This is a genomic window from Streptomyces sp. NPDC046335 (genome assembly GCF_055587985.1).
On the sequence record NZ_JBVJFF010000005.1, the window covers coordinates 33,591 to 145,201 of the forward strand.

Genomic DNA, 111,611 nt, shown 5'->3' on the forward strand with positions numbered 1-111,611 from the left:
AACGTGCACCCCACCCTACCCAGCCCCCTGTGCCACGGCGTCATCGACAAGAGCGGGCTCGTACACCTGTTCGGCTACTACCCCCCCCCCCCCCCCCCCCCCCCCCCCCCCCCCCTACCCCCCCCCCCCCCCCCCCGCGGCCGCGTTCGGTGAGGGCACTCACCACAGGCGCTCAGGCCCCCTGTGTCTCCTGTGTCTCCTGTGTCCCGTGTGTCCCCTGCGTCTCCCCCAGGACCGCGGGGCGGCGCGAGGCGATGACCTTCTTGGCCAGCGCGCGCGGGCTGGTGAGGAAGCCCCAGCCCCACGACATGTGCATCGTCGCGAGCGCCACCGGGATCTGGAGGCGGGCCTTCAGCGGCAGCCCCTTGCCCGCGGGGACGGAGCCCGCCACGATCGCCGCGAGGTAGCCGCCGGGGATCACGAAGCCCCACGGCGTCAGGGCCGCGCCGACCACGATGCCCGCCGCTATCGCGCAGACCGCGGTCGGCGGCGCGAGGTAGCGGAGGTTGATGGAGCCCTCGTGGTAGCGCGCGACGACGTGGCGCCAGCGGCCGTAGTCCTTGTACTGCTTGGCGAGGGCCTTCACGCTCGGCCGCGGGCGGTAGGAGACCTTCAGCTCGGGCGAGAACCAGATGAGGCCGCCGGCCTCGCGGATGCGGAAGTTCAGCTCCCAGTCCTGGGCGCGGATGAACTCCACGTTGTAGCCGCCCTGCCGCTCCAGGGCCTCGCGGCGGAAGACGCCGAGGTAGACCGTGTCGGCCTGCTGGGCCTCGCCGCCGGTGTGGAAGGCGGCGTTGCCCACGCCGATCTTCGACGTCATGGCGGCGGCGACCGCGTGCTCCCAGTCGTTCTGGCCCTCGGCGTGCATGATGCCGCCGACGTTCATCGCGCCGGTCTCCGCCAGGAGGCGGACCGCGGTCGTGATGTACCCCGGCGAGAGCGCGGCGTGGCCGTCCACGCGCACCACCACCGGGTACCGGGACGCCTTGATGGCGGCGTTCAGCGCCGCGGGGGTGCGCCCCGTCGGGTTCGGCACCGTGTGCACCCGGGGGTCTTCGGCGACCAGCTCGGCGGCGATCTCGTCCGTGCGGTCGGTGGAGGGGCCGAGCGCGACGACGACCTCCATCTCACCCGCGTACTCCTGACGCAGGATCGCGTGGACTGCCTCGCGCAGGTGCCGTTCCTCGTTGAGGACGGGCATGATCACGGATACGGCTGGAGGCTGCGCCTCGGACTTCGCGTTCATCACGCGTCACGTTACCGCGAATGGGGGACACGGGCGCGCGCCGTCCGGGTCGCTACCGCGGGCCGCATTTCGTATGGCATTACGTTTCTCGGGTCCCCCGGCCGTCGACCACTCCCGGCCCAGGTCCGTTATCCGCGGAGGTGTCCTTCACGTGCCCGCACCGCCCCGCCGCCCCGCCTTCCCACCGCGCCGCCCCCGGCCGCCGCAGCAGGAGCACGGGCCCGCCCCGCGGAGGCACGTGGGGCGCCGGAAGCGGCCGCGGTGGGGGATGCGGGCGGCGGTCGCGAGTTCCGTACTCGTGCTCGCCGCGGCCGGGATCGGGCACTCCGTGGTCACGACGCTGGACACCGGGATCAAGCGGATCGACGCCTTCAAGGACATGAAGAACCGGCCGCCCGCGGGCAACGGCATGAACGTCCTGCTGGTCGGCACCGACGGCCGCGACAAGATCACGTCCGCGGAGAAGGCGAAGTACCGCCTCGGGGGCGCGCCCTGCCACTGCACGGACACGGTCATGATCGTGCACATCTCGGAGAACAGGGACCGCGCGAGCGTCGTCAGCCTGCCCAGGGACTCGTACGCCGAGCTGCCCGCGCACACCGACCGGAACACCGGCAAGCGGCACGACCCGCACCCCAACAAGCTCAACGCGGCGTTCGCGGAGGGCGGGCCGAATCTGACGGTGCGGACCGTGGAGAGCATGACGAAGGTGAAGATCGACCACTATCTGGAGGTCGACTTCCTCAGCTTCATGAAGACGGTGGACGTGCTCGGCGGGGTGGAGATCTGCACGGCCAAGGCGCTCAACGACTCCCACACCGGCCTCGACCTGCCGGTCGGCACCCACGCGCTGAACGGCGGCCAAGCCCTCCAGTACGTGCGTTCGCGGTACGTGGACGGGGCCTCCGACCTCGGCCGGATGCAGCGCCAGCAGAAGTTCCTCGCGGCGCTCATCGCGAAGGCGACCAGCAGCGGCGTACTGCTGAATCCGGTCAAGTTCCGCGACGTCACCCGGACCCTGCTGGGCTCGGTCCGTGCGGACAAGGGCTTCGGTACGGGCGAGATGCTGGACCTCGGGCGGGCGATGCGGAGCTTCTCGCCGTCGTCGTCGGAGTTCACGACCGTGCCGCTCGCGGCGGACGCGGAGGCGGAGCTGCCGGGCATCGGATCGACCCTGAAGTGGCACCCGTCGAAGGCCGCGAAGCTGTTCGACGCGCTGCGCGAGGACCGGCCGCTCGCCGCGCACAACGGGCCCAAGGCGACGCTGGTCAGCGTCTCGCCGCAGCAGATCCAGGTGCAGGTGGAGAACGGGGCGGCGATGCCCGGGCTCGGCAAGCGCGTCGACTCGGCGCTGCGGTCCTCCGGGTTCCTCACCACGGGGACGCCGACCGACGTGCCGAACGCCGCTGAGGCTCCGGCCCCGCGCACCGTCGTCGCCTTCGACCCCCGCTGGGACCGCTCGGCCAAGACCCTCGCGACGGCCCTGCCGGGGTGCGAGCTGCGGAAGGTCGAGGGCCAGGGCCCGGTCCTGAAGGTGATCGCGGGGCGGGACTACAAGGGGGTGCGACCGGTACGGGCGGAGGACACGCTTCAGGGCGAGTTCGGCGTGGTCACCGGGGACCAGGTCGCCTGCCCCTGATCAGGTCCGCCCTCAGTCGTCTGATCAGCTCCGCCCTCAGTCGTCGAAGCCCTCGGCGGCCCGCGCCTCCCGGAGCTCCTTGATCGCCCGGCGGCGCGCGAGGCGGTGCGTCCGGCGGATCTGGGCCTCCTGGTAGCGGCGGCGGTCGCGGTCGGTCTCCGCGATGACCGGAGGGACCGTACGGGGCTTGCCGTCCGCGTCGACGGCGGCGAAGACGAGGTAGGCGGAGCCGACCTGCTGGGCGGGCGTCGACTCGTTCCAGCGCTCGGCGAGGACCCGGACGCCGACCTCCATGGAGCTGCGTCCGGTCCAGTTGACCTGGGCCTTCACATGCACCAGGTCACCGACGCGGACCGGTTCGAGAAAGGCCATCTCGTCCATGGACGCGGTGACCGCGGGGCCGCCCGAGTGCCGTCCCGCGACGGCTCCTGCCGCGTCGTCCACCAGTTTCATGATCACACCGCCGTGCACCGTCCCGAGGAGGTTGGTGTCGCCGTGGGTCATGATGTGGCTGAGCGTGGTGCGGGACGCCGAGGTCGGCTTGCCGGGGACCGCCCCGGGGTCCTGGGGGTTTTCCCCCGAAATGGACGCTGCCGGACCGGTGGCCTGATCTGTCATGCCCTCCACCCTATGCCGGACCTGTCTCGGCCCATGCCCGGGCCTCTGTGCATCAGCTCTGCAACAGCCCTGGCCCGAAATCCCGACCGCCCTGTAAGTGGCGCGGCCCGGCACTGCACACTGGGCCACATGAGCGATTGGCCAGACGATCAGGCGGGCGGCCGCGGGTACGGCCGCGGCAGCGGCAATCCCCGGCCCGACGGTGCCCGCGTGATGCGGCACGTCCAGCGCGGCCGGCCCTCGCAGCCCGCGGGCCCGCCGCCCGGCGGCGTCCCGCAGCAGTCCGGGTACGGCGACGGCGACGGCGGGTCGTACGGCGACGCCCGCGACGACGTCTTCGAGCCGCGCACCCCGAACCAGCGGGAGCACGCCCAGGGCTACGACAGCGGCTACAACACCGGCCAGGTCTACGGCGGGCAGGGCGGTCAGGGCGGCGGTGACGGCGGTGCGGGACAGCCGCCGCGCGCCCCGCGCCCCGCGCCGAACTGGCGCCGCCGCATCAAGATCGGGTCGATCACGCTGGTCTCGGTGCTCGTCGTGACGACGGTCGCCACGTACTTCTGGGCGGACGGCAAGCTCAAGCGCGAGGTCGACCTCTCCAAGGTCATCGAGCGTCCCGACGGCGGCGCGGGCACGAACTACCTGATCGTGGGCTCCGACAGCCGCGAGGGCATGTCCGACGAGGAGAAGAAGCAGCTCCACACGGGCTCGGCCGACGGCAAGCGCACGGACTCGATGATGATCCTGCACGTCGCGGACGACGGCGGGAACACGATGATCTCGCTGCCCCGCGACTCGAACGTCACGATCCCCTCCTTCAAGGGCGCGGAGTCCGGCAAGCTCTACCCGAACCAGGGCCGCCAGGTGAAGCTCAACGCCGCGTACGCGGAGGACGGTCCCGAGCTCCTCGTAAGGACCGTCGAGTACAACACCGGCCTCAAGATCGACCACTACGCCGAGATCGGCTTCGGCGGCTTCGCGAAGATCGTGGACGCGGTCGGCGGTGTCGAGATGGACATCCCCAAGGGCTTCAAGGACAAGAAGTCGGGCGCCGACTTCGAGGCGGGCAAGCAGACCCTCGACGGCGAGCAGGCGCTCGCCTTCGTCCGTACGCGGTACGCGCTGCCCGGCAGCGACCTGGACCGCACGAAGAACCAGCAGAAGTTCCTCGCGGCCCTCGCCAATCAGGCGGCGACGCCCGGCACGGTCATGAACCCGTTCAAGCTCTACCCGACGATGGGCGCGGGCCTGGACACGCTGATCGTCGACAAGGACATGGGACTCACCGACGTGGCCTCCATGTTCTGGGCGATGAAGGGCGTCACCGGCGGCGACGGCAAGTCCATGAACATGCCGCTCGCGGGCTCGGCCGGCGGCAACCTCCTCTGGGACAAGACGAAGGTCAAGCAGCTCGTCAAGGAGCTCAACAACGACGACAAGGTGACCGTCTCGGGCGACTGAGGCCGCCGCCGGGCGACTGGGCCGCCCCGGGTACAACTGGGGCCCTCCCGGGGGCCGGTGTGCCCGGGGCCGGTGTGCCGGTGTACCCCGAACGCCCCGCCCGCCGCGAACCCCCGGCTCCGGCGTGCCACGGTGGTGCAGACCTGCCACCGCGATCTCCGGAGCCTCTAGTCATGGCGGATCTACAGGACGAACTCAACACCACCGCCGAGGCCGGGGAGCGGGTCCCGCTCCCTGACCCGGCCGAGCTCCTCCCCGAGATTCCCGAGCCGCTCCCCGCACCGGACCTCGATTCCGCACCGGACTGCGACTCCGCGCCGGCCGCCGGGCCCGGAACGGAGGCACGCGCGCGTGCCCTGCTTGACGCGCACCCCGTCGCCGACGGCTACAGCGGTCTGCCGTGGACGCTGCGCGAGCTGCCCTGGCACGACTTCGAGACGGGCGACCAAGGCCTTCAGAGCGACATCCCCCGGCTGCGCGCGGGCGGCGTCGGCGCGCAGCTCTGGTCGGTGCACGTGCCCGCGGGGCTGAGCGGTGACCGGGCCGTCGCGGAGACCCTCGAACAGATCGACTTCGTCCAGCGCGTCGTCCGCGCCCACCCCGAGGCGCTGCGGCTCGCCCGCGACGCCTCGGAGGCCGCCGACGCGCGCAACTGCGGGCGCATCGCGACGCTGATCGGTCCGGCCCGCGGTGCCGCGCTCGGCGGCTCGCTCGGCACGCTGCGCGCGCTGCGCAGCCTCGGAGTGTGCGCGGTCACGCTCTCCGGTACGCCGTGGGCGGGCCCGGGCGGTCTCACCGCCTTCGGCGAGGAGGTCGTACGGGAGATGAACCGGCTCGGGGTGCTCGCGGACCTCTCCGGCGCCTCCGATGCGACGGCGCGGCGGGCCCTCGCGGTCTCCAAGGCTCCGGTGCTCTTCACCCGCTCCGGCGCGCGGGCCGTGCGCGAGCACCCGGCGAACCTCCCGGACGAGCTGCTCGCCGCGGTGGGCGCCGCCAAGGGGCTGTGCCTGGTGCCGCTGGCCGTCGAGCGGACGGGCGGCTCGGTGGGCGACGTCGCGGACCATCTCGACCATGTGCGCCGCCTCGCGGGCGCGGAGTGCGTGGGGCTCTCCGGTACGTACGACACTCCGTACCCGCACCCCGAGGGGCTCGCCGACACCGCCGGGTACCCGCGGCTGATCGCCGAACTCCTTGAACGGGGCTGGCCCGAGGCCGACATCGCGCTGCTGACCTGGGGCAACATGCAACGCGCCCTGCGCGGCGCGGACTTCACGGCGCGTGCCGCGCGGCTGCGCAGGGCGGCGTCCACGGCGCGCATGGAGCACCTGGACGGCTGACCTCCGTCCTCCTCAGCAGGCGCAGAGGCAGAACGGGTGTCCCGCGGGGTCGGCGTAGACCCGCCAGGTGCGGGCGCGGTCGTCGGCTTCGAGGACGGTGGCGCCGAGCTTCAGGACCTCCTTCTCGGCGGCGTCCATGTCCTCCACGGTGAGGTCCAGGTGGAACTGCTGCGAGCCGTCGGGGCGCGGCCACACGGGCGGTACGTGTCCGGGGGCCTCCTGGAAGGCCAGGGCCGTGCCGCCGTGGCCTTCGAGGTCGTACCACCCCTCGTCGCCCTTGCTGGGGGTGCCGCCGATGACGGCGGCGTAGAACTCCGCGAGGGCCAGGGGGTCGGGACAGTCGAGGACGACGGCGCCGAGCTTGGCGAAAGCCATGATTCCTCCAGGGAGAGCATTACCACTTGCCCGGCCTCAGCCGGTAACGGTTACTTGATAGTCCCGCAATGGCGGTAACGTCGCAACCATGAATGCCAGAACGCCCGCTCCGGGAGGGCTCTCGCTGGTCCAGGAGCTGGTCAACACGCTGGACGTGGAGTCGGGCGCGGACTCGCTGGACACGGCGGCGGGGCGGAACGCCTTCGGCCTCGCTCCCGGGGACGTGGCGGCGGCGCGGGAGCTGCGGGAGTCCCTGCGGGCGGCCTGCCTCGCCCACGCCGGGCATCCGCCGCACGGGCCGGTGCGTGACCTGACGGAGCTGCTCGCGGCGGGGCCGCTGGTGGTACGGGTCGACGACGGGACGGGCGCCGCGTCACTCGGCCCCGCCGACGCGTCCACCCTCACGGCACGGGTGGCGTCGGCGATCGCCGAAGGCATCACGGAGGGCACCTGGCAGCGCCTCAAGGCCTGCGAGGCGGCGGACTGCCTCTGGGCCTACTACGACCGCAGCCCGGCGGGCCGCGGCCGCTGGTGCGACATGTCCGTCTGCGGAGCCCGCGCGAAAATGCGGGCATACCGGGCCCGGAAGGGCGCGGGGGCCGCGGCTACGGGGGGCGGCGGCTGACGCCACACCGCTACCCGGCGGAGATACGGGCCCGCGGTCGAAGGCAGGTCCCGCAGCCGTGGCCGGGGCTGGTCAGGCCGTGGGCCTGCCCATCGCTCGGTAGGTCCAGCCTGCGGCGCGCCAGGTCTCGGGGTCGAGGGCGTTGCGGCCGTCGAGGATGACCGGGGTCGTCGCCGCCGAGGCGAGCTCCGCCGGGTCCAGGTCGCGGAACTCGCGCCACTCCGTGAGGTGCAGGACGACGTCCGCGCCGCGTACCGCCTCCATCGCCGTGTCCGCGTAGCCGAGGGTGGGGAAGAGGCGGCGGGCGTTGACCATGCCCTTCGGGTCGTACACCGTGACCTGGCCGCCCTGGAGGTGGATCTGGCCGGCGACGTTGAGGGCGGGCGAGTCGCGGACGTCGTCGGAGTCCGGCTTGAACGTGGCGCCGAGCACCGCGACCCGCTTGCCGAGGAAGGCACCGCCGCCGAGCGCCTCGCGCGCCATCTCGACCATCTGGCCGCGCCGCCGCATGTTGATGGAGTCGATCTCGCGGAGGAAGGTCAGCGCCTGGTCGGCGCCGAGCTCACCGGCGCGCGCCATGAACGCCCGGATGTCCTTCGGCAGGCAGCCGCCGCCGAAGCCGATCCCGGCCCGCAGGAACTTCTTCCCGATCCGGTCGTCGTGCCCCAGCGCCTCGGCCAGCTTCATGACGTCACCGCCCGCGGCCTCGCACACCTCTGCCATGGCGTTGATGAAGGAGATCTTCGTGGCGAGGAAGGAGTTCGCCGAGGTCTTCACCAGCTCGGAGGTCGGGAAGTCCGTGACGACGAAGGGCGAGCCCTCCGCGATCGGCGTCGCGTACACCTCGCGGAGCAGCTTCTCCGCACGCTCACTGCGTACGCCGACCACGATGCGGTCGGGGTGCAGCGTGTCCTTGACGGCGAAGCCCTCCCGCAGGAACTCCGGGTTCCAGGCCAGCTCGACCTGGTCGCCCGCCGGGGCCAGCTCCGTCAGGCGCGCCGCGAGCCGGTCCGCGCTGCCCACCGGCACGGTGGACTTGCCCACGACGAGCGCAGGCTTGGTGAGGTGCTTGGCGAGGGACTCCAGGGCGGTGTCCACGTAGGACATGTCGCAGGCGTACTCACCGTGCTTCTGCGGGGTGTTCACGCAGATGAAGTGGACGTCGCCGAAGTCCGCGGCCTCCGCGGGGTCCATCGTGAAGCGCAGCCGCCCGCTGGCGCCCTCGATCCCGGCGACGTGCTTGCGCAGCAGCTCCTCCAGGCCGGGCTCGTACATCGGGACCTCGCCCCGCTGGAGCATCTCGATCTTGTCGGGTACGACGTCAAGGCCGAGCACCTCGAAGCCCAGTTCGGCCATGGCCGCGGCGTGCGTGGCGCCGAGATAGCCGGTGCCGATCACAGTGATCTTGAGGGCCATGCGGTGCTCCAGAGGTGTGCGGGCTGCGGTGCGCGACCGAGCATAGTCGGGCGTGCGCCGGAGCCTCACGGGGCATGATTCCCGGGGCTTCACCAGGCGGGTGCCCGGCTGTCGCCAAGCTCACGTATCCGTTCGCGCGGGCGCACCACTAAAATTCGGGTTACTTAACGGTAATTAGCATCCTTGGAGCGTGAGAGACCTTGGCCGGATCGGCTGATTTCGACCTGTACCGCCCGTCCGAGGAGCACGACATGCTCCGGGACGCGATCCGCTCGCTGGCCGATGCGAAGATCGCGCCGTTCGCCGCCGCCGTGGACGAGGAGGCCCGCTTCCCGCAGGAGGCCCTCGACGCGCTGGTCGCCAACGACCTGCACGCGGTGCACGTACCGGAGAGCTACGGCGGCGCGGGCGCCGACGCCCTGGCCACCGTCATCGTGATCGAGGAAGTCGCGCGCGCCTGCGCCAGCTCCTCGCTCATCCCCGCCGTGAACAAGCTGGGCTCGCTGCCCGTCATCCTCTCCGGCTCCGAGGAGCTGAAGAAGAAGTACATGACGCCGCTCGCCAAGGGCGAGGGCATGTTCTCGTACTGCCTCTCGGAGCCCGACGCCGGTTCGGACGCCGCCGGCATGAAGACCAAGGCGGTCCGCGACGGCGACTCGTACGTCCTGAACGGCGTGAAGCGCTGGATCACCAACGCGGGCGTCTCCGAGTACTACACGGTCATGGCCGTCACCGACCCGGCCAAGCGCTCGAAGGGCATCTCCGCGTTCGTCGTGGAGAAGGGCGACGAGGGCGTCTCCTTCGGCGCGCCGGAGAGGAAGCTCGGCATCAAGGGCTCCCCCACGCGCGAGGTCTACCTCGACAACGTCCGCATCCCCGCCGACCGCATGATCGGCGACGAGGGCACGGGCTTCGCGACCGCCATGAAGACCCTGGACCACACCCGCATCACCATCGCGGCGCAGGCCCTCGGCATCGCCCAGGGCGCGCTCGACTACGCCAAGGGGTACGTCCAGGAGCGCAAGCAGTTCGGGAAGCCGATCGCGGACTTCCAGGGCATCCAGTTCATGCTGGCCGACATGGCGATGAAGATCGAGGCCGCGCGCCAGCTCACGTACGCCGCCGCGGCCAAGTCCGAGCGCGGCGACAAGGACCTCACCTTCCAGGGCGCGGCCGCCAAGTGCTTCGCCTCCGACGTGGCCATGGAGGTCACGACGGACGCCGTCCAGCTCCTCGGCGGCTACGGCTACACCCGCGACTACCCCGTCGAGCGGATGATGCGCGACGCGAAGATCACCCAGATTTATGAGGGTACGAATCAGGTGCAGCGGATCGTGATGGCCAGGAACCTGCCGTAACTGGGTTTTCGCAGGTCATCGGCCATTTTTGATGGCTCGCGGGCCGTGATCGGCTTCCGGTCCGTTCGAGTCCGTTTCGGGCTGATCATGGGCGTCATGCTGGGGAAATCCTGGGCTGGCACTGGGCCTGGAACGCCCCCTGACCTGCACAAACGAGAAGGCCCCCGGCGTGCTGCCGGGGGCCATTCGTCTGGCTGGGGTCAGGCTACGTCCGACCGCTCTTCGGGCTCGTCCGCCCCAGGGGTGAGCATGGTGGCAATGGCCGCCCGGCCTCGCTGCTCCGCGCCCTCGAAGATGTAGTGGTAGTGCTCGCGCAGTACGTCAGTGCTGCCGTGCCCCATCCAGTCCGCCACGTCGTTCTCGGGCACGCCCGCGTACAGCAGGCGGGACCCGTAGTAGTGCCGGAAGGAATGCGGCTTGCAGTACTCCACCCCGCCCTTCGTCAGGGCTTCCAACCAGATCTGCCGGTAGAAGTACGAGGCGTACAGGTATCCCTTACGGGTGACGTTGGGGAACAGCAGGCGTTCAGGTCCCCAGACGCCATGGTTCTTGATGTGGCGACGCAGCTCGAACGCGACGTTCGGCGGTAGAGGGACGGTGCGGCCCGGCTCCTCTTCCTCACGCGCCTTGATGTGGCGTCGCTGAACGGCACTGTTCTTCCCCGACTCGGACTCGCCGTCCTCCGCGATCTGGAAGTCAACGCGCAGGACCTCGGCCTTGAAGTCGATCTGGTCACGTGAGACGGCCATGGCTTCGCCGATCCGCAACCCACACCCAGCCATGAGCCACAGCATCGCTCTGTACCGGGCCGGAGCGCCGTCGAGCATCGCCAACACTTCTCGCGTCGTGAGCCGACGAGCCTTGCTCTTGTGCTCGCGGATTTCCTTGGCGCGGCTACCCGCGTGTCGGATCTTCTTGCACGGGTTGCGGCCGATGATCTCGTTGATCACGGCCCAGTCCATCATTCCGGAGAAGAACGAGAACCGTTGACGCCGCGTACGGGCTGACAGCTTCCGGTCCTGTTCCATCCACAACAACCACTGCTCAATGTCCGCCACCTTCAGAGAAACGATGGAGCGAGCCTTGAAGAACGGTTCGATGGTCGTGTTGAGAATGGATCGGTACTGCTTCTTGGTGCTGTTAGTCAGCTTCCGTTGATTCGTCCACTGGTCCCAGACTGCGGTTACTGGCTGCTTTCCCAGGCGGTCATCCAGGTACGTTCCCGCGTCTAGTTCTTGTTCCTTCCGCTTCCGGTGGTCATCCGCGCGCTTCTTTGTGTCGAAGCTCTTCTGCCGCTGCTTACCGTCAGGGTCGTACCAAAATGTCGTCCACTTCTTCGGATCGTCCTTCGATTTCGCCACCCAAGCCCTTGCCATTGCTTCCCGCCCCTTCTGACTGGCGAGCCCGTCGTGGGCTCTGAGCGCCAGTCTGAGCATGTACCACCCTGGGTTGTCAACCTAGGGTGGTCCACCCTGGGTGGTGTACAGTGGGAGGCATGGAAGCAGATGAGAGCGGGTTCGAGATCAGCCAGCAGCAAGGAAGCTGGGTGGTCCGGATGTGGTGGCCGGCCGGGCCCGTGACGGGGGGGCCGCAGCGCATGACGGTGGAGCCCGCCGACGATGCGACCCCCCGTGATGTTGTGCGAGGCATCTCCACGACGGTGCTCCGCAGGCTGGACATCGCGGCAGCGATGAACGTGGCCAAGGCGGCCCCAGAGGCTCAGCGCACGTTGGAGGACGTTGCCCGGAAGCTCGATGAGTCAGGGCAGGCAGCCGGGCTGCTCCTCGCCAATGAGGGCGTGTCCGAGCGCTACTTGGCGATGCTGTCCGCCACCTATACCGGCATGGCGGACAGCGGCGCTCCGGCACCTGTCCCGTGGCTGGCCCGATTGACCGGGCGTCGTCCCGAGACCGTCAAGGACCACTTGAAGAAGGCTCGACGGGACGGTTTCCTGAGCACGCTGGCCGGAAAGGCCGGAGGTGAACTGACGGAGAAGTCTCTAGCTGTACTGGATGCCATGGCTGATACGACCAGATAGCCAGTCTCTTCCAACTTCATATCCCACATGCCCCCGAGGCGACTCGGGGGTTTGTTATTTCCGGAGGGCCGATTGACCAAGCTCATGACTGTGGATGACGTGGCCGACTACCTGGCCAAACCTCGTAGTTGGGTTTATTCACCTGCCAAGTCCGAATCAAAGGATTGCTGCGCCATGCGTAAGACCGTTCTCATGCCCGTTGAAAAGGTCCTGTGCGACGCCCACATAGCGCGTGACGGTTCCGAGGTAGAGGCGACGGACACCCTGATGCTGGGGCGACATTCCTGGGACCTGTGCCTGGAACACAACGTCATCTTCGGCCGCTACCTCTGCGATGCCTTGGGGACACCGTCCGAGGGAGCGGCGGTAACGACTGAACCTGAGCCCGTGCCTGTGGACGAGCCGTCGCCTGTGGTGGCGGAGTGCGAGGCAGAGGACGTGAGCGAGGAAGCGAACGAGCCTGAGCATGTGCGATCCGTGGTGATCGCGGGGGAAGTGCCGGGCTACGAGTGGAACGACGCGCGGGAAGCTGTCCGCAACCTGGGCTATGAGGTGGTCGGCCGTGCTGACGACAGCACGACGCTGCTGATCCTGGGGGAGGGTGGCGACCGCAACGGGACGAAGCTGGGGGACGCGTCAGAGCGTGGCATCCCCGTGATGGACGTGCGGGCTCCGGGCCGGTTCCGGGATGCGATCCGGGCCGGTGAGTTGATCGGTGGTGACCCGCTTCCCGAGCCTGCCAAGGTCGGCCCCAAGGCCATGTCCGAGCGGGAGCGCAACCGTGCTGTACGGTCCCATCGGTCGCGCGGTCCGCAGGATCGGCCCGTTCCTGGAGGCGGACCCCTTGGGGGTGTACGTGGCCGCTCTGTCGATGTGGTCGGCCGCGATCGGCGGAACGGTCAAGGTCTCGTCCCGTGGCAGCAACCGGCCGGTGCTGCTGTGGTCAGCCCTGGTGGCCGGGACAGGCAGAGGCAAGGGAACCGCGCTACGGGCCGCCCATCATGTCCTGGACGAGTCCCTGGGACGCTTCCTGGCAACGCACATCACCTCCGGGATCACCTCCGGGGCGAGCATGGTCAATCACCTGTGGGAGCAGCAGGAAGCCACGACTGAGACCGAGCATGGGCGGGACGTGCGGGCTCTGGTGGTGGAGGAAGAGTGGTCGGAAGTTCTCCGCAGGGTCAAGCTGGATGCGTCGTTCACGACCAAGCTCCGAGCCGCGTGGGACGGGGCTACGCTCCGGAACACCACCAAGGAAGAAGCGCAAGAAGTGCGCGACCCTGCGATGGTCCTGCACTGCCACGTGACGCCGTCCGACTGGACCAAGTACGTGGGGGAGTCGGAAGCGGCCGGAGGCTCGTACAACCGCATCCTGCCCTTCCTTCTGGGATCAGTGCCCATGCTGGACGACGACCGCGTGACTCCGCCCGTGGTGGACGGCAGTGACCTGTCCGATGCCTACGGATGGGCTACCGCCCGCCGCCGTGTGATCACGCTTGCCGAGGATGCCCGGCCGCTGTGGCGGATTGCGCGGCGGTACGCGCGCATCCTGGGTGAGACCCTGCCCGAGGGGCAGGCCGTGTTCATCGAACGGACCGCAGAGCAGACGCTCAGGGTCGCGGCCTGTCTGGCCGCCTCTGAGTGCTCCGAGACAATCACCGAAGAGATGTTGTCGGCGGCGTTCTCGCTCGTTCGCCGCTCTGTCCAGGACGCCGTCCGGATCACCAAGGGGGCGACCGCCCACAAGGTGAAGCGGCAGCCGCTCACCCTCGCCGACAAAGTCCGAGCCCGGATCGAGATGCACGGCGGCCGGGCCACCTCCTCTCAGGTGCTCCCGTACGTGGGCGCCACCGCAGCAGAGGTGAAGGCACTGCCCGGAATCGTCGCCACGGTGGAACGGTCGGGCAAGACCGGTCGCCCGGCCACCGTTTTCACACTCCGCGGTGACAGTTCTGGTGACTCTGGGCCGCAGCCGGCCAGCACGGACAGCGACAGGAACCGCGACACTTCCCGTCACGCAAAGGCGCGGCCGGCCAGCGCGGAGCGTGAGGAGAAGCGCGCAACGGTTGTCCGACTCGACGCTTACCGCTCGACCTCGAAGAAGGACCTTGAGTCGATAACGGAGAAGCGCCCGGAGCCGCTCGACACTGCCAACCCCTTCCTGGCTCTACTCTGAACCGCTCGAACGAACCGATGAACGCCCCTGCCGGGGTCGTGCAGGGACGCTACGTCGCGCTAGTAGCGGGAGTGGAGCGACGGAGTACGGGAAGGACTGACAGGTGGGGGAGCAGCGAATACGGTCACGTCACGAGATGTGGACGTGCATGGAAGTCCTGTTCGCTAACGATGGCTGCTGTGTCTATTGCGGTAAGAAGTCGGAGGTGATGGACCACTTCATAGCGTTCGTAGACGGAGGCAGTGACTACACAAGTAACTTGGTGCCAGCCTGCAAAATCTGCAATCAGTCTAAGTGGCGTAAGCCCGCGCCCGCTTGGTACATGGAAAAGATCCTGTCGGAACGTTGGGCGGAGGGTGGTAGCCCACGTGGTCCAGGGGTGACGCTGCGTGAGCATTACCAGTGGGCTCACGAGGAGACGTTGGCGATGCTTAATCGCGTGGACGCCGTAATATCTGAGATCGCCGATAGAGATCGCTCGGAGTGGTTTTTCGAGCGAACGTGGCATACGCGCAGGGGTGGGTTTTTCACTCCAGATCTGATGCGTGCTTGGCTGGAGAGCGCAGTAGCCAAGGGTAAGGCGGGTGGATGGCCGAAGCCGAAACCGAAGAGGTATCGGCTTGTCCGGGACATCCCTGGGAAGTTGTTCGAAGAAATCCCGGAGGAAGGGACGAGTAACTGCGGCCCCTGAAATAAGAAAAGGGCCTTCGGTCTCTCGTGAAGGGAGACCGAAGGCCCTTTATTGGTATGACCACTTGATGTGGACAAACCATCTCTCTCAACCCGAGACGTACCCTCACGCCTCAAATGTCCTGCCACTGCGGTGTGCATGCCTTCAAGGCTGCCTGCACCAGCGCGGCAGTGTTCTTCGCGTCCTCCGTCCGCTGGGCCACCTCGCCTGTACTCAAGGCTCGTCCACCGGAGGCCGTTCTGGCGGGAACGCGGGCACGCCGGAAGCTCTTAGATCAGGCGAACGGTGTCCGGCGGTGCCAGCCACTCGATACCTCCGCCTTCCGGTCGAAGGAAGGCTGTGGGGCCCTCTCGTGGTGCTGTGGGGTCTTCGTAGTCCTGGATCACGTCGCAGAGGATGCCGACCCGTCCGGAAGCATCTTGGACCCGCTTACCGATGTTCTCTGCCGTGACCACTAGTGCCCCTCCGGGTGCCGTCGTAGGAAGGCGTTGCAGTGGGTCACCGTGGTCGTGTCGCCCCCAGCACGCGCACGATCCCGGACGTTGGCCAGTTCCATGCAACCGGCGCAGCCCTGTATCGGTTGCGGTTCCTGGGCCACGTTGAGCGGCAGCTCTACCGGCTCACTCGGGTAGGTCCTCGGCTGGTTCATGCCGACACCCCTTCGCGTCGTCCGTGTGGTGACAACGCTAGAAAGTGGGGTGCCTCAACTCCCAGCAAGTTGCACGCGGTTGCATGGATTCATCCGAGCGATTCGATTGCCCTTGTGATGCAGGCACGAGCCTGGGGGCCACGTACTGCGATCTTCGACAGCTCCCCGAAGGCTCTCAGGTAGGTTCGGATCTCGCCCGGTGCCGTGACGTTGATCTCTGCTGTCAGTGTCTCGACCGCCACTTGGGTGTCATCGAAGGCATAGAACGCTTCGAGGGGCCAGACCGTGCGACGTGCCCCGAACGGGATGATTCCGAGGGACACGTTCGGCTGGGCCATCACGGACAGCAGGTAGCCGAGCTGACCCGCCATCGCCGCATCGTCACTGACCCGGTAATGCAAAACCGCTTCTTCAAGCAGCAGTGCAAAGCGATGGTCTCCCTCCCGGACGACCCGGGAGCGGTCCAAACGGGCTTGTACGGCTTCCGGGACGTCGTCAGGGGTGCCTTGAAAGTCTGTGATGGATCGCAGAAGGCCCGTTGCGTACTCGGCCGTCTGGAGCATTCCGGGAACGAGGTTGGAGGCGTAGACGCGGAAGTGACGGGTTCGTTGGTAGAGCGGCACTGTCTGCTCGTGGACGCGACGCATCCCATCGCGGTGGATCTGCCGCCACTCCACATACATGGACTCAGCGTTGCGCGAGGCCGCTATGAGATCCGGGATTTGGTCGTCAGCGCCGCAAGCCGCACACCAAGCACGGATATCAGCGTCCGAGGGCGGAGTCTTACCTCGGGCGATTCGTGAGGACTTCGACTTGTGCCACCCGCAACGGATGGCCAGCTCGTGCCCGGTGAGCCCGGCATCCTTCATGATGCTCTGCAAGCGTGCTGCCACGGCCGCGCGAGCTGCTTGCGCGCTGGAGAACGGGGATGAGGGCATGAGCTGGCCGGCCTGCGTCAGACGTTGTACTTCTCGTGGGGAATCGCGCGCTCCCAGACTGCATCGAAGGCCGAGGCGCAGAACTGAGCGACCGCAGCATCCTCGGTCTGGTCGGTGTGGACCCACCGGCCTTCCCCATCAAAGATATTGAATTGGACCAACCGGCCATCGAACAGCCAGAAGTCGTTCCCCGGCACAGCGAGGTCAGATGCCTGACGTCGAGGAAGCCACCGGACCTGTTCACCAGCGGCGATGTTGGTGAAGGTGAAGGAGTGCTCGAAGCGGATGTAGTCGCTGACCGGCTCGGAGACGATGCGTGCGCGGCGCACCACGACTCCCTTAGCCGTCACCTCCTGGACGAGGTCCAGCCAAGGCCGCCACCAGGACGCCCGATCTTCCGGATCGAGTCGGTGGCCAGCCTTCCACTCCTGGAACCTCTCGTTCTCGTTCTCCGCCCCGTAGCGATCGCGCAGTTCCAGGTGGACGGCGGAGTGCTGCACGGAGCGGAGCAGGTCAGCAAAGCTAGTCAAGCTCTGCGACATCAAGCGCCTCCCTGAGAAGCGGGATCATCCGCTTCGGTACCCGGATCACTGCTTCGTGCCCGGGGATCGGAACATCCGTCGAGCTTTCGCTCGTCGTCTGCTCGTCCGCCTTCCATCCCTGGAAGAGGAGATCCTTCGTCTCCTCGTCCACCCATACGGCCGGTGAGCCGTGATCTCCGGACTCTGGATCTTTACCGACGAACCGTAGTGCCATGACAACCTCCGCTGTCGAGCGCGTTGCGCCTGGTTGCACGACCCTCACCTTGCGGAACCTGTCTCGTCAAGGGGGTTGGTGAAGGCTCCGAGCCCGGAACCTAGGTCGCGGCAGCCTCGCACGGTGCCGGACCAGGGAACTTGAGTAGTGATCATGGGGAAATGCTGGGGAGCCTTCTTTGCAGAGGCTGTTTACGCAGGTCACAGGCGTGTGTGCCGTAAAGCACCCAGATCTACGAGGGCACGAACCAGGTCCAGCGCATCGTCATGGCGCGGAACCTGCCGTAGCCGGCAGCGGACCACACGCCGATGGGGTGCCGCCCGGCCGGGTGGCACCCCATCGGTGTGAGCGGTGAGCTAGCCGTCCAGCTGCTCCAGCGTGGCCACGGACGGACCCCTGCGGGTCTGCTCCTCGCGGGACACGGCCTCGGCCGCGGCCAGGACGCGGACCGTGTTCTGCCACGTCAGCTTCGCCAGGTCCGGCTTCGACCAGTTGCGGTCCAGGAGTTCCGCGATCAGGTTGGGGTAGCCCGCCACGTCGTCGAGGCCGTCCGGCGTGAAGGCCGTGCCGTCGTAGTCGCCGCCGATGCCTATGTGGTCGATGCCGGCGACCTCGCGCATGTGGTCCAGGTGGTCGGCGACCGTGGCCGCCGTGGCGACCGGGCGCGGGTGCGACTCCTCGAAGGCCGCGTGGACCTTCATGGCCTCGGGGGTGGTGTCGAGGTGGTGGAAGCCGTGGGCGCGCATGTTCTCGTCGGCGGCCAGGGTCCAGTCGACCGCCGCCTGGAGGACGAACTTCGGGACGAAGGTCGCCATCGCGACGCCGCCGTTGGCGGGCAGGCGCTCCAGGACGTCGTCCGGGATGTTGCGCGGGTGGTCGCAGACCGCGCGCGAGGACGAGTGCGAGAAGATCACCGGGGCCACCGACGTGTCCAGGGCCGCCCGCATCGTCGTGGCCGCCACGTGGGAGAGGTCGACCAGCATGCCCGCGCGGTTCATCTCGCGTACGACCTCGTGGCCGAAGGGCGAGAGACCGCCGACGCCCGGCTCGTCCGTCGCCGAGTCCGCCCACGCGATGTTGTCGTTGTGCGTGAGCGTCATGTAGCGCACGCCGAGCGTGTGCAGCGCCCTCAGGGTGGCCAGGGAGTTGTTGATGGAGTGGCCGCCCTCGGCGCCCATGAGGGAGGCGATGCGGCCCTCGGAGCGGGCCTTCTCCATGTCCGCGGCGGTCAGCGCGCGGGCCAGGTCGGCGGGGTAACGGGTGAGGAGCTGTTCGACGCAGTCGATCTGCTCCAGGGTGGCGCTCACCGCCGCGTCGCCGGTGAGGTCGGTGCGCACGTACACCGACCAGAACTGCGCGCCGACGCCGCCCGCGCGCAGCCGTGCGATGTCCGTGTGCAGGGCGCCCGTCTGGTCGGCGGCGATGTCGAGGCGGTCGATGTCGTAGCCCGCCTTCTCGCGCAGGGCCCACGGCAGGTCGTTGTGGCCGTCGACCACGGGGAAGTCGGCGAGGAGTGTCCGGGCTTCGTCGAGGGAAGTCATGCGATCACCTTCCCGAACCGAAGCCGGTTCCGGAACCGGAACCGGAACCGGAACCGGAACCGGAACCAGAACCGGAACCGAAGCCGAATCCGGAACCCGCGCCCTCGACCTTGGTCCGCAGCCGCTTGCCCTTCTCCGTGGCCTGGTCGTTCAGCTCCTGCTGGAACTCCCGCATACGGTCGAGGAGTTCGGCGTCGTGCGCGGCGAGCATGCGGGCCGCGAGCAGGCCCGCGTTGCGCGCGCCGCCGACCGAGACGGTCGCCACCGGGACGCCCGCCGGCATCTGCACGATGGACAGGAGGCTGTCCATGCCGTCGAGGTACTTCAGCGGTACGGGCACGCCGATCACGGGCAGCGGGGTCACCGACGCCAGCATGCCGGGCAGGTGGGCGGCGCCGCCCGCGCCCGCGATGATCGCCTTCAGGCCGCGGTCCGCCGCCTGCTCGCCGTACGCGATCATCTCGCGCGGCATGCGGTGCGCGGAGACGACGTCGACCTCGTAGGGGATCTCGAACTCGTCGAGGGCCTTCGCCGCGTTCTCCATGACGGGCCAGTCCGAGTCGGAGCCCATGACGATGCCAATGACAGGGGAGGTCATTCGGTGATCGTTCCTCTGAGGTAGCCGGCTGCGTGACGGGCGCGGTCGAGGACCTCGTCCAGATCGTCGCCGTAGGTGTTGACGTGTCCGACCTTGCGGCCGGGCTTCACGTCCTTGCCGTACATGTGGATCTTGAGCTGCGGGTCGCGTGCCATGCAGTGCAGGTACGCGGAGTACATGTCGGGGTAGTCACCGCCGAGCACGTTGGCCATCACGGTCCACTTCGCACGCGGGCGCGGGTCGCCGAGCGGCAGGTCGAGCACCGCGCGTACGTGGTTGGCGAACTGCGAGGTGATGGCGCCGTCCTGCGTCCAGTGGCCGGAGTTGTGCGGCCGCATCGCCAGTTCGTTGACGAGGATGCGCCCGTCGGGCGTCTCGAAGAGCTCGACCGCGAGGTGGCCGACCACGCCGAGCTCCTTGGCGATGCGCAGCGCCAACTCCTGGGCCCGGCCCGCGAGGTCCTCGCCGAGGCCGGGCGCCGGGGCGATCACCGTGTCGCACACGCCGTCGACCTGCTGGGACTCGACGACGGGGTAGGCGACGGCCTGGCCGTGCGGGGAACGGACGACGTTCGCCGCCAGTTCGCGCACGAAGTCGACCTTCTCCTCGGCGAGCACCGGGACACCGGCCCGGAAGGGTTCTTCGGCGTCCTCGGCGGAACGGACGAACCACACCCCCTTCCCGTCATATCCGCCACGCACCGTCTTGAGGATCACGGGGAAGCCGTCGCCGCCGTCCGTCGCGCCCTCGGCCGCGAAGGCGGCCACGTCGGCCGGGTCCTCCACGATCCGGTGGCGCGGGCACGGCACGCCGATCGCCGTGAGCCGCTCGCGCATCACGCCCTTGTCCTGGGCGTGCACCAACGCGTCGGGCCCCGGGCGGACGGGGATGCCGTCCGCCTCCAGGGCCCTGAGGTGCTCGGTGGGTACATGTTCGTGATCGAAGGTGATCACGTCGCAGCCCCGCGCGAAGTCACGCAGCGTATCCAGGTCGCGATAGTCGCCGATGACGACTTCACCCACCACCTGGGCCGCGGAATCCTGCGGGGTGTCACTGAGGAGCTTGAATTTCAGGCCGAGGGGGATGCCCGCCTCGTGGGTCATGCGGGCGAGCTGACCGCCGCCGACCATGCCGACTACCGGGAACGTCACACCCCCAGGGTATCGGCCGGTATCGGCCACCTCGCGCGCCGGGATCGGCCGCTGGTTAGCATGGCTTGGTCGACACGACCGAAAACCAATCCGTCGGCGCGTACGAGACCGGCACGAAAACGTGCGGTGCGACCGACGGGGGCTGGGGCGACGACCATGACGGACCGGGGCATACTGCGGGAGCGCGTGGACCGGCTCACGCGCGAGATCGCCAAGTTCGGGGCCGTGGGGGCGGTCGGGACGCTGGTCAATTTCGGCGTCTTCAACCTCGTGCGGCACGTCACCGACCTGCACGTGGTCCGCGCGAGCGTGATCGCCACGCTCGTCGCGATCGTCTTCAACTACGTGGGGTTCCGTTACTTCACGTACAAGGACCGTGACAAGACCGGCCGCACCAAGGAACTCACGCTGTTCCTGCTGTTCAGCGGGGTCGGCCTGGTGATCGAGAACGGCGTGCTCTACGCGGCGACGTACTGGTTCGGCTGGGACGGCAGGCTCCAGGCCAACTTCTTCAAGTTCCTCGGCATGGGCATCGCGACCCTCTTCCGCTTCTGGTCGTACCGCACCTGGGTCTTCAGGACGCTGCCCGCGCGCGAGACGGTCGCGCATGCGGAATCGTTCCTGGAGGAGCGGCAGGACGAGCGGCCCGTGGTGCGCCGCGCGAGCTGAGGCCGTGCCGTCCGTGGCCGCCCTGGCCGCGTGACCGCCGCCGGCCCTCACCTGACGGTGTCGCCCGACGCGTCGTTCTTCGACAGCGGCGTACGCGACAGGAAGAGGCCGAAGACCGGCGGTTTCGTCTGGAGCATCTCCAGGCGGCCGCCGTCCGCCTCGGCCAGGTCCCTGGCCACCGCGAGGCCGATGCCCGTCGAGTTGCGGCCGCTGATGGTCCGCTCGAAGATCCGCGCCCCGAGGTCGTGCGGGACGCCCGGCCCCTCGTCCGTGACCTCGATGACCGCCTGGTTGCCGGTGACGCGGGTGCGCAGGGCGACCGTGCCGCCACCGTGCATCAGGGAGTTCTCGATCAGCGCCGCCAGGACCTGGGCGACCGCGCCCGGCGTGCCCACGGCCTCCAGGTGCCGCTTGCCGGAGCTGACGATGGCGCGGCCCGAGCTGCGGTAGGCGGGCCGCCACTCCTCGAGCTGCTGCTTGATCACCTCGTCCAGGTCGAAGGCGACGGCGGAGCCGGTACGGGGGTCGCGGCTGTTGGTGAGCAGCCGCTCCACGACGTCGGTGAGCCGCTCGACCTGGGCCAGCGCGATCGTGGCCTCCTCCCTGACCGTGTCCAGCTCGTCGGTGACGGTGATCTCCTCCAGGCGCATGGACAGCGCGGTGAGCGGCGTCCGCAGCTGGTGCGAGGCGTCGGCGGCGAGGCGCCGCTCGGCGGTCAGCATCCGGCCGATCCGGTCGGCGGAGGAGTCCAGGACGTCCGCGACGCGGTCCAGCTCCGGCACGCCGTACCGCTTGTGGCGCGGCCGGGAGTCGCCGGAGCCGAGGCGCTCGGCGGTCTCGGCGAGGTCGGTGAGCGGGGAGGCCAGGCGGTTGGCCTGGCGCACGGCGAGCAGGATCGCCGCGACGATGGCGAGCAGCGCCACGGCGGCGATGATCAGCAGCGTGCGGCCGACCTCGCGGGTGATGGCGGCGCGGGGCTCCTGGACGGTGACCTTCTCGCCCTGCTCGCCGGGGGCGCTGGAGCTGATCACGTCGCCCTTGGGGCGGCTGCCGATCTCGATGGGCTCGCGGCCGGGGATGTCGATGCGGGCGTAGCGCTCGGTGGCGATCTGGTCGCGGAGGATCGCGGCGGTGATGCGCTCGTCGCTGATGAGGCGGCTGTCCACGATGCCGGCGAGCCGGAGCGCCTCGGAGTCGACGCGCTCCTGGGCGCTGCTGCTGATCGTGCGGGTCTCCACGATGACCAGGCTTACGCCGAAGACCGCGATGACCACGAGGACTACGGCGAGGGTGCTGTTGATCAGTCGGCGGCGCATGGTCCCAGTGTCGCGGATCGAAGCCGCCGCGGGGGGGGGGCGCGGGGAACCACCTGACGGTGCGGGTCGTCCGTGGTTGCTCGCGCGGTTCCCCGCGCCCCTTACGGGGCCCGGGTCAGCTCTTCTCGAAGCGGAAGCCCACGCCCCGCACCGTGGCGATGTACCGCGGGTTCGCCGCGTCGTCGCCCAGCTTCTTGCGGAGCCAGGAGATGTGCATGTCCAGGGTCTTCGTGGAGGACCACCACGTCGTGTCCCAGACCTCCCGCATCAACTGGTCCCGCGTGACGACGCGTCCCGCGTCCCGTACGAGGACCCGGAGGAGGTCGAACTCCTTGGCCGTGAGCTGGAGTTCGTCGTCGCCCATCCAGGCGCGGTGCGACTCGACGTCGATGCGCACGCCGTGCGTGGCGGGCGCCTCCTTCGGCTCGCTGGAACCGCGCCGAAGGAGCGCCCGGACGCGGGCCAGCAGCTCGGCGAGGCGGAAGGGCTTGGTCACGTAGTCGTCGGCGCCCGCGTCGAGACCGACGACGGTGTCCACCTCGTCGGCGCGCGCGGTCAGGATGAGGACCGGCACCGTGAGCCCGTCGGCGCGCAGGCGGCGGGCGACCTCAAGGCCGTCCATACCGGGCAGCCCCAGGTCGAGTACGACCAGGTCGACGCTCCCCTGGAGCCCGGCGTCGAGGGCGGTCGGGCCGTCCTCGCGCACTTCGACCTCGTAACCCTCCCGGCGCAGGGCACGGGCCAGCGGCTCCGAGATGGACGCGTCGTCCTCGGCGAGCAGTACACGGGTCATGGGGTGATGGTAGTCCGCGGCGGACAACGGTCGTGCGGTGATCGCACAGTGGAGATCGGACCCTGTGGCTATGGGGCGCGATTCCAAGAATTACCTTTGATTGTGCGCCGATGGTTGCGCCAAAACCTGTGATCCATCTCTCAAGTCCTTCCATATGCACCCCTGGCGTGTCGTATGGTGACCCAACGCCTGATGCACTACTCAAGGACCTTTGGCCCACTGTGCGGCCTTGGGTCCTTTTGTGTGCGGGCCGGCTCCGCCGGCCTCGAAAGGAATGACCTGTGGTCGGGCCCTGCGCGTGATGAAGCGCCAGGGTGTGGATCCCGGAGTCTGCCCATCCCCTCCCCCGTCATGCGGGGGTGAACCCTCCCCCGGGCGTGGGGACGGGGTGTGCGGAACCGGTGCCGACCGCCCCCCACCGGGCGCGCTCACGCTCCGTCGCGCGTCCCGAACCCACGAGGATCGACCCATGGCGTCCAGCCTGACGAAGGACTCCGCCAGTACCCCTGGCTCCGAGAAGACCTTCTTCGGCCACCCCCGCGGACTGGCCACACTCTTCATGACCGAGATGTGGGAGCGTTACAGCTTCTACGGCATGAAGGCACTGCTCCCGCTTTACCTGATCGCGCCCGGCGGCATGGACATGAGTGCCACCACCGCGACGGCGATCTACTCCGTCTACATGTCGATGGTCTACCTGCTCGCCATGCCCGGCGGCTGGATGGCGGACCGCTTCTGGGGCCCGCGCAAGACGGTCGTCATCGGTGCCTCCGTCGTCATCCTCGGCCACATCACGCTCGCGCTGCCGAGCTCGGTCTCCTTCTTCGCCGGCCTCGCGCTCGTCGCGCTCGGCTCCGGCCTGCTGAAGGCGAACATCTCCGTGATGGTCGGCCACCTCTACAAGGGCCCGCAGGACCCGCGCCGTGACGGTGGCTTCACGCTCTTCTACATCGGCATCAACCTCGGTGCCTTCCTCGCCCCGCTGACCATCGGCACCGTCGGCGAGAGCGTGAACTGGCACTTCGGCTTCGCGCTCGCCGCGATCGGCATGGCGCTCGGCCTCGCCCAGTTCCTGCTCGGCTCGCGCCACCTCAGCGAGCAGTCCAGCGTGGTCTCCCAGCCCGCCACGGCCGAGCAGCGCCGCTCCGCCCTGCGGACCGGCCTGATCTGGCTGATCGTCGCCGCCGCGCTCTACACGCTGATGGGCGCCACCGGGAACTTCGCCGACTGGGCGCTGATGCCGCTGATCGTCGCCGGTCTGGTCATCCCCGTCGCCGTCCTCGCCCGCATGAAGCGCGACAAGGACCTCTCGACGCTTGAGCAGTCGAAGCTGTCCGGCTACATCTGGTTCTTCGTGGTCGCCGCCGTCTTCTGGATGATCTACGACCAGAACGGCTCCACCCTGTCGATCTTCGGCAAGGGCTCGACGACGAACAACCTGCTCGGGTTCGACTTCCCGACCTCCTGGTACCAGTCGCTGAACCCGATCTTCATCATGGCGCTCGCCCCCGTGGTCGCGTCGGCGTGGCTGTGGCTGAACAAGCGGGGCAAGGAGCCGAGCACGGCCGTCAAGTTCGCCTCCAGCCTGACGCTGATCGGCATCTCCTTCGCCGTCTTCCTCATCCCGCTGATCGACACCGCCAGCAACGGCGGCAGGGTCAGCCCGATGTGGCTGGTCGCGATCTACTTCATCCAGACCGTCGGTGAGCTCTGCCTCTCCCCGGTCGGCCTGTCGCTCACCACGAAGATGGCTCCGGAGAAGTACAGCGCCCAGATGATGGGTGTCTGGTTCCTCGCGGTCACGGCGGGCGACTCGGTGACGGGTCTGCTGACGTCCCCACAGCTCAACGTGGATCTGAACAACAGCGGGGCGGTCGCCGTCGAGGCGATCATCGCGGTCATCGCGGGCTTCGGCATCTGGACGTCCCGCAAGAAGGTCAAGGAACTGATGGGCTCGGTCAACTGACCTAGCCCACCGGGGCCCCCTAGGGGCCCGGACACGACGGAGGGGCCGCCACACCTTGGGGTGCGGCGGCCCCTCCGCCGTTCGTGCGCCACCTGGCCGCCGGGGCATCGGGATGTTCCACGGTGAGTTCTCGGGAGCCGGGGGGCCGGGGGGCCGGTGCCGGAGGCCTGGGGGCCGGGGGCCCGGTGGCCGGGAGCCGGAGGCCGGGGGCCCGGGAGCCGGGGGCCCGGGGGCCGGGAGCCGGAGCCCGGGAGCCGGGGGCCCGGGGGCCGGGAGCCGGAGGCCGGGGGCCCGGGAGACGGGAGCCGGGGGACGGGCGGTTCGGCGGGAGGTCCATTCGTGCGAACGTCAGCCCGGGTGCTCACCCGCGGCGGTGACGCCGGGGCGTTTCCGGGTCGGTCGCCGCCGTCCGCGGTGGAACATCTGGCCCATGCGCCGCACCCTGTACGCCGCCGCCCTCTGCGGGGCCCTGCTGTCCTCCGGCGTCACCGCCGAGGCGGCCTCCGGGCCCGCCCCCGCGCCGCCGTCCGGGCGCGTCTTCTCGTACGGTCAGCACGCCCGCCAGCAGATCACCGTGTACGGCGGCAGGCCGGAGCGGCGGCCCGCCCTGGTGATCCTGCACGGCGGCTCGTGGGCGCGGGACACCGACTGGAGCGGCCGGGCGCGGTGGTTCGCGGCCCGCGGCTTCAACGTCTACGACACCGACTACCGGCTGACCTCCGACGCGGTCTGGCCCGCGCAGCGCCAGGACGTCCTCGCCGCCCTGCGGTGGGTGCGCGGCAGGGAGGGCGGCGAGCGGCCCCTCGTGCTCGGTTCGTCGGCGGGCGGTCACCTGGCCGTGCAGGCGGCCACGTACAAGGCGGGCGCCTCGCGGGTCCGCGCGGTCGCCGCGCTCTCGCCTGTGGCGTCCCCGTACCGCGCGTGGGTGGACGGCGGCGCCTCCGGGGCGCCCGCGGACCGCCGGGCGCTGCGTGGGGCCGCTCAGCGCCTCGCGGGCTGCCGTCCGGACCGCGCGGTTCCGCGCTGCTGGGCCCGCTGGAAGGACCTCACGGCGGCGTCCCATGCCTCGGGGCGCGACGACGCCCCCATGCTGCTGCTCCACTCGGCCCGGGACTTCGTGCCGCGGTCGCACTCCGCGGGCCTGGCGGCGGCCGAGCGGCGGGCGGGCCTGCGGGACGTCCTCACGAAGACGGTCCCGGGCGGGGCCCACGGGGGCTATCTGCTGAAGTCCCCCGGGGTGGCCAAGAACGTCCTCCAGTGGCTACGGGGCCGGGCCTAGCGGCCCGCCTTGCCCAGCCGCTTTGCCTAGCCGCATTGCCTAGCCGCCTGCCGGGTTCGTCGTCTCCTGCGGGTCGTGGGGGCTTGTCGCGCAGTTCCCCGCGCCCCTTGCCGGGGGCTGGGGCTCGGCGTCGGGGGTGAACCAAGGGAGCACTCCCGCTGCCTTTCGGGCACCGGAGCCGCCTCCAACCGTTCCCCCCGGGGTGGGCCTGTGTCGTCCCGTACGGGAAGACCCGCGCCGCTTCGGGCGGAGGCGGTCGACGAGCACCATGCCCAGGCGGAAGACGGCCGTCGGCACGACCACACACAGCAGCAGCCAGAAGACGGCGACGCCCCAGGGCCGCCCCACCCCCCACGGCTGCTCGGCGAGGACCTTCCCGCCGAACCGCAGCGAGACCAGGTAGTCGCCGTGCGCACCCCCCGTGAGCTGCACCGGCAGTTTGATCTGCGCCTTCTTGCCCGGCGCTATGGTGCCGCGCCACTGCTGTTCCTCCCACTGCGGGGCGAACACGCCGTGCGAGGTGCCGATCCGGAAGACGGGGTTCTTGACGGGTGCCGAGCCGACGTTGCCGACCGTGAAGACCAGTTTGCGCTGCGGCGGGGCCCCGAACCAGGTCAGAAGCCCGCTGGAGCCTTCGAGGCGGGTGTCGGCGAGGACCGAGAGCCTGCCGCCGGTGGCCTCCTTCGGCAGCGGCTTCACGGGGTGGCCCGCGACCTTGAACGCGGTGTCGGCCTGCGCCGTCTCGCCCGTCACCGTCGCCACGTGGACCACGCAGGGGCAGGGCTCGGGCGGCTCGGCCACCGGGAGCTTCTTGCTGAACGCCCCGTCCTTGTCGGTGGTGACGGCGAGGCCTTCGGCGTTGGCGCAGGAGTTGGTGCCGCCGACGACGCCCCTGCCGGGCTCCGACTGCCCGCAGACGAGCATCATCAGCAGCGCCTTGGGCCGCCACCCCGTGCCCTTGACGGTGACCGAACCGCCCTTGCCCGCCTCCCGGTCGGAGAGCCGCACGGTGGGCTTCTCCGCCGCCGAGGCATCGGAACCGGACAGCACCACGCAGCCGAGGCCGAGCAGCCCGAGGACGACGAGGACGACGAGAGCCGTCAAGGACCTGCCGGACCAGTCCGACCTGCCACCTGCCCCGTTCCGCTCCCCGGTGCGCTTCCCGGCCCTCTTCCCGTTCACGATCCCTCTCCCCTCCCCGCGCCCGCCAGCTCCCGCCGGCCCTCCGCCTCGGCCTCCGCCACCGGCTCCGGCGCCCCCGTGCCGCGCCTGCGTCCCCGTACGAGATGAACCGTCCCGGCGGCCACGGCGAGCAGCGCGGCGGCCGCGCCCCCGAGCGCGCCCCACGGCACGAAGCGGGCCGACGCCGTGGCGGTGTCGCGGGCGCCGCCCGGAGCCGTGGCCGTCAGCCGTACGTCCGCCGCGTCAAAGGCGGGCGTGTCCGCCCAGGGCTCGGTCAGGGAGACGCGGCGGCCGGGCAGGAGCTCGACCGGCAGCGCGCGGGCGGGGCGGTCGACGAGCGTGCCGAAGACCCCCTCCGCGTGCACGGCGAGCTTCGGGGCGAGGACGGTGTTGCCGCGGTTGACCAGGTCGTACGTGATGCGGCCCGCGTCCTTGTCGACCTCGACGCGCTCGACGGTGAGCGCCGGGAGCGTCGGGCCGCCGACCCGTAGATGCAGCCGTATGCCGACCGTCCGGCCGCCGCCGCTCACGACGATCGCCCCGGGGTGGTCCCCGGGCACCGCGCCCGCGGGGACCGTCACGGTGAACGGCACCTCGGCGCGGGTCCGCGGCGGCACCTTCACCCGCCGCTCGGCGAAGGTGAGCCAGGCGCCGGTGTCCTTCGGCTCGCCCTTGGCGGGCGTGACCGAGAGGGCGCCCGAGCCGGTGTTGCCCGCGTCCGCGCCCCGCAGCGACACCGTGCGGGGCCGCGGCCCCGGATTGGTGACGGTCACGGTGTCCTGGAGGACGGTGCCGGGGGCGCCCTCCGCGTAGAAGTAGGGCCGCCCGTCCTCGGCCTGGCGGGTGCCTCCCCCGGCGGACGGCGCGGCGGACCAGGGAGCGGAGCCGCCGCCGTCCGCGGACGCGGGGACCGCGCCCGCCGCGACGAGGGCGGCGGCGCACAGCGCGGCCCGCGCGAGGGACGGCGTGGACGGCTTCGGCGGCATCGGCGGCTCCTGGTCTGCTCGCTGGCGTCTGCTCGCTGGCGTCTGCTCGCTGGGTGCTTGCGGCGGTGCGCCGGGGGCTACCGCGAGCGCGCCGCCTGGTTCCTGCGGGTCAGCCAGAGCGCGCCGGCCGCGCCCGCGAGCAGCACGGTGCCGCCGAGGGTGCCGAGCGCGATGGCGGAGTCCGCGGGTCCGGTCTGCGGGAGCTCTTCGCCGCCGGAGGGGGCGCTCTCGGAGCCGCCGGATGCGTCGGTGCCGCCGGTCGTCCCGCCCGAACCGGTGTCGGAGCCCGGGTCGGAGCCGCCCGAGCCGGAGCCGCCCGCGCCCTTGACGGTGAGTTCGAGGGACGGCTTCGGGTTGTTGGACGGCGTACACGTCGTGGTCGTGCCGAGCGCCTTGATCGTGAGGACCCCGGCCGTGAAGGTGACCTTGCCGCTCTTCTTCGGCGTGTACGTACCCGACAGATCAGTGATCTTGATGGGGGTGTTGGCGGGGATCGCCTCGGGGTTCGTCGACCCGGACACCGCCACCGTGCCGCTCTCGGCGCCGCCCAGCTTGATCACGGCACTGGGCTTCATCGCGCCCTTGCCGAGCTCCACGGGGCTGGAGGAGACGCCCTTCTGGAAGGACATCGTGAGTTTGTAGCCGCTGCCGCTCTTGACGCTCTTGATGTCGATCGGCGACACGGCGCTCTTGTCGCCGATCGGTGTCTTGCACTGGTAGTCGACGTCCTGGACGGTTGCCTGCGCGGCGGGGGCGGCCATCAGCACCGCTGAGCCGCCGGCCAGGGCGGTGGCGAGCGCGAGCGCGGCCGTTTTCTTGTACGACACCTCGAATACCCCTCATGCCGGTCGTCGTGGCGTGCCGCGGTGCGGAGTAACGCTGAATTACTGACGGCACATCAGATTGGGCGCTCAAGGTACGCCCGAGGCCTTGCCGAGGGAAGACAAAGGACGCGCCGGATCCGGGGGATCCGACGCGCATACGAACCTTCGGTAACAGCCGCGGGCCTCGGGCGGCGCGGCTCGCGGCGCGGCGCCCGAGGCACCGCGTCCGCCTCTCTGCGAGCGGAGGCTCGGTCTCTCTGCGAGCGGAGACTCAGGCTCTCTCTACGGGCGGAGGCTCGGTCTCTCTCTACGGGCGGAGGCTCAGGCGGGAGCGCCCATCTCCGCCCAGACCTTCTTGCCCGACGCTCCGGGCGTACGGACGACGCCCCAGTCGAGGCAGAGCCGCTGGACGATGAACATGCCGTGTCCGCCGGGCCGCCCCGCGCGGTGCGGGGTCCGCGGGGCGGGCTGGCCCGTGCCGCGGTCGGAGACCTCGATGCGCAGCACTTTGCCATCGGTGGCGAGCCAGAGCTCGTCGGGGCCCTCGGCGTGCAGACAGGCGTTGGTGACCAGTTCGGAGACGACGAGGAGCACGTCCTCGGCGGCGGCACGCCGCTCGGCGCTCGCCGCGGGCAGCCAGCCCCAGGCGTGCAGCGCCTCACGGGTGTAGTCACGGGCCAGCGGGACGATGCCGCTCGCCCCGTTCAGGCTCAATCTGCGGACCTGGCGAGCGCCTGGCTCCCCGGAGGCGCGGTCCGCGGGAGCGTCCGCGACGGTGGCCTCGGACTCCGGGCCACGGTCGCCCGGCGAGTAAGGCCGGGTGGTGCTCATCAGCGCTTCACCTCACCGACAAGAGGACTGAGGACTCTGGCCACGCAGAGGACTCTGGACGAGTAGGGACATCGGCTGCTTGCCGTTCTCACAGATGACGGATTCAGGTCTCTCCTGCCCGGCCGGACCGTGAGAACACCCACTTATTCCGGTCGGCACGTGTGACACCGGTAACGCGTTGATCACACGGGGACAACTGACGCGTAACTTTCGCGCGGGACCTGCATGGGGTCAGTCCGCCAGGGCCGCGGCGAGCGACTCGTGGACCGTGAAGACGGCCTCCGCGCCGGTGATCTCGAAGACCCGCGCCACCACCGGCAGCATCCCCGCCAGGTGGATTCCGCCCCCCGCGGCCTCGGCCTTGAGCCGCGCCCCGAGCAGTACGTTGAGCCCGGTGGAGTCGCAGAACTCAAGCCGCGAGCAGTCCACCACGACCTTGCTGACCCCGCTGTCCAGGCAGCTTTCCAGCGGTTCCCGGAGAACATCGGCGGTGTGGTGATCCAGCTCACCCGCCGGAGTCACGACGGCGCTCGCACCCGTCTTCCGCACTTCGACCAGAAGCCGGCCCATGTGCGCACTGCCGACCGTGCCGCGGTCCATCCGAAACTCTCTTCCGACCCGTCGTGCCTGTTGAATGACGTCCCCGAACATTACGCCCTCACCGCGCTCCGGGGTACCCGAACATCCTCCAGAATTCGGACATTTGCCCTCAGACCGCACTTGCGACCGGAGCGTGGAAGCGGGTAGGGGTAGAAGAGACATCAATCGACACGGACGGCTTTGGAGGCGCCGCACACCGCAGTGCACGTATTGGCATCGGCAGCCATATGCCGAGAACGATGGAGGACACCATGTCACCCCGGCTCGACGAATCGCATACTGACCAAGCGACGTCGACACCCCTGCCGCACCGCTCCGCCACCGCGATCCCGGGCCCCGCCCCTGAGTCCGCCCAGGCTCAGGACGCCCTCGAAGGGCTTCACGACCTTCCCGAGATCCCGCCGTACGACGAAGTGGCGCCGCTGGACGCGAGGGCCCTGTCCAAAACCCTCTTCGAGCGCCTCGAGACGCTCGAAGAAGGGACGCACGAATACGCGTACGTCCGCAACACCCTGGTCGAACTCAACCTCGCCCTGGTGAAGTTCGCCGCCTCCCGGTTCCGCTCCCGCAGCGAGCCGATGGAGGACATCATCCAGGTCGGCACGATCGGCCTCATCAAGGCCATCGACCGCTTCGAGCTCAGCCGCGGCGTGGAGTTCCCCACGTTCGCGATGCCGACGATCGTCGGTGAGGTCAAGCGCTTCTTCCGCGACACGAGCTGGTCGGTACGTGTCCCGCGCCGGCTCCAGGAACTCCGGCTCGACCTCGCCAAGGCGGGCGACGAGCTGTCCCAGCAGCTCGACCGCGCCCCCACGGTGAGCGAACTCGCCACCCGCCTCGGCATCACCAACGACGAGGTCATCGAGGGCATGGCCGCGTCCAACGCCTACACGGCGAGCTCCCTGGACGCCCAGCCCGAGGAGGACGACTCCGAGGGCGCGCTCGCGGACCGCATCGGCTACGAGGACCACGGCCTCGAAGGGATCGAGTTCGTCGAGTCGCTGAAGCCCCTGATCGCCGAACTGCCGCCGCGCGACCGGAAGATCCTCTCTCTCCGCTTCGTCGCGAACATGACGCAGTCGGAGATCGGTGAGGAGCTCGGCATCTCGCAGATGCACGTCTCGCGCCTGCTGTCGCGCACTCTCGTCAAGCTCCGCAAGGGACTGACGGTCGAGGAGTGACCGCCACCCCCACCCCCCGCACGAACGCCCCAGTGGGGCCCGCCCCCTGAGGGGGGACGGGCCCCAAGCGCGGTACAGAAAAGTCCCGGACGAAGTAGGACATAACATCCCCACTTCCGGGACTTTTCCGCAATCCAGTGGCGGCCCTCAGCCCGGTACGTCCATGCGCTGCGTGCCCAGGACCGACAGGAGCCGCATGGCCTCCTCGGAGGGGGAGCCCGGGGTGGCCGTGTAGAGGAAGACGCGCTGGTCGCGGTCCGTGATGTCCAGGACGTCGCAGTTCACCGCCACCGGGCCGACCTGCGGGTGGTCGAAGGTGCGGCAGAGGATGGGGCAGGCGGCCACCTCGTGGGCGGCCCAGAGGCGGGCGAATTCCTCGCTGCCCCGGAGCAGTTCGTCCACCAGGGCCGTCACCTCCGCGGCATCCGGGTAGCGGGCCGCCACCGCGCGCAAATGCTGGGCCGCGCTGCGGGAAAAGGCGGCGGCGTCCGACGCCCCGTACAGCGGAGAGCCGTCCAGGAAGTGGCGGCGGACGAGGTTCCGGTCGCGGCGCGGCAGCGCGGAGAAGTCCTCCAGGAGCGCGGCGGCCAGCGGGTTCCAGGCGATGACCTCGTACGTCGCCGACACCACGACCGCCGCCGCGTCCGGCAGCCGGTTCAGTAGAGCGGCGATGCTCGGCCGGACCTCGCGTGACGGGCCCGGCGGGGGCCCCGGCGGCGCACCGGCCAGATGGTGCAGGTGGTCGCGCTCGGCGTCCGACAGGCGCAGGGCGCGGGCCAGTTGGGCGAGGACCTCGCGGGAGGGGTGCGGGGCGCGGGCCTGTTCGAGGCGCGCGTAGTACTCGGTTGAGATGAACGCCAACTGCGCCACCTCCTCGCGTCGCAGGCCCGGCGTGCGGCGGCGCGGCCCCACGGGCAGCCCCACGTCCGTGGGCCGGATGCGCTCGCGTCTGCTGCGGAGGAAGTCGGCCAGTTGTCGTCGGTTCACCGCTCCAGTCTGCGCGGGGGCCGCTGGCCGTATCCAGGTACTGGTGGTGCCTGGCTGCCCCGGCCGTCCGGGCGCAGGCTCAGCGGCATGAACAACGAGACCGTGACATCACACGAACCCGCTGCGGGGCTGCTCGGCGGCAAGGTCGCCTTCGTCGCCGGGGCCAGCCGCGGGATCGGCGCGGCGGCGGCGCGGCTGTTCGCCGCGGAGGGCGCACGGGTGCTGCTCGCGGCCCGGACGGAGGAGCGGCTGAAGGCCGTGACCGAGGAGATCCGGGCGGCGGGCGGCACCGCGGAGTACGCCGTGTGCGATCTGGCCGACGGCGACAGTGTCCGGGCCGCCGTCGGCCGGGCCGTGGAGCACTACGGGCGGCTCGACGTCGCCTTCAACAACGGCGCGACGGGCCAGCCGCCCGGCCCCATGGACCAGCTTTCGGAGGCCGACTTCGACCACGTCTGCGCCGTCGACTTCAAGGGGCCGTGGCTGGCCATGACCGCCGAGGTCGCCGCCATCCGCGCCACGGCGGGGCGCGGCGCCATCGTCAACACCTCCAGCGTCGGCAGCATGCTGGCCAACCCCGCGCTGCCCGTGTACGGGGCGGCGAAGCGTGCGGTCAACAGCCTCACCGCGTCGGCCGCCGTCACGTACGGCCCGGAGGGCATCCGCGTCAACGCCGTGGCGCCCGGCACCACGCTCACCGAGATGCTGAAGGAGTGGGACGACGAGTCGCCCGGGACGATCGACCACCTCAACTCCCAGACGCCGCTGGGGCGCGCCGCCGACCCGCTGGAGATCGCGCAGGCCGCCGCCTGGCTCCTGAGCGACCGCGCCTCGTACGTCACCGGCACGGTGCTTCGGGTCGACGGCGGGCTGTGGGCCTGATTCCCGGACCCCGGGGGCCCCGGGGCCCCCGGGGTGTCCGGGCCCGGGACTCGCCCGTCAGCTCACGCGTGTGCCCCGGCGCCAGACCTCGCTGACCAGCGGCACCCCCGGCCGGTACGCCAGGTGGACGTGGCTCGGTGCGTCCAGGAAGGTCAGGTCGGCGCGGGCGCCCTCGCGCAGGGTGCCGATGTCCGTGCGGCGCAGGGCCGCCGCGCCGCCCGCCGTGGCCGACCAGATCGCCTCGTCGGGGGTCATGCCCATGTCCCGTACGGCCAGGGCGATGCAGAACGGCACCGAGGACGTGAAGGACGAGCCCGGGTTGCAGTCCGTGGAGAGGGCGACCGTCGCGCCCGCGTCCAGGAGGCGGCGGGCGTCGGGCCACTGGGCCCGCGTCGAGAACTCGGCGCCGGGGAGCAGCGTCGCCACCGTATTGCCCTGCGCCAGGGCGTCCACGTCCGCGTCCGTGAGGTGCGTGCAGTGGTCGGCGCTCGCCGCGTCCAGTTCCACGGCGAGCTGCACGCCGGGGCCGTACGACAGTTGGTTCGCGTGGATGCGGGGGTGCAGGCCCTTCGCCTTGCCCGCCGTCAGGATCGCGCGGGCCTGGTCGCCGTCGAAGGCGCCCTTCTCGCAGAAGACGTCGATCCAGCGGGCGTGCGGGGCGCAGGCGTCCAGCATCTCGCCGGTGACCAGTTCCACGTACGCGGCCGGGTCGTCGGCGTAGTCGGGCGAGACGATGTGCGCGCCCAGGAACGTGACCTCGTCCGTGTGGCGCGCGGCGATGCGGAGGGCGCGGGCCTCGTCCTGGGTCGTGAGGCCGTAGCCGGACTTCGTCTCGAACGTCGTGGTGCCCTGGCGGAGCGCTTCGGCGAGGTAGTGCTCGACGTTCGCCTCAAGCTCGGCGTCCGTCGCCGCGCGGGTCGCCGCGACCGTGGTGCGGATGCCGCCGGCGGAGTAGGCGCGGCCCGACATCCGGGCGTTGAACTCCTGGGTGCGGTCGCCCGCGAAGACCAGGTGGCTGTGGCTGTCCACGAAGCCGGGGACGGCCGCGCGGCCCTCGGCGTCGTGCCGTGCGTCGGCCGCCGGGGCCTCGGCGGCCGGGCCCACCCAGGCGATCCGCTCGCCGTCCAGGACGACGGCCGCGTCCGTCACCAGGCCCAGGGGGCTTCCGTCGCCCTGTGCGGGGTCGTTGGTGACGAGGCTGGAGATGTTCGTGATGAGGGTGGTGGTGGGTGTCGTCATGGCTGCTCCTGGCCCAGTCCTCAATCGCCGGACGGGCTGTCTCGGGTAGGGGCGGGGTCGGGATCGAGTCGGGGAGAGGTTCAGTCTCTCAGCGCCGCGATCGCCTCCGTCAGGGCCGACGCGACGTCGGGGACGAGGACGTGGGAGCCGTCCCTGACCACCCGGCGGCCGCCGACCAGCACGTCCCGCACATCCGCCGCCGTCGCCGCGAAGACGGCCGCCTCGGCGCCGAGGCGGGGAACGGGCCCCGCCGTGCGGACGGAGTCCAGGGCGATCGTGGTGAGGTCCGCGAGGGCACCCGGCTCGATGGACCCCGCGTCCGGCCAGCCCAGCGCCGCGTGGCCGCCCGCCGAGGCCGCGCGCAGCAGCGCCGCCGCCGTCCAGTGGCCCCGCGTATGCGAACGGAGGCGTTCGTTCAGCTCCATGGCCCGCGCCTCCTCCAGGAGGTCGATGACCGCGTGGCTGTCGCTGCCCAGGGAGAGCGGGCTGCCCTCCCGCTGGAGGTCGACGGCGGGGCCGATGCCGTCCGCCAGGTCGCGTTCCGTCGTCGGGCACATGCACGTGCCCGTCGTGGAGCGGCCGAGCAGTCCGATGTCCTCGGGCGTGAGGTGGGTGTTGTGGACGCCCGTCGTGCGCGGGCCGAGGACGCCGTGGTCCGCGAGCAGCCGCGTCGGTGTGCGGCCGTGCACCGCCAGGCACGCCTCGTTCTCGGCCTTCTGCTCGGAGAGGTGCACGTGGAGCGGGGCCCGGCGGTCCGACGCCCACTGCGCCACCGTGCCCAACTGGCGCGCCGGGACGGCCCTCACCGAGTGGATCGCCGCGCCGATACGGGCGTGTCCACGGTCCTTGAGGGACGCGACCCGCTCCGCCCACGCCTGCGTCGTGCCGTCGGAGAAGCGCAGCTGGTGCCGGTCGGGGGCCTTGCCGCGCTCCGCGCTGAGCAGCCCCGACGCCACGTACGCCGTGTCCAGGAGCGTGATGCGGATGCCCGCGTCCGACGCGGCCTGGATCAGCGCCTCGCCCATCGCGTTGGGGTCCTCGTACGGGGTGCCGCCGGGGGCGTGGTGCAGGTAGTGGAACTCGCCGACCGCCGTGATGCCGGCCAGCGCCATCTCCGCGTACACCGCGCGTGCCAGCGCGTGGTACGTCTCCGGGGTCAGGCGGTCCGCCACCCCGTACATGACCTCCCGCCAGGTCCAGAACGTGCCCGAGCCGACCTGGACGGTGCCGCGCAGCGCCCGGTGGAACGCGTGGCTGTGCGCGTTCGCGAGGCCGGGGATGGTCAGGCCGCGCAGGACCGTCGCGCCGGGTGGCGGCGCCTCGACGTCCCTGCGGACCGCCGTGATCCTCCCGGCCGCCACGTCCACCGCCACGTCCGGCTCCACGTGGGTGCCGAGCCAGGCGTGTTCCAGCCAGTACGTGTCCGTCTTCACCTGCACGCGAGCCCTTCCAGTACGTCGGCGAGTGCGGTCACCCCGGCCACGCAGTCGTCCTCGGCGGCGAACTCCGCCGGGGAGTGCGAGACGCCCGTGGGGTTCCGTACGAACAGCATGGCGGTGGGGATGGAGGCGGACAAAATACCCGCGTCGTGTCCCGCGCCCGTGCCGAGCACGGGGATCTGCCGGTCGCCGCCCAGGATGGCGCCCAGCTCGTCGCGGAGCGCGTGGCCGAACTCGACGATCGGCGTGAAGGACTCCCGTACGACGTCCAGGTCGATGCCGTGGCGGTCCGCGTACGCGCGTGCCGCCTTCTCGATGCCGGTGACCACCGTGTCCAGCGTCTCCTGGTCGGCCGCGCGGGAGTCCAGCCAGCCGCGCACCAGGGACGGGATGGCGTTGACGCCGTTCGGCTCCACGGAGATCTTGCCGAAGGTGGCGACCGCGCCCGCCAGCTCGGCCTCGCGGCGGGCCGCGAGGACCGTCTCCGCGTACGTCAGCATCGGGTCCCTGCGGTCGGCCAGGCGGGTCGTGCCCGCGTGGTTGGCCTCGCCCCGGAAGTCGTAGCGCCAGCGGCCGTGGGGCCAGATGGCGGACGCGATGCCCACGGGGTCGCCGGTGAGGTCCAGGGCCCGGCCCTGCTCGACGTGCAGCTCCACGAAGGCGCCGATGCGGGACAGGCGCTCCGGGTCCGGGCCGATGCCGTACGGGTCGTGGCCCGCCGCTTCCATCGCCCGCGGGAGGGTGACGCCGCTGCCGTCCGTCAGCTTGTGCGCGGCCTCGACGGTCAGTTGGCCCGCCGTCAGCCGGGAGCCCACGCAGGCCAGGCCGAAGCGGGCGCCCTCCTCGTCGGCGAAGTTGACGATCGCCAGGGGGCGCGTGAACTCCGCGCCCCGGTCGCGGAGTTCGTCCAGGGCCGCGAAGGACGACACGACGCCGAGGGGGCCGTCGTACGCGCCGCCGTCGGGGACGGAGTCCAGGTGGGATCCTGTGACCACGGCGTCGCCCGCCGCCGGGTCGCCCTGCCAGGCCCACTGGTTGCCGTTGCGGTCCAGTTCACAGGTCAGGCCCCGGGACTCGGCCTGCTGCGTGAACCATGCCCGGCACTCGGCGTCCGCGCCCGTCCAGGCATACCTGCGGTACCCGCCGGATCCCGCGTCCCGGCCCAGCGGGGCCAGGTCCCGCCACATCTGCTGGAACGTGGGGGGCGGGGAGGCGTTCCCGGCTGCGGGGGAAGCCTGCGCCGGAGGGTGCTGGTCCGTCACGCCTCGTCGCCCTCCCGCATGGGGACCCGTACGCCGCGGTCGTGCGCGACGGTCTCCGCGATGTCGTAGCCCGCGTCGACGTGCCGGATCACGCCCATCCCGGGGTCGTTCGTCAGGACCCGGCGGATCTTCTCGCCCGCCAGCTTCGTGCCGTCGGCGACCGAGACCTGGCCCGCGTGGAGGGAGCGGCCCATGCCGACGCCGCCGCCGTGGTGGATGGAGACCCAGGAGGCGCCGGAGGCGACGTTGACCATGGCGTTCAGGAGCGGCCAGTCGGCGATCGCGTCGGAGCCGTCGAGCATGGCCTCCGTCTCGCGGTACGGGGAGGCCACCGAGCCGCAGTCCAGGTGGTCGCGGCCGATCGCGAGCGGGGCGGCGAGGGTGCCGTTGCCGACCATGTCGTTGAACATGTCGCCCGCCTTGTCGCGCTCACCCTGGCCGAGCCAGCAGATGCGCGCCGGGAGGCCCTGGAAGTGGACCCGCTCGCCGGCCATCTTGATCCAGCGGTGCAGCGACTCGTTCTCGGGGAAGAGGTCGAGGAGCGCCTTGTCCGTCTTGTGGATGTCCGAGGCCTCGCCCGAGAGCGCCGCCCAGCGGAACGGGCCCTTGCCCTCGCAGAAGAGCGGCCGGATGTACGCGGGGACGAAGCCGGGGAAGTCGAACGCGCGGCTGTAGCCCGCCAGTTGCGCCTCGCCGCGGATCGAGTTGCCGTAGTCGAAGACCTCGGCGCCCGCGTCCATGAAGCCGACCATGGCCTCCACGTGCCTGGCCATGGACTCGCGGGCGCGGGTCGTGAAGCCCGCCGGGTCCTTCGCCGCGTACGACGCCATCTCGTCGAAGCCGACGCCGGTGGGGAGGTAGGCGAGCGGGTCGTGCGCGGAGGTCTGGTCGGTGACGATGTCGATCGGCGCGCCCTCGGCGAGCATCCGCGGGAGCAGGTCCGCCGCGTTGCCGAGGAGGCCGATGGAGAGGGGCTTCCTCGCGTCCCTGGCTTCCACCGCCAGCTGGAGCGCGTGCTCCAGGGAGTCGGCCTTCACGTCCAGGTACTTGTGCTCGATGCGGCGCTCGATGGCGCGCGGGTCGACGTCGACGCAGATCGCGACGCCGTCGTTCATCGTCACCGCGAGGGGCTGGGCGCCGCCCATGCCGCCGAGACCGGCGGTCAGGGTGATGGTCCCCGCCAGGGTGCCGTTGAACTTCTTGGCGGCCACCGCCGCGAACGTCTCGTACGTGCCCTGGAGGATGCCCTGCGTGCCGATGTAGATCCAGGAGCCCGCGGTCATCTGGCCGTACATCGTGAGGCCGAGCTGCTCCAGGCGGCGGAACTCCTCCCAGTTCGCCCAGTCGCCGACCAGGTTGGAGTTGGCGATCAGGACGCGCGGCGCCCACTCGTGGGTCTGCATCACGCCGACGGGGCGGCCCGACTGGACGAGCATCGTCTCGTCCTGCTTCAGGGTCCGCAGCGTGCGCACCATCGCGTCGAAGGAGCGCCAGTCGCGGGCCGCCTTGCCGGTGCCGCCGTAGACGACGAGCTTGTCGGGGTGTTCGGCGACCTCGGGGTCGAGGTTGTTCTGGAGCATCCGGAGGGCGGCTTCCTGCTGCCATCCCAGGGCGCTCAGTTCCGTGCCGCGCGGTGCCCGTACGGGGCGGGGTCCTGACATGGGGCGGTGCCTCCTCGCGTAATGCCGCTGCAACCTTGTTATTCACATCCTGATGCGCTGAATAGAGCTAGTCAATAGCGAACGAATGAGCGAGTACGGCAGCGGGGCCGCGGTCTTGATGATTGGCTGGATCGCATGGATCACGTGGAACAGCGGGAACGGGAGCAGGGGGCCGGCCGAGGCGGGGGCCGGTCCGAGGACGAGACGCAGGACCTCCGTTCGGGTGCCGCCGCCGCGGCCCGGCGCGACCTCGCCGTCCGCGCCGCCGTCGAGCGGGGCCTCGTCTCGCCCGCCGCCCCCGTCGTGGGACTCCTCGACATCGCCGGCATCCGCGCGAGCGCCGCCGCCCTGCGCTCCGCCTTCGAGGCGGTCACCCCGCCCGGGACGCCCGTCCTGCACGCCTTCGCCGTCAAGGCGACGCCGCTCGTGCCGGTCCTGCGGCTGCTGCGCTCGGCGGGGATCGGCGCCGAGGTGGCGAGCCCCGGTGAGCTGGCGCTCGCGCGGGCCGCGGGGATCGCGCCCTCCGAGACCGTGCTCGACTCGCCCGCCAAGACCCCGGCCGAGCTGCGCCAGGCGCTCGCGCTCGGCATCGCCGTCAACGCCGACAACCCGCAGGAACTGGCCCGCGTGGACGCCATGATCCAGTCGGCGCCGACCTCTTCCCCCATCGGACTGCGCGTCAACTCGCAGATCGGCGGCGGCTCGATCGGGGCCCTCTCGACGGCGACGGCCACCTCCAAGTTCGGTGTGCCGCTGCTGGACGAGGGCGCCCGGGAGTGGGTGATCCAGGCGTATCTGGACCGGCCGTGGCTGACGCGGCTGCACGCGCACTCCGGTTCCCAGGGCATGCCTCTGGAGATGATGGTGCGCGGCGTCGGCACCACATACGAACTGGCCGAGGAGATCAACGAACGCGCCGGGCGGCGGCAGATCGACACCCTCGACATCGGCGGCGGCCTCGCCGTCAACTTCGGCTCGGACGAGGAGACCCCGACCCACGCGCAGTACGCGCGCCGCCTCAAGGCCCGGGTGCCTGGGCTGCTCGACGGGCGGTACGGCCTGGTCACCGAGTTCGGCCGGTCGCTGCTCGCCAAGCACGGCACGCTCCTCGCCCGCGTCGAGTACACGAAGAAGGCGGGCGGCAGGCCCATCGCGGTGACGCACGCGGGCGTGCAGGTGGCGACCAGGACGGTGTACGCGCCCGTGTCGTGGCCGCTGCGGATCGCCGCGTACGACGGCGAGGGGCGCCCCAAGAGCGGGCCCGCCGTCGGCCAGGACATCGCGGGCCCGGCCTGCTTCGCGGGTGACCTGCTCGCCGAGAACCGGCCGCTGCCGCTGCTCGGGCAGGGCGACCACATCGCCGCCCTGGACACCGGCGCCTACTACTTCGCGCAGCACTATTCGTACAACAGCCTCATCAGGCCCGGCATCCACGGCTTCACCACGTACGACGGCGAGGTCCGCTTCGCCGCCGCGCGGGAGCCGCAGACGCTCGACGAGATCGTGGCGGAGGCCGGCGGCGGGTCGGAGCGGGACGCCCTGCGGCACCTCTGAGCCGACGTCGGCCGAAAGCCGCCGCCGTCCGTCGGAAGCCGCCCGCGAAGGCTCTGCACTTGCTCAATTCGCGCATAGTGACGTGCGTCACGGGCAAACCCCTCCCCAGACATGTTCTCGGGCTCGGGGGAGGCTCCTGTGACGGCATCCGGCACACCCACCACCGCACCACCACCCGCCAATGACGGTGCGCTGCACCGCGCCATCGGCCCCAAGCTGCTGATCCTCTTCGTGATCGGCGACATCCTCGGCACCGGCATCTACGCCACCACGGGCAAGGTCGCGGGGAAGGTCGGCGGCGCGCTCTGGGTACCGTTCGCGATCGGCTTCGTCGTGGCGATCCTGACGGCCGCCTCGTACGTCGAACTGGTCGGCAAGTACCCGAAGGCGGCCGGTGCCGCGCTCTACACCCAGAAGGCGTTCAAGACGCCGTTCCTCACCTTCATCATCGCCTTCATGGTGATGTGCTCGGGCCTGTCGTCGGCGAGCGCCGCGGCCCGCGCCTTCAGCGGTGACTACCTCGGCGAGCTGACGGGGGACGCGCTGCCGCCGACCCTCATCGCGATCGTCTTCGTCGTGCTGCTCGCCGCGCTCAACATGCGGGGCGTCTCGGAGTCGGTGAAGACCAACGTGGTCCTCACGCTCGTCGAGGTCACCGGGCTCGCGATCATCCTCGCGATCGGGGCGTACGCGGTGCTCAGCGGGGACGGGGAGCCCTCGCGGCTCACCGAGTTCGAGTCCGGCGGCAGCGGGTACGCGCTGATGACCGGCGTGCTCGGCGCCACCGCGCTCGGCTTCTTCGCCTTCGTCGGCTTCGAGGACTCGGTGAACATGGCCGAGGAGACCAAGGACCCCGTCCGCACCTTCCCGCGCGCGATCTTCATCGGCGTGGCCGTGACGGGCACGATCTACGTGCTCGTGGCCCTCGTCTCGTCCCTGCTCGTCGACTCCAAGACACTGGAGGGGTCGAGCGGGCCGCTGCTGGAAGTCGTCAAGGCGGGCGGCGTCGACTTCCCGCACAAACTCTTCGCCCTGATCGCGCTGTTCGCGGTCACCAACTCGGCGCTGATCAACATCATGATGGCCTCGCGGCTCTGCTACGGCATGGCCAACGAGCGCATCCTGCCGCGCGCCATGGGGCGGGTCCTGGCCAAGCGCCGCACGCCCGTCGTCGGCATCGTCTTCGTCTCCCTGCTCGCCATCGGCCTGGTGTCGACGGGCGAGATCGAGGGGCTCGGGGACACCACGGCGTTCCTGCTGCTCTGCGTCTTCGCGGTGGTCAACGTGGCCGTGCTCGTACTGCGCAAGGACCGCGTCGGGCACGATCACTTCCGTACGCCGACCGTCCTGCCGGTACTGGGTGCCGTCACCGCCCTGATCCTCGCGAGCCCGCTGGCGGACCGGCCCGCGGAGGTCTACATCCGGGCCGGGGTGCTGATCGCCATCGGCATCGCCCTGTGGGGCGTGAACAAGGCGGTGCTCAAGGCGCGCCCCGAGGAGTGACCTCCGGCCGGCGAGCGGCGGTCCGGCTACTCGACGAACAGGCCCCGCTCCGCCGCCCGTACGTCGAACTCCTCCAGGCGGGCCTGGGCGTCCGGCAGGCCGTCGCACATGGCCTCAAGGAGGACGCGGCCGAGCAGCATCGGGGCGCAGACCGTGTCGAAGGCGAGGCCGGTGCCGACCGCCGCCGGCAGCAGCAGGTCCGAGTGGGCGGCCACGGGGGCGAACGCCGAGTCGGCGACCGTGACCACGGTCAGGCCCGCCGACCGCGCGTAGGCGAGGGCGTCGACGACCTCGCGGGGGTGGCGGGGCAGGGCGAAGCAGAGGAGGGCGGTGGCGCCGGCGCGGACCGCGGCGTCGACGCGGTCGGCGAGCATCGTGCCGCCCTCGTCGAGCAGCCGGACGTCCGGGTGGACCTTCGCGGCGAAGTACGAGAAGCCGTACGCCTGGGAGGCCGCGGCCCGCAGCCCGAGCACCGGCAGCGGGCGCGAGGCGGCGAGGAGCCGTCCCGCGCGCTCGACGGGAGCGGGGTCGGCCAGCAGTTCGGCGAGGTGCCGGAGGTTCTCGATCTCCGCCTCGACCGCCTGCTGGTACTCGTTCGCCAGGGCCTTGGCGGAGGACTCCGGGGGCGCCACGTCCCGCAGGTGCCTGCGCAGCGCCGGATAGCCGTCGAAGCCGAGCGCCACGGCGAACCGGGTGACGGAGGGCTGGCTCACCCCGGCGAGCTCGGCCAGTTCGACGCTGGAGAGGAAGGGCGCGTCGGCGGCCCTGCGCACCATGCAGTGGGCGATGCGCCGCTGGGTCGGTGTGAGCCGGTGGCCCTCGAAGAGCACTTGCAGTCGCGCGGCAGGGCTGTCGCTCATGCCGTCCCCCTCAGGATGTCTGTTCCCACGGTCGTGCCGGCGCCGGACTCCGCCCAGAGCCGGGTGAAACGGCTCAGCAGTCCGGCCGCCGCCGTCACATCATCCGTCAACGGCCGGTCGGCGAGCTCCGGCTCCAGCACGGAGTCGGCGAGCGCGAAGGCCGCGGCGAGCGGCGTCTCGGGGTCGAGGCGCATGTCGCGCTGCCTCAACGCCCTTACGGCGGCGACCAGTTCACACCCGACGACCATGCGGTACGCCTCGCAGGCGCGCAGCGTCTGGCGGGCGGCGAGCGAGGCGAAGCTCGCCTGCTCCTCGACGCCGCGGGAGAGCACCGCGTGGCCGAGGGAGGCAGGGGCGGAGAAGGCGCGCAGGTCACCGAGGGCGGCCCCGGCCGCGTATTCGAGGATCATCACGCCCGACGAGGCGGCCTCGCCGTCGGCGAGGAAGGGCCGCAGGCGGGTGAAGGCCGGTTCGTTGAGGGTGGAGAGGCGGGAGGTGGAGAGCCTGGCCGCCTGGGTCACGGCGAGCCTGAAGTGGTCGAGGGCGAGCGCGAGTTGGGCGAGGTAGAAGCCGCCGTGGTGGTAGGCGGCCATGTCGTCGGGTGAGATCAGCGGGTTCTCGGCCGCCGCGTTGATCTCGACGGTGAGGACGTCCTCCAGGGCGTTCGCCGCGTCGTGGGCGGGGCCGTGGATCTGCGGCACACAGCGGAAGCCGTAGGGGTCCTGGATGCGGCCCAGCGGCGGGGTGGGGCGGTCGGGGGCGCCCAGGAGGTGGCGCATGCGTTCGGCGACCGCGTAGGAGCCGGGGTGGCGGCGCGCCTCGTGCACGGGCAGCGCGTACGCCTCGTAGGAACCGTCGACCGCCATCAGCGAGAGCGCGGCGACCACCTGGGTGGCGCCGATCAGGCCCCGCAGTTCGTGCAGGGCGAGCGCGGCCTGGCCGAGGGTGAGGGCGTTGCTGCTGATCAGGGCGAGGGCGTCGTTGTTGTCCAGGGGCTGCGGCTCGGGGGCGGCGCCCGGACCCTGCCAGGGGTGCTCGCCTGCGAGGGCGAGGCCCATCTGGGCGAGGGCGGCGATGTCGCCGGTGCCGACCGAGCCGAACTCGTTGACCCTCGGGTACGCGCCCGTCTCCAGGGCCCGGCACAGCGCGACGACGACGCTGGGGCGCAGCCCGGCGCCGCCCGCGAGGAGCTGGTTGGCGCGGACGGCGAGCATGGCGCGGACCTGCCGGGCGGGCAGCTCGGCGCCGATCGCCCCGGCGTGCGAGCGCAGCAGCCGCAGGCCGTGGTCGGCGGCCGCGTCGGTGGGCACGTCTTCGTTCCGGTTGGCGCCGACGCCGGTGGAGCGGCCGTAGACGCGGCCCCAGGCGGCGATCTCGCGGGCGGCGTTCCACGACCGCTCCGCGCGCTTCATGCCGTCGGTGGCGGGCACGGGCCGGGCGTCGGATTCGGCCAGGCGTACGACGTCTGCGACCATCATTCCCCGGCCGTCGAGGACGACGACCGCTCCCCCGTCGCCGGTCGCGGTGTCCGCGATACGAGACGACTTCACGCGCATTCCCTCCTCAATCGGACGTCTTGTCCTGCTCGGCGACCACTTGTTGTCGGCGATGCGCGCCGAACCATTGACAAATTATTCAGACAGCGAGAACTCTGCATGACGATATACAGCCGGGCAAGGGACTCCTCATGATCCAGTTCGACACGGTCCACAAACGCTTCCCGAACGGCACGACTGCGGTCCACGACCTCACGCTCGACATGCCGGAAGGCGGCGTGACCGTTCTCGTCGGATCTTCCGGTTGCGGCAAGACGACGACCCTCCGCATGATCAACCGCATGGTCGACCCGACCTCGGGCACCATCCGGGTCGGCGGCCGCGACGTCCTGGAGCAGGACGCGGCCGACCTGCGCCGCTCCATCGGCTACGTCATCCAGCAGTCCGGGCTCTTCCCCCACCGCACGGTCCTCGACAACATCGCCACGGTGCCGCTGCTGCTCGGCTGGGGCCGCAGGAAGGCCAGGGCGCGGGCCGCCGAGCTCCTGGAGACCGTCGGCCTCACCGCCGACGCCGGCAAGCGCTACCCGCACCAGCTCTCCGGCGGCCAGCAGCAGCGCGTCGGCGTGGCGCGGGCGCTCGCCGCGGACCCGCCGGTGCTGCTCATGGACGAGCCGTTCGGCGCGGTGGACCCGGTGGTCCGCACCCAGCTCCAGGACGAACTCCTCCGTCTCCAGCGTGAGCTGTCGAAGACCATCGTCTTCGTCACGCACGACATCGACGAGGCCGTGCGGCTCGGCGACCGCATAGCCGTCTTCCGCACCGGCGGCCACCTCGTGCAGTGCGCCGAGCCCGCCGAGCTGCTCGCCCGCCCCGCGGACGACTTCGTCGCGGACTTCCTCGGCGCCGAGCGCGGCCTGAAGCTGCTCTCCCTGATCTCCCTGACCGACGTCCCCCAGGGCCCTGCGCCGCAGGGCGGCGACTGGACGCTGCGGCTGGACGAGGCGGGGTCCCCGCTGGCCTGGCGGCACAAGGACGCCGCGGAGCCCGACCTCCCCGTACGTCCGCTGCGGGACGGCGACTCGCTCCTTGCCGCCCTCGACGAGTCCCTGTCGTCCCCGACGGGGCTCGTGGCCCGCGTGGACGCGGAGGGCCGCCTGACGGGGGTGTCGTCACGGGACGACATCCACGGAGGCGCGGGCGCGGCCCACCGGAGGAACCGCGGGCCAGTGGGGGCCGACCGCGCAGTTCCCCGCGCCCCTGACGGGGCCGGCTCGACGCCGGATGACGACGCTTCCCCAGGGGCGCGGGGAACTGCGCGAGCAACCCAGGACGGCCCGCACCCGCCGACGGACGTCAAGGGGCAGGTATGACCGTCGACTGGTCGTGGATAGCCGACCACACCGACGACCTCACCACCCTCACCCTCTCCCACCTCCAGGCAGCCCTCTCCGCCGTGGCCCTGGGCCTGCTGATCTCACTGCCGCTGGCCGTCCTCGCGCACCGCGTGCGGCCACTGCGCGGGCTTCTGCTCGGCCTCTCGAACGTCCTGTTCACCATCCCGTCCATCGCCGTCTTCGTGCTGCTCCTGCCGGTCAGCGGGCTGACCCGCACCACCACCGTCATCGGCCTGACGATCTACACCCTCGTCGTGCTCCTGCGGAACACCGTCGAGGGCCTGGACTCCGTCCCCGCCAAGACCAAGGAAGCCGCCAAGGCCATGGGCTCCCGCCCCCTGCGGACGCTGCTCACCGTCGAGCTCCCGCTCGCCCTGCCGGTGATCATGGCCGGCGTACGGATCGCGACGGTCATGTCGATCTCCCTCGTCTCCGTGGCGACGTACATCGGCGACGGCGGCCTCGGCCAGCTCTTCACCGACGGCTTCCAGCGCAACTTCCCCACCCCCGTGATCGTCGGCGTCGTCCTCACCCTGCTCCTGGCGCTCGTCGCGGACGCGCTGCTCGTCACCGTCCAGTACGTCCTGACGCCCTGGACCCGCCGCCAGAGGAGCGCGTGACATGTACGAACTCTTCAAGGACCTCGGCGCCTGGCTGGTCAGCGGCGAGCAGTGGACCGGCCCGGACGGCATCGGCCACCGCCTCGCCGAGCACCTCCAGTACTCGCTGCTCGCCACGCTCATCGCGGCGGCCATCGCGCTGCCGCTCGGCCTGCTCATCGGCCACACAGGACGCGGCGCCTTCGTCGCCATCAACCTCTCCTCCTTCGGCCGGGCGCTGCCCACCGTCGGACTCGTCGTGCTGGTCTTCCTGGCCAGCGGCCTGTCCATGTGGCCCGTCTACATCGCGCTCGTCGCGCTCGCCGTCCCGTCCATCGTCACCAACACTTACGCGGGCATGACCGCCGTCGACCCGGAAGTGAAGGACGCGGCGCGCGGCCAGGGCATGCGCGCCCACCAGGTCCTCTTCCAGGTGGAGCTGCCGCTCGCGCTGCCGCTGATCATGACCGGGCTCCGGCTCGCCCTGATCCAGGTCGTCGCGACGGCGACCATCGCCGCGTACGTCTCCTTCGGCGGGCTCGGGCGGTACGTGTTCGACGGCCTCGCCCAGCGCGACCTGGTCCAGGTGCTCGGCGGTGCCGTGCTCGTGGCGGTCGTCGCCGTCGTACTCGACCTCGCGCTCTCCGGCCTACAGCGCGCCCTCTTCCGCCACCGTCCGGCCAAGCAGGCCTAGGAGCGATCCCCATGAACCGCAGAACCCTCCTCGGCGGACTCCTCGCCACCGCGTCCGTCCCCGCACTCGCCGCGTGCGGCGGCGGCATCACCTCCCTGGACGGCGGGGGCGGTGGCGGCGGCGGAGGCGGCTCCAGCAAGAACGGCGTCACCATCGGCACCGCCAACTTCACCGAGAACCAGGTCCTCGGATACCTCTACGCCGCCGCGCTCGAAGCCGCGGGCGTGAAGACCAAGGTCCGCCCCAACCTCGGCACCCGGGAGATCCTCATCCCCGCGCTCAGGGGCGGCGACATCGACCTGCTGCCCGAATACCAGGGCGCCCTCCTGCACTACCTCGACCCCGAGGCGAAGGCCACCGAGGAGGGCGAGATGCAGAACGCCCTCGCCGTAGCGCTCCCCCGAGGTCTTCAGATCCTCCCGTACGGGCGGGCCGAGGACTCCGACGCGTTCGTCGTCACGCGCGACACCGCGAAGAAGTACGGCCTCAAGACCCTCGCCGACCTGGCCAGGCACAACGGCAAGCTCGTCATCGGCGCGGCCCCCGAGGTGAAGAAGCGCACGGTGGGCGTGGTCGGCCTCCAGGACGTGTACGGCGTGGAGTTCAAGGAGTTCAAGTCCCTCGACTCCTCCGGACCGCTGGTGAAGGGCGCCCTGCGCAAGGGCGACGTCGACGTGGCGAACCTCTTCACCACCGACACCGACATCGCCGCCGAGCGCTGGGTCGTCCTCACCGACCCCAAGAACCTCGTCCCCGGCCAGCACGTCGTGCCGCTCATCGCCGACCGCAAGGCCGACTCGACGGTCCGCAAGGCGCTCGCCCGGCTCGGCGCCCTCCTGACGACCGAGCAGCTCACCGAGTTGAACCGCCTGGTGGACAAGGACAAGAAGGACCCGCAGGACGTCGCGGACGACTGGGCGGCCAAGCACGGACTCACGAAGAAGTAGCCGGCACGACGAACAGACAGCAGCACGACAGGAGTTGATCGGAATGGCAGCCGAAGAACTGGTGGAGCGGCGCTCCATCGACGTCGTCCCCGACGACGAACGGCACGGAACGGCGTTCAACCAGTTCACGCTCTGGCTCGGCGCCAACCTCCAGATCACCGCGGTCGTCACGGGCGCCCTCGCCGTCGTCTTCGGCGGCGACGTGGTCTGGTCGCTGGCCGGCCTCGTCCTCGGCAACCTGCTGGGCGGCGCGGTGATGGCGCTGCACTCGGCGCAGGGCCCGAAGCTCGGCCTGCCGCAGATGATCCAGTCACGGGCCCAGTTCGGCGTGAAGGGCGCGGTCGTCCCGCTGCTCCTCGTCATCCTGATGTACGTCGGGTTCTTCGCGAGCGGCAGCGTCCTCGCCGGACAGGCCACGGCCGAGCTGACGCACACGAACGACACCACCGGCATCGTGCTCTTCGCCGTCGTCACCGCGGTCATGGCGGTGGTCGGCTACCGCGTCATCCACGCGCTCGGCCGGGTGGCGAGCGTCATCTGCGCGGTCGCGTTCGTCTATCTGGGGGTGCGGCTGCTCGACCGCGTGGACCTCTCCGCGCTGCTCGACGACGCCCACTTCGACCTGCCGATGTTCCTGCTCGCCATCTCGCTCTCGGCGTCCTGGCAGCTCGCCTTCGGTCCCTACGTGGCGGACTACTCGCGCTACCTGCCGCGCACGACCTCGGCGAAGGCCACCTTCTGGTGGACCCTGTCGGGCTCCGCGATCGGCTCGCAGTGGTCGATGACGTTCGGGGTGCTCGTGGCGGCGAGCGCGGGGGACGCCTTCCTCGCCAATCAGGTCGGCTACGTCGTGGGCCTCGGCGGCACCGGCCTGATCGCCTCCTTCCTGTACTTCGTGATCGCGCTGGGCAAGCTGACGATCAACGTGCTCAACACCTACGGCGGCTTCATGTCGATGGTCACGAGCATCAGCGGCTTCCGCGGCCAGAAGGTCCTGACCCAGCGCGGCAGGGCCGCGTACATCGCGCTGATCATGGTCGCGGGCACGGCGGTGGCGCTGCTCGGCAAGGACAGCTTCCTGACGTCGTTCAAGGACTTCCTGCTGTTCCTGCTGACCTTCTTCACGCCGTGGTCGGCCATCAACCTGGTCGACTACTACCTGATCTCCCGCGAGCGGTACGACATCCCCGCCCTCTTCGACCCGCACGGCCGCTACGGTGCCTGGCGCTGGGACGCCCTCGTCGTCTACGGCGTCGGGGTCCTCGCCCAGCTCCCGTTCCTCGCCACGCACTTCTTCACCGGCCCGCTCGTCGAGCCGCTGGGCGGCGCGGACGTCTCGTGGATCGTGGGCCTCGCCGTGCCCGCGGTGCTGTACTGGACGCTGGCCCGGCGGAACCCGCCCGTCCCTGGGGATGAACCCCGGGCGGAGAGGGGGGTTAGCCCCACCGCGGGCAGCGCTCCGGCGCCGTAACGTAAAGCGGTATGGAAGCCCGTGACGCCGAACTCAAGAAGGAACTCGACGCCACTCTGCACGCCCGCAGAGAGCTCGGCGAAGAGTACGACTCCGCACTGGTCGACTCCTTCCTCGGGAAGGTCGAGCAGCGCCTCGACGGCACGATCGACCGCAGGCTGCGCCGTCACATGGCCGAGCAGCAGATGGTCGTCGCCCGCGGCGCCCGCTCACCGAACCCGGTGACGGACTCCTGGGCCGAGCGCTTCGGCTTCGGCGTGATCTCCCTGATCCTGGCCGTCCCGCTCTCCGCGATCGGCGTGGTCAACGCCGGCATGCCGGGCCTCCTGACCACCTGGGCGGGCATCGCCGCCGTGAACATCGCACAGGCGGCCCGCGGAATCCCCTTCGGAGACCGCCGCAAGGAACGCGACTCGGACTGGGACGACTGAGCGAGCGTCGGGGGCGTGAGCGAAGGGTGAGGGTGACAAACCCGGTGGCCTGACCGTAAGTTGCTCACATGACTGACTTAGTCGATCGGCCAACTTCGCCGCGGGGGCAGCGCCGACGCGACCAGCTGGTCGACGCCGGCGTGGAACTGCTCGCGGAGAGCGGGTGGCCCGGTGTCACCACCCGGTCCGTCGCCGAGCGCGCCAACGCCAACCTCGGCCTGATCCACTACTACTGGGGCGGCCTGCCCAACCTGAGGATCGCCATCGCACGCCGGGTCGGCGCGGAGGTCTTCGACCCGCTGACCCTGGCGCTCAGCAGCACCACGACGGTCGAGCAGGCACACGCCAGGCTGATCGAACTGCTCGCCGCCCCGCACGACAGCAGGACCGCCCGGCTGACCGTGGAGGTCATCGCGGGCGCGGCCCGCGAGCCGCTGCTCGGCGAAGTGCTCCGTGAGGCGCTCGCGGAGACGAGGGCGCGGTTGCGCGCCTGGATCAAGAAGGTGCACCCCTCCGCGCCCGACGGCAGCGAGACCGTGCTCATCGCCCTGCTCGACGGCATGCTGCTGCACCGGATGCTCGACCCGGACCTCGACAACGGCGAGGCGCTCTCGGCCCTCTCGCGGTTCCTGCCGGGCGGCCCGGCTTCCGGCCCCACCGGGGAAGCGACCCCTTGACGGCGCGACCCGGGCCCCCGTGCACCCCCGGCCAGGAAGGACGCACAGTGGAAGCGGCCAAGACGAGTTGGGCCTTCGGCGCCGGTGCCACGCGCACGGAGAAGGGGCTCGCCCACGCGGTCTCGGCCTTCGCCATCTGCGCACTGCTGGTCGGCGGCCACGGCCTCGGCTGGACCTGGTGGCAGTGGCTCATCGGCATCCTGCTCGTGCACGACCTGGCCGGCGGTGTCGTCGCCAACGGCCTGGACAGCGCCAAGCTCTTCTACCACTCCCCGCTGACCTCCACCGACTCGGCGTTCGCCCATTTCGTCCACCACCCCGTGGGCTTCACCGCGATCCACTTCCAGCCGGTGCTCATCGCCCTGGTGATACCTGGCGGCGCCTGGTGGTGGGGGCTGCTCTGGTACGGGTGGACACTGGCCGGCGCGGTCGCCGTCGACCGGTCCACCGAGCGCCTGAAACGCCCGGTCGCCCTCGGCGTCGTGGTCGCCGGAATCATGGTGGCGCCCTGCGTCGAGGCCCCTCCCGGGCTCGACTGGCTACCGGCCGTACTGCTCCTGAAGCTGGTCCTCGCCCACGGGGTACCCGAGCGGCCGTACGAGAGGTGATGCGCGGGGACCGCCGCACCCCCGGTGGAACCAGGGGGCGGGACGACGGCGGTCCCCGCGAGGGGCGCGTGCCGGGTCAGGCCAGGCCACGCCCCGGCGCCGATGGAGTCCGGGAGCCGCTCCGGAGTTCCTGACGCCGACCTCCACCAATGTGCCGGAGCAGTGTTAAGCGGGTGCTGCGTACACATGTCGTGCGCGTACCGCTTCCGCGAAGTCCTTACTGACCCTGCTGCTCCGCGAGGAACGCGAGCAGGTCCTGGCGGCTCACGACGCCGGTCGGCTTGCCCTCGACCAGGACGATCGCCGCGTCCGCGCCGCCGAGCACCGACATGAGGTCGGCCACCGGCTCACCGGAGCCGACCTGCGGCAGCGGGTCCGACATGTGCTTCTCCAGCGGGTCGGAGAGCGAGGCGCGCCGCGCGAACAGGGCGTCCAGGAGCTCCCGCTCCACGACCGAGCCGATGACCTCCGCGGCCATCACGTCGGGGTGACCCGCGCCCGGCTTCACGATGGGCATCTGCGAGACGCCGTACTCCCGCAGTACGTCGATGGCCTCGCCGACCGTCTCCTCGGGGTGCATGTGCACCAGCGAGGGCAGCGCCCCGCCCTCCTTGCGGCTCAGCACGTCGCCGACGCGGGGCGCGTCGCCGGGCTGCTCCAGGAACCCGTAGTCGTTCATCCACTCGTCGCTGAAGATCTTGCTCATGTAGCCGCGCCCGGAGTCGGGCAGGAGCACGACCACGACGTCGTCCGGGCCCAGCCGCTCGGCGACCCGCAGCGCCGCCACGACGGCCATGCCGCAGGAGCCGCCGACGAGCAGCCCCTCCTCCTTGGCCAGGCGCCGCGTCATCTGGAAGGAGTCCTTGTCGGACACCGCGATGATCTCGTCGGTGACGGTACGGTCGTACGCCGTCGGCCAGAAGTCCTCGCCGACGCCCTCGACGAGGTAGGGCCGCCCGGAGCCGCCGGAGTACACGGACCCCTCGGGGTCGGCGCCCACGACGGTGACCGCGCCCTTGGAGATCTCCTTCAGATAGCCGCCCGTGCCGGAGATGGTGCCGCCGGTGCCGATGCCCGTCACGAAGTGGGTGATCCTGCCCTCCGTCTGCTCCCAGAGCTCGGGGCCCGTGGAGTGGTAGTGGGAGAGCGGGTTGTTCGGGTTGCTGTACTGGTCGGGCTTCCAGGCGCCGGGCGTCTCGCGCACGAGGCGGTCGGAGACGTTGTAGTACGAGTCCGGGTGCTCGGGATCAACGGCGGTGGGGCAGACGACGACGTCGGCGCCGTACGCCCGCAGCACGTTGATCTTGTCGAGCGACACCTTGTCGGGGCAGACGAAGATGCACTTGTAGCCCTTCTGCTGGGCCACGATGGCGAGGCCCACCCCGGTGTTGCCGGACGTCGGCTCGACGATGGTGCCGCCGGGCTTCAGTTCCCCGCTCTGCTCGGCCGCCTCGATCATGCGCAGCGCGATGCGGTCCTTCACGGATCCGCCGGGGTTGAAGTACTCGACCTTGGCCAGGACGGTCGCCTGGATGCCCGCGGTCACGTTGTTGAGCCTCACCAGCGGGGTGTTGCCGACGAGGCTGATCATCGAATCGTGGAATTGCACCGTTGTCTCCGGGCTGCGATGTAGTGCGACGGGTTTGGTGCGGTCAGCCTAAGGCTCCACCTCATCCGTTCACCTCCGCACGCGATTGGCCGACCGTGCTTACGGGGCAATGAGTGGATGTACGGCGAATCGGCGACGAGGAGGTGGCTGCGAGGCATGTCGAGGGCGAGGGTGGCACGACGGATCGCAGCGGGCGCGGCGTACGGCGGCGGAGGCATCGGGCTCATCGGCGCCGCCGCGGTGGGTGTGGTGCTCGCCGAGCTACAGCTCGCGAAGCGGTACGTGGGCGGCGGGGCCCACGCGGACCCACCGCGGGCGGACGGCCGCTACGGCCGGGCGTTCCCGGACGATACGGAGCGTCCGCCCAGCTGGGAGCCGTTGCGGTTCGCCATGCTCGGTGACTCCACGGCCGCGGGGCAGGGCGTGCACCGGGCCAGGCAGACCCCGGCGGCGCTGCTCGCCTCGGGGCTCGCGGCGGTCGCGGAGCGGCCCGTCGACCTGCGGAACGTTGCGCTGCCGGGCGCCCAGTCGGACGACCTGGACCGGCAGGTGACGCTGATCCTCTCGGACCCGTCCTGGGTGCCGGACGTCTGCGTCATCATGATCGGCGCCAATGACGTGACGCACCGGATGCCGGCGACCCGCTCGGTGCGGTGCCTTTCCGCGGCCGTGCGGCGGCTGCGGACCGCGGGGGCGGAGGTCGTCGTGGGTACGTGCCCCGACCTCAGCTCCGTCGAGAACGTCTACCAGCCGCTACGTTGGCTGGCCCGGCGGGTCTCGCGGCAGCTGGCCGCGGCGCAGACGATCGGTGTGGTCGAGCAGGGCGGCCGGACGGTCTCCCTCGGCGACCTGCTCGGCCCCGAGTTCGCGGCGAACCCCCGGGAACTGTTCGGTCCCGACAATTACCACCCCTCGGCCGAGGGGTACGCCACCGCCGCCATGGCGGTGCTTCCCACGCTCTGCGCCGCGCTCGGGGTGTGGCCGGAGGAGGAGCACCCCGATGTCTCGCGGGACGAGGGCTTCCTGCCGGTGGCCCGTGCCGCGGCTCAGGCGGCGGCCGAGGGGGGCACGGAGGTCACGGCCGCCATGCCCACGGGCCCGCGGGGCCCCTGGGCCCTCCTCAAGCGCCGCCGCCGCCGACGCATCCAGACCCCGGAACCGTCACCTGCGGCGCGCTAGGCCATCACCTGTCGTCGACATCCGCGGCCCCGCGCCCGAAGGGGCGCGGGGAACTGCGCGAGCAACCCGGGACGGCCTGCGGGGACGCACGAAACCGAGAAGCCGCCGCGCAGCGGCAACACGGCCCCGCCACGGGGAAACCGCCCAAGCCCCGCAGGCCTGAGCGCTCGCTTAGAAATGCGTCCCGCATCACAGCCCCGCCCCCGTGACGGTCACCACTACGTGCAGGTAACTTCCCAGAGAGTCCAGCCGAAGCAAGCCGGAAGCCCCACCGCCAGGGGCGCCCCCGCCAGAGGAGAGCCCGAGATGCCCGAAGCCGTGATCGTCTCTGCCGCCCGCACCCCGATCGGCCGCGCCTTCAAGGGCTCGCTGAAGGACCTGCGCCCGGACGACCTGACCGCCACGATCATCGGGGCCGCCCTCGCCAAGGTCCCGGAGCTCGACCCGAAGGACATCGACGACCTGATGCTCGGCTGCGGCCTGCCGGGCGGCGAGCAGGGGCACAACCTCGGCCGCATCGTCGCCGTGCAGATGGGCATGGACCACCTGCCGGGCTGCACCGTCACCCGGTACTGCTCCTCCTCCCTCCAGACGTCCCGTATGGCCCTGCACGCCATCAAGGCGGGCGAGGGCGACGTCTTCATCTCCGCCGGTGTCGAGATGGTGTCCCGGAGCGTGAAGGGCACCAGCGACGGCCTCCCCGACACCCACAACCCCCTCTTCGCCGACGCCGAGGCCCGCACCGCGGCCGTCGCCCAGACCGAGGGCTCCAGCTGGCACGACCCGCGCGAGGACGGCCTGGTCCCGGACGCCTACATCGCGATGGGCCAGACCGCGGAGAACCTCGCCCGCAGCAAGGGCGTCACCCGCCAGGACATGGACGAGTTCGGCGTCCGCTCACAGAACCTCGCCGAGGAAGCCATCAAGAACGGCTTCTGGGAGCGCGAGATCACCCCGGTGACCACCCCCGACGGCACGGTCGTCAGCAAGGACGACGGCCCCCGCGCGGGCGTCACCATGGAGGGCGTACAGGGCCTGAAGCCCGTCTTCCGCCCCGACGGCCTGGTCACCGCCGGCAACTGCTGCCCGCTGAACGACGGCGCCGCCGCCCTCGTGATCATGAGCGACACCAAGGCCCGCGAGCTCGGCCTGACCCCGCTCGCCCGCATCGTCTCCACCGGCGTCACCGGCCTCTCCCCCGAGATCATGGGCCTGGGCCCGGTCGAGGCCAGCAAGCAGGCCCTCCGGCGCGCCGGTCTCACCATCGACGACATCGACCTGGTCGAGATCAACGAGGCCTTCGCCGCCCAGGTGATCCCCAGCTACCGCGACCTGGACATCCCCCTCGACAAGCTGAACGTCAACGGCGGCGCCATCGCCGTCGGCCACCCCTTCGGCATGACGGGCGCCCGCATCACCGGCACGCTCATCAACTCCCTCCAGTTCCACGACAAGCAGTTCGGCCTGGAGACGATGTGCGTCGGCGGCGGCCAGGGCATGGCGATGGTCATCGAGCGCCTCAGCTGACCCGACGGCCGATCGACCGGAAAACGCACGTTTTCGTTGACGCAGAGTTCGCTTGACTGACGCTCAGTCTCTGCATCTTTTCGTGACCCAATCTCCCCCAGGATGTGACCTATCTCCTGGGGGAGATACATATGCCCAGCTCAGAGCCCATCTGTGGGTAAACACCGGGGCCAAAGTCCTGTCCACTTCGTGACGTAATGCACTGACAGGTGGATCGTGCAGGCTTCAAGCTGATGTAGGAAGTCGGGGGTCGACTTGAAACCGGGAGTACGTCAGTGAGCGCCATGCCTCTTGCCCTGCTGCTCTCCGCGGCCGCTGCCACGGCCGTGGGCGCCGCCGCCCTGCACGCCGTGTACGGGCTCCGGAAGCAGCTCGCTGAAATCAGAACCCTCCAGGCCGAGCTGGCCGAGAGCCGCGCCGCGAGCGTCCCGCACCCAGCGGTGCCGGCCGCCCGTACCGCCGTGGACACCGACGAGATACGCGCGGCCGTGGCCGAGGCGCTCGCCGAGGAGCGGGAGCGCGAGCTCGCCGAGGCCCGTGCCTTCTGGGCCGCCCAGGAGACCCGCGACGGCACGGACACGCCGTCCCTCCTGCACGGTCTGCCGGGCCTGCCCGACGGCATCGCCGACGAGCTGTTCCTGCCCCGTCAGACGGACTTCGCGGGCCTGGAGGCGGACAGCCTGGAGCCGGTGACCGAGCCCTTCGCCGAACCGGCGGCCGACGAGTTCGCCGGGGACTCGCCCGAGCTGGCCGCGGCCCGCCGCCGCCACCCCTCGCACCCCGACTTCGTGCCGGTGCAGACGCCCCCCGCCGAGGGCTACGGCGACCATGAGCGCACGGTCGCGTGCCTGGAGGAGCTGGCCGACGCCCGCACCGCCCTTGCCGACGTCCGTCCCGGCCCGCTGGGCACCCTGGACGTGTACGTCTTCGCGGACGGCACGACGCTCTGCATGACGCCGGGCCACCGCGAGACCGCGGAACTGCTCGCCCACGCCCTGCGCGAGGGCCAGACCCCGGTGCTGCTCGGCGGCTCGGGCATCTCGGGCGCGTACGCCCTGACCTTCGAGTGCGGCACCGAGAACGTCTACATCCTCGCGGACCGCGTCATCGCCTCGGTCTGACGGCATCCGGGGAAGGCCGGGGTGCGGGGACGGGCTCCCTACACCCCGGCCTTCTTCTGTGCCCGCGCCACGAGTTCGAGCGCCCGCGCCAGCTCTTCGGGGTCGTCGAGCACGAGGGCCAGGTCGTGCCCCGCGACGGTGATCTGGTCGGCGGCGGCGAACATCCCCGCGTCCGGCATCTCCCGCGGCGGCGCCCCCGGTTCCTCGATGGCCTGCGTGCGCACGGCCAACTCCCTGGCCAGGGCGAGCGCCTCGGTCGCCGCCCCGCGCTGGAGGCGGCTCTGCGGCGCGGCCCGCAGCCGGTCGGCGAAATGGTCCACTGCGGCCGTCAAAGGCGTCGTATCGAGCACCCCGCGACCTTATGCGCCGCTGCGGGACTGTTGCCAACGCACCAACGCTCAGGCACGGTGTCGTGAAGGACGGAACACATCGCGACGCGTCCGGAGGCGCCGATGTCACAAGTCTTCTCCGAGGAGACCCACCGCAACCTGATCGCCCGAATCCCCCACTGCACCGGTCGAGAAGTGTCCGACTGGCTCCGCGCCGTGGACGAAGGCCCTTCTCTCTGCCGCTTCGAGGAGAAGGTGAGCTGGCTCCGCGCCGAGCACAACCTCGCATACGGCCATGCGAAGGCGATCATCCATGAGTACGACCTGCGGCGGGCCGCCCGCAACCTGCTCTGAACCGACTCTCCCTCACCCACACGACGAAGGGCCCGCGGACCGGAACGGTCCGCGGGCCCTTCGACTGCCGGTCACCCGGCGATCACCGTCAGTCGTTGCCCGAGAAGATCGCGATCAGGCGCAGGAACTCCATGTAGATCCAGACGAGCGTCATCGTCAGGCCGAACGCCGCCAGCCAGGCCTCTTCCTTCGGCGCGCCGTAGGCGATGCCGTCCTCGACCTGCTTGAAGTCGAGGGCCAGGAAGCAGGCGCCGAGCAGGATGCCGACGATGCCGAAGACGATGCCGAGGCCACCGCTGCGGAAGCCGAGGCCGTCACCGCCGCCGAAGACCATGAAGAGCAGGTTCACGGCGGTCAGCAGCAGGAAGCCCATCGCCGCGGCCATCACGAAGCCGTAGAAGCGACGGTTGACGCGGATCCAGCCCGCCTTGTACGCCACGAGGACGCCGATGAAGACGGCCATCGTGCCGAGGACGGCCTGCATGGCCGCGCCGCTCGCGATGCGGTTGTCGACGACGCTGGAGATGACGCCGAGGAAGACGCCTTCCAGCGCGGCGTACGTCAGGATCAGCGCGGGCGAGGCCTTGCGCTTGAAGGCCTGCACGAGGCCGAGGACCATCGCGATCAGACCGGCGCCGATGGCGATGCCGTACGACTTGCTGATGTTGGCGTCGTCCACCGGCAGCAGTGCCCAGGCGATCGCTGCCGTGACGACGAGCGTGCCGAGCGTGGTCGCCGTACGCATGACGACGTCGTCCATCGTCATGCGGCCGGCGGACGTCATCGGCGCGGGGGCACCGTGCTGGACGTCCTGCTGGGCGTACGGGTTCGTGGCGTAGGGGTTGGCCGCGGGGGCCTGCTGGCCGGCGTACGGATTGCCCTGCGCGTACGGGTTGCCCTGCTGGGTCTGGGTCGCGGCTGCGGGTCCCCCGGCCTGCGGCTGCGCGCCGAAGCCGGCGTGGCCGTTGTCGCGGCTGAACCCCCGTCGCGAGAAGACCGGGTTACTGCTCCTCATTTCACTCCTCCATGGCCACCGTGTGTGGCTTTGCCTCAAGAGTAATGCGTAGGCAAAGGGATGACCCTAGTGCTTGGGGAGGATCTTTCCCTCTCTGTGACCGAGAACGCGCGGGAGTGCCCGCACTGTTCCCGGATCGGAACCGTTACCCCGTACGAGTGGTACCAGCGAGATGGCCACGGCCCCGAGGACGGCGGCCACGGCGAAGGTCGTGAAGCCCAGCGAGGCGTTGCCGCCCGCGACGACCGCGCCGCCCAGCCAGGGCCCCACGACCGCGCCCGTGCGCCCGACGCCGGTGACCCAGCCGAGGCCCGTGGCGCGCTCCGCGGGCCCGTACACCGTGGGCGTGGCCGCGTACACCATGACCTGGGCGGAGAAGAGCCAGATGCCGGTGACGAAGACGACGGCGTAGGCGACGCCGAGCGGCAGCTCGGCCCTGAGCAGGAAGGCGCCGCCCGCCGTGAGCACGAACCAGACGGCGGAGACCTTGACGGCCCCGAAGCGGTCCGCGGTCCGCCCGGCGACGAGCATGCCGACGATGCCGCCCGCGTTGATCACCATGAGGAACGTCACGGAGGAGGAGAGCGAGTAGCCCGAGGCCCGCATCAGCTCGGGCAGCCAGGTGGAGACGCCGTAGACCAGGAGGAGCCCGGCGAAGGAGGCGATCCAGAGCAGCGGGGTGGCGAGCCGCCGCCCCGGTGCGAAGAGCGAGGCGACCGCCGAGAACCGCCCCTTGGCCCCGGCCCCGGGGGCTTCGGCGAGGGTCGGGACCGGCAGGAGGTAGCGGGCGGCGACCGTCTCCGCCTCCCGCGCGCGGCCCTTGGCGAGCAGCACGCCGGGCGACTCCGGCAGCCACCTGACGACCAGCGGCACGGCGACGACCGCGGGGATCACACCGGCCCAGAAGACGACACGCCAGCCGTGGTCGGGCCCGAGCGCGAGGCCGAGGCCCGTGGCCGCCATGCCGCCCGCGTGGTACGAGGTCATCATGAGGCCGGTGGCCAGCGCGGCCCTGCGCGGCGGCGCGAACTCGGCGACGATCGCGAGACCGATCGGCATGAGCCCGCCGAGGCCGAGCCCCGAGACGAAGCGTCCCGCGCCGAAGAAGGCGGCGCTCGGCGCGAGCGCGCAGAGGGCGGAGCCCAGCGAGAAGAGGACGACGCTGCCGATGACCATCGGCTTGCGCCCGGCCCAGTCGGTGAGGGTGCCGCAGCCGAGCGCCCCGATCAGCATGCCGAAGGTGGTCCAGGAGCCGATGGTGCCCGCGGTCGCCGCGGTGAAGCCGAAGCCCTCGTCGTCCAGGAGGTGGGGCATGACGGCGCCGTAGATGTTGACGTCCATGCCGTCGAAGAAGACGACGAGCCAGCACAGGGCTATGACGGGGGCGACGGATCTGAAGGTGCGCGGGGGCGCGACGCCTCGGGGAGCGGTCACGGGGTTCTCACTTCTTTGTGGGACCTGGTGGGGACGGGGGTCTTTCGGAGCGGACGGCGGGCTCAGTCGAGGGGGAAGCCCGTGTAGCTCTCGGCGAGGTCGGTCTCGGCCGAGCGCGCGGTGGTGATGCGGTCAAGACCGGCGAGCTGGACGCGGTCGTCGAAGGGCGTGGCGTCGGGCGCGCGGTGGAGCAGCGTCGTCATCGCGTACGAGAAGCGCTCGGCCTGCCAGACGCGGCGCAGGCAGGTCTGCGAGTACGCGTCGAGGAGGCTCGCGTCGCCCTTGTCGCGCAGCAGTGTCAGCGCGCGGGCGAAGGTGACGACGTCGCCGACGGCGAGGTTGAGGCCCTTGGCGCCGGTCGGCGGAACGATGTGCGCGGCGTCCCCGGCGAGGAAGAGGCGTCCGTGGCGCATCGGCTCGTGGACGTAGCTGCGCATGGGCGTGACGGACGTGGAGGTGATGGGCCCGCGCTCCAGCGTCCAGGCCGGGTCGTCGGTCTCCAGGCGGCGGTCCAGCTCGTCCCAGATCTCCTTCCCGGTCCACTCGGCGGCGTCGGTGCTGTCGGGGACCTGGAGGTACGCGCGCGTGACGGTCGGCGACCGCATGGACAGGAGCGCGAAGCCGCGGTCGTGGCGGGCGTAGACCAGCTCGTCGTGGGAGGGCGGCACATCGGCGAGGATGCCGAGCCAGGCGAAGGGGTACGTCCGCTCGTAGACCCGGGAGAGCGCTTCGGGCACCGCCTTGCGGGCCACGCCCCAGAAGCCGTCGCAGCCCACTACGTAGTCGCACTCCAGGACGGACTCCCGCCCCTGGTGGCGGAAGCGGACCCGCGGGTCCGCGGTGTCCGCGCCCTCGACCGCGAGCGCCTCGGCCTCGAAGAGCAGGGGTCCGCCGCCGTCGAGGCGCAGCGCGATGAGGTCCTTGCAGACCTCGGTCTGGGCGTAGACGGTGACGTTCCTGCCGCCGGTGAGAGCGGGGAAGTCGACGCGGTGCCTGCGGCGGTCGAAGCGCAGTTCGATGCCGTCGTGCGGGAGCCCCTCGCGGTCCATGCGCCCGCCCGCGCCCGCGGCGCGCAGGACCTCGGCGGTGCCGTGCTCCAGGATTCCGGCGCGCTGGCGCTGTTCCACGTAGGCGCGGTCGCGGCTCTCCAGGACGACGTTCTCGACGCCGGCGTTGTCGAGGAGCCGGGCGAGCAGCAGCCCGGCCGGTCCCGCGCCGATGATTCCGACGGTCGTGCGCATCGATGGATCCCCTTCGTCGCCGGACGAGACTCGTTCGCCTGGTGAGACTTGTTCGCCTGGTGAACTTTCGTTCATAATGTGCTGACGGGAGTCTCCGACCGCGCCCGCACGCTGTCAACGGTTGTGCGGCACCCGTTTTTCCGACGTACGAGGAAGGCGTCCCGCATGCCCGAAGAGCCCGCGGGCGAGTCCGTACGGCCCCTGGAGCGCGGCCTGGCCGTCCTGCGCGCCCTGGCCGCGGCGGACCCCGGCCATGTGCGCGCGGGCGACCTCGTACGGGCCACGGGCCTGGCCCGCTCCACGGTCGACCGGGTCGTGGCGACCCTGGTCAGGCTCGGCTACGTCCGCGCGGACGGTCAGGAGCTGCGCCTCACGCCGCGCCTGATGGAGCTCGGCAACGCCTACCTCGCGGCCAGCGGCCTGACCGGCGAGGTGGCCGAGCGGACGGTCCGGCTCGCCGACGAGCTGGACGAGTCCGTGTCGCTCGCGGTGCCCGACGGCGACGGCGTCCGCTTCGTCACGCAGGCGGCGCGGCGCCGCGCGATGTCGGTGGCCTTCCGCATCGGGGACCTGCTGCCGCCGGAGCGCTGCGCGCCCGGCGCGCTCTTCGCGGACGCCTGGGACGAGGAGCGGTGGGCCGCCTGGCGGGCCCGGGTGGCGGCGGGCCCCGCGGAGTCCGCGTTCCCCGCGCTGCCGCCGGGCCCCGCGCCCGCGGACATCCCGGACCTGGCCGCCCGGGTGGCCCGCTCACGGGAGACCGGCTGGGCCCTGGACGACCAGTTGATCGAGCCGGGCCTGATCGCGGTGGCGGTCCCCGTGCGCGACCGGGCGGGCAGGGCGCGTTACGCCCTCTCCGCGGTGAGCCACACCAGCAGGCACACGGCGCGGGGCCTCGCGGCGGCGGTGCTGCCGCGGCTGCGCGCGGAGGCCGGGCGCCTCGAGGTCCTCGCGGCGGCCGACCCCGGGCCGCCCGGCGCCGCGTCGGCGCCCGTGCACGCCACCGACCCGGCGGCGGCCAAGGCGGAGCTCGGCCCGGAGTTCCTCCAGTCACTGGCGCGGGGCCTTGCCGTCCTGCGGGCGCTCGGCGGGGCGCGCGGCGACGGGCTGCCGCTGACCGCGCTCGCCGCGGCCACCGGCCTCACGAGGGCCACCGCGCGGCGCTGCCTGCGCACACTGGAGCTGGCGGGGTACGCGGCCCACGACGGGCGCCTGTACCGCCCGCTCCCCCGCATCCTGGAGCTCGGGCACGCCGCGCTCTCCCGGCTCACCTTCGCCGACATCGCCGAGCCGCACGTGCGGGAGCTGACCGAGCGGGTCCACCAGTCGGCGTCGGTCACCGTCCTCGACGGCACGGACATCCTCTACGTGGCACGCGCCGCCACGGTCCGCGTCATGAGCGTCCGCATCACCCTCGGCACGCGTTTCCCCGCGTACGCCACCGCCATGGGCCGCGTCCTGCTCGCCGGACTGCCCGTGCCGGAGCGCGAGCGGCTGCTGCGCGAGGCTCCGCCGCGCGCCCTGACCCCGCTGACCGTGACGGACACGGGCGAGCTCGCGCGCGTCCTGGAGCGCGTCGCCGCCGACGGGTACGCCACGGCCGACCAGGAGCTGGAGGAGGGGCTGCGCTCGGTGGCCGTACCCGTCAGGGACGCGGCGGGCCGGGTCGTCGCCGCCCTGAACGTCGCCCGGCACGCGGGCACGGCGCCCCTGGCCGACACCCGGGACGCCCTGCTGCCCGCGTTGCGCGAGACGGCGGCGGCGATCGAGACGGATCTGCACACCGCCGCCCGCTTCCAGGCGGTGCGGCTGCCCTGAACCCCGCCGGGCCGAACAGGCGAAGACCGGGGGCGCGGCGGCCAACACGGCCGCAGGACACGCTTGGTGATGTGCCATCAGGCACGAGGGGCCCACAAGGGCCGGACCGAGGTGTGTGGTGAAGGATCTCCGCACACAGTGGCGGAGGTGCCCGGAGCCGGACTCGAACCGGCACGCCCCCGAGGGGCAGCGAGGTTTAAGCTCGCCGTGTCTGCATTCCACCATCCGGGCAGGCCGTGGGCCCCGCATCAAGGATTCGACCTTATCGGGAGGCGTCCCCCGAACAGCGGAAGGAGATCCCGATGTTGTCTTATTTTATTGACGTCTGAGGGTGCATCAGCCACAGGCACGACCCATCGGTACATGCCGGAGGCCTTTCCATGCTCTCCGCCGGTCTCATGGGCCTCTGCACGGAATGACGGAATTTCACCCTCCTTCCGTTCCCCCCGCCGCCCACGGACTCAGGGACATCCCTCATCCCCAGGTATGACACACCGCTCTCAAGTCCGACCGGAGAGGGCCCTCGGAACCGGAACAGCGGCTGACTACACGGCGCCGATCGGACAGGACGATGGAGTACGTCCCCACTCGTCGTCCCGACAGGAGCACCGTCCCGTGACCACCACCCCCTTCGCCGCCCGCGCCACCGCCGTGGCCGCGCGTGCCACGGATCTCTCCAAGGTGTACGGACAGGGTGAGACCCAGGTGGTCGCCCTGGACCACGTCTCCGTCGACTTCGGCCAGGGCGAGTTCACCGCGATCATGGGCCCCTCGGGCTCCGGCAAGTCCACCCTGATGCACTGCGTCGCGGGCCTGGACAGCTTCAGCTCCGGCTCGGTGCGGCTCGGCGAGACCGAGCTGTCCACGCTCAAGGACAAGCAGCTCACGAAGCTCCGCCGAGACAAGATCGGCTTCATCTTCCAGGCCTTCAACCTGCTGCCCACGCTGACAGCCCTGGAGAACATCACGCTCCCCATGGACATCGCCGGGCGCAAGCCCGACAAGCGGTGGCTGGAGCAGGTCATCGAGATGGTCGGGCTCTCCGGGCGGCTCAGCCACCGGCCCACGGAGCTCTCCGGCGGCCAGCAGCAGCGGGTCGCCGTGGCGCGGGCGCTCGCCTCCCAGCCGGAAATCATCTTCGGTGACGAGCCGACCGGAAACCTCGACTCGCGCTCGGGCGCCGAAGTCCTCGGCTTCCTCCGCAACTCCGTACGGGACCTCGGGCAGACCGTCGTCATGGTCACGCACGACCCGGTCGCCGCCTCGTACGCGGACCGCGTGATCTTCCTCGCGGACGGGCGGATCGTCGACGAGATGCTCCGGCCGACCGCCGAGGGCGTGCTCGACCGGATGAAGCACTTCGACGCCAAGGGGCGGACGAGCTAGCGCTCCGGGCGACGTCCGCGGGTCTTCCCCGCGCGTACGTCGTGGCTTGCCGCGCAGTTCCCCGTGCCCCTGAGAAGGCCCCTTCGGGGCACTTCTCCCGCCCCCCTCACCAGGACTGACTCCCATGTTCCGTACCGCCCTGCGCAATGTGCTCGCGCACAAGGCCCGGCTGCTGATGACCGTGCTCGCCGTCATGCTCGGCGTCGCCTTCGTCTCCGGCACCCTGGTCTTCACCGATACCTTCGGCAACGCCTACAAGAACAAGTCGGCCAAGAGCTTCGACCACGTCTCCGTCGCCATCCAGGGCTACGGCTCCTCCCCCTACGACGACGGTGCGGAAGGCGAGGCCAAGACGCCGCCGGCGCTGACCGACGCCTTCCTCAAGAAGACGCAGGGTCTGCCCGGCGCCGACTCCGCCATCGGATCCGTCTCCGGCTTCACCGCCGTCGCCGACAAGGACGGCAAGCTGGTCGGCGGCGACTGGGGCACCACCGGGGCCAACTACTACCCCGGCAAGGACGGCAAGGACCCCCGGTACGACTTCACCGAGGGCTCCGCCCCGAAGTCCGCCTCCGACGTCGCGCTGGACTCCCGTACCGCCGAGCGCACCGGCTACGAGATCGGCGACACCGTCCGCTACTCCACCGACGGCCCCGTGAAGACCGCCAGGATCAGCGGCGTCTTCGACACCGAGGACGGCAACGTCCTCGCGGGCGGCAGCCTGGTGGTGTTCGACAACGACACCGCGCAGAAGCTCCTCGGCAAGAGCGAGTACGACGAGATCGACGTGAAGGCCGCCGCGGGCACCTCCGAGACGGCGCTGAAGAGCTCCATCGAGAAGATCCTGCCCAAGGACACGGACGCCCTCACCGGCACGCAGCTCTCCGACGACCAGGCCGACATGATCGAGCGGGAGACCAGCTCGATGAGCCAGGTCCTGCTGATCTTCGCCGGCATCGCGCTGTTCGTCGGCATCTTCATCATCGCCAACACCTTCACCATGCTGGTCGCCCAGCGCACCAAGGAGCTGGCCCTGATGCGGGCCATCGGCGCCTCACGCCGCCAGGTGACGCGCTCGGTGCTCATCGAGGCGTTCCTTGTGGGCCTGGTCGCCGCCGTGACGGGCTTCGCACTCGGCATCGGCGTGGCCGTGGGCCTGGAGTCCCTGATGAACTCCGCGGGCGCCTCCCTGCCCGACGGGCCTCTCGTCATCGCCCCGACCACGATCGGCGTCGCCCTGCTGATCGGCGTGGTCGTGACCATGCTGGCCGCCTGGCTGCCGGGCCGCCGCGCGGCGAGGATCCCGCCGATCGCCGCGATGAACAGCGTCCACGCGACGCCGACCACACGTGGCCTGGTCGTGCGCAACACCATCGGTTCGATCATCGTCGCCATCGGCATCGTCCTGCTCCTCAACGAGGACAACTACGTGATGGCCGGCGGCGCCGCGGTCATCCTCGTCGGCGTCATCGTCCTCACGCCGCTGCTCTCGCGGCCCTTCATCGCCGCCTCGGCCCCGCTCCTGCGGCCGTTCGGCGTCACGGGCAGGCTGGCCCGCCTCAACTCGGTGCGCAACCCGCGCCGTACGGCCTCCACCGCGGCGGCCCTGATGATCGGCCTGACCCTCATCACCGCGATGACCGTGGTCGCCACCTCCATGAGCAGCGCCATCAACAAGATGGCCGCGGACTCCCTGAAGGCCGACTACACCGTCTCCATGGCCAACTACGAGCCGCTGGCCCCCGAGGTCGGCGAGAAGCTGGCCAAGCTCCCCGACGTCGTGGCGAGCAGCCCGCTGCGCACCGCCTACGCCGAGATCGGCGGCTCCTCCAGCCAGGTCTCCGGCATCGACGAGAAGGCCTTCGGCGAGCTGGCGAGCCTGGACTTCACCAGCGGCTCACTGGCCGGTCTGAAGGGTGACTCCACCCTGGTGGACAAGCAGACCGCCGACGACCAGGACCTGAAGGCGGGCGACACCGTCCCGGTGAAGTTCGACGACGGCAAGACGGCGAAGCTGCGGATCGCCGGCGTCTACGAGCAGAACGAGATGATCAACGGGCTGTTCACGCCGCTCTCCGTCGTGAACCCGCACCTGTCGAAGATCACCGACGAGCAGGTCCTGGTGAAGATGGCGGGCGGCACCTCCGACAAGGCCGAGGACGCCATCGTCAAGGCTCTCGGCGACAACCCCGCCATCAAGATCCAGGACAAGGACGCCATCAGCAACGAGATCGGAGGCATGATCAACATGATGCTGAACATGCTCTACGGCCTCCTGGCGATGGCCATCCTGATCGCGGTGCTCGGCGTCATCAACACCCTGGCCATGTCGGTCTTCGAGCGGAAGCACGAGATCGGCATGTTGCGGGCCATCGGCCTCGACCGCTCGAAGGTCAAGCAGATGGTGCGCCTGGAGTCGGTCGTGATCTCCCTGTTCGGCGCGGTGCTCGGCATCGGCCTCGGCGTCTTCATGGGCTGGGCCGTCGGCAACAGCGTCGCCGACGCGGTGGCCACGTACACGATGGAGATCCCGTTCGGCCGGATCGCCGTCTTCCTCGCCATCGCGGCCGTGGTCGGCGTCCTCGCCGCGGTGTGGCCGGCCCGCAGCGCGGCCAGGCTCAACCCGCTGATGGCCATCAAGAGCGAGTAGCGGTACGGGGAACAGCAGCGGCAGGGGAAAGGGGCCCCGGGCGGAGGATCGCGAGATCACCGCCCGGGGCCCCTTCCGCGTACGCCTTGCTACGCGCGCCAGTCGCGGGCCCGCAGCGGCATCCCCGAGGCGCCGCTCGTGGGCGTCTTCACCGCGAGGACCTGGTTGACGCCGATGCGGTTGTGTTCGAAGGCGAGCGCGGAGGCGGCCATGTAGAGCCGCCAGACGCGGGCGCGCCCCGGCGAGGTGAGCCGCTTGCCCTCGGGCCACCTCGCCTCCAGATCGGCGACCCAGCCGCGCAGGGTCAAGGCGTAGTGCTCGCGGATGGCCTCCACGTCGCGGACCTCGAACCCGGCGCGCTCCAGAAGCCCGACGGTGGTCCCCAGCGGCGCGAGCTCCCCGTCGGGGAAGACGTAGGCGTCGATGAACTCGTCCACCGAGTACGTGGACTCGTCGGCCTGCGGGCGGCGCGCGATCTGGTGGTTGAGCAGCCGCCCGCCCGGCTTGAGGAGGGCGTACAGGTTCTGGGCGTACTCCAAATAGCGCTCGGAGCCGACGTGTTCGGCCATGCCGATGGACGAGATGGCCTCGTACGGACCGTCGCGCACGTCGCGGTAGTCCTGGACGCGGATCTCGATCCGGTCGGTCAGGCCTTCCTCGGCGATCCGCTTCCTGGCGTACGCGGCCTGCTCCTGGGAGAGCGTGACGCCGACGACGGTGACGCCGTGCTCGCGGGCCGCGTGGATCGCCATGGAGCCCCAGCCGCAGCCGACGTCCAGCAGGCGCATGCCGGGCTTCAGGCCGAGCTTTCGGGAGATGAGCTCCAGCTTGTCGCGCTGGGCGTCCTCCAGGGTGCTCCGCGGCGACTCCCAGTAGGCGCAGGAGTAGACCATCGAGGGGCCGAGGACCAGCTCGTAGAAGTCGTTGCCCACGTCGTAGTGGTGGCTGATGGCCTTCCGGTCGCTGCCCTTGGTGTGCAGGTGGAGACGGCCGTGTCTGCGCATCTCCTCCGGGGGCGGCGCGGGCGGCAGGAACGGCGCGGAGAGGGCGATCAGCGAGCGGACCGCGGACCGGACCGCGGGATCGCGCAGCGACTGGCGCAGGCTCCGGGCGTCCTCGTCCCGCTCCCAGATGAATTCGGCCATCCGGTCCAGGACCGTGTAGAGGTCGCCGTCGACGTCCAGGTCTCCGGCCACCCAGGCGCGGGCCAGGCCCAGTTCGCCCGGCTTCCACAGCAGGTGGCGCAGGGCGCGGCGGTTGCGCACGACGAGGACGGGGGCGTCCGGCGGGCCCGTCTCCGACCCGTCCCAGGCGCGGATACGCACCGGCAGTGGGGCTCCCATGAGCTGCTCGGCGAGGTTCTTCAGCCGCAGTGCGGCGTCCTGCATGGCGCACACCTCCGTGGAAGGGGAGTCCCTCGCACACGCGCGCGGGGGACGTGTCCCGGAACGGTCCAACACCACGTAAACACCGAAAGGCACGGTGCGCAGTCCCGTAATCACGTCACGGAACGGCAAAATAGATGCCCGGGGCACCTACCTGTCGGGTCGGCTTCGGCCGGGAGCGCGCCGGCCCGGGCACGCCGAAGGGGGCCGCCCGCACCACGGATGGCGGGCGGCCCCCTTCGGGGTGGATCAGTGACGCCGGGTCAGGAGGCCTTGGCCTTCTCCTCGGCCTTGACCGCCGGGGCGGGCTCGGCCGCGGCCTGCGGCTTCGGGGCCGGCTTGGCGGCCTCGTAGAACTCCTCGCGCGGGGCTTCCAGAGCACCGAGGGAGACGACCTCGCGCTTGAGGAACATGCCGAGCGTCCAGTCCGCGAAGACGCGGATCTTGCGGTTGAACGTCGGCATCGCCATGCCGTGGTACCCGCGGTGCATGTACCAGGCGAGACGGCCCTTGAGCTTGATCTTCATCTTGCCCATGACGATCATCGCGACGCCCTTGTGCAGGCCGAGACCGGCGACCGCACCCTTGTTGGCGTGGCTGTACTCCTTCTGCGGGAAGCCCCGCATGCCGGAGATGACGTTGTCGCCGAGGACCTTCGCCTGACGCAGCGCGTGCTGGGCGTTCGGCGGGCACCAGGCGTTCTCGTTGCCCGCCTTGCGGCCGACGACGTCCGGGACCTGGGCGTTGTCGCCCGCGGCCCAGATGTAGTCGGTGCCCTGCACCTGGAGCGTGGTCTGGGTGTCCACGTGGCCGCGGGGGCCGAGCGGCAGACCGAGGCGGGAGAGCGCCGGGTTCGGCTTGACGCCCGCGGTCCACACGATGGTGTTGGAGTCGACCTCGAGGCCGTTCTTCAGGACCACGTGGCCGTCGACGCAGGAGTCCATGGACGTCGAGAGGTAGACCTCGACACCGCGGCCCTCCAGGTGCTCCTTGCCGTACTGGCCGAGCTTCGGGCCGACCTCCGGCAGGATCTTGTCGGCGGCGTCCACCAGCACGAAGCGCATGTCCTCGCGCTTCACGTTGTTGTAGTACTTGGCCGCGTCGCGGGCCATGTCCTCGACCTCGCCGATGGTCTCCGCTCCCGCGAAGCCACCGCCGACGAAGACGAAGGTCAGCGCCTTGCGGCGGACTTCCTCGTCGGTCGTGGAGTCGGCCTTGTCGAGCTGTTCGAGGACGTGGTTGCGCAGGCCGATGGCCTCCTCGATGCCCTTCATGCCAATGCCCTGCTCGGCGAGGCCGGGGATCGGGAAGGTGCGGGAGACCGCGCCCATCGCGATGACGAGGTAGTCGAAGGGCAGCTCGTACGCCTCGCCGACGAGCGGGGCGATGGTGGCTACCTTCCGGTCCTGGTCGATGGTGGTGACCCGGCCGGTGAGAACCTCAGCCTTGGGCAGCACGCGTCGCAGCGGGACGACGACGTGCCGCGGCGAGATGCTGCCGGCGGCGGCTTCGGGGAGGAAGGGCTGGTAGGTCATGTACGACCGGGGGTCGACGACCGTGACGGTCGCCTCTCCGTAGCGCATCTTCTTGAGGATGCGCCGAGCTGCGTACAGGCCTACGTACCCACCGCCTACTACGAGGATCCTGGGACGCTCCGTGGTGCTCATGCCATCGAGTATCCACCTGTCTCAGGGGGGTCGCTCGTGCGCCCCTTCACAAGCATGGGTGGGGGCTCTGCTACACTTCGCCGCCCACGTGACCGAGGTCATGTCGCCCGAGGGGAACCACGGCATCACGCGAGTCGTTGCTCACCCCTCGTGAGCTGCTCGTCCACCGCCCGGCGCGGACCGAACCACCGTGCGGCGCCCCCTCCCGGCCGACCGCCGGACCCCCTGGACCGAAGGCCGCGAGAGCCTTTGATCGTCCCTTTCGGGGGCCTGGAGCCAGAAAACCTGGCCCATCGGGACCCAATCTCTTGTGAAGAACTTCACGAAGTTTCCCGACGGACTGTCGCCGGAGGCCCTCCGGACCCCTCTTCGGCCCGCTCAGACGCCATGCGACGCGCTCAGGCGATGGACCAGCCGATGCCGTCGAGCATGTCCTCTGTATGGGCACTCGGCTCATGCTCGATGGGAACGCCTGGTACCTCGCCGGTCGTACTGTTCTTTTCTGCCTGCCACTCAGTCGCCTTGTCCTCCCACACCGGAACGATGCGCACCCGGGTCTCGAAGCGCGAGGGGCGGGGCGATACGAGGATGTGGCGGATCACCTTCCGTAGGAACAGGTTGCGTTCCACGGTGCTGAACGAGTCCCACTCGGGGAGCAACCCCACCACAAGAGGGCGGAAGTCGTCCAGCTTGGGCTTGACTTCCTCTTCCTTCTCCTTGAGCTTCTCCAACTTCTCGGCAACCGCGTTCCGGTCGTGTTCGAGGTTGCGGCGTGCCTCGTCGTACGCCTTCGCGGGGTAGCGGTCCGGGTGGACTGCGTAGTCCGTGACGAGCCGAGTCAGCGCCGCATCCCACTGTGCGAGTTCGGTGGTGAGCTTGGCGCGGTCCTCGACGGGTTCGGCCTTCACGCCCTCTGGCGGCACGATGGCCGACGCCGCGGGTGCTTCGTCAACGCCATTCGCGATCTTCACGAGGAAACGGCGCACCTCGGCGAGCACATCGGAGTGCGTTGCGACGGCGCCCTCGCAGTCCCCGCCTGCGTCCCTTTTCGCGCACCGCCAATAGGTCTCGTCCGGCTTGGGTCGCCCGGACATGGCGCCACGGCATCGGATGCACCGCATGAGCCCGGTGGTGTCGTAGGTGGCCGAGCGTTCGCGGGGCGGCATTTTGGCTTTGGACTGCCGGCGCTCTTGGTACGCCTGCCACATTGCCTCGGAGTCGTCGAGGTCGGGGAGGTCGAAGTTGATCACAGCGTCGTGAGCGCCGCGGAAGCGTCGCCAGTGGCGGCACGACGATGCCCGGCTCTTGGGGCAGTCGCACGAGTCACGTACTTGGAGGTACCCCGCGGCAAAGCCGGAGTCCATGTACTTGAGCAGACTGTCTTGCCTCCATGCGCGCCCACGGGTGGTCCTGAATCCCTGCTCGTTCAGAAGCCGTGAGAGGTCGACGAACCCTGTCCCCTTCTCTATGTAGGCGTAATAGCAGTACCCGAGGGCTGTCGCCTCGACGGTGCGGGGCTCGTAGCGCTCGACCTGAAGGCGGAAGCCGGTCGGTTCGTTCGGGTCCGGCACGCGTCGCGGGTGCCAGACGTAGCCGAACCGTTTGCGGCCGCCGGACGGCAGGAGCAGGCCGAGCCTGTGGGCGTGAATTTCCTTCCACTGCTCGCCGATGCGATCACTCTCGAACGCTGCGAATTCGAGCATCATGCCGCGTTGGAATCGGCCGATGGCTGTTGCGGCGTCGATGGGCTCGGTTGCGGACTCCAGCCGGCCGCCGACGTTTTCGACACGGGCGAGATTGACGGCGTTGCCGACACGGTCGCGCCCGAACCGGGAGTACCGCCACACAGCGATGCCTCGGGCCTTGCGGGCCTCGACTCCCTCGATGGCCCGCATGATCTTGCGGTGGAAGTTGCGGCCGGATGCATCGAGGTCGGGAACCCACTCAACGATGCGTTTGCGGTTGCGGCGGGCCCACTCCTCAATGGCGTGGCGCTGGATTTCGGGGCTGATCTTCTCCTCTCGCCATGTGGATACGCGGATGTAGCCGATGAAGGGTTCGAGTTCGGCGTCGAGCCCTTGGAACGTTGCAGGTATCTGCGCTGTGGTCACTGTGCCTTCCGTTCGGGTCGGTCGAGGTGATGCGGGCGCAGTGTGATCACGTTGCCCGCGACCTGCTCGGCGCGGTCCCGGTGGCCACCGCGGCGCGGTGCGGGTACGTCGAGCAGGCCGCGCGCGACGTGATCGAGCGCGCGCATGTAACCGACCTGGTCAGCGGCGATGAGCTGTTCGGCGCTGACGCGTTGAGAGTTGTGCACGGTGCGGATGATGAGCAGCGGTACGGCGGTCAGGACCGCGAACAGTCCTGCTCGCCACAAGTCATCGTTGCGGCCGAGATGTCCGAGGACGCCGGAGGACAGTCCCACCAGGAGCAGGGCGAATGCGAAGACGGGAATGTACCGGTGCGTCACTTGTGGTGCCTCCGTGCGTCATTTTTCGGCGATGTGGTCCTCGCCGTTCTCGGCTCGCTGCTTGCGCAGGGTCTCGGTCATGGAGACGAACAGCTCGATTTTTCCGGGGTCGGTGATTCCCAGTTCTTCGGCTGCTGTCTCTGGTGTCAGTGGGTTGTTTCGCGAGGTCTGTTGCCGAATGGCGTCCAGTACGTCGCGGGTGAGGATGCCGGCGGCGACCAGGACCTCGGCGAGCGGGAGGCCAAGGGTGTCGGCGAGCGCTTCGAGGTTGCGCGTGTCTGGGGTTCCTTGGCCGCGAAGCATGCGACTGATGGACGCCTGTCCGATGCCTGATGCGGCGGCGAAACGCGTTTGGCCGCCGCCCCTAGGTCGGAGGTCGTAGCCGCGGCGTTCGAGCTGTGCTCTTAGCCAGTCGGCGAACTCTTCGGGCGTGGCCCGGTTGTTCCGCGGGGGGTTCGTTCGATCCATGGATGGAACATACCGCGCGTGACGCATGGCTAACACGTGATCGTTTGAACCCGCCCGGAATATGCGCGTTTGCCACGGTCCACCCCCCTGAGCTGCGACGTCGCAGTCGAACTAGTGACCGATTGTTGCCGGGCATATGCCGTCTGTCAACGAACTTTGGACGTTGAACTTCCGCTCGGCATATGCCGCGTCGAACGCCTGCCCTACGTGCTAGCGTTCCATCCGTGGATAGATCAAACCATCCACGGAAGGACGATGCCCTTATGTACGACCGCGCCGCCCTGGTCGCCGCCGCTCAAGCCGCAGGCGACCGCAACCCGTCAGACACGGCAAGACGGTTGAAGGTTGCACGTAACACCGCATGGCGTCTGTGGAAAGGACGCACCGCCCCAAGCGCCGTCCTCGCCGCGGCCGTTGAGGAGCACTACGGCGTAACCGCTGGTCAGTTGGTTAAGCGGGCCGCCGCATGAACGGCGACGTCATCCCCCGCGAGCAGGCCATCGCGAACGCCCGGCGAGTCCTCGACGCCGCCCGGCACCGCCGGGACCACGACCGCGCCGCCGGCCGCCTGGCCCCCGAAGTCGAACTCATCTTGCGCCGCCTCGAACGCCGACAGCGCCAGCAGGCGCCTGCCGACGAGGACCGCGCCGCCGCCTGAACACGACGAAGGGCCGCCCGGATGCACCCGAACGGCCCTTCCGACCGAACCCCGAGAGGCACCGATCGTGAACAGCCCCGAGATTACCCGCCGCCCCCTCCGCGCCGTCGAGGCCATACAGGGAGCCCGCCGCGTCCGTATGGACCTCACCCGCCGCGACGTGCTCGCCCGGCAGTTGGACATCATTGCGCCCGGCACCGCCCGCGTGCGGACCGTCCCCGTGACGGCCGACCGCGACGGCGAACAGCGCCCCGCTACGGCCGTCGCCCTCGACGACGCCCTCGGCCTCCCCCTCACCGCCGCCCGTGACGCCCACCGCGCCGCCCTCGCCCTGTTGCGCCGCATGTTCCCCGCCGCCGACTGGGCCCGCCCGCAGGTCTACGACGTCATCGCGGGAGCCCTCGCCGTCGACGAGCCGAGCATGCCCGAGGAGCTGCACCAGTGATCCGCCCCCAGCTCAGCGCCGACGGCCTCGCCGTGCGCCTCCCCCTCGCCGGACACGTCGACCCTGTGCTCGACGACCTCGCCCTCGCGTACGCCCAAGACCCCGACGCAGTCGGTCGCCTGCTCAACGCGCACGCCGCGCGCGTCGTCGCCCTCGACGTCGCGATGTGCAGCCAGGACGCCACCGATTACGGCCGCGCCATGCGCGCCGCCGAGGCCGACGCCACCCGAGAGGCCCTGCTCGACGACTGCCCGGCCGCCGCCGTCCTCGACCCCCTGCTCGACCCCGACGACGCAATCAGCCTCGCCGGACGCATCACCAGGCACGCCGGACACATCCGCCACACCGCACAGAAGAGGAACGCCCCCCAGTGACCGTCACCACCCTGCCCACCGCCCACGCCCCGGCCGCCGTCGCCGTCGCCCGCGGGGGCGCCCTGTCCCTCTCGCACATGACCCCGTATGAGGCGTGGCAGTTCTGCGAGTCCCTGGCCAACACGCCTCTACTGCCCGACGCCTACCGCCGTCAGCCCGCGTCCGTCCTGTGGGCGATGGAGTACGGCCGCGCCCTCGGCCTCGACGTCGTCACCACCATCACGACCATTCACGTGATCAAGGGCAAGCCGTGCCAGTCCGCCGACCTCATGCTCGGCCGCGCCCGCAGTGCCGGGCACCGCGTACGGATCACATCGGAGCGCACCCGGTGCGAGGTGCGCATCATGCGCCACGACGACCCGGACGACGAAACGGTCGTCGAGTGGACCCTCGATGACGCCGTGACCGCAGGTCTGTGCACGCTGCGGGACAACCGGCCGTACTCCCGCGACAAGCACGGCGACCCCACGCCGTGGGAGAAGTTCCCGCGCGCCATGCTGCGGGCCCGTTGCATCGCCGAGAGCGTACGTATCGCGTGCCCCGAGGTGCTGCACGGGGCGATCTACACCCCCGAAGAACTCGGCGCCGTCGTCGACCAGGAAGGTAATCCCGTCGTCGTCGAGCGCACCGACGCCCCGCAGACGACCGCGGCGACCGTCGTGCAGTCGACGCCGAACACCCCGCCGCCGGCCGAGGCCGAGGCGACCGCACCGCCGCGTGACTACCTCGCCGAGGCCACCGCCACCGCCGAGGCCGACCAGCTCGCCGCGATCCTCGCCGACGCCGAGGCAGCAGGCGCCCCCGCGGACTACATGGCGTGTCTCGCCGATCTCCGCGACGCGCACGCCGCCGAGACCGTCAACCCCGTCCGCGAGCTGCACAGCACTGCACAGGCCCGGGGCGCACACCCCGACCACCTCGCCCGCCTCGCCGCGATCGGCGCCACCAAGCCGGGCGCCAAGCAGCAGACCGGCGAGGGCGAGGAGCGACCGACCGGCGAGCAGGCCACCCCCGCCGGACCCGCGCCGCACTCGGTTTCTGACGCGGTCGCCGCAGAGGGCGCCATACCCGCCAACGTCGCCACCGCCGAGGAGGCCGCCGCCCAGGCCGAGAACCTGCTCAGGCTCGCCGCGAGCCGCGCAAATCTCCCCACCGTCGACGCTGATTTCGAGCGCGTTTACGGCTTGCCGATTGAGCAGGCCGGCGCCGCCCAGCTCGACGCGTTCCGCGCCATGATCGAGAACACCGGGGGCACGAAGTGACGACGACTGAGCAGCCGTTGACCGAGGCCGAACAGCACCACCTCGACACGATCACCGAGCGCATAGGGCTGAACCGGATCGAGCCCGAGGAACGCGCCGCCCACGGCGAGGACCCGCTCGACCGCCCAGGCCCACCCCCGGCCGCCACGGGCCCCACCGCGCCGGAACCGGCCGCCGTACGCGATGCCGTCACCCGACAGGCCGTCCTCGGCGCCCTGCTCGATGAGGTCAAGAACGCGTACAAGGACGCCAAGAAGGCCGCCGACGACCTGCTCGACCGCGCGTACCGAGCAGGTGGCACCACCAAGACTGACGCGACCCTCCCTGACGGAACGAAGGTCGGTTCTGTGTCCCGGCAGGGCGGCGAGCGCGAGGCCCAAGTCGTCGACGCCGAGGCGTTCCGCGCGTGGGTACGCGACCACTACCCCACCGAGCACGTCGTCGAGTTCGTGCCCGCGCAGGTGGTGACCGCCGTACGTCCCGGATTCGCCGGCAAGGTGCTTGCCGAGGCGACCGCAGCCGGTACCGCAAAGTTCGTCGACTCCACCACGGCCGAGGTGCACGACGTGCCCGGCGTCGAATTGAGGCCGTCGCGGGCCGCCTCGCACCGCCTCACCTACACCCGAGGCAGCAAGGCCCAACCGATCGACGGGCGGGGCCTGGTCTCCGCCGCGTGGCGCGCGGGCGCCCTCGCCGACCACCTGCCCGCCCTCGCCCCCGCGGCCACCGCCAAGGCCGAGCAGTGAGGGCCCTGCGAGGCGAGGACAAGCCGCCGCCGCAGTGCGAGTACGGCCGCCCCCAGTGCCATGCCTACCCCGCCCGGCTCTACCCGTGCGGCTGGAGATGCGACACGCACCAGCCCGCCCGTACCCACCGCCGCACGGCCTTGTGATCGGCCCCGGGGCGAGGAGACGACCGCGCCCTCGCCCCGGGCGCCCCACCCCTGACAGGAGCGACACCCCGTGACCCTCGACGCCATGGATTGGGTGTGGACCCGTGCGAAGTCGCGCGGGAACGCCCGCCTGGTCCTGCTCGCCGTCGCCGACGCCACCACCGGCCCCGAGGCCACCGCCCCCATGGGCACTGCCGAGTTCATGCGCCGGCTCGCCGCGTCGCGCTCGACCGCGCGGGCCGCCGTCGACGCCGCCCTCGCCAGTGGCGAACTGGTTGAGGACGAGCCCGCCAAGGGCAGCCGCGCGACCCGGTACAAGATCCCCGGAGCCGTCGGATACCGCCGGACCACCCGCGCTACCGGGCCGGAATCCGGCCCCATAGCCGGGAAAACCCCCGGGCCGGAATCCGGCCCTCTAGCCGCTACCGGACCGAATCTCGGCCCCTCTACCGGGCCGGAGTCCGGTCCCCCCGCAGATGCCCCGGAGACCGGTTACCGGGCCGAATCTCGGCCCCTTTGGGGACCGGATTCCGGCCCCCATCACTCACCCATAGAAGGAATGAGTGAAGGAGTGAGGGAGCGCGGGCGCGACGCAGTCGCAGTGATCCCCAAGTTCGCCCGCCCTCTGGTCGACCAGATCACCGCCGCCGGGGTCTTGGTCGCGTGGAACCTTGCCGAGGCCGAGTGGTTTGTCGTCGACGCCCTGATGAAACGTTCCGGCGTCGACATGCTCGCCACGGCTGCCGTGCAGGCCGCCGCCCGCAACCGCAAGGGCATCGCGCACGCCCGGTACTTCCTGCGGACGTGGCAGTCCCTGCCGCCCGCCCCAGCCCCCGGCACCGTTCCGGCCGCCGCCCCGGCCGCGCCCGCCCGCTCGAACGTCGTTCCCTTCCCGACTGCCGCCGCCGACCGCCCCGGCCGCGCCGCCCAGGCCGCCGACTGGTACGCCGACCTACTCGCCGAGGAGCAGTGACCCCCATGAACCGTCGCGAGATTGCCGCCCTGCTCGCCCACGTCGACCGCCTCGACCCCACCCGGGCCCCCCAGTCGAAGTCCGCCGCCGGCGAACGGCTGGAGCAGTGGGCGACCCTGCTCGAACGCGTCCCGGCGACCGCCCAGCACCCCGACGGCCCCGAGCGGTCGTGGGACGCCTCGCGGGTGGCCGCCCGGCACATCGCTACCTCGCCGTACCCGATCAAGCCGTCGGACGTGGGCGCCCCGTGGGAGACCTACCGCGCCGACGTTGTCGGCCGGCACTGGGACCCCGCCCCGGCCGTCGACCCCGACAACGTCACCGCCTACCGCGCCGCACTCCGCAGCACCCGACAGGCCGTCGCCGTCGGTGCGCTCCCCCCGGCGCCTCAGCACGCCATCGAGGGCCGCCCGAGCCCGATACGGGCCGAGCGTGACGCCGAGGCCGCCCGCCGCCTCGCCGCACTCGGCGACTACCTGCCCAGGACCGTCGCCCAGCAGCTCGCCCAGTACCGGCCGCACCGCGCCCAGCGCGAACGCCTCGCCGCCGCCAACCTCCCCGACGTCCTCGACGTCGAGTGCACGTGGTGCGGGGCGACCGTCGGCCAGCCGTGCCGTGCCCGCAACATCCGCCCCGGCAAGGACCCGCAGCAGCGGGCCCGCGCCCGCCACGCCCCCCACCCGTCCCGCGTCGAGGACGCCCAGGCCCACCACGCCCGCCGCCAGGAGCAGGAGACCGCCGCATGAGCCCGACCCCGAAGCAGGCCCGCACCCACCGCCGCAAGGCCGCGACCGGCGACCGGACGAAGAACGTCAACGCGTATCGGGTCGAGGCCAGTTGGGACCACCGGCCCGATGCACCGGTCATCATCCGTACGTCGGACCGCAAGCAGGCCCGCCGCAAGGTGACCGAACTCGCCGACAAAGGCGCGTACGTGATCTTTCAGGAACACGAAGGGTGGGACCGGTGGCGCACGCTCCGCGAGGTTGACGGCGCCGCCCTGCTTGCCGAGCGCGCCGCCGAGCAGCAGCTCGCCGCCGCGGGCCATCCACCGACCCCCGCGGGATACCGCCCGGACGCCGACGACCGACACCGCACGTGGCTGGCATGGATGAGCGCCCGCGCCGAGGCCGACCGCCGCGCCGCCGAGCAGGCCGCCCGCGACCAGGCCGAGGCCGGCGCCCGTCGCCGCCGCCTCGCCGCCGAGGCGCACCGCGACGCCCGCACCCTCATGTCACCGCCCGCGATCGTCCGGCCCGAGAACCGGCAGCGCGCCCGGCACATCACCGGGGCGCAGCGATGACCCCGGCCGCCCTCGCCGTCGTCCGGGCCGCCGTCGAGGACGCCCAGCGCGATCACGTCGAACAGCCGACTGCCGTCGTCGCCCGGATCATCGCGGAGCTACGCGACCAGGGGTGGACACTCGCCCCGCTTGACCAGGCCGAGCACCGCGCAGCCTGACGCCGCAGCACACGGGGGCGAAAACCGATCGAACAAGGGTCGCCCCCGTGCTGTATCTTCCATCCATGGATGGTTCAAACCACCCAAGAAAGCACGCCCGGTTGTTGACCACATCCCCGCGGAGGTACGTCCCGATGGCTCGCATCACGTCACCGGCCGAGCGGTTCGCCGCCAAGACGACCCCCGGGCCTGTCCCCGCCAACCTCGACACCCCGTGCCAGTTGTGGCCCGAGACGTCCCTCGACCGCGACGGTTACGGCCGCTTTTGGGTCGACGGCCGAGTCGTCCCCGCCCACCGCTGGTCGTACGAGCAGGCCCGCGGACCCATACCGGCCGGCCTCGAACTCGACCACCTCTGTTCAGTGCGCCGATGCGTCGCCGACGACCACCTCGACCCCGTCGACCACCGAACCAACGTGCTCCGCTCGACCGGCCCCTCGGCGATCAACGCCCGCCGCACCCGATGCGTGAACGGCCACGACCTCACCGACCCCACCAACGTCCGCGTGAGCTACCCCCCGTCGCACCGCAACGGGATGCGCAAGTGCCGCGCATGCGCCCGCGACCGCGCCCGCCGCACCCGCGAGCCCCAGCTCGCCCCCGTCGCCCCGATCACCACCCGCACCCCCGAGAGGACCGCCGCGTAATGGCTGGAGAGACCCCCATCACCCTGATTGGCAACGTCGTTGCCGACCCTGAGTTGCGATTCACCCCGTCCGGCGCCGCCGTAGCGAACTTCCGCGTCGCCTCGACCCCCCGCACGTTCGACCGCATCACGAACGAGTGGAAAGACGGCGAAGCACTCTTCCTGTCCGTGTCCGTGTGGCGCCAGCAGGCCGAGAACGTCGCCGAGTCCATCACCCGCGGCATGCGCGTGATCGTCGTTGGCCGCCTCGGACAGCGCCAGTACGAGAAGAACGGCGAGCGCAAGTCCTCGTACGAGATCCAGGCCGACGAGGTCGCCCCCGCGCTCAAGAACGCGACCGCCAAGGTCACTAAGAACGGCGCCCAGAACGGCCAGCAGTCGACCACCCAGGGATACGGCCAGCAGGCCCCCCACCAGGGCTACGGAGCGCCCCAGGCCGACCAGTGGAGCACCCAGCAGACCCGCCAGGGATACACGGACGAGCCGCCGTTCTAGACCCTCGCCGCGACCGGACGCGGGCCCGCCCACGCGCGGGCGCGCACGCGACTACATCCCACCACTGACACAGGAGCGATCCGCCATGACCCGTACCCCCGTCGCCGTCGACGTCGCCTCACTCGACACCCACCGCCTGATCGTCGCCGTACGCAACGACGGACACGCCGACGTGTCATCCAACCTCGCCCCCCGTGACGCCGCCGACGTACTGCGCCAGATCGCCCGCGGGTACGAGCGCCGCGCCGGAACGTGCGGGCGCGCCCTCTCCACGGGCCGCCCGTGCCCCGTGCACGACGCCCCCGCCTTCCTATCCGAGGCCACGCTCGCCGCCGACCGAGAGGCCGCCCTACTCGACGAGCACGCCCGCCAGCTCGCCGACGCCGTCACCACCCTTGGCAAGGCCCGCGGCTGGTCGACATGGGCCGCCGACTACATCCACCCCGACCGCGAGTTCGTCGACACGGACACACCCATGCCGCGCCCGGCCGGACTCGACGCCCTGCTCGCCCACGTCGCCGCCGCCATGTCCCCGGCCACCGACGACCAGGCCGTCGAGGAGCCCGACACGCTCACCGCCGACGACGTGCGCGACGCCCTCGACTTCAACGCCGACGACCGCGACCAGGTGCTCGCCACGCTCCGCGACGTCCTGCTCGACACCACCGCCACGCGCACCCCCGAGCAGGCCCTCGCCGCCGCCCGCATCCTGCTCGAAGCCCACGCCCGGCAGGTCGCCGCCCTGGTCGAGGCGCAGCGCAACACCACCGAACGCCGGGCCGGACTCACCCGCTCGACTCGTGGCCTGCTCACCGGCTTCAGCATCGCCCGGAAGACGATCACCGCCTACGCCGACGGCCTCGCCGACGAGCAGGCCCTCGCCGAGACCGCCGAGCGCGAGCAGGCCCAGCCGTGACCCCCGCCCGGACGTGTCGGGCGTGCCGCCGCCCGCTCCGCGCACCCTCGCCCGACGGATACGGGCCCACGTGCCGACGCAAGCAGCAGCCGCCCGACGTCCGGGCCCACGGGGGCGACCTGGTCACCCTCGCCCGCCAACCGCGCCCAGCCCCGCCCGGACACCCCACCCTCGACGACACGGAGCCCGCCCAGTGAGCACCGCGCCCGCGCCCGAGCAGTACGCCACCGACGCATACGGCACGCCCTGTTACCGGCACACCGACCCTGACGGCGACCAGTTCCTCGCCGCCGCGTCGCTCATCCCCGAGCAGGGCCCCGGGCTCTACTTCCGCACCAGCCCGGCCGGCGCATCGATCCCCCTCGACCACCTCGACCAGTTCATCGCCCGTTTGCAGACGATCGCCGACGTCGCCAAGGCCGAGGCCGCCGCCAAGGAGCAGCAGACCGCATGAGCCCCCGCCCCCAGCAGCGCGCCCCCAAGGGCCGCGACCGCGACCGCGCCGACCGGCGGGCCGTCGTCGACGTCCTGCTCGCCCGCGCCCACCGCGGCGCCCTGTCCCCGACCGAGGGCGCCCTACTCGCCGAGCACGTACGCGAGGAGCAGCGCCTCGCCGACGAGAGCCGTCGCGCCATGGCAGGAACGACGCGCGCCCTCGCCCGACACCGCGAGGCCGCCGACGCCGCGATCGTTGAGGCCGAGCAGCGCGCCGAGGCCGCCGAGCGCAAGCTGTCGGACTCCGAGACCCTGGGACACCGCCTGTTGCAGCGCACCGAACGTGCCGAGGAGCAGCTCGCCCACGTCGAGGCCATCCGCGAACGTCTCGCCCGCGACGTTGAAGCCATGCATGACGGCATCAACGCCACCACCCGCGAGGCGGTCGCCGCGCGCCGACTGCACCGCCAGGCCCTCGACGAGCAGCACGCCCGCGTCGACCAGGCCCTCGCCGTCCTCGCCCGGGTACGCAACGCCCAGACCCTCGGCGACGCTCTCGCCGCCGTCGCCGAGCACGACGGGGTGTCGCCGACCGCTGCCCGTCTGCATGCCCGCATCCTCGACCGCGCCGACTCGACCGACGCCCGCCTCGCCGAGCAGCAGCGCGAGCACGACATCGCCCTCGCCACCGTCCAGCGGGCCGCCACCGAGGCTGAGCAGCGAGCCGAGCGCACCGAGCACGACAACAGCCTCTTGCGCGCCGTCGACGAGGGCCGCGCCCACGGCGCCCGGCGTGTCATGAACGAACGCGACCAGGCGCAGCAGCGCGCCGAGAAGGCCGAGGAGTTCGCCAAGTTCGCCGAGGCAGCCGCCAAGCAGGCCGAGGAGCGCCTCGCCCGCATCCACGACATGGCCGACGTGTGGGAACGCTGCCTACCCGCCACCCTCCGCACCGCCACCGCCGCCGCCGCCGTCCGCAACGCCGCCAAGGGCGATGACCGGCCCGTCATGTTCGGCGTGACCACAACGGCCGGCGCTGGCACCATCGCGTTCGCCGAGCACGAACGCGCCCGGTTCGAACGCCTCTACACCCGCGAGACCGTACGCGCCGACCAGGCCGAGCAGCGTGCCCGCCGGTACCGCCTCGCGTGGATGGCCGCCCGCCGCGACCGCAAGGCCGACCGCGCTGCCATGGCCGCTGAGCTGCCCCTCGCGCAGGCCATCGACCGTGTGCGCGCCCTCGCCGCCCGCATGCACGCCGGATCGCCGCGGGGCGCCGCGGGGATCTACGCCGATCGCATCGAGCAGGCCCTCGCCCTCGACGAGCACCAGGAGCAGCACGCATGACGACCACCCCCGGCCAGCGCGCCGCCGACGACCTCGCCGCCGTCCGCGAGCAGTGGGGCGACCTGCTCGCCGCCATCGCCGAGCCGCCGCGTGCCGCGGAATGGATGCCATACGAGCGCCGAGGTTTCCTCGACCAGCTCGCCGCCGACGACCGCCACGACGACGACCAGGCCCTCGCCGAGGCCGCCGTCGGCCGTCTGCCGCTCATCCTCCGCGAGCACCCCGCGCCCGCCAACCTCCGCGCCCTCGACGCCGCCCTCGACGCCGAGCGCGAGGTGTTCGACATGTGCGACGCCGTCGCCGAGCGCGTGCAGCTCCCCGCCCGCGACCGCCACGGCCGATGGACCCTCGGCAGCGACCCGAGCGACCCGCGCTTGTGGCACATGCCCACGCACCGCGACGCGGGCCCGACGACGATCGCCTCGACCGGATCACGCGTGTTCGGCCTCCATTGGGCCGCCGTATGGCTGGAGGGCCGCGCCCTCGACGACGACCCGGCCGACCGCGCCCTGTTCGCCACCACCCCGGCGACCCTGGTCGACCAGATCGTCGACGTCGCCCGCACCGCGCGCCGCCGCGTCGAGGGCGCCCTCGGCCGCACCGCCCGGACGATCACGCTCGACGACGCGTGCCCGTTCTGCCGCGCCGGCCGCATCACCGTGCACAACGGGGGAGGCGACCCGCGACAGGCCGTGGCGACCTGCTCGACCGGCCCGACGTGCCCGGCACCCGTCGAGGCCGAGCGAGGCCGCCGGGCGTGGCGTGGGCCCGCCCTGGTCGGCCTGTTGACCGCCCTCGACGCCCGCCGTACCGCGCCCGCCGCATAGCGCGCAGCAGGCCGCACGCCCCCGGGAGCTCACCCCCGGGGCGTCGCCGTATCCGGTTAGGTAACGGTTCGATAACGTCTATGTGCAATGGTTGCTGCAATCGTTGCTGTAACCGCTACTGTAGGCATTCCTGACGGGCCCTCACCCCGACAGGAACGCCGGCCCTCACCCGGCACCCACACACAGACACAGGAGCGACACTGTGAACGTCTACACCGCACTCCGCATGGCCGACGATCTGTCCTCGCGCATGCTCGACGCGCTGCACTTCTGGGCCAAGACGAACCCCCAGGGCAGCACCGCCCGCACGAACAACGGCCGAGGCGGAGGCACGCACGGCGCCCTCGTTCGCCGCGGCCTGGTCGGCCTCGGAGTCGACGCCCGCGGTCGCGCCGGCTACTTCCTGACCCCGAAGGCGTGGGCGTTCCTGCGAGCGCAGTACGGCACCGTTCGCCCGGCCGACGCCGACCGGCTCGACCTCGACGCCGCCCTCGCCGAGGCGTACCCCGCCGAGCAGGTCGAGCAGACCGCGCCCGCCCCGCGCTCCGGTGGCGTCGTGATCCCGGGCGCCCTCGCCGACTACATCACCGCCGAGCCCCCGCTCGACCTCGACACCCGCGCCGCCCTCGACGACGCGCACCGAGGCCGCGGCCGGACCCTGGTCATCCACCCGAAGACGATCGCCGTTCTGCACGTCATCAGCCGCAACGCCGAGTACCTGCTCGCCAGCGCGTACACCACCGAGCCGCAGAAGCGCGCCGCGCGTCAGTGGCTCGCCGCCGCCGGCCGCGCCCCGCAGGTCATCACCACCCGCTATGCCTCGACCCGCGAGGCGTACGACGCCGCCATGAGCAGCGACACCGTTCGGAACGGCGACGTCCTAGTCGTCGAGGCCGAGGCCGCCGTCGCATTCCTGTGGAAGTCGCACCCCGTCGCCATCACCACCGCGCACGGCGAGTTCCACCGCGCCGAGGGCGACCCCCGCGAGGCCGACGCCAACACCGGCCCGGCCGTCCGCATGGCGATGGACGTTGCCCACCTGATCGGCGCCCCCCTCGCCCGCGCCGAGGACCAGGCCGACGCCGAGCAAGCCCTCGCCGAGGCCGCCGCCGCCGACGCGCCCGAGGCGACCCCGGCCGTCGACCTCGAAGACCTCGCCGTCACCGTCGCGTGCCCGACGTGCCACGTCGCCGCGGGTGCCCGTTGCATCACCCGCGCCGGCAAGCCCGCCCGCGAGCCGCACGGCCGCCGTTTCGAGGCATTGGAGCAGGCCGCCGGGATCACGGAGCACCGCGCCGCCGCTCGCCGCGAGGCGGAGGCCCGCGGCGGATGGGTGGCCGCCTTCGACCGCAAGGCCGAGGCCGCCCTGTTGACGGCCTACGCCGCCCGCATCAACGCCCGCGCCCTGGTCGACGACGACCAGGCCGTAGCCGCGGACGCCCCCGAAGCCGAGCCGACCGCCGAGGAGCAGGCCGCCGGCCTGTCCGTCCGCCGCTACATTGCCCGCGAGTTCCCGGCCGTCGCCGACCTGCTCGGTATCGACAGCGCCGCCAACGACGCGGAGGCCGAGCAGTTCGCCTGCGTCGCCCGCGCCGTCGACGCCGTCGAGCACGCCGAGCAGGTCGAGGCCCGCGTCGACACCGTCGAGGCCGCCGAAGCGCTGTACGGCGCCCAGATGGTCACCGAGGCCGAGGCCACCGAGGGCACGTGGCGGGGCGCATGGATCGGCGAGCACCAGGCCGCCGACGTTCTGTTCATCGTCGACCAGGCCGAGGAACAGGGCGCCCTGTTCGGCCGCGCCCAGTAGCCACCCGACCGGCCCGCCCTCGCCCGAGGGCGGGCCCCGCCCCTATCCGAGGAGCCTGCGAGATGAGTAACGAGCAACCGCCCAACGGCGACGAGCAGGACGTCGAGCCCGCCGCCGCGGAGTACACCCGCGCCGACGCGTCGACGTTCCCCAAGACGCCGACCGGGCAAGAGGCCGCCGTCGAGAGCATGACCGCCGCCCATGGCTACACGCTCCGCCGGCGTGGCACGTTCGAGCGGATGGCCGACGACCTGAACCACCGAGGAGTGCCAACGAACACCGCAGCCGGCGCCCTGTTCACGCAAATGGTGAAGCTGTTCAACGAGTTTGAGCGCGAACAGGCCGCCGAGCGCGCCCGCGAGGGCGACACGAACCCGTACGACCTCGACCCGTTCGCGGACGTTCACGACCTCGCCGAGCAGTACGACCAGGCCAGCGCCAACACCAGCGAGCCGGCCGACCTCGAACGGTTCCTCGACAACCTCGCGGAAGACCTCGACCTCTCCGACGTCAAGGCACTGCGCACGGCCGCCGCCGCCGTCGCCGAGGCCATGGGCCGCATTGCCCTCGCTGCCCGAAAGGACGGCATGAGCCCCGACCGGATCGCCAACGAGACCGGATACACCACGAGCCGCATTGCTCAGTTCCTCCGCGAGGAGCGCGAGCGCCGCGCCGACGGCGACCACTAGGCACGCACACGCAAGCGGGCCCGCCCGGTCCCTCACAGACCGTATGGGCGGGCCCTGACCACCAAGGAGCGACCCAAGATGGCTACCCCTCAGCGTACCCAGCGCCGAGCCCAACCGATCGCCGGCACCCGGCCGACCATCCGACTCGACGAGCAGTTCGCCCGAGACCTCGCCGTTCTCATGCAGACCGGCGACGATCTGACGGCCGCCATGCGGACGGCCGTCGGCATCGTTGCCGACATGTACCGGACCGCGTGGCACCACCAATCGGTACCCGTCGGCACAGCGCCGACGTTGCAGGCGTACAAGTTCGTCGAGGTGCCGCCCGTGCCCGGTCCGTCGACGCTGCCCACCGTCACGCATGACGGCCCCGCGTGGGCGCCCAGCAGCAGGCAGACCAGCAGTGATGACGCCCGTCGGCAGCAGCAGCCGCACCGGCTACCGCGACGTCAGCAGACCGGCCGGACGCCCGTCCGTCCGTAGCCGACGCACCCGCAGCAGCACGCCGCCCCGCCTCGCCCGTTCGTCGGCAGGTGGGGCGCAGCTACGCCCGGCCGTCGGCAGCGCGCCCAGCCCGCGTCAGCAGCCGCGCTGGCAGGTCTCCTTGAGTTTCCCCACCTCTCTGCTCGGACGTCCTGTAGACCTGCTCTCCTTGTTCCTCACCCTGGCCCGCTGGATGGTGCGGCATCATGGCTTGGCGCCCTGGGCCAGCGGGATGCCGGACCAGGGCGCCAAGCGTGGACGCCCGTTGGGCTACACGTATTCGAGCAACCAACTGACCGGGGCGCTGTCGACCATGTCGGTGGCTGTCTTCTTCACGCGCCCGATACTGACCTTCTGGGTACCCGGAGGCAGCTTCTGTCCGATGCGGCCGTCTGCCGCGTTGAGGTCCCAGTTCTTAATGGCACTCCAGATCTTGCCGTCGTGGAGGGCCACCCTGATGCGCACGTCCGCCCAGTCGGATCCGAGTGTGAGGAAACCGTCGGGCCAGATGCTGTTGTTGCCCTGGTTCGGGTTCGGGATGGCCAGGAGGATCCCGTACTTGTGGTGGATGAGTCCGCCGGCCTCGTTGATCAGGAAGCCATGGGGGATCTCGCCGGTCTGGAAGTGGGACACGTGCAACTCCTCTTCTGCCCAGCATTCAGCACCACTCGTAGAGCGACGCCAGGTACCGGAGCCTCAGCAGTGCGTCTGTGTCGATCAGCTGTCACTCAATGGTCGAGTCGGCAATGCCGCCCTAGATGGATTTTGCATATTTCAGCCGACCAAATGACGCAAAAGAGGCCCTTGGTGGGAAGGTGGTCGGAACGCAAACGGGCGTGCGATTCGGGCATCTGCTGACTGCGTGAGGAAGGCGAGCGGCCCTGGGGAAATTCGCAGATCCTCATCAGCGCCGACCGGACGCGGGCCCGCTCACGTGCAGGCGAGCCGAACCAGCTTGCGCCGTTATCAATTCGTGACCTAGAGTTGGGGCCGTCCCCGGCGTGCCCGGAAACAACCACACGCCAACGCCCCGCAGGCCATCCGCCGCGGGGCGTTTCTCATGCCCCCGACCGGAAGGCCCGCGCAATGGACCCGCCGAGATCGAGCACCGGTTCGCGTTCCACCCAGCCACCACCGACGAGAAGCGTGACGCGCATGGCAGTATCCGGCAGGCGTGTCGACGCCTCGCCGACCACATCAACGAGTCGTGCCCGGACGGCCGCGAGACGTCCCTCGCCATCACCGCCACCGAAGAGGCAATGTTCTGGGCAAACGCCGCCCTTACCCGCGCCCAGGAGTAGCACCAGGAGGTGACCGCCGATGGCACGCCCCATCACGGACGCCGACCGCCGCAAGGTGCGCGAGCTGCACGCCGCGGGCAGGTCCCGCAACCAGATCGCCCGCACGCTGAAACGCTCCCCTTCGACCGTTTCCAAGATCGCCGGATCGTTCGACCCGCCCCTGTCGTTCGACCGCGCCGAGCAGGTCGAGACCGCGACCCGCACCCGGACGGCCGACCTCGCCGCCCGCCGCGCCGCCCTCGCCCTCGACCTACAGGGCGACGCCGAACGCCTACGGGCGCAGCTCTGGACACCCACCATGCACGGCGAGTTCGCCGGCAAAGAGGGCGACTGGCAGAGCGTCGACCTTCCGCAGCCGCGGTTTCCCGACCAGCGCGCCATCGTCGCCGCCGTACAGACCGCCGTCGGCACCTCGCTACGCCTCGCACCGGCCGAGGGAGGCGAGAACGCCGAGCAGGTGCGCAGCATGTTGGGCGCCCTCGGCGAGGCACTGACACAGGCCGCCAACGACGACCAGGCCCACGACGACGGGGGCGACGCCGGGGGGTGAGCCATTGTGCTCGACCTCGACCGTCTGCCCCTGTCTCGTAAGCAGCTCCGCAGCATCGGAGAAGCGACCGCCCGTATCAACCTGTGGCACGGCAGTGTGCGCAGCGGGAAGACGATCGCGTCGCTACTGGCGTTCGTGATCGCCGTCGCCACCGCCGGACCGTCCGGCCTGATCATCGTGTGCGGGCGCAGTCTCCAGACGATCGAGAGGAACATTCTCGAACCCCTGCAAGACCCCGCGTTGTTCGGGCCCCTTGCCCGGCACGTCGTGCACACCAGGGGCGCCACGACGGCGACGATCCTCGGCCGCACCGTCCACCTAATCGGCGCCGCGGACGCCCGCGCCGAGGGCCGATTGCGTGGCCTCACCGCGCAACTCGCCTACGTCGACGAGGCAACGCTCCTGCCCGAGGGGTTTTGGGTCCAGCTTCTGGCGCGTCTGTCCGTGCCCGGCGCGCGCCTGTACGCGACGACGAACCCCGACTCGCCCCGTCACTGGCTTAAGACCGGCTATCTCGACCGCGCAGGCGACCTGAACCTGCGCGCCTGGCACTTCCGCCTCGCCGACAACCCGTCACTGTCACCCGAGTACGTCGCCGACCTCGCCGCCGAGTACGTCGGCCTGTGGCGCCGCCGCATGATCGACGGCGCGTGGGTGGTCGCCGAGGGCGCCATCTACGACATGTGGGACGAGTCCCGCCACGTGGTGACCGCGCTCCCCGAGATGCGGCAGTACTGGTGTGGCGTCGACTATGGCACCACCAACCCGTTTGCCGCGGTCCTGCTCGGCGAGGGCACGGACGGTCGCCTGTACGTGTGCGCCGAGTGGCGCCACGACTCGCGCACCGCGCACCGCAGCATGACCGACGCGCAGTACAGCGCCGGCGTCCGCGCATGGCTCGACCGCCTCGGCATCACCCCTGAGTGGACGTTCATCGACCCGAGCGCCGCCAGCTTCTCCACGCAGATGTGGCAGGACGGCCACCCCGGTCTCGCCCGTGCAACCAACGACGTCGTTGACGGCATTCGGTCCGTATCGAGTCTGCTTGCTGCCGACCGCCTGCTCGTGCACGCCTCATGCGAGGGCCTGCTCGCCGAACTCCCCGGCTACAGCTGGGACCCTAAAGCCACCGAGCGCGGCGACGACGCCCCGATCAAGGTCGACGACCACTCAGCCGACGCCCTGCGCTACGCCGTCCACTCCTCTTTGCACGAGTGGCGCCACCTGCTCAGGGGCGGAGTCAGTCCGGAGGTTGCAGCATGACCTCCCGGGCCCGAACGATGAAGGTCGTTTGGGCGTCCATGAACGACTCGAACGCGAGATCAATCTCTCCCTGTTCCTGAGTCCTGCTTAGGAACACGTGCGCCACACGTATAGCCGTGCCCAACAGAGCCGATGCCGGGTCGGTGATCTCCGCGGGACCGCAAAGCTGAATGCGAGCCAGCAAGGACTCACCACGCGTTCGGATTGTTTGTAGCCGCGAGTCCAGGTCCGCGTACTGCTCAGGCGCCGCTTCTGCTGGCGGCTCAGAAGGTACGTGGTCTATGGGCTCAAGCAGCTCCATAAACGACAAGTACGCCTCTCGACGCTCAATTCTGAGTTGCCGTGCATGCTCTATCCGTCCCTGATCTGGGGCCTGCCGCCGAGTGCCAACGTAGGTCAGCCAGGAGGCCCCCACGGTCCCGATAACCCCGATGCTCGCCCCGCAGAGCGCCGCAACTGCTTGGTCCATCGTCTGATCTTCCACCACCGACTCTCACGAAGACCTGCCAATCAAATAGGCAGAAGGAGGTGATTGCCGATGCCGCTTCCTGAGAACGGTTCGGCGTGGCCGCCCCCGCAGTGGGCCCCGTACTACGCCGAGATGCGCGTCGACGACGCGTGGTACTCCGGTGACACGCGCCGCCTCGCCCGCATCCGCGGCGAGCACGACGAGGCGCCGGCCCGTCGCGGCCCGTGGAACCGGCGCCGCGCTCAGCCCGCCCGGCCACGTGGCCGCCTGCACGTGCCGTTGCCGTCCGACATCGCCGCCGTGAGCGCGCACCTGCTGTTCGGTGACATGCCGTCGGTGAACGTCGAGGACAAGGCCACACAGGCACGTCTCGAAACCCTGGTCGACGAAGGCGCCATACAGCAGATCCTGTACGGAGGCGCCGAGCAGGCCGCAGGCCTGTCCGGGGTGTATCTCCGCGCCACGTGGGACCGCGAGCTGATCGACCGGCCGATCCTGTCCGTCGTGCAGCCCGACAACATCGCCCCCGAATTCCGGTGGGGAATGCTGCGGGCCGCCACCTTGTGGCGTGACCTTTCCGGCTCGACTCAGTCCACCGTGTTCCGGCACGTCGAGCGGCACGAGCCCGGCCGCATCCTGCACGGCCTCTACGAGGGCACCCCCGACAACCTCGGCCGCGCCGTGCCCCTGTCCGAGCACCCCGAGACCGCCGATCTTGCGGGCAGTCTCGGAGAGGACGGCGTCACCGTCGCCACCGGCATCACCGATCTCACCATCGTCTACGTGCCGAACATCGGGCCCAATCGGCTGCACCGGTCGAGCCCGATGGGGCGTAGTGACTTCCAGGGCATCCGGGACGTGTTCGAGGCCATCGATGACGTGTGGACGTCATGGATGCGCGATATTCGCCTCGCCCGCGCACGCCTGATTGTTCCCGACGGATACCTACGGGACTACGGTCCCGGACAGGGCGCGGGATTCGACGACGACCGCGAGGTCTGGCATTCGCTGAAGATGCCGCCCAACGAGGGCAGCGCCATCACGTTGAGTCAGTTCGAGATCCGGGTCGAGGAGCACCAGAGGAGCACCGAGGCCCTGACACGGCAGGCCGCCCAGTCGGCCGGATACAGCGCCCAGTCATTCGGCCTCGACGCCCACGGCGCCCCGATCACCGCGACGGAGGTAGACAGCCGCGACGCCCTGTCCATGGTCACCCGGCGCAAGAAAGCCGGATACTGGCGTCAGCCCCTCGCGCACATCCTGCACGTTCTGTTGCAGCTAGACGCCGTGCACTTCGGCCGGCCGATCAAGCCGGAACGTCCCCGCGTCGAGTTCGGCGATGGTGTCGCCGAGAGCGAGCAGAGCACGGCGACGACCCTCGACCTGCTCAGCCGCGCGGGGGCCGTGTCCACGGCGACCAAGGTTCGGTGGCTGCACCCCGAGTGGGAAGACGACGAAGTCGCCGCCGAGGCCGCCGCAATCCTGCGCGAGACCGGCGCCGCGGATGTGCCCGACCCAGGGGGCACGTACCCCCTCGCCGCGTAACCGATGAGGGGTGTCCTATGCCGATTCATCCGGGCATGGTCGAGGATCTGGCCGCGACGACACGCGACACCTACGCGAGCGCCGAGGAACGGTTGCTCCGCATCATCGCGCGTCAGCTCGCCCAGGGCCTCGACGCGCCCGGATGGGTCGAGGCCAAGCTCGCCGCCGTGCAGCAGCTCAGCCGAGCCGCACAGGCCGTTGTCGACGAGTTGGGGCGCGCGACTCAGCTCGAAGTGTTCGACGCGGTCGCCGAGGCGTACAACGTGGGGCACCGCTCGGCCGTCGCCGAGCTGGGCGCCCTGTCCGACGACGCCCGCCGCCTGGTCGAGGACCGCACGCCCAACGCGCAGGCCGTCGACCGCCTCGCACAGGAAGCCGTCGACGTCGTCACCGCGACACACCGCGGCATTCTGCGGGCCGTCGTCGACGGCTTCCGTGCCATCGTGGCGTCCGTGGCCGCAACGCCCCTGCTCGGCACCGGCACCCGCCGCCAGGCCGTGCAAGACGCCTTGCGTGCGTTCGCCGACCGCGGGATACGGGCGTTCGTCGACAAGGCCGGCCGCCGCTGGTCGCTCCCCTCATACGCGGAGATGTCCGTACGGACGGCGACCGCGCGGGCCGCGACCGAGGCGCACATGCGCACCCTCGCCGAGCACGGCGTCGACCTGGTCATCGTCTCCAACGCTCCGCGCGAGTGCCCGCTGTGCCGCCCGTGGGAGCGCCGGATTCTGACCATCGGCGGGCCCGCGGGCCCGCGCACGGTCGAGATCGAGCACGCCCTCGACGACGGCCGCATGGTGCCCGTCCGCATCGCCGGATCGCTCGACGAAGCGCGCGCCCTCGGGTTGCAGCACCCGAACTGCCGCCACTCCGTGAGCGCTTACACCCCGGGACTGACAACGGTCGAGGACGCCGAGCCGGACCCCACCGGGTACGAGGCCGGACAGCGACAGCGTGCCATCGAGCGGAACATCCGCAAGTGGAAGCGCCGCGAAGCCGTCGCCACCACCCCGGCGGAGAAGCGCGCCGCCCGCGCCAAGGTCCGCGTGTGGCAGGGCGCCATGCGCGCCCACCTCGCCGCCCACCCCGACTTGCGCCGACTTCGGCACCGCGAGCAGGAAGGCGCGGGGAACCTCCCCGCGACGCCGCGCCCGCCGGCGCCGGATCAGGTCGAGCGGACCCGTGTGTGGTCGGGTGACGAGGCGACCGTGCGGGAGATGAGCGACGACCAGCTCGCCGCCGCGCTCCGTACACCGCTGGACGACCGCGCACGGCGCCGGATCGAGGCCGAGGCCGACCGCCGCGACCTCGCCGCCCTGCTCGACCGCGCCGCCCCCGGCGGGCGCCTGGTCGAGGATCTGCTCACCCTGTCCGACGACGACCTCGCCCGCTTGTTCGCCCACGTCGACCAGGACGACCAGTTGCGCATCATGGCCGAGACGGACCGCCGCGACCGCGCCGGACAGTACCCCGACGTGCGCCCCGATCTGGTCGGTCTGTCCGACGGCCAGCTCGCCGCCCGCTACCGCGACGCCGGCAGCGGCCCCGAGGGCGCCGCGATAGCCGCCGAGGCCGCCCGCCGTGACCTGCTCGGCAGGCTGTACCCCGGCGGCAGCCTGCTCACCGATCTGACGGGCGTGGGCGACGACGACCTCGCATGGGCGATGCAGTACGCCGACACCGCCGAACTACTGCGGATCGCTGCGGAGATGGACCACCGCGACGCCGTCGAGCTGCCCCCGCCCGCCGACACCGGCAACGCCGCCGACGACCTGCTCGCCGACCGCGACGCCCTCGCCGAGGCCATGGGCGAGAACGTGCCCGGACCCGCCGCATGGGGCGCCCTCGCCGCCGACCAGACCCTCGACGACCACGTCGACGACGACGCGTTCTGGGCCGATCTCGGCGATGCCGCCGCCGCACTGCACCGCGGCGACGACGAGGACCAGGACGAGCGGCACCTCATCACCCGCCGCGAGGCCCGCGCCCTGTACGACGAGTACGTATACCGGCAGTACCTACAGGCCGAGGCAGACTGCCGCGGCTACCTGCTCACCAAGAAGGCCCAGGCCGCCGGACACGCACCGGTAACCCTGTTCAGCGGGCCCGCACGCATCGCGCACGCCCGCGCGAGTGACGAGCTGAAAGAGTGGTGGGCCGAACACGGCAGGCTCACGCAAGCCGAGTTCGTCGAGCAGGTGACCGGCAAGCCGCAGCGGTGGGCCGAAGGCGCCCGCCATCAAGAGGCGGACCACCAGAACAAGAGGTGACCATGGGCACGCGCGAGGACATCGTGAAGGCCGTCGAGGCAGGCCGCGAGGCAGGCCGCAAGGGCGATGAGCCGACCACGTGCCCGTACCCGAGCACGTCGACGCTGCGGACCGCGTGGATACGCGGATACGCCGAGCAGCGCCCCGCCACGCGACCGGTCGCCGACGACGTCGACGGTGACCAAGACGTCAGGGGGGCTGGGGACGCCTTCCGGTGAGAATCCTTAAGGCCGGGCCCTTCACCGCATTCGGTACTTTGCATGTTTTTTCTTGCCTGTGCAGGTGAGAAACAGCGCGGCAAAGGGGCGTTTGGTGGTGCGCAGCTTCCGTGCTGATGCTTCATGCCGAGGTTTGCGACGCAGTTCGTGACACGTTCGCATGACGCACTTCAAACCCCCTGCCCAACTACTCAGCGCTCCTGCTTGCATACGAAACGTAAGGAGCCGATCCGACCGCGGATCGGCTCCAGAGCAAAGGAGCTCCCTGTGCGCTTTCGTTCCGCCTGCCTCAGCCTCGCCGTAACGCTGGCTGCGACCGTCCTCAGCGTAGGTACCGCCGACGCTGCGCCGCTGAGCGGCACCAAGATCCGCAGTTGGCAAATGGGCCATGTCCTCGGAGTCACCGGTAACTCGACGGTCGGCGGTGCTGCGATCCAGTACCAAGACGACAGTGACGCCCTGTCCCAAAAGTGGGCCGTCGAGCCGGTAAGCAACACGACCTTCATGCTGCGCAACCTCCACAGCGACATGTGCGTCACTGCCGTGAGCGGCGGCGACGCGGAAGCCATCCAGCAGCGTCCATGCGATTCCCGATGGGACGAGCAGATTTTCAGCTTGCAGGACTCCAGCAAGCCCAATCGGCCCCTGCTGAAGAACCAAGCACACAACAAGTGCATGCAGACGTACGGCGGAAACACCAGCAGTTTCGCCCGACTCGCCGCCTGTGGACCTACTAACGGCTGGCAGACGCACTCGTTCGACGTCCGCTGACATCTGGACAACCAGCACCACCCCGAAGGGGGCCCGCCAGGAGCGGGCCCCCTTCTCGTTTGCCCGCTTCCGGCCGAGCGCCAGGCGCGCACGGCCCTGGACACCGTCCCAGGAGGACCCCGTGTCGACCCCAATCCCGACCCCGGCCACCACGCCCGCGGCACCGACCGGCACCCCGCCGGCCCCGGCAACGACCGCGCCGAACACCACCTCGACCCCGCAGGCGCCCGCCGCGCCGCAGCCCCCGGCCGCGCCGCAGGGTGAGCCGCAGGACGTTGCGTCGCTCCCCGACTGGGCCCAGAAGCTCATCAAGGACACCCGCGCCGAAGCCGCCGACTACCGCACCCGCGCCCAGCAGACGGCCCCGCAGACACCGGCCGCGCCGCCCGTTGAGGCCGGCGAAGGCGATGTCACCCGTCTGCCGAAGTGGGCACAGCAGGCCCTCGCCGACAGCACCGCCGCCGCCCGGCGGGCCGCCGTTCAGGCCGCCGTCATCCAGGCCGCGCCGACCGCGGGCGCCGACGTCGCCCGCTTGCTCGACTCCGCCTCGTTCGCGGCCGCCGTGGCGCAGATAGACCCGAGCGACACGACCGCAGTCGCTCAGGCGATCACGAACGCCGTGACGGCGCAGCCCTACCTCGCCGCGGTCCCGCAGACCGCCGCCAAGTCGGGCGCCGATTTCAGCGACCCCGGCCCCGGGGCGATCACGCCCGAGCAGTTCGCCGCCCTGTCCTACGCCGAGCGCGCCGACCTCTACCAGTCCGACCCCGAGACCTACCGGCGTCTCGCCGGTAGCTGATCCGCCCCGGCCGCATGCCGGGCCCCATGACGCCCGGCCGCCGCGCCGGAAAAGGAGAGACCCCACATGGCTAAGACCACGTCCGCACAGATGATCGTCCCCGAGGTGTGGGGCGATATGGCGCAGGGCCAATTCCTCGGCAAGGTCCGCGTAGCCGGATCGGCCGCGGTCACCGAGGACAACACCCTTGAGGGTGCGCCGGGCCAGGAGATCGAGTTCCCCAAGTGGGGGAGTCTCGGCGAGTTGGACGAGCTGACCGAGGCAACGCCGATGACGCCGGTTGCCATGTCGACCAGCTCGGCCAAGGCCGTCATCAAGGAGGCCGGTAAGGCCGTCGAGATCACCGACAAGGCCAAGCTCGTGAGCCTCGGCGACCCCGAGGCCGAGGCGCGCCGGCAGTTCGGCGTACTGGCCGCGCGCAAGGTCGACGCCGACCTGATCACCCAGGCGCAGGCCGACGAGACGGCCCTCGGCGGGGGCAACCCGCTGAAGTTCACCACCGCCGCGGGCGCCACCAAGTTCACGTGGCTGGGCGCCATGGTCCCGGGCATCGCCCAGTTCGGCGACGAGTGGGAGCCGGAGGACTTCGCGGGCCTGTTCCTGAACAGCGCGCAGTACGCCGACGCGCTCGCCGACCCGCAGTTCGTCGACGCGTCCAAGCTGGGCAACGGCCCTTCCGCGGCCGTCGCGGGCAGCATCGGCCGTATCGGTGGCGTGCCCGTGTTCCTGACGAACCGCGTCAACGCGGGAACGTTTCTGATCATGAAGCGGGGCGCGCTCGGCCTGCTCTACAAGCGGCGTCCCCTGGTCGAGGACGACCGCGACATCCTCGCCCGCTCCACCGTCGTCACCACGACCCTTCACTACGCCGTCAAGCGCCTGAGTGACCGCGGCGTGTGCGTCGGCACTCTCGCCGCCGCCCCCTGATCAGGAAGAAACGTTTCCCCATGATGCTGCGCCGCCACCACAAGACCGAGCCGGACCCCGAGCCGGACGGCACCAGCACAGAGCCGGCCAACGCCGACGACGCCCCGCAGGCAGACAAGCCCGCGGGGCGTATCTCTGCCCGCAGCAAGGCCAAGAAGGAGTAGCTCCGTGCCCCGTGTCTACGCCACCTCCGAGCAGCTCACGGCGTGGACCGGGAAACCGGCCCCGGCCGACGCCGAGCGGCTGCTCGCCCGCGCGTCCGAGGACATCGACGACGCGCTGATCAGAGCCGTCTATCTCACCGACGACGCGGGCATGCCCACCGACCCGGATATCGCCGCCGCGCTGCGGGATGCCGTCTGCGCTCAGGTCGAGTACCAGCTCGCCACGGGCGATGACGGCACCGGAGCGGCCGGCCGTTGGGACTCCGTGAGCATCGGGCCCGTGGCTCTGTCCGGCCGCAAGGACGGCCCACAGGCACCCGGCGACGTCGACCTCGCACCACGTGCGCACCGCGCCCTCACGCGGGCCGGACTGCTTCCGGGGGTGATCTGGTGAGCCGCGTCCCCGGATGGCTGCTCCGCCACGAGGTGAGCGTCGAGCCCTATCTCGGCACCTCCGCCTACGGGCCCCGCTACGGGCCCGCAGCCACCGCGCCCGCCCTGGTGTCCGCGACCGTCAAGCGCGTGCGCGACCGCACGGGCGCCGAGACCGTATCCACGGCGCAGATCATCGCCGCCCCCGATCTCCACTGCCCGGCGGGGTCGCGCATCACCCTTCCCGACGGCCGCAGGACGACCGCGCTCACGGTCTCCCCCCACACCGCGCCGGGCCTTCCCGTGCCTGCCTGTACGGAGGTGATGTGTGAATGACCCAGCGCATCCGCCTGCGGTGGAACGGCGACGCCATCCTCGCCGCCGAGCGCCAGGGCGCCACCCGCGGACTGCGGCTCGCCGCCGAGCACGTGCTCGAAGTCTCGCGCCGCCGCGTCCCGATCGAAGAGGCGACCCTCGAACGCTCCGGGACCGCCACGGTCGACGAGAGCGCCCTCACCGCCGCCGTGTCCTACGACACCCCGTACGCGGTCCGGCAGCACGAAGAGATGACCTACCGCCACGACGCGGGCCGCACGGCCAAGTACCTCGAAGGGCCGTTGAACGAGGAGGCCGGCACCGTCGCCGAGATCATCGCCGCGCAGGTTCGGCGGTCGCTCCGGTGACGTTCCTCCCCGACCTGGTCGACGGCCTCGCCCGCCTGCTCGCCGCGCAGGGCGTCGGCACGTACCGGCCCGACGGCGTATACGCCGCGGGTGAGACCGCGATCACCGACACGGTCATGCCTGACGGGCCCGACCGGGCGGTCGCGCTCACCGCGTACCCGGTAACCGAGTCGGCCGCGCTCACCGACACCGTGCTCGCCGTGCAGGTTCGCACCCGCGCCGGGCCCGACCCGCGCGAGGTCGCCGCCCTCGACGACGCGGTATTCGCCGCCCTGCACGCGTCCGGGCCGCACACCTTCGGCGCCGCCCGGATCTCCCTTATCTGGCGTTTCTCGGCTGGCTCGCTCGGCGCCGACGCCAACGGCCGCCAGGAGCGGACCAGCAACTACCGCGTGCGCGCCAACCGCCCACACTCCCGCCTCGAATAGGAGGACCCCGCCCCCATGAGCACGCCCATACCCCCGGCGGAGACCGAGACCGCCCTCGCGCGCCGGTACCGCCTCGAACTGAACACCGCCACCGACACCACCCCCGCATGGAGCCTGGTCCCTGGGGTGCAGGAGTTCGCCCCCAAGGTCGAACCGACCCAGCAGAAGTCGACGACCTACGACGACGAGGGGTGGGCAGACAGCACCGTGACGGAACTTGCCTGGTCGATCGAGGCCAAGCTTGCGCACCGCTGCCACCCCACGACGGGCGTTTTCAACGCCGCACAGGAGCGGCTGCGGTTGGCCTCCGAGAACTTCGGTTCGGCCTCCCGCGTCCACATCCGCTACTACGACCGCGAGGGCCGCCCCGAGGCATACGAGGGGTTCGCCCTGGTCACGTGGGAGCCGGAGGGGGGCGCGGCCGATGACCTCGACACCGTCAAGGTGACCTTGACTGGTAAGGGCCCCCGAAAGCCGATAGCCAATCCGACCCCCCCGGCATCGGGTAGCGGCACGCTCGCCCTCGCCGCCACCACGACTCAGAAGGAGGCCGCGTAATGGCGTTCGAGGCTGTCGACGACCTGCTCGACGAAACGTTGGTGCTCCCTATCGGCGGGCGCCTCTACACCATCCCGCCGCCGTCCGCCGAACTCGGTCTGCGCGTACAGAACATCGTGCAGGCCGCTGCCGTTGCGGCGCAGGGCGGCGACGTCAATACCGAAATCCTCAGCGACGCAGCCGAGGGCGACCTCTTCCGCGACGTTCTCGGCCCCGCCCACGACGACATGCTCGCCCATGCCGTGTCGTGGCCGGCGCTCAAGCACGCCGCACGGACGGCGATTGTGTGGATTGCGCAGGACAAGGCCACCGCAGAGCACGTGTGGACGTCGGGGGGAGACCCTTCTCGCCTGGCCCCGCAGAACCGGCAGCAGCGCCGATCGGGCGGGGCGAATACGACGAAGAATCAGGGCTCCACGAGTGGTACGAGTGGCCGCCCGGCACCGGCCCGCGCACGGCGCAAGCGTCGCTGACCTGGCCCCAACTCCTGTCCCAGTGGCCTCTGATTGAGGCCGATCTCCACGAGGTGTACGGCGTCGATGTCGGCGACCGCCAGCTCATGCGCACCCGCTCGTGGCGGTGGCTGCGCGTAAGGATCTTCGGCCTTCTGTCGGCCGAGTCGCGTCTGTCCCGCCACTTTGCACCACCTGACACACCCCCGCGGTAATCCGCTGCTGTAGCGGCCCGCGCACCACCACCTAGCACGACGGGAGGTGGGGCGCGGTGGCGCTGACCGTCGGCGAACTCACCGGCTATATCGATCTCGACGATTCCGGCGCACAGCAGGGCCTCGCCCGCACCCGCGCGGGAATGGATGAACTGGTCCGCGGGACCGATGGCCGCTTGCGGGATTTGCGCGGCCGCTTCATCGCCCAGTCCGCGGAAATGGGCGGCGCGCTCGGCGATAACGTCCGCACGGGGGCCGTCCGCGCGGCCAAGGGCCTGGCCCTGGTCGCCTACGCGGTTCCCGCGGTGGCCGCGGGAACGGCCGCGCTCGGCGGTCTGGCCGCGGGCGCGGTCGCCGCCGGTCTGGCAGTCAAAGCTTTCTCCGCTGCGGTCGGCCCGCAGATGGAGGCCGTAAGCGAGGTCGCCGCCCTCGCCGAGGAGGCAGAGAAAGCAGCGGCCGACGGCGCCGCGGATGCGGCCGAGAAGCAGGCCGCGTACACCGACGCCCTCGCCGAGCTTCCGCCGGCGACGCGGGATGCGGCCACCGCATTCATCGGCCTGAAGTCCGACTATCAGGCGTGGTCGGACTCTCTATCGACCACGACGATGCCCGTTGTCACCAAGGGCATTGGGGTTCTTCGGGACCTGCTTCCCAGCCTGACGCCTTTCGTCAAGGCCGCCGCGGGCGCGTTTTCGGGGTTCTTCGACGACGTCTCAGCGGGCATCAAGTCGGCTGAGTTCAAGGAGTGGGCGAGCGAGACGGCCACCGCCGCCGGGCCCGCACTGCGCGACATTCTCGACGTCGTCAAGAACTTCGCCGTTGGCTTCGCAGGCCTGCTCCAGGCTTTTCTGCCCGCCTCGGCGGGGGTGACTGGCGGTCTGGTGTCCATGTCGGCCGCGTTCGCCGACTGGGGCACGTCGCTGGACGACTCCGCAGGCTTCGCGTCTTTCCTCGATCTGGCCGCGCAGGGCGCAAGCACGCTCGCCGGTCTCGGTGGCGCGGCCGTCGAGCTGCTGGTCGCCCTGTCCCCGCTGCTCGGTGCCTCGGCGCAACTGGCGATCTACCTTGCGCAGATCATCAGCGCCGTGCCGACGCCGGTACTGACCGTGCTCGCCGTGGTCGTCGGCTCGGTCACCGTGGCCATGAAGGCGTGGGCCCTGGCGCAAACGGTCGTGGCCGCGCGCAACCGTATCTGGACGGCGACTCAGTGGCAGCTCAACGCCTCGATGTTCGCCTCCCCCGTGTTCTGGATCGTCGCCGCGATCGTCGCCCTGGTGGCGATCGTGGTGCTGATCGCCACCAAAACGGACTGGTTCCAGCAAGCGTGGTCGGCTGCGTGGGGCTTCATCAAGTCGACCACCGACACCGTGGTCGCAGGCATCGGTACGGCCCTGAACTGGTTCGCTGGTCTGCCTGATCGTCTCGGCGGCTGGTTCACCAGTGCCAAGGATGCCGCGGTTCTCAAGCTTCTTGAACTGCTCCTATGGCTCACCGGTCTGCCCAGCCGTGCCGTGTCCGCGCTTGCCGGACTACCGGGCAGCCTGGGCCGCTCGGCGACCGCCGGATTTCAGGCGTTCCGCACGGCCGCGGGCCGCAAGGCCGCCGACTTCATTGCGTGGGTGCGGGGCATGCCGCGGCGTATCGCGAGCGGCATCGGTTCTCTCGGCTCCCTGCTCACCGGCAAGGGCCGCGACGTTGTGACCGGTCTGTGGCGCGGCATCAAGTCCATGGGCGGGTGGCTACGCGACACGCTGATCGGCTGGGCCAAGAGCATCATCCCCGGGCCCGTGGCTAAGGCCCTCGGCATCAACTCCCCCTCGCGCGTCATGGCCGACCAGGTCGGGCGCTGGATTCCCGCGGGCATCGTCGCCGGTATCGAGTCGGGACAGGGCGCGGTCGACCGGACCATGCGCAATCTGGTCACCACCCCCACCCCCAGAGAGGCCACGGCCTCCGCGATGGCCTCCCGCACAGGCGCGGGCACGGGCGGCGCGGTCGACGCCGGCGGGCGCCTGGTCCTCGACGTGACCGGCGCCGACGCCGAGTGGAAGCGCCTCATCCGCCGCATGGTCCGCGTCGACGGGCGCGGCGACGTACAAACCGCTTTCGGTACCTGACACCAAGGAGGTGCCGTTCGTGGCATTCCCCGATGACCCGCTAGGCGTCCGCGTCGAGCTGCTGATCGCTGCGACCTGGGTCGACGTGACCGGCGACGTCTTCACCGACAACCCGGTCACCATCACCCGCGGGCGCCCCGACGAGGGCGCCCGCACGGACGCGGCCACGTGCAGCTTCGTCCTGGACAACACCACTGGCCGCTACTCACCCCGCAACCCCCGCAGTGACCTGTACGGGAAGATCGGCCGTAATACGTCCGTCCGTGTCTCCGTGCAGCCCGGCGGGCCGAGCGCACCGCGGTTGGTGCGGTTCATGGGCGAGATACCGGCGTGGCCGGTTGCGTGGGGCTCCGCGTACAACGTGCGGGTATCCGTCACGGCCGCGGGCATCCTGCGCCGCCTGGGCCAGGGTTCCAAGCCCTTGGATTCGACGTTGCGCCGTGCGATTCCCGCCTATGAGCCGCTGGCCTACTGGCCGATGGAGGACGGGGCGAGCGCCACACAGGCCGCCTCTCCCATCGAGGACGTGCGGCCCCTGCTCCTGAGTGGCGCGCGGTGGGCGCAGGCCGACTCACTGCCCAGCAGCGGGCGCCTTCCGACGATCGCCTCTGCGGGCAGCGTGCTGCCGATGATGTACGGGGCCGTGCCCGCCCCGGCCACGCCGCTGGACGGGTGGCACGTCCAGTGGTTGTACCGGCTCGACTCCATACCGGCGGAGCTGCGCACCTTCCTGTGCATCCGCTCAACCGGCACGGTGGCGACCTGGTACATCCAGTCGGCCAACCTGCTTACCCGCGTCATCGGCCGCGACGCGCAGGGCAAAGACGTCATCAACCAAGCCATCGGCACCGGAAACGACCTGTTCAACCAGTGGGTACGCGTCCTGTTCCGGGTCCGGCAGAACGGCCCCGACGTCGAGTGGCGCGTCGAGTGGCGCGACGTCGGGGGCGATGCCGGCGGCTACAGCAACACGTTCCCCGGCAAGATCGGCCGACCGACCGGCGTCGCCTCGCCGCCCGACGGATACAGTCCCCTGCTCGACGGCATGGCGCTGGGACACATCAGCGTCTGGCCGACCGAAACGACCGACGCGTACGGCGGCTCCATCGACGCGTGGGCCGGCGAGTCCGTCGGTAACCGCATGCGGCGCCTCACCCGTGAGGAGGCGGTGCCGCTGGCCTACACCGGCCGTGCCAACACGATTGCCACGGCCGTGGGCGCGCAGTCGGCCGCGACGTTGCTCGACCTGCTGCAAGAGTGTGCGGACGCCGACGGCGGCATCCTGTACGAGCAGCGCGACGCCCTGTCACTGGCCTACCGCACCCGCGCCATGCACTACACCCAGCCTCCGGCGCTCACTCTCGACTACGCCGCACGCGAGGTCGTCGCCCCGCTCGAACCTGTCGACGACGACCAGGCCGTACGCAACGACGTCACCGTGCAGCGCACGGGCGGATCGTCCGCGCGCGCCGTCCTGGAAGTCGGCCCGCTTTCCGTCCTCGGCCCGCCCGACGGCATCGGCCGCTACACCGACCAGCGCACCGTCAACCTGCACACCGACGACCAGTGCGCCCCACACGCGTGGTGGGCACTGCACCGCGGCACGTGGAACGAGGCCCGATATCCCTCCGTGTCCGTCGCCGTGCATGAGGCGCCGCACCTTGCCGAGCAGGTCGCCGCCGTCGACATCGGCGCCCGCGCGCAGATCCTTAACCCGCCGCCATGGCTCCCGCCCGAGCGGGTCGAGCTGCTGGTCGAGGGCTACACCGAAACGCTTGGCGTGCGCACATGGGACGTCGAATTCTCGTGCTCACCGGGCGGGCCGTGGCTGGTCGCCGTGCTCGACGACGCCGAGTACGCAACCGCCGGCCCCGACGGTACGACTCTGGCCGCAGCCGTCGACGAGAAGGCGACCGCGATCAAAGTGCGCGTCAATGCGGGCCCGCCATGGCCCGACGCCAGCACCAGCCCCGACGCGTTCCCCATCGCCATCGACGTCGGGGGCGAGCACCTGCTCCTGACCGCCGCCACCGCGCCCAGCGCCGGCCGCCAGACGCTCACCGTCACGCGCGGCACGAACGGCCTTGCCCTCCCCCACGCCGCGGGCAGCACCGTGCAGCTCGCCCGCCCCGCCCTTGTCGCCCTCTAAGGAGGCTCCCCCCTTGTCCACGCCCGTAGCTCAGTGGCTCCCCGGCATGCAACTGACCGCCGGCCGCCTTCAGTACATGCTGGAGCGGCTTTCCGAGTCCCTGACCGTCACCGCGTACGGAGCCACCGGCACCGGCACCGTCGACGACGCGCCCGCGATCCAAGCCGCGCTGAACGCGGCCCGACTTCGCGGTGGTTGGGTCATCGTCCCGCCGGGCCGGTACCTGCTCGCCACTCTGCCTCTGCGTATCTACGACTCGACCCGCCTCACGTTGCTGCCGGGCGCCCGCTTCATACGCGGAGCGGCCGAAACCGTGCTCATCAACGGCGACGCCGGGCAGGACCGGGGCGGCTACAGCGGCCACGGCAACATCACCATTGAGGGCGGCATCTGGGACTGCCAGGGCACCGCGCCGGGCCTCACAGCCTCGGCGATGTGTATCAGCGTCGGCCACTCCCACGACCTCACCATCCGCGACGTTGAGATCCGCGACGTCTCCGGGTACCACGCCATCGAGATCAACTCGACGAAGCGCGCGACCGTCGACAACTGCCGCTTCCTTGGCTACCGGGACCCCGGGGGCCGCGACTTTTCCGAGGCAATACAGATCGACCTCGCCAAGTCATCGGGGGTCTTCGGCGGTTTCGGTCCCTACGATCACACGCCGTGCGAGGACATTCTCGTGACCGGCTGCTACTTCGGAGCGTCCGGGACGAGCGGCACCACGGCATGGCCGCGCGGGGTCGGCTCGCACTCGGCGACGATCACCAAGTACCACCGCCGCATACGCGTGTCCGACTGCGCTTTCGAGGGCATCACCCAGTACGCCGTCAGTGCCTACAACTGGGAAGACGTCGCCGTGACCGGCTGCAACTTCACTCAGTGCGGATCGGGCGTGCGCTTCCGCACGGTGATCGAGGCCGACACCGAGGACACCAAGCGGCCGGACGGCACCCAGACCAGCGCCTCACAGGCCATGCGCAATCTGACCGTCACCGGCTGCACCTTCCGCCAGGGACAGGGCTACGACGAGCCGATCGTCGCTCTCGGCGAAGCGTCCGGGCAGATCCTGAACCTGACCCTCGGCGACAACGCCATCGACGGCAGCACCACCGCAGAAAACGGCATCCGGCTGCAACAGGTCCAGCGCTTCGCGATCTCCGGTAACTCGGTCTGCAACATCGACGGGACCGCCATTTCCATGGAAAACGCCGAGAACGGAGCCGTGACCGGCAACCACGTCTACGGCTCCGGTGCGCACGGCATCACCGCAGTGAAGTGCACGCACACGTCCCTGACGGGCAACGTCGTGCTCTACCCGGGCGGCAACGGCGTGTTGGTGCAGGACGGCAACAACATCCACATCCGCGACAGCTACATCAAGTCGCCCGGCCGCTCGGCGAACAACACCTACTACGGCATCCGTCTGTCGACCAACGCCTCGTCTGTCTCCCTGTCCGGCAACAAGGTCCGTCCCAACGGGTCGGGCAATGAGGCGATCAACGCTCTGTCGATCACGAACACGTGCTCGCTCATCCACCGGTACGGCAACGACTGGCGCGGCTCGACATGGACGTCGACCGGCTCGGCCGCGGTCGATGACCCGGCGAGCATCAACACCAACACCAGCGCCGCCGACCTCGCCTGATCTCGCCCCCTCACCTCGTACGCCCCGCGCCTCGCGCCGGGGCTTTTTGCATGTCTGGAGACCTCCTATGGCCCCGCCCCTGTCCCCCGCCAAGTTCCGCGCCGCCATCGAGGGCGAGGGCGTCGACGTCGTGGGCGTCGGCAACTGGACGCGCCACAACCGCAACCACAAGGGCCCATGGGGGCCCATGCGGGGCGTCATGATCCACCACACCGTGACGTCCGGCACCGCACACTCGGTCGCCCTGTGCCGCAACGGGCACCCCACCCTGCCCGGCCCCCTGTGCCACGGCGTCATCGACAAGAGCGGGCGCGTGCACCTGGTCGGCTACGGCCGCGCCAACCATGCCGGCCTCGGCGACGACGACGTACTCGCCGCCGTCACCGCGGAACGCACCCTGCCCGCCGACAACGAGGCCAACACCGACGGCAACCGCTACTTCTACGGCTTTGAGTGCGTCAATCTCGGCGACAACCGCGACCCGTGGCCCGAGGTACAGGTCGAGGCCATCGCGCGCGCCGCCGCCGGCATCTGCCGCGCCCACGGCTGGGGCGCCGAGTCCGTAATCGGACACCTGGAGTGGCAGCCAGGCAAGGTCGACCCTCGCGGACCGATCGGCCGCAAGGGCGGGCCCGCGCTCACCATGGCCAAGATCCGCGCCCGCGTCGCCGAGCTGCTCGACGACACCCCGAGCAAGCCGAAGCCGCCCACAAAGTCCGTCGACCTCTCCCTCCTGGTCGCCGCCGCACGGAAGGACCCGGCCAAGGCCGGTACCCCTGTCTCATACGCGGGCGCGCGCATCGTCGAAGACGCCCTCGCCGCCGAGGGCCTGCTCGCTCGGAGGTACGTCGACGGCCATTTCGGCACGACGACCGTCACGGCCTACCGCAAGTGGCAGCAGCGATGCGGGTACAGCGGCGCCGCTGCCGACGGCATCCCGGGCCGCGTCTCCCTCACCGCCCTCGGCCGCGCGCACGGCTTCACCGTCACCGCCTGAACCCCCCTCACTCCTCGCCCGCCGCCACGGTCACCGCGCCGTGGGGCGGGCCCGCACACGAACAGGAGCACCACCCATGACCCCCGAGACCAAGCGCACCGTCCGCACCATCCTGCAAGCGGTCGTCGCCTTCGCCGTTGCGCTGCCCGGCATCGTTTCCGCCTCCGGCGTGCCCGAGTCCCTGCCGTGGGTCGCCGGCGGCCTCGCCGTTGCGGGCGGCCTCGCCCGCGTCATGGCCCTGCCGAGCGTCGAGGCCCTGCTCGACCGCGTCGGCCTCGGCCTGGTCGACGATCCCGACGAGGCCGCCCGGTGAGCATCCCCACCCCGTCCGACCCGGCCGCCGTCGCCGTCGAGCTGGAGCGACTACGCGGCACGATGGAAACGGGTTTCGCCCGAGTCGATGGTGCCCTCGCCTTGCTCGTACAGCGAGGCGACCAGACCGACCGCGCCATCGCCGACCACGAAACCCGCCTCGACGCCCTCGAACGCAACCGGTGGCCGCTGCCCTCCCTGGTCGCCCTGGTCGCCCTGGTCGGCCTCGCCCTGTCTCTGTGGCAGTTCGCCACCCGCACATGAGAAGACGCCCCCCGCACGGCTCTCCAGGCCGTGCGGGGGGCGCTCTGTCGTTCCGGCGCCTACGCCGCGGCGACCAGCTCGCGCGCCCGCTCGTTGAAGTCGGCGACCAGGCGGTGGCCGCCGAAAGGTTTCATGCGTCGCTGAAGATCCTGCACGGCCTCAACCGCCCTCGACGACTTCACCTGTCCCGACAGCCGCAGCGTCCGCAGACCGGCCGCGTACGCCCCGTCAAGGTCACGGCGTTGCAGGTGGGACACGGCGAGCGCCGCTTGAGACATGGCGCCCCGACGAGCCCGGTTCTGCATCTCCGCATGCTCGATCGACCGACGCGCGTGTTCCTCGGCCGCCTTCGCCTCGCCCAAGTCCCGCATGGTGTTCGCGTGCTCGCCGTGCAGGTAGGCCGGATCGATGAACGCCGCCCAATCCGCCTCTTCCGCAAGGTCGGCCCGCTCGTACGCGTGTTCCGACTGCACGACCGCACGGGCCGCCGCCTTCTTGTCGTCGAGCAGGGCATGCGCCCGCGCTTCCAGACACCATAGGTCGGCGAGGCAGGCCGGAGAGTCGGCCTTCGACAAGCCCTGTCGCCCCGCTTGCGCGAGGCGCCGCCCCTCGGCCGGATCACCAAGTAGCGTCGCCTGATCGGCCATGCCAGCAAGCACGTGTGCGCCGAGGGGAGCGTTACGCGACTCCTCCGCGAGGCGTAGCGACTGGATCAAGTAGCGCTGCGCGACGGAGTGTTCGCCGTTGTCGTACGCCATCCAGCCGAGTAGGTAAGTCTGTTCCGCAGCGGCCTCGCACAGTGCTCGCCGCACGGTGTCGTCGTGCGACCGCCGCAACAGCGGATAGACGTGATGGTTCATGTACTCGGCGAGGATCAGGCGCCCGGAGCCTCCGCCCTGTAGTACGTCCATCTTCTGGAACGTGCCGAACATGTTCTTCACTGCGGACACGTCTTCCAGACGCACACGCGGGCCCGGTTCGGGTTCCTGGTCAAGGGTGGCCAACAGCCAGTCCCGCGAGGGACCGACGCCGGCCACTGCGGCGAACGGTGCGGCTGCTAGAAACGCTCGTCGGTCCACGTCAGCTCTCCCCAAGTCGGCGACTACATCCACGGTAGCCGCGAACGATGGGTCGTAGGCGAGGGCCGCATCGGCCGAACTCCCCTCGCCGAGGCCAAGGTCGTACGTCGTGATGCGCCATCCAAACCGATCGGAGAACACGCCGGCGAGAATGTCGGGGATCGGCGCGCGAGGCATTTCACCTTCCAACCATCCCCGGACACGGGTTGCGTTGGGGGCGACGTTGGGTTGTCCCCACTCCTTCGCCTTCGATTGCACCCGCCGGGCCAATTCCTTCCGGCTGATCCCGGAGCGTCCAAGCCAGTACGCAAGCTGCTCATTCGGTGAATTCATTCCCGCACCTCCGCGACCGTGAGCGACGAAAGCGACACCCTTCGACACCCCCCACGACGGTACCCCCCGGTCCGTAACGCATGTTGCCTAGTCAGGTAAACCCATCCACTCGTGAAGCAGCGACGACAGGACGTCGTGACTGCCCGAAGGGGTTACGCATGATCAAGCAACCGCGGAACATGGCGCACTGTGCCGACCCACCGAGCGAGCCCCCGGCACAAGCGATGCTGCCCTCGACTGATGAGGCACCCTCGCAGGCCCGCGCTTACGTGCGCGACGTCCTGAAACACAACGATTTGCCTCTCGCGGATGACCAGCTCGATGCCCTCTTACTCATCGTCTCGGAGCTGACCACCAACGCGTACCGCTACGGAAGCGAGCCCGGCGACTCCATGCTCGTCACGGTGCTGCCCTCACTCACACACGTGCGCGTCGAGGTACACGACACCAGGCGCAAGCGCCCGCACCTGAGAAACGACTCCGGGGAGCGGGCCCGCGGACGCGGTCTGCACATCGTCGACGCTCTCGCCGCGCGCTGGGACGTCGACGACCGACCGTTCGGCAAAGTCGTATGGGCGGAGGTAGAGCGATGATCGAGCAAGGTCTGTCGTTCCGGGCCGTGCCTGGCCCCGGCTTCGTCGCTGGCTGCATCGTATCGACGTGGATGCACACACCCACGGACTCAGAACCGATCGCGTACGCCCTGATCGGTCACGCACCCCCACGGCGCCCAGGGGAGACGACCGAGACCGTCGAAACTGGCCTTATGGGCATGGTCGACGCGATGCGCTTACGCCCCGCCTCGGAGCGGGTGCCGATCGTCGGTGCCCGCCTCATACTCCGCGGGCCGTTCGTCGCCCTCGACTACGGGCACCCCGCCTACACCATGCGGCTACCGCCCACCAGCAACGAATGGCGCGCGCATGTGATCGCCGGCGGGCAAGTGTGCCTGACGATCGGCCTCGACCCGATCCCGCCCGGCGCGGGTCCGGACGCCGTCTCGGTATACCTCGCGCGTGTCGCTGCGACAATCCGCGCCTACATGGGTGCGACGACCATCCGAAACCGGTGAAGGAACGCGTACGCCCACCGACGCCGAAGGAAGCGCCATGCCGCCACCGGCCCCAGGCCACCCCGTGACTGCTGCCGTCCTGATCACCAACCCACGTGACGACCTGCTCATCGTCCACCCATCCAAGGGTGATGCCCCGTGGCAGTTGCCCGGCGGCATCGTCGAACAGGGCGAATCCCCCGTCGACGCCGCCCGCCGCGAGGCACACGAAGAACTCGGCCTCCATCTCGACATCACGGAACACGACCTGCTCGCCGTCGAGTGGCTACAAGCCACCCGCCCCGGCCGCCGCGACCGGCTCGCGTTCCTGTTCGCCGGCCCAGTGCTCCACCCGGCCGACACCGACCGCCTCACCTTGCAGCGCGAAGAACTCGACGCCTGGTGCTGGACAACCCGCACTGGAGCCCAAGAGCTGCTGCACCCCGCAATAGCCGTGCGAATCGCGCGCCCACTCCGGGCCCCCGGAAGCACGGTCTACCGTGAAACCAGACACGAAGGGACGTTATGAACACAAGCGACTTCCCCGCCCGACGGCTGCGCATCGGCACACGCAGCTCACCTCTGGCTCTCGCCCAGGTTGAGCAGGTGTCGGGCCTGCTGCGCAAGATCGAGCACGACCTCGATATCGAGGTCGTGCCTGTCACCACCGAGGCCGACAAGTGGCAAGGCGACCTCGCGCAGCTCGGCGGGAAGGGCCTGTTCGTCCGCGAAATCGACCAGATGTTGCAGCGCGGACAGGTCGACATGGCCGTCCACTGCATCAAGGACGTGCCTGGAGACGTCCCCATGCCGCGCGGCCTGATCTTCGCCGCGTACCTTCCTCGCGACGACGTACGCGACGTGCTGCTCGTACCCGAAGGTTCCGACGTGCAGACGCTCGCTGATCTTCCGCCCGGCGCTTCCGTCGCCACCTCTGCCGTGCGCCGTAAGGCTCAGCTCAACCGCGTACGCCCCGATCTCAACGTCGTACGGGTCCGCGGGCTGGTCGGGACGCGTATCGAAAAGCTCGACGGACGCAAACCCATCGATCACAAGCTAGACGCCATGGTCCTCGCACGGGCAGGGCTCGAACGCCTCGACCTCGGGGGCCGAGCCCGACAGGTGTTCGAGGTCGGCGAGATGCTGCCGGCCGTCGGTGCGGGCGCGCTCGGCCTCGAATGCCGCAAGGATGACGATGCGGTCGCCTACCTGCTTCAGCAGGTCAACCACGAACGCACCATGACAGAGATCACGGCGGAACGAGTGATGCTGCACGGCCTACGGGGGCACTGCAACAGTCCCATTGCGGGGCACTGCATCACGGAACCCGATGGGCAACTCAGCTTGCGCGGCATGGTCTTCTCACGCG

112 protein-coding genes, 1 tRNA gene and 1 pseudogene (1 of these 114 only partly in view) are annotated in these 111,611 nt (G+C 70.7%); 75 read left to right on the top strand and 39 right to left on the bottom strand.

Annotation, left to right across the window (positions count from 1 at the left end):
- Positions 1–172 precede the first annotated feature (172 nt).
- Positions 173–1,246 carry a glycosyltransferase family 2 protein gene (locus tag ACZ6JY_RS12520; protein ID WP_469195109.1) on the bottom strand — a complete coding sequence of 358 codons (1,074 nt, stop codon included), beginning with the start codon at positions 1,244–1,246 and terminating at the stop codon, positions 173–175.
- Between the two features lie 151 nt (positions 1,247–1,397).
- Between ACZ6JY_RS12520 and ACZ6JY_RS12525 the strand changes: the two genes are divergently transcribed.
- The gene (locus tag ACZ6JY_RS12525; protein ID WP_469195111.1) at positions 1,398–2,885 is read left to right on the top strand and encodes an LCP family protein; all 1,488 of its coding nucleotides are present in this window, start codon (positions 1,398–1,400) and stop codon (positions 2,883–2,885) included.
- 36 nt (positions 2,886–2,921) lie between these two features.
- Here the strand turns inward: ACZ6JY_RS12525 and ACZ6JY_RS12530 are convergent, their stop codons facing one another.
- The gene (locus ACZ6JY_RS12530) at positions 2,922–3,503 is read right to left on the bottom strand and encodes an acyl-CoA thioesterase (RefSeq protein WP_447039389.1); all 582 of its coding nucleotides are present in this window, start codon (positions 3,501–3,503) and stop codon (positions 2,922–2,924) included.
- A gap of 129 nt (positions 3,504–3,632) precedes the next feature.
- On the opposite strand from ACZ6JY_RS12530, the gene ACZ6JY_RS12535 reads away from it, so the two are divergent.
- Both ACZ6JY_RS12535 and ACZ6JY_RS12540 read left to right on the top strand, forming a co-directional pair.
- A complete protein-coding gene (locus tag ACZ6JY_RS12535) occupies positions 3,633–4,964 on the top strand; it encodes an LCP family protein (protein WP_469195113.1) in 1,332 nt (443 codons plus the stop codon).
- Positions 4,965–5,137: 173 nt separating this feature from the next.
- Positions 5,138–6,301, top strand: coding sequence for a dipeptidase (locus ACZ6JY_RS12540; RefSeq protein ID WP_469195115.1), 1,164 nt, complete (start codon positions 5,138–5,140; stop codon positions 6,299–6,301).
- A gap of 12 nt (positions 6,302–6,313) precedes the next feature.
- Here ACZ6JY_RS12540 and ACZ6JY_RS12545 read toward each other — a convergent pair whose 3' ends face one another.
- Positions 6,314–6,676 (bottom strand): VOC family protein, encoded by a 363-nt coding sequence (locus ACZ6JY_RS12545; RefSeq protein ID WP_469195117.1) that lies wholly within the window; start codon positions 6,674–6,676, stop codon positions 6,314–6,316.
- 88 nt (positions 6,677–6,764) lie between these two features.
- Here ACZ6JY_RS12545 and ACZ6JY_RS12550 point away from each other — a divergent pair, with 88 nt between their 5' ends.
- Positions 6,765–7,301 carry a CGNR zinc finger domain-containing protein gene (locus ACZ6JY_RS12550; protein ID WP_469195119.1) on the top strand — a complete coding sequence of 179 codons (537 nt, stop codon included), beginning with the start codon at positions 6,765–6,767 and terminating at the stop codon, positions 7,299–7,301.
- Positions 7,302–7,373: 72 nt separating this feature from the next.
- On the opposite strand, the gene ACZ6JY_RS12555 is transcribed toward ACZ6JY_RS12550, so the two are convergent.
- Complete coding sequence (locus ACZ6JY_RS12555) at positions 7,374–8,717, bottom strand: UDP-glucose dehydrogenase family protein (RefSeq protein WP_469195121.1); 1,344 nt, start codon at positions 8,715–8,717, stop codon at positions 7,374–7,376.
- 200 nt (positions 8,718–8,917) lie between these two features.
- Between ACZ6JY_RS12555 and ACZ6JY_RS12560 the strand changes: the two genes are divergently transcribed.
- On the top strand, positions 8,918–10,075 hold the full coding sequence (locus ACZ6JY_RS12560; RefSeq protein ID WP_469195123.1) for an acyl-CoA dehydrogenase: 1,158 nt from the start codon (positions 8,918–8,920) through the stop codon (positions 10,073–10,075).
- Between the two features lie 200 nt (positions 10,076–10,275).
- Here the strand turns inward: ACZ6JY_RS12560 and ACZ6JY_RS12565 are convergent, their stop codons facing one another.
- Entirely contained in the window at positions 10,276–11,451 is a 1,176-nt protein-coding gene (locus tag ACZ6JY_RS12565; RefSeq protein ID WP_469196115.1) for a tyrosine-type recombinase/integrase, read from the bottom strand.
- A 119-nt stretch (positions 11,452–11,570) separates the two neighbouring features.
- On the opposite strand from ACZ6JY_RS12565, the gene ACZ6JY_RS12570 reads away from it, so the two are divergent.
- The 4 genes and pseudogenes from ACZ6JY_RS12570 to ACZ6JY_RS12585 all read left to right on the top strand — a co-directional run bounded on the left by ACZ6JY_RS12570 (position 11,571) and on the right by ACZ6JY_RS12585 (position 14,980).
- A complete protein-coding gene (locus tag ACZ6JY_RS12570) occupies positions 11,571–12,113 on the top strand; it encodes a hypothetical protein (RefSeq protein WP_469195125.1) in 543 nt (180 codons plus the stop codon).
- Positions 12,114–12,380: 267 nt separating this feature from the next.
- A pseudogene (locus ACZ6JY_RS12575) lies at positions 12,381–12,764 on the top strand (hypothetical protein); the annotation flags it as partial.
- Between the two features lie 130 nt (positions 12,765–12,894).
- The gene (locus ACZ6JY_RS12580; protein WP_469195127.1) at positions 12,895–14,289 is read left to right on the top strand and encodes a DUF3987 domain-containing protein; all 1,395 of its coding nucleotides are present in this window, start codon (positions 12,895–12,897) and stop codon (positions 14,287–14,289) included.
- A 148-nt stretch (positions 14,290–14,437) separates the two neighbouring features.
- Positions 14,438–14,980 (top strand): HNH endonuclease, encoded by a 543-nt coding sequence (locus ACZ6JY_RS12585; RefSeq protein ID WP_469195129.1) that lies wholly within the window; start codon positions 14,438–14,440, stop codon positions 14,978–14,980.
- Between the two features lie 738 nt (positions 14,981–15,718).
- Here the strand turns inward: ACZ6JY_RS12585 and ACZ6JY_RS12590 are convergent.
- The 6 genes from ACZ6JY_RS12590 to ACZ6JY_RS12615 form a co-directional block, all read right to left on the bottom strand.
- The gene (locus ACZ6JY_RS12590; RefSeq protein WP_469195131.1) at positions 15,719–16,567 is read right to left on the bottom strand and encodes a helix-turn-helix domain-containing protein; all 849 of its coding nucleotides are present in this window, start codon (positions 16,565–16,567) and stop codon (positions 15,719–15,721) included.
- Positions 16,568–16,584: 17 nt separating this feature from the next.
- Complete coding sequence (locus ACZ6JY_RS12595) at positions 16,585–17,109, bottom strand: DUF6879 family protein (RefSeq protein ID WP_469195133.1); 525 nt, start codon at positions 17,107–17,109, stop codon at positions 16,585–16,587.
- On the bottom strand, positions 17,090–17,323 hold the full coding sequence (locus ACZ6JY_RS12600; RefSeq protein ID WP_469195135.1) for a hypothetical protein: 234 nt from the start codon (positions 17,321–17,323) through the stop codon (positions 17,090–17,092). Before ACZ6JY_RS12600 ends, ACZ6JY_RS12595 begins: the two co-directional genes overlap by 20 nt.
- A 356-nt stretch (positions 17,324–17,679) precedes the next feature.
- On the bottom strand, positions 17,680–18,864 hold the full coding sequence (locus ACZ6JY_RS12605; protein WP_469195137.1) for a dipeptidase: 1,185 nt from the start codon (positions 18,862–18,864) through the stop codon (positions 17,680–17,682).
- Between the two features lie 4 nt (positions 18,865–18,868).
- Entirely contained in the window at positions 18,869–19,462 is a 594-nt protein-coding gene (purE, locus tag ACZ6JY_RS12610) for a 5-(carboxyamino)imidazole ribonucleotide mutase (RefSeq protein ID WP_469195139.1), read from the bottom strand.
- Complete coding sequence (locus ACZ6JY_RS12615) at positions 19,459–20,592, bottom strand: 5-(carboxyamino)imidazole ribonucleotide synthase (protein ID WP_469196117.1); 1,134 nt, start codon at positions 20,590–20,592, stop codon at positions 19,459–19,461. Before ACZ6JY_RS12615 ends, purE begins: the two co-directional genes overlap by 4 nt.
- 177 nt (positions 20,593–20,769) lie before the next feature.
- Here ACZ6JY_RS12615 and ACZ6JY_RS12620 point away from each other — a divergent pair, with 177 nt between their 5' ends.
- Positions 20,770–21,282: a GtrA family protein gene (locus tag ACZ6JY_RS12620; RefSeq protein WP_469195141.1), complete on the top strand. Its 513-nt coding sequence runs from the start codon at positions 20,770–20,772 to the stop codon at positions 21,280–21,282.
- Between the two features lie 47 nt (positions 21,283–21,329).
- On the opposite strand, the gene ACZ6JY_RS12625 is transcribed toward ACZ6JY_RS12620, so the two are convergent.
- Entirely contained in the window at positions 21,330–22,598 is a 1,269-nt protein-coding gene (locus tag ACZ6JY_RS12625; protein WP_469195143.1) for an ATP-binding protein, read from the bottom strand.
- Positions 22,599–22,713: 115 nt separating this feature from the next.
- Positions 22,714–23,391 (bottom strand): response regulator transcription factor, encoded by a 678-nt coding sequence (locus ACZ6JY_RS12630; RefSeq protein ID WP_447039362.1) that lies wholly within the window; start codon positions 23,389–23,391, stop codon positions 22,714–22,716.
- Positions 23,392–23,860: 469 nt separating this feature from the next.
- Here ACZ6JY_RS12630 and ACZ6JY_RS12635 point away from each other — a divergent pair, with 469 nt between their 5' ends.
- Together ACZ6JY_RS12635 and ACZ6JY_RS12640 are read left to right on the top strand one after the other, a co-directional pair.
- A complete protein-coding gene (locus ACZ6JY_RS12635; protein WP_469195145.1) occupies positions 23,861–25,357 on the top strand; it encodes a peptide MFS transporter in 1,497 nt (498 codons plus the stop codon).
- A gap of 430 nt (positions 25,358–25,787) precedes the next feature.
- Positions 25,788–26,636: an alpha/beta hydrolase family protein gene (locus tag ACZ6JY_RS12640; protein ID WP_469195147.1), complete on the top strand. Its 849-nt coding sequence runs from the start codon at positions 25,788–25,790 to the stop codon at positions 26,634–26,636.
- 39 nt (positions 26,637–26,675) lie between these two features.
- Here the strand turns inward: ACZ6JY_RS12640 and ACZ6JY_RS12645 are convergent, their stop codons facing one another.
- The 5 genes from ACZ6JY_RS12645 to ACZ6JY_RS12665 form a co-directional block, all read right to left on the bottom strand.
- Positions 26,676–27,740, bottom strand: coding sequence for a hypothetical protein (locus tag ACZ6JY_RS12645; protein WP_469196119.1), 1,065 nt, complete (start codon positions 27,738–27,740; stop codon positions 26,676–26,678).
- 74 nt (positions 27,741–27,814) lie between these two features.
- Positions 27,815–28,804, bottom strand: a complete 990-nt coding sequence (locus tag ACZ6JY_RS12650) for a hypothetical protein (protein WP_469195149.1) — start codon at positions 28,802–28,804, stop codon at positions 27,815–27,817.
- Between the two features lie 77 nt (positions 28,805–28,881).
- Positions 28,882–29,631, bottom strand: coding sequence for an LPXTG cell wall anchor domain-containing protein (locus ACZ6JY_RS12655; RefSeq protein ID WP_469195150.1), 750 nt, complete (start codon positions 29,629–29,631; stop codon positions 28,882–28,884).
- Positions 29,632–29,949: 318 nt separating this feature from the next.
- On the bottom strand, positions 29,950–30,459 hold the full coding sequence (locus tag ACZ6JY_RS12660; protein ID WP_447039354.1) for an ATP-binding protein: 510 nt from the start codon (positions 30,457–30,459) through the stop codon (positions 29,950–29,952).
- A 231-nt stretch (positions 30,460–30,690) separates the two neighbouring features.
- Positions 30,691–31,059, bottom strand: coding sequence for an STAS domain-containing protein (locus tag ACZ6JY_RS12665; protein WP_469195152.1), 369 nt, complete (start codon positions 31,057–31,059; stop codon positions 30,691–30,693).
- Between the two features lie 239 nt (positions 31,060–31,298).
- On the opposite strand from ACZ6JY_RS12665, the gene ACZ6JY_RS12670 reads away from it, so the two are divergent.
- A complete protein-coding gene (locus ACZ6JY_RS12670) occupies positions 31,299–32,240 on the top strand; it encodes an RNA polymerase sigma factor SigF (RefSeq protein WP_469195154.1) in 942 nt (313 codons plus the stop codon).
- Positions 32,241–32,387: 147 nt separating this feature from the next.
- Here the strand turns inward: ACZ6JY_RS12670 and ACZ6JY_RS12675 are convergent, their stop codons facing one another.
- On the bottom strand, positions 32,388–33,227 hold the full coding sequence (locus ACZ6JY_RS12675) for a helix-turn-helix transcriptional regulator (protein ID WP_469195156.1): 840 nt from the start codon (positions 33,225–33,227) through the stop codon (positions 32,388–32,390).
- An 87-nt stretch (positions 33,228–33,314) separates the two neighbouring features.
- Here ACZ6JY_RS12675 and ACZ6JY_RS12680 point away from each other — a divergent pair, with 87 nt between their 5' ends.
- A complete protein-coding gene (locus ACZ6JY_RS12680; protein WP_469195158.1) occupies positions 33,315–34,109 on the top strand; it encodes an SDR family NAD(P)-dependent oxidoreductase in 795 nt (264 codons plus the stop codon).
- 57 nt (positions 34,110–34,166) lie between these two features.
- Here ACZ6JY_RS12680 and hutI read toward each other — a convergent pair whose 3' ends face one another.
- The 4 genes from hutI to hutU form a co-directional block, all read right to left on the bottom strand.
- Positions 34,167–35,348 carry an imidazolonepropionase gene (gene hutI / locus ACZ6JY_RS12685; protein ID WP_469195160.1) on the bottom strand — a complete coding sequence of 394 codons (1,182 nt, stop codon included), beginning with the start codon at positions 35,346–35,348 and terminating at the stop codon, positions 34,167–34,169.
- Positions 35,349–35,428: 80 nt separating this feature from the next.
- Positions 35,429–36,781, bottom strand: a complete 1,353-nt coding sequence (locus ACZ6JY_RS12690) for a formimidoylglutamate deiminase (protein WP_469196121.1) — start codon at positions 36,779–36,781, stop codon at positions 35,429–35,431.
- Positions 36,778–37,974: an allantoate amidohydrolase gene (locus ACZ6JY_RS12695; RefSeq protein ID WP_469196123.1), complete on the bottom strand. Its 1,197-nt coding sequence runs from the start codon at positions 37,972–37,974 to the stop codon at positions 36,778–36,780. The genes ACZ6JY_RS12690 and ACZ6JY_RS12695 overlap by 4 nt, the downstream gene beginning before the upstream one ends.
- A gap of 71 nt (positions 37,975–38,045) precedes the next feature.
- On the bottom strand, positions 38,046–39,710 hold the full coding sequence (gene hutU / locus ACZ6JY_RS12700) for a urocanate hydratase (RefSeq protein WP_469195162.1): 1,665 nt from the start codon (positions 39,708–39,710) through the stop codon (positions 38,046–38,048).
- A 135-nt stretch (positions 39,711–39,845) separates the two neighbouring features.
- On the opposite strand from hutU, the gene ACZ6JY_RS12705 reads away from it, so the two are divergent.
- A complete protein-coding gene (locus tag ACZ6JY_RS12705; protein ID WP_469195164.1) occupies positions 39,846–41,264 on the top strand; it encodes a type III PLP-dependent enzyme domain-containing protein in 1,419 nt (472 codons plus the stop codon).
- 138 nt (positions 41,265–41,402) lie between these two features.
- The gene (locus tag ACZ6JY_RS12710) at positions 41,403–42,767 is read left to right on the top strand and encodes an APC family permease (RefSeq protein WP_469195166.1); all 1,365 of its coding nucleotides are present in this window, start codon (positions 41,403–41,405) and stop codon (positions 42,765–42,767) included.
- A 26-nt stretch (positions 42,768–42,793) separates the two neighbouring features.
- Here the strand turns inward: ACZ6JY_RS12710 and ACZ6JY_RS12715 are convergent, their stop codons facing one another.
- Both ACZ6JY_RS12715 and ACZ6JY_RS12720 read right to left on the bottom strand, forming a co-directional pair.
- Positions 42,794–43,627, bottom strand: a complete 834-nt coding sequence (locus ACZ6JY_RS12715; protein WP_469195168.1) for a MurR/RpiR family transcriptional regulator — start codon at positions 43,625–43,627, stop codon at positions 42,794–42,796.
- Positions 43,624–45,183: an aromatic amino acid ammonia-lyase gene (locus ACZ6JY_RS12720; RefSeq protein ID WP_469195170.1), complete on the bottom strand. Its 1,560-nt coding sequence runs from the start codon at positions 45,181–45,183 to the stop codon at positions 43,624–43,626. Before ACZ6JY_RS12720 ends, ACZ6JY_RS12715 begins: the two co-directional genes overlap by 4 nt.
- A 131-nt stretch (positions 45,184–45,314) precedes the next feature.
- On the opposite strand from ACZ6JY_RS12720, the gene ACZ6JY_RS12725 reads away from it, so the two are divergent.
- The 8 genes from ACZ6JY_RS12725 to ACZ6JY_RS12760 all read left to right on the top strand — a co-directional run bounded on the left by ACZ6JY_RS12725 (position 45,315) and on the right by ACZ6JY_RS12760 (position 51,947).
- Entirely contained in the window at positions 45,315–46,496 is a 1,182-nt protein-coding gene (locus ACZ6JY_RS12725; protein WP_469195172.1) for an ABC transporter ATP-binding protein, read from the top strand.
- Entirely contained in the window at positions 46,493–47,140 is a 648-nt protein-coding gene (locus ACZ6JY_RS12730) for an ABC transporter permease (protein WP_469195174.1), read from the top strand. Before ACZ6JY_RS12725 ends, ACZ6JY_RS12730 begins: the two co-directional genes overlap by 4 nt.
- A 1-nt stretch (position 47,141) precedes the next feature.
- Positions 47,142–47,813 (top strand): ABC transporter permease, encoded by a 672-nt coding sequence (locus ACZ6JY_RS12735; protein ID WP_469195176.1) that lies wholly within the window; start codon positions 47,142–47,144, stop codon positions 47,811–47,813.
- Positions 47,814–47,824: 11 nt separating this feature from the next.
- Positions 47,825–48,760 carry an ABC transporter substrate-binding protein gene (locus tag ACZ6JY_RS12740; RefSeq protein WP_469195178.1) on the top strand — a complete coding sequence of 312 codons (936 nt, stop codon included), beginning with the start codon at positions 47,825–47,827 and terminating at the stop codon, positions 48,758–48,760.
- Between the two features lie 43 nt (positions 48,761–48,803).
- Positions 48,804–50,231 carry a purine-cytosine permease family protein gene (locus ACZ6JY_RS12745; RefSeq protein WP_469195180.1) on the top strand — a complete coding sequence of 476 codons (1,428 nt, stop codon included), beginning with the start codon at positions 48,804–48,806 and terminating at the stop codon, positions 50,229–50,231.
- Positions 50,232–50,242: 11 nt separating this feature from the next.
- Positions 50,243–50,662: a hypothetical protein gene (locus ACZ6JY_RS12750; protein ID WP_469195182.1), complete on the top strand. Its 420-nt coding sequence runs from the start codon at positions 50,243–50,245 to the stop codon at positions 50,660–50,662.
- A 68-nt stretch (positions 50,663–50,730) separates the two neighbouring features.
- Complete coding sequence (locus tag ACZ6JY_RS12755; RefSeq protein WP_469195184.1) at positions 50,731–51,339, top strand: TetR/AcrR family transcriptional regulator; 609 nt, start codon at positions 50,731–50,733, stop codon at positions 51,337–51,339.
- Positions 51,340–51,386: 47 nt separating this feature from the next.
- Positions 51,387–51,947 (top strand): hypothetical protein, encoded by a 561-nt coding sequence (locus tag ACZ6JY_RS12760; protein WP_469195186.1) that lies wholly within the window; start codon positions 51,387–51,389, stop codon positions 51,945–51,947.
- A 217-nt stretch (positions 51,948–52,164) separates the two neighbouring features.
- Here the strand turns inward: ACZ6JY_RS12760 and ACZ6JY_RS12765 are convergent, their stop codons facing one another.
- Complete coding sequence (locus ACZ6JY_RS12765) at positions 52,165–53,556, bottom strand: cystathionine beta-synthase (protein ID WP_469195188.1); 1,392 nt, start codon at positions 53,554–53,556, stop codon at positions 52,165–52,167.
- A gap of 156 nt (positions 53,557–53,712) precedes the next feature.
- Between ACZ6JY_RS12765 and ACZ6JY_RS12770 the strand changes: the two genes are divergently transcribed.
- From ACZ6JY_RS12770 to ACZ6JY_RS12780, 3 genes are all read left to right on the top strand, one after another.
- A complete protein-coding gene (locus ACZ6JY_RS12770) occupies positions 53,713–54,735 on the top strand; it encodes an SGNH/GDSL hydrolase family protein (protein ID WP_469195190.1) in 1,023 nt (340 codons plus the stop codon).
- 306 nt (positions 54,736–55,041) lie between these two features.
- Positions 55,042–56,262, top strand: a complete 1,221-nt coding sequence (locus ACZ6JY_RS12775) for an acetyl-CoA C-acetyltransferase (protein ID WP_469195192.1) — start codon at positions 55,042–55,044, stop codon at positions 56,260–56,262.
- Between the two features lie 284 nt (positions 56,263–56,546).
- Entirely contained in the window at positions 56,547–57,383 is an 837-nt protein-coding gene (locus ACZ6JY_RS12780; RefSeq protein WP_469196125.1) for a hypothetical protein, read from the top strand.
- 38 nt (positions 57,384–57,421) lie between these two features.
- On the opposite strand, the gene ACZ6JY_RS12785 is transcribed toward ACZ6JY_RS12780, so the two are convergent.
- Positions 57,422–57,733: a hypothetical protein gene (locus ACZ6JY_RS12785; RefSeq protein WP_469195194.1), complete on the bottom strand. Its 312-nt coding sequence runs from the start codon at positions 57,731–57,733 to the stop codon at positions 57,422–57,424.
- A gap of 102 nt (positions 57,734–57,835) precedes the next feature.
- Here ACZ6JY_RS12785 and ACZ6JY_RS12790 point away from each other — a divergent pair, with 102 nt between their 5' ends.
- The gene (locus ACZ6JY_RS12790; RefSeq protein WP_447039325.1) at positions 57,836–58,066 is read left to right on the top strand and encodes a DUF4287 domain-containing protein; all 231 of its coding nucleotides are present in this window, start codon (positions 57,836–57,838) and stop codon (positions 58,064–58,066) included.
- 88 nt (positions 58,067–58,154) lie between these two features.
- Here ACZ6JY_RS12790 and ACZ6JY_RS12795 read toward each other — a convergent pair whose 3' ends face one another.
- From ACZ6JY_RS12795 to ACZ6JY_RS12805, 3 genes are all read right to left on the bottom strand, one after another.
- A complete protein-coding gene (locus ACZ6JY_RS12795) occupies positions 58,155–59,081 on the bottom strand; it encodes a Bax inhibitor-1/YccA family protein (RefSeq protein ID WP_469195195.1) in 927 nt (308 codons plus the stop codon).
- A gap of 66 nt (positions 59,082–59,147) precedes the next feature.
- Positions 59,148–60,515, bottom strand: coding sequence for an MFS transporter (locus ACZ6JY_RS12800; protein ID WP_469195197.1), 1,368 nt, complete (start codon positions 60,513–60,515; stop codon positions 59,148–59,150).
- 62 nt (positions 60,516–60,577) lie between these two features.
- Positions 60,578–61,756, bottom strand: coding sequence for a 4-hydroxybenzoate 3-monooxygenase (locus ACZ6JY_RS12805; protein ID WP_469195199.1), 1,179 nt, complete (start codon positions 61,754–61,756; stop codon positions 60,578–60,580).
- A gap of 165 nt (positions 61,757–61,921) precedes the next feature.
- On the opposite strand from ACZ6JY_RS12805, the gene ACZ6JY_RS12810 reads away from it, so the two are divergent.
- A complete protein-coding gene (locus ACZ6JY_RS12810) occupies positions 61,922–63,571 on the top strand; it encodes an IclR family transcriptional regulator domain-containing protein (protein ID WP_469195201.1) in 1,650 nt (549 codons plus the stop codon).
- 148 nt (positions 63,572–63,719) lie between these two features.
- On the opposite strand, the gene ACZ6JY_RS12815 is transcribed toward ACZ6JY_RS12810, so the two are convergent.
- Positions 63,720–63,802, bottom strand: a tRNA-Leu gene (locus ACZ6JY_RS12815).
- Positions 63,803–64,186: 384 nt separating this feature from the next.
- Here ACZ6JY_RS12815 and ACZ6JY_RS12820 point away from each other — a divergent pair.
- Together ACZ6JY_RS12820 and ACZ6JY_RS12825 are read left to right on the top strand one after the other, a co-directional pair.
- Complete coding sequence (locus ACZ6JY_RS12820) at positions 64,187–64,957, top strand: ABC transporter ATP-binding protein (protein ID WP_469195203.1); 771 nt, start codon at positions 64,187–64,189, stop codon at positions 64,955–64,957.
- A 124-nt stretch (positions 64,958–65,081) separates the two neighbouring features.
- Positions 65,082–67,607 (top strand): ABC transporter permease, encoded by a 2,526-nt coding sequence (locus tag ACZ6JY_RS12825; protein WP_469195205.1) that lies wholly within the window; start codon positions 65,082–65,084, stop codon positions 67,605–67,607.
- Between the two features lie 89 nt (positions 67,608–67,696).
- On the opposite strand, the gene ACZ6JY_RS12830 is transcribed toward ACZ6JY_RS12825, so the two are convergent.
- From ACZ6JY_RS12830 to ACZ6JY_RS12850, 5 genes are all read right to left on the bottom strand, one after another.
- Positions 67,697–68,995 (bottom strand): class I SAM-dependent methyltransferase, encoded by a 1,299-nt coding sequence (locus ACZ6JY_RS12830; RefSeq protein WP_469195207.1) that lies wholly within the window; start codon positions 68,993–68,995, stop codon positions 67,697–67,699.
- Positions 68,996–69,255: 260 nt separating this feature from the next.
- On the bottom strand, positions 69,256–70,659 hold the full coding sequence (locus tag ACZ6JY_RS12835) for an NAD(P)/FAD-dependent oxidoreductase (protein WP_469195209.1): 1,404 nt from the start codon (positions 70,657–70,659) through the stop codon (positions 69,256–69,258).
- A 398-nt stretch (positions 70,660–71,057) separates the two neighbouring features.
- Entirely contained in the window at positions 71,058–72,770 is a 1,713-nt protein-coding gene (locus ACZ6JY_RS12840) for a recombinase family protein (RefSeq protein WP_469195211.1), read from the bottom strand.
- Positions 72,767–73,129, bottom strand: a complete 363-nt coding sequence (locus ACZ6JY_RS12845) for a hypothetical protein (protein WP_469195213.1) — start codon at positions 73,127–73,129, stop codon at positions 72,767–72,769. The genes ACZ6JY_RS12840 and ACZ6JY_RS12845 overlap by 4 nt, the downstream gene beginning before the upstream one ends.
- A gap of 18 nt (positions 73,130–73,147) precedes the next feature.
- Positions 73,148–73,597: a helix-turn-helix domain-containing protein gene (locus ACZ6JY_RS12850; RefSeq protein WP_469195215.1), complete on the bottom strand. Its 450-nt coding sequence runs from the start codon at positions 73,595–73,597 to the stop codon at positions 73,148–73,150.
- A 466-nt stretch (positions 73,598–74,063) separates the two neighbouring features.
- Here ACZ6JY_RS12850 and ACZ6JY_RS12855 point away from each other — a divergent pair, with 466 nt between their 5' ends.
- The 18 genes from ACZ6JY_RS12855 to ACZ6JY_RS12940 all read left to right on the top strand — a co-directional run bounded on the left by ACZ6JY_RS12855 (position 74,064) and on the right by ACZ6JY_RS12940 (position 87,307).
- Positions 74,064–74,255 carry a hypothetical protein gene (locus ACZ6JY_RS12855; RefSeq protein WP_469195217.1) on the top strand — a complete coding sequence of 64 codons (192 nt, stop codon included), beginning with the start codon at positions 74,064–74,066 and terminating at the stop codon, positions 74,253–74,255.
- Between the two features lie 67 nt (positions 74,256–74,322).
- Positions 74,323–74,700: a hypothetical protein gene (locus ACZ6JY_RS12860; protein WP_469195219.1), complete on the top strand. Its 378-nt coding sequence runs from the start codon at positions 74,323–74,325 to the stop codon at positions 74,698–74,700.
- Positions 74,697–75,074 (top strand): hypothetical protein, encoded by a 378-nt coding sequence (locus ACZ6JY_RS12865; protein WP_469195221.1) that lies wholly within the window; start codon positions 74,697–74,699, stop codon positions 75,072–75,074. The genes ACZ6JY_RS12860 and ACZ6JY_RS12865 overlap by 4 nt, the downstream gene beginning before the upstream one ends.
- The gene (locus tag ACZ6JY_RS12870; RefSeq protein ID WP_469195223.1) at positions 75,071–76,336 is read left to right on the top strand and encodes a recombinase RecT; all 1,266 of its coding nucleotides are present in this window, start codon (positions 75,071–75,073) and stop codon (positions 76,334–76,336) included. The genes ACZ6JY_RS12865 and ACZ6JY_RS12870 overlap by 4 nt, the downstream gene beginning before the upstream one ends.
- Complete coding sequence (locus ACZ6JY_RS12875; protein WP_469195225.1) at positions 76,333–77,082, top strand: hypothetical protein; 750 nt, start codon at positions 76,333–76,335, stop codon at positions 77,080–77,082. The genes ACZ6JY_RS12870 and ACZ6JY_RS12875 overlap by 4 nt, the downstream gene beginning before the upstream one ends.
- A gap of 747 nt (positions 77,083–77,829) precedes the next feature.
- A complete protein-coding gene (locus tag ACZ6JY_RS12880) occupies positions 77,830–78,201 on the top strand; it encodes a hypothetical protein (RefSeq protein WP_469195227.1) in 372 nt (123 codons plus the stop codon).
- Between the two features lie 5 nt (positions 78,202–78,206).
- Complete coding sequence (locus ACZ6JY_RS12885; protein WP_469195229.1) at positions 78,207–78,947, top strand: zinc finger domain-containing protein; 741 nt, start codon at positions 78,207–78,209, stop codon at positions 78,945–78,947.
- Positions 78,944–79,504, top strand: a complete 561-nt coding sequence (locus ACZ6JY_RS12890) for a hypothetical protein (RefSeq protein WP_469195231.1) — start codon at positions 78,944–78,946, stop codon at positions 79,502–79,504. The genes ACZ6JY_RS12885 and ACZ6JY_RS12890 overlap by 4 nt, the downstream gene beginning before the upstream one ends.
- Complete coding sequence (locus ACZ6JY_RS12895) at positions 79,501–79,662, top strand: hypothetical protein (protein WP_469195233.1); 162 nt, start codon at positions 79,501–79,503, stop codon at positions 79,660–79,662. The genes ACZ6JY_RS12890 and ACZ6JY_RS12895 overlap by 4 nt, the downstream gene beginning before the upstream one ends.
- A 134-nt stretch (positions 79,663–79,796) precedes the next feature.
- Positions 79,797–80,309, top strand: coding sequence for an HNH endonuclease signature motif containing protein (locus ACZ6JY_RS12900; protein ID WP_469195235.1), 513 nt, complete (start codon positions 79,797–79,799; stop codon positions 80,307–80,309).
- Complete coding sequence (locus tag ACZ6JY_RS12905; protein WP_469195237.1) at positions 80,309–80,803, top strand: single-stranded DNA-binding protein; 495 nt, start codon at positions 80,309–80,311, stop codon at positions 80,801–80,803. Before ACZ6JY_RS12900 ends, ACZ6JY_RS12905 begins: the two co-directional genes overlap by 1 nt.
- 85 nt (positions 80,804–80,888) lie before the next feature.
- On the top strand, positions 80,889–81,719 hold the full coding sequence (locus ACZ6JY_RS12910; protein ID WP_469195239.1) for a hypothetical protein: 831 nt from the start codon (positions 80,889–80,891) through the stop codon (positions 81,717–81,719).
- A 193-nt stretch (positions 81,720–81,912) separates the two neighbouring features.
- On the top strand, positions 81,913–82,173 hold the full coding sequence (locus tag ACZ6JY_RS12915; protein WP_469195241.1) for a hypothetical protein: 261 nt from the start codon (positions 81,913–81,915) through the stop codon (positions 82,171–82,173).
- Entirely contained in the window at positions 82,170–83,501 is a 1,332-nt protein-coding gene (locus ACZ6JY_RS12920) for a coiled-coil domain-containing protein (RefSeq protein ID WP_469195243.1), read from the top strand. The genes ACZ6JY_RS12915 and ACZ6JY_RS12920 overlap by 4 nt, the downstream gene beginning before the upstream one ends.
- Positions 83,498–84,328 carry a hypothetical protein gene (locus ACZ6JY_RS12925; protein ID WP_469195245.1) on the top strand — a complete coding sequence of 277 codons (831 nt, stop codon included), beginning with the start codon at positions 83,498–83,500 and terminating at the stop codon, positions 84,326–84,328. Before ACZ6JY_RS12920 ends, ACZ6JY_RS12925 begins: the two co-directional genes overlap by 4 nt.
- 202 nt (positions 84,329–84,530) lie before the next feature.
- Positions 84,531–86,135 (top strand): zinc finger domain-containing protein, encoded by a 1,605-nt coding sequence (locus ACZ6JY_RS12930; protein ID WP_469195247.1) that lies wholly within the window; start codon positions 84,531–84,533, stop codon positions 86,133–86,135.
- Positions 86,136–86,197: 62 nt separating this feature from the next.
- Positions 86,198–86,824 (top strand): hypothetical protein, encoded by a 627-nt coding sequence (locus ACZ6JY_RS12935; RefSeq protein WP_469195249.1) that lies wholly within the window; start codon positions 86,198–86,200, stop codon positions 86,822–86,824.
- Between the two features lie 78 nt (positions 86,825–86,902).
- Positions 86,903–87,307 (top strand): hypothetical protein, encoded by a 405-nt coding sequence (locus ACZ6JY_RS12940; RefSeq protein WP_469195251.1) that lies wholly within the window; start codon positions 86,903–86,905, stop codon positions 87,305–87,307.
- Positions 87,308–87,577: 270 nt separating this feature from the next.
- Here ACZ6JY_RS12940 and ACZ6JY_RS12945 read toward each other — a convergent pair whose 3' ends face one another.
- The gene (locus tag ACZ6JY_RS12945; RefSeq protein ID WP_469195253.1) at positions 87,578–87,940 is read right to left on the bottom strand and encodes a hypothetical protein; all 363 of its coding nucleotides are present in this window, start codon (positions 87,938–87,940) and stop codon (positions 87,578–87,580) included.
- 368 nt (positions 87,941–88,308) lie between these two features.
- On the opposite strand from ACZ6JY_RS12945, the gene ACZ6JY_RS12950 reads away from it, so the two are divergent.
- Genes ACZ6JY_RS12950 through ACZ6JY_RS12960 form a run of 3 tightly spaced genes read left to right on the top strand, consistent with a single transcriptional unit; the run spans position 88,309 to position 90,421 of the window.
- Positions 88,309–88,608 carry an Acb2/Tad1 domain-containing protein gene (locus ACZ6JY_RS12950; RefSeq protein ID WP_469195255.1) on the top strand — a complete coding sequence of 100 codons (300 nt, stop codon included), beginning with the start codon at positions 88,309–88,311 and terminating at the stop codon, positions 88,606–88,608.
- 19 nt (positions 88,609–88,627) lie between these two features.
- Positions 88,628–89,158: a helix-turn-helix domain-containing protein gene (locus tag ACZ6JY_RS12955; protein WP_469195257.1), complete on the top strand. Its 531-nt coding sequence runs from the start codon at positions 88,628–88,630 to the stop codon at positions 89,156–89,158.
- A gap of 6 nt (positions 89,159–89,164) precedes the next feature.
- A complete protein-coding gene (locus ACZ6JY_RS12960) occupies positions 89,165–90,421 on the top strand; it encodes a PBSX family phage terminase large subunit (protein ID WP_469195259.1) in 1,257 nt (418 codons plus the stop codon).
- On the opposite strand, the gene ACZ6JY_RS12965 is transcribed toward ACZ6JY_RS12960, so the two are convergent.
- On the bottom strand, positions 90,399–90,890 hold the full coding sequence (locus tag ACZ6JY_RS12965; protein WP_469195261.1) for a hypothetical protein: 492 nt from the start codon (positions 90,888–90,890) through the stop codon (positions 90,399–90,401). The genes ACZ6JY_RS12960 and ACZ6JY_RS12965 overlap by 23 nt on opposite strands.
- A 69-nt stretch (positions 90,891–90,959) precedes the next feature.
- On the opposite strand from ACZ6JY_RS12965, the gene ACZ6JY_RS12970 reads away from it, so the two are divergent.
- The 19 genes from ACZ6JY_RS12970 to ACZ6JY_RS13060 all read left to right on the top strand — a co-directional run bounded on the left by ACZ6JY_RS12970 (position 90,960) and on the right by ACZ6JY_RS13060 (position 107,779).
- Positions 90,960–92,435, top strand: a complete 1,476-nt coding sequence (locus tag ACZ6JY_RS12970) for a phage portal protein (protein WP_469195263.1) — start codon at positions 90,960–90,962, stop codon at positions 92,433–92,435.
- Between the two features lie 17 nt (positions 92,436–92,452).
- Entirely contained in the window at positions 92,453–94,705 is a 2,253-nt protein-coding gene (locus ACZ6JY_RS12975; RefSeq protein WP_469195265.1) for a phage minor capsid protein, read from the top strand.
- A 2-nt stretch (positions 94,706–94,707) separates the two neighbouring features.
- The gene (locus ACZ6JY_RS12980; protein WP_469195267.1) at positions 94,708–94,923 is read left to right on the top strand and encodes an Rmf/CrpP fold protein; all 216 of its coding nucleotides are present in this window, start codon (positions 94,708–94,710) and stop codon (positions 94,921–94,923) included.
- A gap of 267 nt (positions 94,924–95,190) precedes the next feature.
- Complete coding sequence (locus ACZ6JY_RS12985) at positions 95,191–95,694, top strand: RICIN domain-containing protein (protein WP_469195269.1); 504 nt, start codon at positions 95,191–95,193, stop codon at positions 95,692–95,694.
- 121 nt (positions 95,695–95,815) lie between these two features.
- Positions 95,816–96,493 (top strand): hypothetical protein, encoded by a 678-nt coding sequence (locus ACZ6JY_RS12990; RefSeq protein ID WP_469195271.1) that lies wholly within the window; start codon positions 95,816–95,818, stop codon positions 96,491–96,493.
- A gap of 66 nt (positions 96,494–96,559) precedes the next feature.
- Positions 96,560–97,420, top strand: a complete 861-nt coding sequence (locus ACZ6JY_RS12995; protein WP_469195273.1) for a phage major capsid protein — start codon at positions 96,560–96,562, stop codon at positions 97,418–97,420.
- A gap of 20 nt (positions 97,421–97,440) precedes the next feature.
- Complete coding sequence (locus ACZ6JY_RS13000) at positions 97,441–97,584, top strand: hypothetical protein (RefSeq protein WP_469195275.1); 144 nt, start codon at positions 97,441–97,443, stop codon at positions 97,582–97,584.
- Between the two features lie 4 nt (positions 97,585–97,588).
- A complete protein-coding gene (locus ACZ6JY_RS13005) occupies positions 97,589–97,978 on the top strand; it encodes a head-tail connector protein (protein ID WP_469195277.1) in 390 nt (129 codons plus the stop codon).
- A complete protein-coding gene (locus tag ACZ6JY_RS13010; protein ID WP_469195279.1) occupies positions 97,975–98,292 on the top strand; it encodes a hypothetical protein in 318 nt (105 codons plus the stop codon). Before ACZ6JY_RS13005 ends, ACZ6JY_RS13010 begins: the two co-directional genes overlap by 4 nt.
- Positions 98,289–98,639 carry a hypothetical protein gene (locus tag ACZ6JY_RS13015; RefSeq protein WP_469195281.1) on the top strand — a complete coding sequence of 117 codons (351 nt, stop codon included), beginning with the start codon at positions 98,289–98,291 and terminating at the stop codon, positions 98,637–98,639. The genes ACZ6JY_RS13010 and ACZ6JY_RS13015 overlap by 4 nt, the downstream gene beginning before the upstream one ends.
- Complete coding sequence (locus ACZ6JY_RS13020; RefSeq protein ID WP_469195283.1) at positions 98,636–99,067, top strand: minor capsid protein; 432 nt, start codon at positions 98,636–98,638, stop codon at positions 99,065–99,067. Before ACZ6JY_RS13015 ends, ACZ6JY_RS13020 begins: the two co-directional genes overlap by 4 nt.
- 15 nt (positions 99,068–99,082) lie before the next feature.
- Positions 99,083–99,625 (top strand): phage tail tube protein, encoded by a 543-nt coding sequence (locus ACZ6JY_RS13025; RefSeq protein WP_469195285.1) that lies wholly within the window; start codon positions 99,083–99,085, stop codon positions 99,623–99,625.
- A complete protein-coding gene (locus ACZ6JY_RS13030) occupies positions 99,625–100,098 on the top strand; it encodes a DUF7426 family protein (protein WP_469195287.1) in 474 nt (157 codons plus the stop codon). The genes ACZ6JY_RS13025 and ACZ6JY_RS13030 overlap by 1 nt, the downstream gene beginning before the upstream one ends.
- A 250-nt stretch (positions 100,099–100,348) precedes the next feature.
- Positions 100,349–102,409: a phage tail protein gene (locus tag ACZ6JY_RS13035; protein ID WP_469195289.1), complete on the top strand. Its 2,061-nt coding sequence runs from the start codon at positions 100,349–100,351 to the stop codon at positions 102,407–102,409.
- A 19-nt stretch (positions 102,410–102,428) separates the two neighbouring features.
- Positions 102,429–104,558, top strand: a complete 2,130-nt coding sequence (locus ACZ6JY_RS13040) for a hypothetical protein (protein ID WP_469195291.1) — start codon at positions 102,429–102,431, stop codon at positions 104,556–104,558.
- A gap of 13 nt (positions 104,559–104,571) precedes the next feature.
- The gene (locus tag ACZ6JY_RS13045; RefSeq protein ID WP_469195293.1) at positions 104,572–106,206 is read left to right on the top strand and encodes a right-handed parallel beta-helix repeat-containing protein; all 1,635 of its coding nucleotides are present in this window, start codon (positions 104,572–104,574) and stop codon (positions 106,204–106,206) included.
- A 67-nt stretch (positions 106,207–106,273) separates the two neighbouring features.
- Entirely contained in the window at positions 106,274–107,203 is a 930-nt protein-coding gene (locus ACZ6JY_RS13050; protein WP_469195295.1) for an N-acetylmuramoyl-L-alanine amidase, read from the top strand.
- Positions 107,204–107,279: 76 nt separating this feature from the next.
- Positions 107,280–107,516: a hypothetical protein gene (locus ACZ6JY_RS13055; protein WP_469195297.1), complete on the top strand. Its 237-nt coding sequence runs from the start codon at positions 107,280–107,282 to the stop codon at positions 107,514–107,516.
- Positions 107,513–107,779 (top strand): hypothetical protein, encoded by a 267-nt coding sequence (locus tag ACZ6JY_RS13060; RefSeq protein WP_469195299.1) that lies wholly within the window; start codon positions 107,513–107,515, stop codon positions 107,777–107,779. Before ACZ6JY_RS13055 ends, ACZ6JY_RS13060 begins: the two co-directional genes overlap by 4 nt.
- 59 nt (positions 107,780–107,838) lie before the next feature.
- On the opposite strand, the gene ACZ6JY_RS13065 is transcribed toward ACZ6JY_RS13060, so the two are convergent.
- Positions 107,839–109,191, bottom strand: coding sequence for a transcriptional regulator (locus ACZ6JY_RS13065; protein ID WP_469195301.1), 1,353 nt, complete (start codon positions 109,189–109,191; stop codon positions 107,839–107,841).
- Between the two features lie 158 nt (positions 109,192–109,349).
- Here ACZ6JY_RS13065 and ACZ6JY_RS13070 point away from each other — a divergent pair, with 158 nt between their 5' ends.
- From ACZ6JY_RS13070 to hemC, 4 genes are all read left to right on the top strand, one after another.
- Positions 109,350–109,784 carry an ATP-binding protein gene (locus tag ACZ6JY_RS13070; RefSeq protein ID WP_469195302.1) on the top strand — a complete coding sequence of 145 codons (435 nt, stop codon included), beginning with the start codon at positions 109,350–109,352 and terminating at the stop codon, positions 109,782–109,784.
- Complete coding sequence (locus tag ACZ6JY_RS13075; RefSeq protein WP_469195304.1) at positions 109,781–110,263, top strand: hypothetical protein; 483 nt, start codon at positions 109,781–109,783, stop codon at positions 110,261–110,263. The genes ACZ6JY_RS13070 and ACZ6JY_RS13075 overlap by 4 nt, the downstream gene beginning before the upstream one ends.
- Before the next feature lie 64 nt (positions 110,264–110,327).
- Complete coding sequence (locus tag ACZ6JY_RS13080; protein WP_469195306.1) at positions 110,328–110,771, top strand: NUDIX domain-containing protein; 444 nt, start codon at positions 110,328–110,330, stop codon at positions 110,769–110,771.
- Positions 110,768–111,611: the 5' portion of a hydroxymethylbilane synthase gene (gene hemC, locus ACZ6JY_RS13085; RefSeq protein ID WP_469195308.1), read on the top strand. It continues 131 nt past the right edge of the window; 844 of the gene's 975 nt are visible here — the first part of the coding sequence; it begins with the start codon at positions 110,768–110,770; its stop codon lies off the right edge, out of view. The genes ACZ6JY_RS13080 and hemC overlap by 4 nt, the downstream gene beginning before the upstream one ends.

Excerpts from the sequence above, each read along its gene's own strand:
- ACZ6JY_RS12735 (WP_469195176.1), top strand. The coding sequence starts at position 47,142 with ATGTACGAACTCTTCAAGGACCTCGGCGCCTGGCTGGTCAGCGGCGAG.
- ACZ6JY_RS12530 (WP_447039389.1), bottom strand. The coding sequence starts at position 3,503 with ATGACAGATCAGGCCACCGGTCCGGCAGCGTCCATTTCGGGGGAAAAC.
- ACZ6JY_RS12790 (WP_447039325.1), top strand. The coding sequence starts at position 57,836 with ATGTCACAAGTCTTCTCCGAGGAGACCCACCGCAACCTGATCGCCCGA.
- ACZ6JY_RS12545 (WP_469195117.1), bottom strand. The coding sequence starts at position 6,676 with ATGGCTTTCGCCAAGCTCGGCGCCGTCGTCCTCGACTGTCCCGACCCC.
- ACZ6JY_RS12975 (WP_469195265.1), top strand. The coding sequence starts at position 92,453 with ATGCCGATTCATCCGGGCATGGTCGAGGATCTGGCCGCGACGACACGC.
- ACZ6JY_RS13070 (WP_469195302.1), top strand. The coding sequence starts at position 109,350 with ATGATCAAGCAACCGCGGAACATGGCGCACTGTGCCGACCCACCGAGC.
- ACZ6JY_RS13050 (WP_469195295.1), top strand. The coding sequence starts at position 106,274 with ATGGCCCCGCCCCTGTCCCCCGCCAAGTTCCGCGCCGCCATCGAGGGC.
- ACZ6JY_RS12925 (WP_469195245.1), top strand. The coding sequence starts at position 83,498 with ATGACGACCACCCCCGGCCAGCGCGCCGCCGACGACCTCGCCGCCGTC.
- ACZ6JY_RS12540 (WP_469195115.1), top strand. The coding sequence starts at position 5,138 with ATGGCGGATCTACAGGACGAACTCAACACCACCGCCGAGGCCGGGGAG.
- ACZ6JY_RS13075 (WP_469195304.1), top strand. The coding sequence starts at position 109,781 with ATGATCGAGCAAGGTCTGTCGTTCCGGGCCGTGCCTGGCCCCGGCTTC.
- ACZ6JY_RS12805 (WP_469195199.1), bottom strand. The coding sequence starts at position 61,756 with ATGCGCACGACCGTCGGAATCATCGGCGCGGGACCGGCCGGGCTGCTG.
- ACZ6JY_RS12625 (WP_469195143.1), bottom strand. The coding sequence starts at position 22,598 with ATGCGCCGCCGACTGATCAACAGCACCCTCGCCGTAGTCCTCGTGGTC.
- ACZ6JY_RS12775 (WP_469195192.1), top strand. The coding sequence starts at position 55,042 with ATGCCCGAAGCCGTGATCGTCTCTGCCGCCCGCACCCCGATCGGCCGC.
- ACZ6JY_RS12660 (WP_447039354.1), bottom strand. The coding sequence starts at position 30,459 with ATGAGCACCACCCGGCCTTACTCGCCGGGCGACCGTGGCCCGGAGTCC.
- ACZ6JY_RS12905 (WP_469195237.1), top strand. The coding sequence starts at position 80,309 with ATGGCTGGAGAGACCCCCATCACCCTGATTGGCAACGTCGTTGCCGAC.
- ACZ6JY_RS12705 (WP_469195164.1), top strand. The coding sequence starts at position 39,846 with ATGGATCACGTGGAACAGCGGGAACGGGAGCAGGGGGCCGGCCGAGGC.
- ACZ6JY_RS12855 (WP_469195217.1), top strand. The coding sequence starts at position 74,064 with ATGAACGGCGACGTCATCCCCCGCGAGCAGGCCATCGCGAACGCCCGG.
- ACZ6JY_RS13030 (WP_469195287.1), top strand. The coding sequence starts at position 99,625 with ATGGCGTTCGAGGCTGTCGACGACCTGCTCGACGAAACGTTGGTGCTC.
- ACZ6JY_RS12830 (WP_469195207.1), bottom strand. The coding sequence starts at position 68,995 with ATGCAGGACGCCGCACTGCGGCTGAAGAACCTCGCCGAGCAGCTCATG.
- ACZ6JY_RS12980 (WP_469195267.1), top strand. The coding sequence starts at position 94,708 with ATGGGCACGCGCGAGGACATCGTGAAGGCCGTCGAGGCAGGCCGCGAG.
- ACZ6JY_RS12665 (WP_469195152.1), bottom strand. The coding sequence starts at position 31,059 with ATGGACCGCGGCACGGTCGGCAGTGCGCACATGGGCCGGCTTCTGGTC.
- ACZ6JY_RS12590 (WP_469195131.1), bottom strand. The coding sequence starts at position 16,567 with ATGCCCTCATCCCCGTTCTCCAGCGCGCAAGCAGCTCGCGCGGCCGTG.
- ACZ6JY_RS12730 (WP_469195174.1), top strand. The coding sequence starts at position 46,493 with ATGACCGTCGACTGGTCGTGGATAGCCGACCACACCGACGACCTCACC.
- ACZ6JY_RS12585 (WP_469195129.1), top strand. The coding sequence starts at position 14,438 with ATGGAAGTCCTGTTCGCTAACGATGGCTGCTGTGTCTATTGCGGTAAG.
- purE (WP_469195139.1), bottom strand. The coding sequence starts at position 19,462 with ATGACCTCCCCTGTCATTGGCATCGTCATGGGCTCCGACTCGGACTGG.
- ACZ6JY_RS12535 (WP_469195113.1), top strand. The coding sequence starts at position 3,633 with ATGAGCGATTGGCCAGACGATCAGGCGGGCGGCCGCGGGTACGGCCGC.
- ACZ6JY_RS12970 (WP_469195263.1), top strand. The coding sequence starts at position 90,960 with ATGCCGCTTCCTGAGAACGGTTCGGCGTGGCCGCCCCCGCAGTGGGCC.
- ACZ6JY_RS12570 (WP_469195125.1), top strand. The coding sequence starts at position 11,571 with ATGGAAGCAGATGAGAGCGGGTTCGAGATCAGCCAGCAGCAAGGAAGC.
- ACZ6JY_RS12725 (WP_469195172.1), top strand. The coding sequence starts at position 45,315 with ATGATCCAGTTCGACACGGTCCACAAACGCTTCCCGAACGGCACGACT.
- ACZ6JY_RS12720 (WP_469195170.1), bottom strand. The coding sequence starts at position 45,183 with ATGCGCGTGAAGTCGTCTCGTATCGCGGACACCGCGACCGGCGACGGG.
- ACZ6JY_RS12615 (WP_469196117.1), bottom strand. The coding sequence starts at position 20,592 with ATGGTCGGCGGCGGTCAGCTCGCCCGCATGACCCACGAGGCGGGCATC.
- ACZ6JY_RS12795 (WP_469195195.1), bottom strand. The coding sequence starts at position 59,081 with ATGAGGAGCAGTAACCCGGTCTTCTCGCGACGGGGGTTCAGCCGCGAC.
- ACZ6JY_RS12600 (WP_469195135.1), bottom strand. The coding sequence starts at position 17,323 with ATGGCACTACGGTTCGTCGGTAAAGATCCAGAGTCCGGAGATCACGGC.
- ACZ6JY_RS12965 (WP_469195261.1), bottom strand. The coding sequence starts at position 90,890 with ATGGACCAAGCAGTTGCGGCGCTCTGCGGGGCGAGCATCGGGGTTATC.
- ACZ6JY_RS12900 (WP_469195235.1), top strand. The coding sequence starts at position 79,797 with ATGGCTCGCATCACGTCACCGGCCGAGCGGTTCGCCGCCAAGACGACC.
- ACZ6JY_RS12755 (WP_469195184.1), top strand. The coding sequence starts at position 50,731 with ATGACTGACTTAGTCGATCGGCCAACTTCGCCGCGGGGGCAGCGCCGA.
- ACZ6JY_RS12835 (WP_469195209.1), bottom strand. The coding sequence starts at position 70,659 with ATGAGCACCACGGAGCGTCCCAGGATCCTCGTAGTAGGCGGTGGGTAC.
- ACZ6JY_RS12670 (WP_469195154.1), top strand. The coding sequence starts at position 31,299 with ATGGAGGACACCATGTCACCCCGGCTCGACGAATCGCATACTGACCAA.
- ACZ6JY_RS12895 (WP_469195233.1), top strand. The coding sequence starts at position 79,501 with ATGACCCCGGCCGCCCTCGCCGTCGTCCGGGCCGCCGTCGAGGACGCC.
- ACZ6JY_RS12780 (WP_469196125.1), top strand. The coding sequence starts at position 56,547 with ATGCCTCTTGCCCTGCTGCTCTCCGCGGCCGCTGCCACGGCCGTGGGC.
- ACZ6JY_RS12920 (WP_469195243.1), top strand. The coding sequence starts at position 82,170 with ATGAGCCCCCGCCCCCAGCAGCGCGCCCCCAAGGGCCGCGACCGCGAC.
- ACZ6JY_RS12650 (WP_469195149.1), bottom strand. The coding sequence starts at position 28,804 with ATGCCGCCGAAGCCGTCCACGCCGTCCCTCGCGCGGGCCGCGCTGTGC.
- ACZ6JY_RS13065 (WP_469195301.1), bottom strand. The coding sequence starts at position 109,191 with ATGAATTCACCGAATGAGCAGCTTGCGTACTGGCTTGGACGCTCCGGG.
- ACZ6JY_RS12935 (WP_469195249.1), top strand. The coding sequence starts at position 86,198 with ATGAGTAACGAGCAACCGCCCAACGGCGACGAGCAGGACGTCGAGCCC.
- ACZ6JY_RS12740 (WP_469195178.1), top strand. The coding sequence starts at position 47,825 with ATGAACCGCAGAACCCTCCTCGGCGGACTCCTCGCCACCGCGTCCGTC.
- ACZ6JY_RS12745 (WP_469195180.1), top strand. The coding sequence starts at position 48,804 with ATGGCAGCCGAAGAACTGGTGGAGCGGCGCTCCATCGACGTCGTCCCC.
- ACZ6JY_RS13015 (WP_469195281.1), top strand. The coding sequence starts at position 98,289 with ATGACCCAGCGCATCCGCCTGCGGTGGAACGGCGACGCCATCCTCGCC.
- ACZ6JY_RS12850 (WP_469195215.1), bottom strand. The coding sequence starts at position 73,597 with ATGGATCGAACGAACCCCCCGCGGAACAACCGGGCCACGCCCGAAGAG.
- ACZ6JY_RS12680 (WP_469195158.1), top strand. The coding sequence starts at position 33,315 with ATGAACAACGAGACCGTGACATCACACGAACCCGCTGCGGGGCTGCTC.
- hutI (WP_469195160.1), bottom strand. The coding sequence starts at position 35,348 with ATGACGACACCCACCACCACCCTCATCACGAACATCTCCAGCCTCGTC.
- ACZ6JY_RS12565 (WP_469196115.1), bottom strand. The coding sequence starts at position 11,451 with ATGGCAAGGGCTTGGGTGGCGAAATCGAAGGACGATCCGAAGAAGTGG.
- ACZ6JY_RS12890 (WP_469195231.1), top strand. The coding sequence starts at position 78,944 with ATGAGCCCGACCCCGAAGCAGGCCCGCACCCACCGCCGCAAGGCCGCG.
- ACZ6JY_RS12995 (WP_469195273.1), top strand. The coding sequence starts at position 96,560 with ATGGCTAAGACCACGTCCGCACAGATGATCGTCCCCGAGGTGTGGGGC.
- ACZ6JY_RS13025 (WP_469195285.1), top strand. The coding sequence starts at position 99,083 with ATGAGCACGCCCATACCCCCGGCGGAGACCGAGACCGCCCTCGCGCGC.
- ACZ6JY_RS12910 (WP_469195239.1), top strand. The coding sequence starts at position 80,889 with ATGACCCGTACCCCCGTCGCCGTCGACGTCGCCTCACTCGACACCCAC.
- ACZ6JY_RS12750 (WP_469195182.1), top strand. The coding sequence starts at position 50,243 with ATGGAAGCCCGTGACGCCGAACTCAAGAAGGAACTCGACGCCACTCTG.
- ACZ6JY_RS12640 (WP_469195147.1), top strand. The coding sequence starts at position 25,788 with ATGCGCCGCACCCTGTACGCCGCCGCCCTCTGCGGGGCCCTGCTGTCC.
- ACZ6JY_RS12555 (WP_469195121.1), bottom strand. The coding sequence starts at position 8,717 with ATGGCCCTCAAGATCACTGTGATCGGCACCGGCTATCTCGGCGCCACG.
- ACZ6JY_RS12770 (WP_469195190.1), top strand. The coding sequence starts at position 53,713 with ATGTCGAGGGCGAGGGTGGCACGACGGATCGCAGCGGGCGCGGCGTAC.
- ACZ6JY_RS12810 (WP_469195201.1), top strand. The coding sequence starts at position 61,922 with ATGCCCGAAGAGCCCGCGGGCGAGTCCGTACGGCCCCTGGAGCGCGGC.
- ACZ6JY_RS12715 (WP_469195168.1), bottom strand. The coding sequence starts at position 43,627 with ATGAGCGACAGCCCTGCCGCGCGACTGCAAGTGCTCTTCGAGGGCCAC.
- ACZ6JY_RS12940 (WP_469195251.1), top strand. The coding sequence starts at position 86,903 with ATGGCTACCCCTCAGCGTACCCAGCGCCGAGCCCAACCGATCGCCGGC.
- ACZ6JY_RS13055 (WP_469195297.1), top strand. The coding sequence starts at position 107,280 with ATGACCCCCGAGACCAAGCGCACCGTCCGCACCATCCTGCAAGCGGTC.
- ACZ6JY_RS12630 (WP_447039362.1), bottom strand. The coding sequence starts at position 23,391 with ATGACCCGTGTACTGCTCGCCGAGGACGACGCGTCCATCTCGGAGCCG.
- ACZ6JY_RS12520 (WP_469195109.1), bottom strand. The coding sequence starts at position 1,246 with ATGAACGCGAAGTCCGAGGCGCAGCCTCCAGCCGTATCCGTGATCATG.
- ACZ6JY_RS12550 (WP_469195119.1), top strand. The coding sequence starts at position 6,765 with ATGAATGCCAGAACGCCCGCTCCGGGAGGGCTCTCGCTGGTCCAGGAG.
- ACZ6JY_RS12635 (WP_469195145.1), top strand. The coding sequence starts at position 23,861 with ATGGCGTCCAGCCTGACGAAGGACTCCGCCAGTACCCCTGGCTCCGAG.
- ACZ6JY_RS12620 (WP_469195141.1), top strand. The coding sequence starts at position 20,770 with ATGACGGACCGGGGCATACTGCGGGAGCGCGTGGACCGGCTCACGCGC.
- ACZ6JY_RS12885 (WP_469195229.1), top strand. The coding sequence starts at position 78,207 with ATGAACCGTCGCGAGATTGCCGCCCTGCTCGCCCACGTCGACCGCCTC.
- hutU (WP_469195162.1), bottom strand. The coding sequence starts at position 39,710 with ATGTCAGGACCCCGCCCCGTACGGGCACCGCGCGGCACGGAACTGAGC.
- ACZ6JY_RS12605 (WP_469195137.1), bottom strand. The coding sequence starts at position 18,864 with ATGACTTCCCTCGACGAAGCCCGGACACTCCTCGCCGACTTCCCCGTG.
- ACZ6JY_RS13000 (WP_469195275.1), top strand. The coding sequence starts at position 97,441 with ATGATGCTGCGCCGCCACCACAAGACCGAGCCGGACCCCGAGCCGGAC.
- ACZ6JY_RS12595 (WP_469195133.1), bottom strand. The coding sequence starts at position 17,109 with ATGTCGCAGAGCTTGACTAGCTTTGCTGACCTGCTCCGCTCCGTGCAG.
- ACZ6JY_RS12825 (WP_469195205.1), top strand. The coding sequence starts at position 65,082 with ATGTTCCGTACCGCCCTGCGCAATGTGCTCGCGCACAAGGCCCGGCTG.
- ACZ6JY_RS12695 (WP_469196123.1), bottom strand. The coding sequence starts at position 37,974 with ATGTGGCGGGACCTGGCCCCGCTGGGCCGGGACGCGGGATCCGGCGGG.
- ACZ6JY_RS12955 (WP_469195257.1), top strand. The coding sequence starts at position 88,628 with ATGGCACGCCCCATCACGGACGCCGACCGCCGCAAGGTGCGCGAGCTG.